We start from the raw sequence: 86706 nt of genomic DNA on the forward strand, positions 1-86706 counted from the left end.
ATTCTTGATTTAGAACCACTAAATCTTCATATCGGTGCCTTGACTGAAAATCAAGCAATTCTCGCTGAACCTAGCACCTTGAGGTAACTTGAGGTAACTTGAGTATAAGTAACTTTAAAGAATAAAGTGGTTTCAAAGAAATGGAATTCAGGCATCAATATATAAACGTATCTCATTTTAATCGTGTATTCGTCATTGGCGATATTCACGGAAAACTCGGGCATTTAAAACATACATTACAGAATATCGATTTTAACCCTGATACCGATTTGCTTATTTCGGTTGGCGACCTTATCGATCGGGGCTCGCAGTCAGCCGAAACTCTCCGTTATTACTCAGAAAACGACTGGTTTCTCTCCATTATTGGAAACCACGAACTTATGATGTCCAATGCGATGTCTGTTTGGGAGCTGGAGAATAAGAACAAAGACCAAAGAAGGCTATTGGAGCTCTGGTGCAAAAACGGCGGCGATTGGGCGTTAGAAGAACCTATAGATACCTTAAGAAGCTTACAGGCAATTGTCGAAGATATGCCTAGTGCCATCACTTGTCACCTCCCTGATGGAAGAAAAGTAGGCATAAGCCACGCACAACCTCACAGCCTTGATTGGACAGAAATGCAGAACTGGCAAGGTAATATGCTAGAAAACCCAAGATGGATTTGGGGAAGAACTCGCATAAAAGGTGAGCCATCGGATCCAGTTACGAACGTTGACTTCACCATTCATGGACACACAAGAAGCGACAAGGTAGTCCGCATCGCAAACAGCTACTTTATTGATACCGCATCGCGAAATGACTACACGGGAGAATTCACTCTGATTGAAATACTCTCTGGTGAATTTTTCTCAGGTATCACTTTGGAAGAATGGGAAGATTTATAGATCACTTTATTAAATAAATAACTCAATTTTCATACTGTTCACTTCATTTTCTTGGCATAAGCTTAATTTAACAAGAGGGTCAGTAGACCTAAAGGAAGCAATGCTAAAGGAATGAATAATGAAATTAAAATATCTACTTGTGACGCTGGCTTGTACTCTATCTTTTCAGATTGCCGCTAAGCCTAGCGTTAACGATATGCAGCAATGTCAGGCTCTGATTGATTTTCTTGAACAAAAACTCGCTACCCCACCAGCAAAATACAAATCCGATCTCGTCGAGACAGCAAAGCTGGGATTGGTGAAATACGACAACTACATTCAAAGTGACATTGTCACACCTGGCTTAGTCGAATTTAACGGCGGCGACAAAGCAAAAGCCACAGAAATGCAGAAACAAGTGGATGCGTTTAAATCCTCCCTAACGAAAGCATTAAACCAAAAATACTCCCAACCTGGGCTGTTTATGGACCAAGTCGTGGCATTAAATGAATGCACAAAAAAAGCCGTGCCTTCTGGTGAGGCTTTAGACGACCTAAAACGTTCAATGGAAGCGTTGATTGCTTTAGTACAAAGCTAAGTATGGTGTAAGAGTTTGACGCTCATAATATTTGAAGCGTAGAGTTCTCAATAAAATCCCAGTCCAGTTCCGCACCCAGCCCTGCCGTTTCTGGCAGGTTGGCGTAGCCATTTTCAATCGGCAATGCTTGCTTCAAACCAAACGCGAACGTCTTGGTTGGGTACAATAGTTCAACATACGTTGTATTGCTGATTGCCGCCGCCACATGCATATTCATCAACTCCAATGGATGAAAAATCGTCGTATGCAATTCACAATTCAAATGAAAAGATTCCGCTAAGTTTGCTGTTTTAAGAACTCCAGTAATACCACCCGACCATGACACGTCTGCTCTTACGGCGTCGTAAACACCAGTAGACAATGCTTCCGCGACGGAATAAGGGTGATGCGGTAATACCTCTGCACCAACGATGGGAATAGACACCTTCGATTTCAGCTTTTTCAGCGCGGTAAATGACTCATCGGGTAAAGGCTCTTCCAACCACGCATAGTTCAACGCCTCCAACCCTTTAGCAAACTCCACTGCTTCTAAAAGTGAATATGATGCAACCGGATCGGACATAAGTGTGAAACCCTCACCAACCGCTTCACGAACTGCTCTGTGGATCTCCAAATCTTCACGCATGTTGTTACCCGGAGGGTGAATTTTGTATGCATGATACCCAGCCTTTTTTACTGCCAGCGCTTCTTTCTTATATGCTTCGGTTGTGGGCAACACCAGCGACGAAGTGTAAACAGGCACGCGCTGCCTTGAACCACCGATGTAGCGCCATAAAGGCTGCCCCGCATGCTGCGCGCCTAAAAGCCATAAGCAGCAATCGAAGGGACCATAACTGTACATAGGCAAATGATGCCACCAACGGTTAAGTACCCGAAATTCTTGCCACAACTTTTCTCGGTCAAGCGCGTTTTTGCCAATTAGGTGTGTTGGCATGCTCGATGCTGCAAGGTGTCCGGCACCTAATGCTGACTTTCCTGCAAAGCCAAACATGGACGCGTTCAGCCCACATTCGGTTGTGAGTGTAACCACAAGAAAGTTCAACGCCTCTGATTTTCCTGCTTTCTTTAACGAGTGCGCGTTCATAGCTGTGTCTGTTTGACAGCAGCGTATTTCGACCTGCGTGATGATCATGATTGTTACCGCGATATGTTAGGGTCTGTTATCCAGAGTTAAGGTTACTTATAGGTAATTAAGCATTCCGCATGACCCAGAGCTTCTGATTTGGTTTGCTGTCCTTGAGCAACAGAAATAACGAGAGCGGTAATCTCATTTGCAACGAAATCTAACGTTGTACCTTCCAAGATCTTTCCGGCATTTATATCCATATCACTCGACATTCGGCTGTAAGTTTCAGGGTTTGCACAAATTTTAATGACAGGTGAAATCGCGCTGCCAACTACCGATCCTCGCCCAGTGGTAAACAACACCATATGGGCGCCACAGGCAATCAGTTCTGTGATTTCAGCGTTATCAGCGATATTGGGAAAGCCGAAGCGCACTTCTCCATCAGGTACTACATCCATTAGCCAAAGCCCTTTTTGACTAGGCAATTCAGCGGGCTTTATTATGCCTTCAATCGGGCGCGTACCACTTTTGGAATATGCCCCTAAAGACTTTTCTTCAATGGTAGTCAGCCCGCCATCCGCATTACCCGGTGCAAAGCTCGCAAAACCAAGCGTACTATAATAACGCGCCGCCTTATCAACTGAATCGACAAGCGCTTTTGAAATCTCAGGTGTAGCACCACGTTGGCTCATGTGCGTTTCACAACCTATCAGCTCACCTGTTTCTTCAAAAATGCAGGTTGCCCCCATATCCACCAGCTGATCAAAACTTAACCCTACTGCCGGATTCGCTGATATACCTGAAGTTCCGTCAGAGCCACCACAAATAGTCGCAACGGAAAGCTCACTGATATCCATATTTACTTTGGTTTCAGATGCCAAAATATCCATGACACCCGTAACCCACTCAACCCCTATATCGATGGCGTTTTGCGTACCACCCACTTCTTGAATACTGATGGTGCGTGAAGGTCTACCACTGGATCTGACCAATTTATCCAGCTTTTCCCTATTCATGCTCTCACAGCCAAGAGAAACAAACAGAACAGCACCAACATTTGGATGAGTTGCAAGCCCAGACAAAACACGTTCCGCGTGTGAGTTAGGATAACAACCTGGAAAGCCAACCTCATGCACTAAGCCCGGAGCTAAGTCTTCGAAGTGGCGAACAATTTTGCTCACTACAAAATGACTGCACTCCACCAAATATGCCACCATAATTTGATTGCGAATCCCTTTTCGCCCATCGCTTCTCAAATAACCTTGCAAATGAACTTGGGGACTCGATACGGCTTTACTCATGAGTGTGCCCTCCTCTTTGATGCGATGGGATGTATTGACTATGTAGGTTATGAGTATGAATTAACTCCCCCGCTTCTACATCGGCACTGCACTGCCCGATTGGCACGCCATATTTAATGATTAACGTACCCTTTTTTAATGCTAATCGCGCAATCTTAAACCCTACAGGCGTCGGTTGTTTAACCTCAATAGCCTGCTCAGATCCTTCCATCGATACGACTTCTTTCTGGCGTAATTCCCGACAAGCAATCAACACATTGTCGTCCTCTTTAAGCAAAATCACCGACGCCATTAGAACTTACCGTATTGCAAATAGGCTTCCTGAGCATCCATCCCATCAAGAATTGCGCTGCGCACTTTGTTCTCTACCTTAGTGGATGCATACGCGGCTTCGGCCACTGATTTAGCAATGGATTTAGGGATGATAATGGCACCATCGTCATCGGCGAGTAAGTAATCGCCAGGAGAAATAGTGACACCGCCAATTTCAATCGCAACGTCAAACCCGACGGGTTTCCAATACCCAACAATGTCTTCGGGTGTATAGAATCGGTGCCAGAGCTGAAAACCGATTCTACGAATAAACCCAGTATCTCTTGCTCCGCCATCCACTAAGCAACCCAGAACACCCTTGTGTTGCAGAGTTTCTGCCGAAAGCTCCCCCATGTGGGCAACCTTGTTATCATTAGGCTGACATACCCAAATATGCCCGGGCTTTGCTTTGGAAAGTAACCCCGTCCATTCCAGCAAACTCTGATGACCATCCATTGTTTGATCAACTTCTCCCTGAATGGTGAACACGGGTCCGGCTAAGACTTGATCCGTAATAAGAGGGCGCAATTCACGAGGCAAAACGTAGTTCGTTATACCTTCTCCTCGCATTACGTCATTGACCACGCCGGTATAACATTGTTTAAGCAACTCTGTAATTTCATCTTGTTCGCTGATATGGCTTGTCATGATTACTCTCCGTGAGGGCTATCAGATAAAAGGGACTGCTCGGTTCCTTTGTCAAAGAGATGAATACGATCCAACCCGATAGCAAATTCCAAACGCTCCCCGTTTCTTACATCCCTCGGGCTTAACATTTTCGATTGAACTTCTTTCTGTCCTATTTGCACAAACAAAATGGTCTCTGTGCCTTGCGGTTCAGAAATGATGACACTTTCATGAAAAGGAGAACTTTGCGCGCCACTCTCCATACCATGCCCAACTGGGTAGAGATCGTCCGGTCGGATACCTACCACGATTTTTTGTTCATGGGTCACTTTGCCTAAAAAGCGTTCCGGTAGTTCAACCTCGTGCGCACCTTCCAAATGCAACAGCCATTTCCCATTTTGCTCATAGGCGATGGCATCGATCATGTTCATTGGCGGGCTTCCGATAAAAGAAGCCACAAACATGTTGGTAGGCGCATGGAAGATCTCCATAGGCGAGCCAATCTGCTCTATGTAGCCATCTCGCATCACCACCACTCTGTCGGCCAATGTCATGGCTTCGACCTGATCGTGAGTCACGTACACGACGGTTGTTTTAACCGTTTGGTGGAGCTTTTTAATCTCGGTACGCATCTGTACGCGCAGCTTTGCATCTAAGTTCGACAGAGGCTCATCGAACAAAAACACATCTGGCGTGCGCACAATGGCTCGTCCCATAGCAACCCGTTGACGTTGCCCGCCTGAAAGTTCAGCAGGCATCCTATCCATCAAACTGTCTAGCCCTAGAATCTCGGCCGCGTTTTGTACTCGCTTTTCGATTTCAGACTCTTCTATGTTGGATATTTTCAACCCGAAACCTAAGTTCTCTTCCACCGTCATGTGTGGGTATAGTGCGTAACTCTGAAACACCATGGAGATGTTTCTGTCCCTTGGTGGCAAATCGTTAACGACCCGATCACCGATCACAACGTCACCGCTTGTGATTCCTTCCAACCCAGCAATGATTCTTAAAGTGGTCGACTTTCCGCAGCCAGACGGACCAACCAAAACCACGAATTCATTGTGTTTGATATCCAAATCGACACCATGAACTACTTCAGTTTTGCCGTATCTTTTCACTACCTTGTTCAGCTTTACGTCAGCCATAGATGTTTATCCTTTTACACCACCAAATGTCAGCCCTGAAATCAGGTGCTTTTGAACTAAAAACGTAAGAATAAGTGCCGGAATAATAATGATTACTGCCATGGCACACATACCTGCCCAGTCAATCGTAAATTGAGCCGTAAAATCCATTAACCCAACGGGCAACGTTTTACTGTCTGTGGAACGTGTAAGCTGGCTCGCCAATGCGTATTCGTTCCAAGAGGTTAGGAAGGCAAAAATACCTGCCGAAGCCAAACCCGATTTCGCTAAAGGAAACTCAATTTTCCAAAACGCTTGCCAACGGGTACAACCATCGACTTGTGCGGCTTCCGATAAGTCTTTCGGTATTTGTCGGAAAAAACCGTCAATCAGCCAAATCGTGAATGGCACATTCAAAGCGACATACACCAAAATCACCCCAAATTGCGTGTCTATCCAACCGAGCTTGCTCCATAGAATGAACACCGGCAGGCTGAGGGCGATCCCAGGTATGGTTCGCGAGAGCATCAAGCCCAAAAACAGAGCGTCTTTCCCTTTAAATCGATATCGAGCAAAAGCGTACCCGCCAGCAATACCAATCAAGATAGCGATGACGGTACTGGTTATCGCGATGATCAGCGAGTTCATAAAGTAGCTGCCAACCGGAATCGCGATTTGGTCTACCCCAACTCCGAGTATCGACATGAAATTGGACAAGCCAAATTCTTGCGGAATCCACACTGGAGGCTTAGCTAAGATCTCTCCATTCGGCCGAAAAGCTGAAAAAATGACCCATACCCCGGGGATACACATTAGGGAAATCAGTACGAATACCCCAACTCGAACTGCCAACTTCTGGAGTGTGACGCGTGTTGATGCCAAGATCATTGTGCACCTCCCATAAAGCGACGAGCCGCCATTAATTTACGAAAGAAATAGAAGGTAAAGGCGATAGAAAGCAGAATCGATACATACGCCATCGCATTGGCTTGCCCCATTTTCGCGTTGTCGTAGCCGACTCTCGCGATCAAAGTCCATAACAGTTCGGTTCGCCCCGCGGGTCCGCCTCCTGTCATCACATCGACAATATCGAACGCTCTCGCCACATCCAGTGAGCGAATCGTCATCGCAATGAAGATAAATGGCATTAAAAAGGGCAATGTTATGTGTCTAAATACCTGTATGGGTGAGCACCCATCGACTTTCGCTGCTTCAATTGGGTCTTGAGGCATAGCATATAGCCCCGCCAACAATAAAATGGCAAAGACGCTGGTACTCATCCAGATTTCAGCAATCATGATAGACATCATGGCCAAGGTGCCATCAACCAGCCACGGGATCGCTTGATCTGTCCACCCTAGCGTTTGGAGTAAATTGTTTAAAATGCCTATGTTGTCGTTAAAAACAAATTTGAACTGAAAACCTACCAATATTGGAGAAAACATCATTGGGAACATCATTACGGTACGTAATAGACGCTTTCCTTTGGTAATTTGGTTCACCAACAGGGCAATAACTAGCCCCAGTATTAGCTCCACATTTAAAACGATGGTTAAGAAAAACACCGTTCTTGCGAATACCCACCAGAAATCCGCGTCGGAAAATATTCGGCTGTAGTTTCTCAGCCCGATAAACTTCCAAAGTGTTTCAGGGCGAGTGATTTTGTATGGCGTAAAACTTGTGTACAGAGAGAATATAAGTGGTAACAAGACCACTACGAGTATGGTTACTATTGCTGGTAATAGCAGCATATAGGGAACCGACTCTTCTCGGTGGACAAAACGCCGAATTGCTCGAAACATACCTATCCTTGTATTGGTTGAGATTAGGGTCTGTTGACCCTATTCAAGCTGGGTGGGTTGTTCCCCCACCCTTATATGCTTATACCCCTACAGCCTTATAAGTAGCCTGCGTCTTCCATTACTTCGCGAGCACCTTCGGCTGCATCATCTAATGCTTCCTTCACGGTTTTATCGCCAACGACAGCCGCTTGAAGCTGTGGCCAAATTTGGTTAGATACTTCGATCCACTCCGGAATAAGAGGTGGTGTAAACGCATCTTCTGCCATGGACTCTTGGTAGGTTTCGAACACCTGAACCATGAAGTCGTTATTCATGGCGCGATTGGCTTCGATGATGTCTTGCCATACACGTTCACGAGTTGGGAGTAAGCCACGTCTCGCTTCAAGGATTTGCCCTTCGTAACTGGTCAAAAAGGTAATAAACGATGCTGCAGCTTGTTTGTTATCGCATGCTTCGGTAATCGAGAAAGTGTGAGACCCAGACCAACCCGTGCGCTTGCCACTCGATCCTTTAGGTGCTTTCACCAAACCAATGTCGCCAGCCACTTTGGAGTTTTTCGGGTCGTTGAAAAACGCAGCCCAACCAGCCCAATCCAAATCTAACGCAACAGTGCCAGAGGCAAATCCAAGCCCAGTATCATCCCATAAGTAGTTAGGCACCCCTGCTGGAACGGCTTTGGCTTCATACAAATCCACAAACCATTGCAACGCTCGTTGCCCTGCTTCAGAGTTAAAGGTTGGGTTCCACTCTTTATCAAATAAGGCGCCGCCCTCTGCGACAAGCATTTCATAGAAACGCCCCGTTATCGCCTCATCTTTACCTACATACTGGGTGCCATAGAAGTTGGGTGGATCAGCAAAGAAAATTGCCTGATCTTTCACTTGGCTCCATGTTTCAGGTGGTGTTAGATCGTAGCCATACTTGGCTTTGAACTTAGACTTATTACCTTCGTCTTCAAACAGAGATTTCTTGTAGTAAAGGTTTGAGATATCACTGTGCCTTGGCAACTGTACCAAGCGCCCATCTATAGTTCCGTGCTCAAGCGTAAGCCCCACAAACTCATCAAGTACATTTTTGTTGATCAGCTTACGAAGATCGGTGTAGATAGAGCCATACTGAGGGGCGAAGCTGGTATGGTTAGACGCCACACAGTAATTGATATTGTTCGCGGCGATGTCTTGCTTGATCTCGCGGTCTAACTCGAAGTGATTTTTACGCGAAAGCACGTCCACTTTCATACCCGTTTTCTTTTCCCACCTTGGAATCAAAGTGTAGAGAGGTTCATACTGCGCACCACCAATAAGCTTGACGCGAAGTACGTTGTCGTCTGCAGCATTCGCAGCCGAAGCAGCAGCGGTTAAACAAGCAATTCCAATTGCTTTAGTGAGTGTGTTCGATCCTAATAAACGCTTCATCATGTCCTCCATGACGCCGTTCTCCCTGTATTGAGAGCCGGCTAAAGATTAGTCGTATAGATTAAACTTACGTGAGTCACTTAAGTAAAAACTCCTTGGTGATCGATCCGGTATGCTGACCTAGTGTTGGTGCAGCTACCTTGCTGTTCAAAACTTTTCCGTCAAACCTTATTGGTAGACGAGTTGTCAGTAGTTCTTCTACATCTTGGTGTTCAAGTTTCTGAAGCATATCGAGGTGTTGAAATGCTTCAGATTCAATTAATTCATCCCAGTTCAGTACTTCCGAAGCCCAAACATCATGTTGCGAGAATATCGACATCCAATACGCTGTTTTTTCCTCTAACAACTTGGTTTGTATTTGCGCTTTAATCTCATCTCGCTGGCTAAACCACACCTTGCTATCAGTGTATTGAGCTATATTCTCGTCGCCCATCAATTTCCCCAGCTGGTCTACAGGTCCCATAGCTATCGCAATATAGCTATCTTTGGTTTTGTAGATGCCATAAGGTGCAGATAAATACGCATGAGCATTGTTCATCTGGCTACGTTCTTGCTTTTTCTTTCCACTATTCAAATAAGTGGTGAGCACCTCAAACTGAAAATCAATCAACACTTCCAATAGGCTGGTTTCTACCTTGCCTCCTTCGCCTGTAGATTGGCTTTTTACCAACGCTGCCAAAACACCTTGAACCAGTGCATTACCCGCCAACATATCGGCGACGGCTAACCCCATTGGAGTCGGTGGCATGTCGCTATTTCCACTTAGCCACGTTAGCCCTGATAGAGACTGCGCTAATAGATCCTGACCCGGACGATTTATCCATGGTCCTGTTGTGCCATAACCAGAAACAGACCCATATATAACTGTAGGATTAAAGTGACGAATTGCTTCATAATCCAATCCCAGTCTTTCAATTACACCTGGTCGGAAGTTCTGTAAAACGATGTCTGCTTTCTTTAAGAGGTTCTTTACAGCAGCGACATCTTCAGGTTTTTTCAAATCAGCGCAATAGCTTTCTTTGTTGCGGTTAATTGCCTGAAACAGCGAATTCACGCCACCTACGTCGGTGTCGGTTAAATACAGGTGTCGGCATAAATCTCCAGAACCCGGGCGTTCAATCTTGATCACGCGAGCTCCTAAATCGGCAAGCTTCAGACCCGCCAAAGGTCCAGCAAGAAATTGGCTAAAATCGACCACCAACTTCCCTTCTAGCGGCAATGTCATCTTTTACTCCTTGCGAATTCTTGCTGAATATTCTCGACCGTTTTTTCCGGAGAAAGCTGGCCTTGCAGACACGCATTTACCCAATCCCCAGCGACATCTTGAAATTGCATGTATCCGTTGTGCCTTGGGCGTAAATAGGCGTTTTCTAACGTAGTTAATGTGTCTTTAAAAAAGTGATTGGATTGCTGGTTACAATGTTCATCTTCCCACGCAACCAAATTTCCTGGCTGCCCACCTGAGTTAAAGAAGAGATCTTTTTGCACATCAGCGGAGGCAATCCAAAAGGCGTATTTCAATGCGACCTCTTTGTGCAGAGTCGACGCGGAGATTGCGATTCCTGTTCCGCCGAGAGTTGTACCACCCACCGTTTTGTCGCCAAATACTGGGGCATCACAAGAGCGGACAACATGCTGTCGAAACCCTTCACGCCCGTAGTTGCTGTAACCATATAAATACGGGATGTATGCTGCATCTTCTCGACTGGCTAACCATTCATAAGCACCGATGGGATTCATAGAAAAACATCGCTCATCCACATGCTGGCTCACGCGTAATAGCTGGTTAAGCGCAGCGATACCCTTTTCAGTCGCTACACCATTCACGTCAGTGCCAAAAGGGACACCTTGATTGGCAAGGACATTGTAGAAACACATTAAGGCATCAATGGGTTTTAGCGGGCAGACAACTTTGCCAGCTTTTGCTAGTGCGACAACGTCTTCCCACTCCTGTGGAATTCTGTCTAATTTGTCTGGTCGATATGCAGCAACGGGGGTGGCTGCATCAATTGCGAGAGCCCATTGGCGCCCATGAAAGTACGATGTATGTGATTGCCCTACTGACTGCTGGGCAAGTAACTGAAGCTCGTCATCGAATCCGTTTCCGTCAAGAGGAAGAAGCAACCCAGTTTCAGACGCCGCTCCCGCATGAGGGTGATCAATCACCATAAGATCGAACTCAGTGGTCATTTCTTCAAGAGGGCGATCGGCAAATGCCTGCAAAGAGCGTTTATGCCAAATGATCTCTACTTCTGGGTGAAGTTCTGCAAACTTATTTGCTGTCGCGACCATTGGGTCGTACCCGCGGCAGTGATCCCAAGTCATACCATGTAGTGTTACTTTACTCACCCGCTGACTCCTTCTTGCCATCTTTATCTTTGTAGAGAACCGTTAATAAATGTTCGCAATAAAGTACAAGCTCACCATCGCCCTTATAAACGCTATAGCTCACACGTACTAATCCCATCTCGTCGTACTTAGGTACTTTCGATAAGTTTTTGCGCACTGTGTATATGGTGTCGCCAATAAAGGTGGGTTTGATAAAACGGAGTTTGTCGTAGCCGTAGGAAAATGAATTGAGACAGTTGGTTGCTACCAAGCCCAAACCGTAGGAAAAAACTTGCGCTCCGGCGACTAATCGCTTGCCAAAATGCCCTTCTTCTTTCGCAAACGTGTCGTCAGCTACATAAGGATGAAGGTCCATGACCAGGCTATTAAATAGCATGGCTTCACCTTCAGAAATGGTGCGCCTGAGGGAACGAATGGTATGACCGACCTCAAAATCTTCGTAATACCAATCTTCTGCATTCCATACAGGAATGTCGGCGTGGTCAGTGGGCATACCTTTTACCGGACGTGATGAAACGCCCACTGTCGGTTTTCTTTCCATGATAACCTCAACTTTAATTTCATATTCGAAATCTAATTTCAAAATCAACACTAGCACTTGGTTAAAAAATGATCAACAATAAATTTCAAATATAAATCTAGATTGTGAATATGAAATTCAACAAGTGAAAAATGCAGGTAGTGAACATGGAACGAGCACGATATTTTGAAGACTACGAAATGGAAGAGATACGCCTTACTTTGGGTCGCACCATTACCGAAACGGATTTTGTAGTACATGCGGGTCACACAGGGGATTTTTTCCCACACCATATGGATGAAGAGTTTTGCAAACAGCAACCTTGGGGTAAGCGCATTGCCCACGGAACCATGACGTTTGCTATTGGAATTGGATTAACCGCCACAGAGATTAACCCGTTCGCTTTCACGTATGGCTACGAAAGGTTGCGGTTTCCTAATCCGGTCTATATTGGGGATACCATCAAAAGCCGAATAACCATAAGTAAAAAGGTAGATGACCCCAAACGAGAGGGTTTTGGACAAGTCACCGAAACAGTAGAAGTGTTGAATCAAGACGGAAAAACCGTGCTGTATTGCGAGCATATTTTGCTTGTAGAGAAGAAAAAATAAGCTAAAAGCCCTTATACACGACTATCTTTATCGCATAACTGGCGCAGCAGTATCAAAGCCAAATTAGAATTCAAGGAGTGAACGATGACAATGGAATTGCAGCAAGCTTGGCCAAAACCCAATAACCCCAAACCAATTGTAATCATTGGTGCTGGTGGAATAGTTCATGATGCACATTTACCCGCCTACAAAAAAGCCGGTTTCCATGTTCAGGGGATCTTTGACATTGATACTTCTAGAGCAGAAAAAGTCGCAAGCGACTGGGGAATCGAAACCGTTTATAAGAGCTTGGAAGAAGCAACCCAGTTTACGGATGTCGTTTATGATCTTCCTCTTCCCCCTGTTGCAGCCCCACAAGTGCTGGAAATGCTACCCGATGGTGCGCCTGTTTTGATTCAAAAGCCTCTGGGCTTGGATCTTGAACAAGCAAAAGTGATCCGAGAAATTTGCGAACGCAAAAAACTCATTGCAGCGGTAAACTTTCAGCTTCGATTTTCTGCCATGATGCTGGCGCTCAGAGACGTTGTCCAAAGCGGAAAGCTGGGTGAGCTAACAGATATTGAAGTTCACTTAAACATCCACACCCCATGGGAGATGTTTCCGTTTCTACTCAAAATGGAAAGAATAGAGTTGCTGGTTCACTCTATTCATTACATCGACCTCATTCGCTCAATCGCGGGTAACCCCAAATCGGTCTATTGTCGGAGTATGGCGGATCCACGCTCGCAAGACTTCAAGCAAACTCGCACCAGCGCCATATTGGATTACGAATATCCTTTGCGCTGCCTAATGTCTATTAATCACAATCACGATTACGGTCGTAAAGCGCAAGACGCCAGTTTCCGCTTTGAAGGATCCGAAGGTTGCGTGATGATAAAAATGGGCGTCCTGCTGGATTACCCCAACGGCGAGCCTGATGAATTTTTGTTTTGTGAACGGGGTAAAGAATGGCAGTCCGTCCCACTTGAAGGAGGGTGGTTCCCAGAAGCGTTTATCGGCACCATGAGCAACATTCAACGCTTCGCATCCGGTGAAGATGACACCCTACACACTGCTGTTGCAGACGCTTTCCAAACCATGGCGGTTGTTGAAGCTTGCTTCGAAAGCAACAAAGCAAAAGGTATGGATATCCAATACTAATTCATTAATCCCCACTCATTTAAAAAGGCTGCCAAGTAACATTGGCAGCTTTTTTTCACAAATATAGATATCACTCGCATAGAAAATGAATCTGCATAATGCCAATCATGAGGTTCTATATACTAGCTCTAATTTAAAATACAGGTTCTCAACTAGATAAATAAATGCACTTGTAGCTCTAAAAAATCTTACAAGGGGAAAACAATTGAACAGAGATGAATTAGCAAAATCGATTTATGAAATATCCAATATTAAAGGTAACTTCACACTTAGATCTGGAGTCACAGCTACCGAATATTTCGATAAATACCTTTTCGAATCAAACCCTCGAATTCTCAAAGCAATAGCAAAGCATTTAGCCATTATTCTACCTAATAATTTTGACCAGCTAGCAGGGTTAGAGATGGGAGGCATACCCATTGCTACAGCGTTGTCGTTGGAAACAGAAAAGCAAGTGCTATTTGTTCGTAAGGAAGCCAAAGAGTACGGTACATGTAAGCTAGCCGAAGGCGGCAACATAGAAAATCAAGAACTTCTGATTGTTGAAGATGTTGTGACCTCCGGAGGTGCGATTATCGATGCTGTAAAAGAACTGCGATCTCGTGGTGCAATAGTAAACACAGTGGTATGTGTTATAGACCGTGAAGGCGCGGGTAGAGAAAATCTGGTTAAAATGGGGCTAAATTTCACACCACTATTTACAAAATCAGAACTTGAAAAAGCTGTCGAGTCTTAACATCTTAGTAAGGTCAGTTACTAACAAGCAGTATTAATCACCTAGTTTTGGTAAAAGCTAGGTACTGCATTAACAGTGAGTTAAATGGACTAACATATCACATGGAAAAGCGGACAGTACAAAGAGTGGAATTGAGCCCAAAAACCTTATTAAACGAAGGGGAATTCAGACAATATAGAAAAAGTAATAGAAAGTGACTTCTTATTCACACTATTATTCTGATTTCAATCCTTGTAACAGTAGCTATCTCATTTTTTTTCAAAGAGTTAGAAATGGGTATTTATATCGGTTCTCTAGTTTTTCTGTACATTATTTCTCTAGGCGTTATTGCGTCAAAGAATAAGTTGAATTGGATTTTATGGGTGTTACTCACCTTTATCTCAATGTTTACATTGCCAATAATAGGTATGCTCATTTCACATGCACTAATCGCCAGAAAGGGATTTAAGAATAAATGGCTATCCAATCTGGATACCTAAAAAGCACTGCCAACACGCCCCGTTAATTTTTGGTGAATAAATGGAATTAGTTAAAACCTCACAAGAGGAACATTGGGAAATGGCGTCTGGCTTTTTAAGTCAGGCGGTAGAACGATGTAACAGAAATAACACCCCTTTATGGACGCATGAACAAGTAAAAATCTCGTCGCTGAAACACTCTTACTCACCGGAAAGCCTTTACCTCCTGAAACACGAACATATATTTGTAGGTACCGTATTTATCAGTTTTGATCATGACAGCTTTTGGCCCGACATCGATACAAAAGGTAGCCTATTTTTCCATAAGTTAGCCATCGGTGATCTGTATCATTCCAAAGGTCTCGGCTTACTCGCACTGACTGAGATTGTGAAGTTTGCTAAATATTTTGGATTCAATTGGGTTCGTTGCGATTGCCATGGCTCAAGAGAGCGCTTAAGAGCTTTTTACGAATATTTTGGGTTTGAGCTTGTTGATAGACAAGAAATGTTTAGTTTCGATGTCGCTCGATACGAAATGCAGGTCACTAGCTAAAAAAATCGCGTTCAGTGTTAACTGTACTGGCTGAGCAGAATTTAGGATATATGGGCTAGAATATAAGTCTGACCGACTGAGATACCAATGAAAATGACCTTGTCAAACTAACGCTTCTTCATTGAAGGAGAGTTCACTCACACAAAACACATCTCCAACAAATATGAGTTAAGTTGCAATGTATAATCGCCTCGATTTTACAGAGTCAATTTTGATCTTTAAGACTCTGTTATTCATAATAAATATTGGAGAAAAAATGAAAAAGCTACTCTTGTTGTTATCTTTGGTGGTTTCTACAAATGCATTTGCCGCTTTCAATTGTGAGGTGACCGTTAATCGAGTACTCGTTTACGGGAATGGAAGTGTTAATATTCTGCATTCTGGCAGAAATGACTTTACCTATATATGTAATACAAAAGGCACATGGAAAGGCATAGATACTGTCACATGTTCATTGTGGGTTGGCATGCTGCAAAATATCCAAAATAACGCCAAGAAAGCGATATTTTATTATGGCGGACAAGGCACATGCGCAACGCTTCCAACCTATGGTAATACACCAGCTCCCGTATACATTGGTTCAATTCAGTAGCAGTTAGACGGATACACGTAGATTACACTATGCGCTACACGCCATTTGGTTTGGCGTTAGCGCTTGTTCTTTTTTATAGAGAGAAAACATTGCAACAGAGTAAAACCGAATTTTGGTCTGGCGAGGGATACGATACCCAATATGCAATGAACTATCTCAAGGAGCCAAATTGAATCACATAGAAATAAAAGGTCCTGCAAAGGAGTTAGGAAGACAATGTGAGGTAGTACTGCGAACTGTACCCGAATGGTTCGGTCGTGAAGAAGCGCTAAGAGAATACGTGGGTACGATTGGAACATTGGATACCTATACCGCGTGGCAGAAAGATAAGTTGGTTGGGTTCTTTTCCGTCGATTACCACAATGACTACTCCGCAGAATTACATGTACTAGCCGTAGATAAGGAACACCATCGCCAAGGTATAGGGCGAAGTTTACTAGCGGCTGTAAATCGGACCTAGAAGCGAGAGCGATTAAGCTTCTCCAAGTTAAAACGTTAGGAACGTCTGCTTGCGACGATAACTACGACAAAACGAGACATTTTTATATAGGTATGGGCTTTTACCCTCTTGAAGAGCTTGTGGATTTTTGGGGAAAAGGCCCCCCTTGTTTACTTATGGTGAAATGTATTTAACCTGAAAAGAATCTCACCCAGCAATTCCTAGCCCATTAATGAGGCGTTTAATTTTCTTGATTGGATAAATTGGTAGTTCTAAATAGCGAGGCACACAAATCCGTATTAAGAATACCTTTCAAATCATGCTGAACAATTTTTAGCTAAAGATGATATGACTCGCACAGATAAGGAATCTAAGATATGCAATCCGATTTACTCTGTATACTCGCCCCTTTTTTGAAAACCCAAGTCCGTGTTGAAAAATGGACGTTAAAATGAAACGAGGGATCCGATGTTTTGGGGAATAGCTTTTTCGATCTATGCCATTTATTTATTAGGGATCATTCCTTTCAAGATATATCACTATTGGACAGGTAAAGAAACGAGCGCTTTAAAGGTAAAAATTGAAGAGTTTTCAGGTAGTTTATTTTTCTCTATTGGACTCATTGCAGTATATGGTCAAATCAACCAACAGTTTTTCTTTGTTCATGAGTTTTGGATCGCTTGGCTAATTATCTATACTGCATACTGTATTATGTGCCTTTTTTACTCGCCAAAAATGCGGCATGTAGCGAATGTAGCAAGCAAGAAAGTGCTTATCATTGGGACGATCATAGCCCATCTAGTATCACTTCCTCTGTATTATGCTGTGTTTATTCAAGCTGGTTTCTAGCCCTCACAAATTGTCGAAATAACAAGCACGGCTTTTAATGTATAGCCCTAGCACAATGCTTTCAAAATCATGAAGGTGAGATCGCTCGCACAAGTCAAGTAGCACACCAATATGAACTTGGTAGCAAAGTATAATTCTCTCCAAATTTTAGCTCACATTCAAAGTAGTTTTAGCAGCGGAATATACTCGCTCACGGCTACTTTATTGGGCGTTAGTTTGCTTTGGAGAAAATATGAAATTTTTAGTCAAGATGATCCCGGTACTTTGTATGGCGACTTTTGGTGTTCACGCTGGCACTCAGACTGGCAAAGTAGAAACTCTCTATGCGAGAGCATCCGATAATTTGCACTTAGTAAAGTTGACAGGTGGTACAGCTAAATCCGGTTCACCAACCTGTGCAACTCACAATTATTGGTTGATTAGAGATGAAAACTCTGTCGCTGGAAAATCGCAGTTTAGCCAGTTACTGGCAGCAAAACTGGCTGGTGCAACTGTCACGATTACGGGTCTCAACACATGCAGCCGTTGGAGCGATGGTGAAGACATAAACACTATAGTAATTAAGTGATAGATACCTTTCACAAAACATAACGTAAAGCATCATTTGTTTGATAATAACCGCAGAAAAAAGCCTATGCGGGCATTTCGATTTGGAAAGGACTGATGATAGTGATTTAGCAAAATTAGAGTGGGTGTTCAGGGCATTCTGAACACCCCCTTTTTTAGAATTGGGCTGAAAAATTAGAATTTTTTCGGGGCGTAGCCTGTCATTGCTTTCAGCTGAAGTTCTTTACCCAGTTTTGTTGTCGGGTGCACGACAACCAAGCCTTTTACTGATTTCTTCAGTTTGCCCATATCCGCTTGTTCGGCTTTGGTGATTTCACGAGAGAATGGCATATCAAGCAAGCTTTTACGTTCTTTGTTCATGTCGTACTGCTGCTTGTGCTTCATAGAGTTCGCTTTCTTGTTCATCTTTTCTATTTCATCAACGAACTTTGTAATCATTTCTTGATCGCCACGCCCTTTCGCTGCGTCTAGTTTACGCTGGCAGTTATCTAAACGGTTGTGAAGCTTTTGAAGTTCTTGCTTTAGGCTCATGGTGATCATCTCATTGAAACAGGAAAGGGCGGCGAGTGTAGCATAAGCTCCCTTGCTGCCCTAGCTATAAATGGATGAAGTGCAATAGTGGGAAGTCGCAGGCCACAAAACATGCTTTTACAAGTTATCACGCAACCAGCTAATCTCATTGGAATCTCTTAATCTGCCAACTCAAGACAAATCGCTACGCCTTGTCCGCCGCCAATGCACATGGATGCCAAGCCTCGTTTTGCGTTTGCTCTTATCATTTGATGAATCAGAGACACTACAATGCGGCATCCCGATGCAGCTAAGGGGTGGCCGAGCGCGATAGCGCCGCCATTGGGGTTTACTTTTTCTGAATTCAGAGACAAATCTCGCATTACCGCAATGGATTGAGCAGCAAAGGCTTCATTCAGTTCAACCACATCTAACTGGTCTACGGTCCACCCTGCCTTTGATAGCGCTTGTTTTGATGCCAGTACTGGACCTAACCCCATATCTATCGGGTCCAATGCCGCGGATGCATAAGAGACGATTCGAACCATAGGTTTTAGCCCAGCGGATGACAGCGCACTACCTCGCCCGACTAAAACGGAAGCAGCGCCATCGTTGATACCTGAAGCATTTCCAGCGGTAATAGTCCCTTGTCCGACAAATGCAGGGGGCATTTCTGACAACTTCTTGAGCGATGACTGAGGGCGCGGCTGTTCATCATGGGAAACAATGGCATCACTTTTGTTTGTCTTCACCTTAATGGGAGTAATCTCTTGTTCAAAAAGGCAAAATTCCATCGCTCTTTTGGTTTTTAGCTGCGAGTTCAGAGCAAACTCATCCTGCATTTCTCTGGATATGTCATAACGACTGGCAATGGGTTCGACGGTTTCCCCCATGTGTATGTTGTAGAACTTATCCCAAAGCCCATCGGTGATCATGCTGTCTTTCATTACTTGATCGCCCAGCTTTTTGGGTGCGCGGGCATGCAACACATGTGGGGCTTGCGTCATAGAATCTTGCCCACCAGCCAGCACCAAATCCGCGTCGCCCGCTTTGATAGCCTGCGCCGCCAGATGAATCGACTTCTGCCCTGCGCCACAAACCATGTTGACCGTCATCGCCGGAATACGGCTTGGTAAACCCGCCCAAACCGCCGACTGTCGAGCGGGGTTCTGGCCCGCGCCCCCTGTCAGAACCTGCCCAATAATGACTTCATCGATCAGTTCGTGGTCAAAGTCATGTTCTGCCAGCATTCCTTTTATGACCTGAGAACCGATTTCCGCAGCGGATAAGCTTGCGAACACGCCATTTAACTTTCCTATGGGTGATCGCTTTGCTGCGGCAATGTATATGTCGTTGTCCTTCATAAACAGACCTTAGACGTAACCCGCCGTCGATTTGACTTCAAGATAGTCTTCCAGCCCCCACTCACCGTGCTCGCGACCATTTCCGGATTGCTTGTAGCCGCCAAACGGCGCATTCGCATCCCAGTCTGCACCATTAATCCAGATAGATCCTACTCTGAGTTTCCGGGCAATCTGTCGGGCTTTTTCCATGTCTAGGCATTGTATGTATGCAGAAAGACCGTAGACAGTATCGTTAGCAATCTCAATGGCTTCGCTTTCCGTTTTATAACCAATCAACGCAATGACGGGTCCAAAAATCTCTTCCTGAGCAATGGTCATTGAATTATCAACATCGGCGAATACAGTAGGTTTAACGAAATAGCCTTTTGAAAGACCATCAGGTCGACCTAAGCCACCAGCAACTAAGGTGGCCCCTTCTTCAATTCCAGCTTTGATTAAGGACTGGATTCGCTCGAATTGAATCTCGTTGACAACCGGACCTAGCGTAACATCGCCCATCGGGTCTCCCACACTATGAGCATCGGCAGCTTCTTTGGCGAAGCGTTTAGCGTCTTCCATTTTTTCTTCAGGAATTAGCATTCTTGCTGGTGAGCGGCAAGCCTGACCGCAGTTGACGTAACAAGCCGTTACCCCTTCTTTTACCGCCTTTTCCAGATCTGCATCTCGCATGATCAAGTTGGCTGATTTCCCACCCAACTCCTGTGCAACCCTTTTGACTGTCGATGCGGCAGATTTTGCTACCGCAACCCCTGCTCGGGTTGAACCCGTGACCGAAACCATATCGACATCAGGATGACAAGACAGTGCTCCGCCTGCACTGTCCCCAGCGCCGGTAATATGGTTGTACACACCAGCGGGGTATCCCGCCTGATGAACCAGCTCAGCAAATTTAATAGAGGATAATGGAGAAAACTCAGACGGCTTCGCCACCATGGTGCATCCTGCTGCCAGAGCTGGTGCGGCTTTCACGACCAGCTGATTCATTGGCCAGTTCCAAGGCGTGATCAGAGCGCATACACCAATGGGTTCTTTTGAAATTAATGTGTTTCCGCGAACCTCCTCAAACACTTCTTTCTCTAGTGCCGCGATAGTGGCTTCCAGGTGCGCTGTGCCCACCCACGCCTGAGCCGCTTCTGAAAACGCTTTGGTAGTGCCCATTTCGAGCACCATTAAATGCGCAATTTCTTCGTAAGCGTCGTTGTAAAGAGACAGCAAGCGATTCAGTAAATCTAAACGCTCTTCTTTGGAGGTCATTGAAAAGTCATCAAACGCTGCTTTTGCAGCAGCTACGGCTCGGTTAACGTCCGTTTCATTCGCCATGGGGATCAGGCTTGTTACCTCTTCTGTAGCTGGGTTAATCAGAGTATGAGTGTCGCTGGAATCGGGGCTGACCCAATGACCATTGATATAAAATTTCCCTATATTTTCCATCATGATTCCTTCCTTATAGAACTAGTTAGCCCTAATCATCCTTTACCAGCGGCAAGCCTGACTGAATCCGGATGCCGACGTAATTTCAACATTGCCCACGTTCCCACAAAAGGACCGGGTACCAAGATTAGAAATGTCCACTGCCAACTGCCGAACCACTGGGCAACTTGCGGCGTTATCCAGATAGCAAAAATCGTAATCGCAAAACCAATGCCCATTTGCAAAGCCAGCGATGAACCCACTAGTGACGAATCAGACAGCTCCGTTACCGCTGCCGAAAATTGAGCACTGTCGGCAACAACCGTGAAGCCCCAAACCATAGCTACGAGGGTAAATACCCAGACTGGACCATCAAAATAAAACCCCAGTAAAAGCGCGGCGCTCCCAGAACAAACCATCATCAATGAAGTGGCATAACAGCGACCAATCTTATCGGCAAGCCAACCGCAAAAAACACTCCCTGGAGCCCCCAACGCAACCACCGAAAAAGTCAGCAATGCGGCATTGCTAATATCTAACCCATTCGATTGCGCGGCGGTTACATAGGCCAAAAGCCAGCCCCACATCGCGTAGAGTTCCCACATGTGCCCGAAATAACCAAAATTGGCGAGCATGACAGGTCGATTCTTAACAACCTGACCAAGCTGCCTCGGGTTAAACTTTGTCTTGGCAAAAGAGTGAGGTCCTTCACTGAGCAAAAATCCGAAAATGACGGCTGCAATAAAGCTGCACGCCGAGCTCCCGATGATCACCAGCCGCCAGTCGATATTGGCGGTATCTCCTCGAAACAAAAATGGCAGAGCAGACCCTAAGGTTAATGCGCCCACCATCGCGCCCATTGCCAATCCACGCCCTTTAACAAACCACGTAGCAATAAACTTCATCGCGGGTGGATAGATAAAAGCCAGAGAGACACCCGTGATAAAACGAAGCAACATGGCGAAACCACCGGACGGTTCGGTTAAAAGCAGTGCGTTGGATAACGCAGCGACCAAGCTCGCGGTTGCCATCAACTTGGTTAATTTCAAAACGTCAGAAATGGACATCAGACTCGATGTCAGAGCGCCAGCAACAAACCCCACTTGAACGGCATTGGTTAACCAAGATGATTGCTCGGCTGTAAGCTCAAAAACAACAACCAGTTCTGGGAGTATGGCGGTTGCCGAAAACCAAGTAGTCAACGACAAAATGACGGCAACAGCCGCTAAACTCAGAGCTTTCCAATGCTCGGGGATCACGCTCATTTACAATCCTTCTAGCGCTATCGTAAATGTGGTTGCACTGCCTTCGACACACACATCCCCATCACTGTCTGAAATGGTGGCTTTCAGCTGGCAAATAGGTTTGTCATCTCTTACAGACTCAACCACTACGGTCGCAGTTAATGTTTCATTCACACCAACCGCTTTCAAAAATTTGAGGTCCGTATGTAAAAATACGGTTCCCGGACCGGGTAAATCCTGAGCGACAGCAGCATTTAACATGCCTGTCGTCACTCCACCCTGCACAATCAATTTTCCGAAAGGCGATTTTTTGGCAAGCTCTTCATCAAAGTGGACCGGGTTTTTGTCCCCTGTCATTTCAGTGAATGCATCAATATCTTCAAGTTTAGTCGTTCGCTTTCTCGAAGCAGTCTGCCCCACTTCAGGTTTGCCATTGACAACTCCTTTCCAACCATCTTCATTCTTACTCATAACTCAGTTCCTTTGTTAGGGTCTGCTGACCCTAGTTAAACCTGCTCGAAGCAGGGCAAAATCCGACCACCCAAGTTTGTAGGCTCAAACTTGAATCTGTCTCCGATTTGCATGTCCTTTTTTGTCCGAAATAAATAACTTAACAAAGTTGGCCCTTCATTCAGTTCAATCAAACCAACATAGTAGGGTGTTATGTCTATCCATCCGGGATGCCCCGGTTTGTTTACCTGAGAGTAACTTTTTAAAGTCCCGCTTCCTGTCACCCGCTGCCACTGCAAGTCTTCTCCCCAGCAGAACGGGCATTGCGAACGCGGATAAAAAATATGCTTGTGACAAGATTGGCATTGCTGTATTTCCAATTCGCATTCAGATACAGCTCGCCAGAAAGGTTGTGTCAACGCGGTTATCGTTGGCCCAGGCACTTGCAGGTGCTCTAAAATTTGCAGGTGTTCTAAAGTTTGCAAGTGTTCTAAATGATCCCGATTCATTGCTCCGCTCCTAAAACCAACGCTACAGCCTCGCTCATGGTGGCACCATTTCCTGTTACTAATGCATTGCGACAAGATGAGATTTGACGTGCCTCTGCCGTGCCACGAATTTGTTGAACCGCTTCCACTACATGCGTCATACCACCAGCCAGATCCGGCTGCCCATAACCCAACTGACCGCCATGTGTGTTAATCGGCTGTTTTGCTTCAATACCCATTCCACCGTTACTCGACAACCACTGCCCAAACTCGCCGGGTGCGCACAATCCTGCGTCTTCTATCGTCGTTGCGACCATGATGGTGTAGCAGTCATAAAGCGAGAGGAAATCGATATTTTGAACAGACATTCTCGACTGTTTTAGTGCACGTTGAATGGCAGGTTTAAGGGGACCTGAAGTGAGTTCTGGAGCTTGACTGACAGCGCGATGGGTGACTTTTTCACCTGCACCCAAAAGATAAACCGGAGAATGATTTGCCTTTTGAAAATGGCGACTGGAAGTCACAATAACCGCCTCAGCCCCTGCCACGGGCATGACTATTTCAAATAAATGAAGAGGTGAAGCGATAATCGGTGACGCGAGCACGTCTTCAACACTTGCTGGCTGTCCGTAAAAAATCGCATTGGGATTAAGTTGCGCATTTTGCCGCGAACCTGCTGCTATTTGAGCGTAATCTTTAGCACTGCACCCATATTTGTGCATGTGTGCCTGCATAAGCAGCGCGTATGAAATATTGGCACCAGAAGCACCGAAAGGCACATCAAATTCCCGAATCGGATTCCGATTGGGTGAACGGCTGGGTTCTGGATTGCGATGGTTGCCAATCACACATAATACGGTTTCGCACATTCCGGCTTGAATCGCAGCCACGGCACGCCAGATCATTCCCGCCCCGGATGCACCACCAAGATCGACAACATTTGCCATTGTCGGCTGGAGGCCCATGTACTCGGCAATGGTGGCAGGCACATGCTGGGGGGTTTCTCCCACTTGCGGGCAAACCAGTAACCCATCAATATCCGAAGGAGACAAGCCTGCGTCTTTTGCGGCATAACTTGATACCCGCATCAGCAATTCCAGCGTTGTGACACCCTCGGTTTGCCGTTGAGGTTTCAGAGAAGCGACACCTGTTATCCCAATCGCGTTATTCACCAAGCATTCTCCCGAGTCAGCTGTCTGTACTCTTCAAGGCAAGCCTGATTGGCTATCGACCCGATATTTTTAACAACGCCACCCGCCACTACGGTTCTTGCCGCGCCTTCTACACGTTTCCCATTAACGGTATAAGGTACATCAGAAACGATGTGCACTCTGGCAGGCACATGGCGCGGAGAAGCGTTCTGTCTAATCTGATTGCGTATTTCAGCCACCAGCGTTTTTGATACGTCTTCTCCGGGTGCAGGTTTTAAGCAAAGTACGACATCTTCGTCACCATCATGCTGATGACCGAATGCAAGGTAATCGTCCACTTCTTTATACTGTTCGCAGACGGCGTAAATTTCAGAAATACCAATCCGCACCCCACCGGGTTTTAACGTATTGTCTGACCGACCATGGACGTATCCGCCGCCTGAGTAGGTGAATTCAACCACATCGCCATGGGTCCACACTTCGTTGCGATCGCCAAAGTACGTATCGTGATATCGCTTATCTCCACCCTCTCCCCAGAACGTAAGTGGCATTGAGGGAAAAGGTTCGGTGCAAACCAACTCGCCACGCTCTCCAATTACCGGAATATCCCGATCATCCAACGCCGCAATCGCGTGCCCCAGAGCTTTAACCATGAGTTGTCCCCGATAAACAGGATGAATTGGCGATCCTATTAAGAAGCAACCTAATATCTCTGTTCCCCCTGAAATGGAGGCAAACATCATGTCTTCTTTGATTGCCTGATACACCCAGTCGAACTGATGAGGCAGTGTCGGCGCGCCGCAAACCATAAGTGACTTAAGGTGTGAAAGCGTATAGTGCTGGTTTGGAAGAAACCCTTCTGCCGCTATAGTGGCGAGATATTTAGGGCTAACACCCAAGTGTGTCAAACCAAGATCAGAAGCTAAATTCCAAAGTGGTGTGGAATCTAGACCGCTCGGAGTTTTCAAAATGGGTGCACCGTCGTAAAGCACAATAGCGGCTCCGGCGGCCAGCGCAGACATATTCCAGTGATACATCATCCATGCGGTGTTGCTGTACCACATTACTCGATCGTGGTGTTGAACGTCGCCATGCAAAACATGTTCTTTCAAATGCTGCAGTAATACCCCACCGACTCGATGAACAATGGCTTTCGGCGCGCCGGTTGTTCCAGAGGTATAAAGAACATAAATGGGGTGGTCAAAAGGAGTGCGGGTAAATGTCAACGGCTCTTGACGACCATAATCGCTTTGGCGAGTCGCACGATCACTGACTAATTCACCTTCACCACTTTGCACAATGGCTTGAATACTCGGAATACCGTCGACAACCTGATTAATGCGCTCAGAAATATCAAATGATTTGCCACCGTATTGATAGCGCGGCTCGACAAATAACACCTTGGGTTCTACCTGACCGATTCGGTCAATAATGGCAGACTGACCAAAATCTGGCGAACAAGAAGTCCACACCGCCCCTACGCTCACAGTGCCCAATAAGGCGACCAAGGCATCCAAGTTGTTTGGTTGAACTCCTGCAACCCTATCGCCCTGTTGAACTCCAGACTGGCGCAAACCATCAGCGACTTTCGCCACTCTCATCCTAAGATCTTTTCGCGTAAATTGCGCCTGTTGCCCAAATTCATTAGCTGTGAACAGCACGACATCACCGTCGGATCCTTTGAGCATGTTCTCCGCTAAGTTCAGCTGGGCATCTGGGAAGAAGCGAGCCCCCGTCATTCTTGCTGTGGGGCTGGGAACATAGAACGTTTCCCCTTTATCGCCCACAACGTCACAGAAATCCCAGACCGACGACCAGAAGCCACCGAGATCACTCACCGACCAACGATGCAAAGCGTCGTAATCATGTGGGTCGAAGCCGTTTCTCTCAGCAAACTGACTGAGCCTTGACTGACGAACTCGTTCTGCGGATGGCTTCCAAAGTATTTCCTTATTCATCATTAACTGCCCCTAGCTTTCCTTAGCTTTCTCTAGATGTATCAATTCCCACGGCATCCCATACTAGCTCTGCCAAATCCTGAACAACGATTTGTTCTTCCACACCCAATGCCTGAACGGCTGCGCTGTACATCACCACATCTTTCGGACAAGACACGACAAACCGATCGACCTTCCCTAGCGACAAGGCTTCGCGAATTCGGCTTTCACTCGGTCGTTCTTTAAAGTGGGCATCGTCCATAAAAATTCGCCCACCACCTGCACCGCAGCAGAAGCTGTTCTCTCGATTTCTCGGCATTTCGTGGAGTTCATGCCCCAGCGCCTGAATCAATGTTCTTGGCACATCAAACCCATCGTTATATCGGCCGAGATAGCAGGGATCGTGATAAGTCACCTGATGTGATGTGCTTTTATCGACCGTCAATTTCCCTTGCCGAATCAGCTCCAGCAACAGCTCGGAATAATGGAGCACATCGTAATTCGCGCCCAAAGCGGGATACTCTGATTTCAGTGCGTTCAGGCTGTGTGGGTCTGTTGTCATAATTCGATTGAAATCGCACGCGTCTAATTGGTCTATATTGTGCTGTGCCAGCAATTCAAATAAGCCTTCGTCGCCTGCTCGCCGAACATCATTACCGCTGTTTCGTTCTCCATCGTATAGAATGCCAACATCAACACCGGCTTGTTGCAGCAGACGTGCAACCAATAAAGATAATTTTTGAGCTCTTGCATCAAAACTGGCGAAGTCGCCAACAAACCAGAGAATATCAACCGGTTCCTTGCGGGCATCCTTGAGTTTTGGTTTCAATCCTTTAGTCCAACGCGCTCGCTGTTTAGCAGGTTTTCCAAATGAATTCCCGTGAGATTGAAAACTGGTGAGAGACGTTTGAAGCATGGGTTCTACATCCCCGGCTTCTACCATGGTGCGGCGCAACGATACGATCTTCGGCACATGCTCAATTCTTACTGGACACGCCTGCATACAAGCTCGGCATGTGGTGCAAGACCACAAGGTTTCCGTCGCAATAACACCACCAACAATGGGTACACTTGCCTCTGGCTGAGTGTTCGCTTCAAGCAACCCTTCACGTAAATCCATGATCAATTTTTTAGGGCTTAGCGATGTACCTGCTGCGTGAGCAGGGCATACCTCCTGACAACGACCACACTCAGTACACGACAAAGTATCGAGTAGATCTTTCCATGAAAAATCATCAAATGTCTGAACAACTGTCGCTCCACCCTCAGCGCTTTCTCCAGTATCTGGCGAACGTAGTTGCCCCTTAGGTTCAAGTGGGCGAAAGAAAATATTGGGTCCCGCGGTAAACATATGACGATGCTTTGACCCGGGTATGTAAATCAGGAAGCCCAAAATCACCAGAATATGAAGCCAGTAGAAAATCCCTGCGGCGATACTCCCTGCTTCAGGTGTCATCCCAAATGCTCGTAACCCATAAGCCATCATGCTTGAAATTGGACGGAAGTCATGACTAGATGCCTGTGAAGCGACGATGGAAGCTGAGAACTCTAAAATCATGGTGAGAACAATGCCTATCACCAAACAGTAGATGAGCACCGCATCTTTCTGGTTTGAACCTTCAAACCGCTCTGGTTTTAAAACCAATCGCTGCCAGGCAGCCAAACCAACACCAATCAATATGATGACAGTAAACCATTCCTGAAGCAGTGCAATCCACGTCTCACCGCCATATGGCGTTAGGCTGAATCCCGGGAATAAACCCGATCCGAACGCCTGAATAATTGCGGTGAAAAGTACGATAAAACTGCTGAATATCATCAAGTGCAACACGCCTGAATAGCGTTTTTTTAGCAAGCGTTTGTGCGTGCCTACATCCCCAAACACACCTTTCAGCCGTTCACTTATACGGTCAAATCGCTCGATCGACCTAGCCTTTTTCAGCGTTCTCAGTCTTTGCCAAAAGCGCCATAGTGTAATGGCAAATGCTAATAGCGTGATAACCCAGAGAAGAAGTGTTTGCATTGATGACATTGCCGTTACCCCCCAGCTTTGATTCGCTCGGTTAGTGCGGGTAGAACATTAAACATGTCACAAACTGCACCATAATGGGCTTTATTAAAGATCGGGGCTTGTTCATCCGAATTTAGTGCAATGATCAAATCCGATTCCTGCATGCCCTCAAGATGTTCCGGAGCTCCGGATACGCCCGCCATCAAATACAATTTCGGCTTTACTTTTGTTCCCGATTTCCCGACTTGATGTGCTTTGGGTAACCAGCCCGCATCGATAACAGGACGCGATCCACCCACTTCTGCTTCCAATGCTTCAGCTAACGCCTCTACAATGGGCAGCTTTTCCTTTCCACCTAAGGCACGACCCACACAGACAATCCGATCTGCCTTAGTCAGATCAACGCCATCACTATCCGGTTGAAGCATTCCAACAAACTCAATACCTGTGTTCCCTAAACCAGTAACGTCAAAAGCGATAATTTCCGGTGGTGAGCCTGCTTCCAACTCATATTTGACAGCTCCGGGCATGACGGTCACAACAGCAGGCAACGAGACATGGTTTCGAGCAAGCACTTTGCCGCCATAAACCTGTGAAGTCACCTTAAGCGCATCGCCATCAATCACCATATCAAGAGCGTAGGCAACCAAAGGGATTGCCTGTGCATAAGCAACTCCACCAGCCAAATCGACGCCAGCGGTGCTGTAGCTCATGAGGACTAAATCAGGCTGAACATGCTCTACGGCTTGATTCAAACACACCAACACCTCACCGGACAGATAGTTGTTAAATAGATCATGCTCAACAGCTAACAATCGCGATACTCCTTGAAGTTGTGTTGAAATGTGATTGATCGCATCTCTGTCTAGAGCACACACCAGCGCGGTGACTTCAAGGTTCAATTGAGACGCCATTTGAATCAATTCCAATGAGGAATCCGCAACTCGCCCTGAATCGTGTTCGATTAGAATTAAACTCTGCATCAGACAAATCCTTTTTCCTTCAACAATTGATATAGCTGCTCTGAGACCTCTTCAGGTTCCCCTTCAAGCATCTCCGCACCGTCTTCCAGATCGGGCAACGCGAGTTGCGCGTTATTGGAGGCATCATCAGGTAGTTCCAAATCCAACGCTAAGTCTGGCACCTCAACTTTAAGTAGATCCCTCAGGCGGCTTCCTGAAACAAATCTTGGGGGCTGAGTAGCAGCTTGAACACCAATGACGGCTGGGGTTGTCAGGCTCAGAAGTGCCGCACGACCACCGGAGTATTCTTGTCGGACGATGACCTTGTTTTCGTCAATACGTACGTCAGAAACGGCACTGACCTGAGACCACGCTAGGTGCGCTGCCAAATGCGGAGCCAGTTCGCCATACACGTCGTCCGTCGAAAGAACGCCAACCATGACGATATCTGGCTTAACCTCCTGAATGGCTTCCGCGTAGGCAGAAGCAACTCGCTGGGATGAACGACTCTCTTCTTCATCAATGTCCACGGGAATTTGGTAGACGGCATCTGCATCTCTTGCCAATGCTGTTTTGAGCATTCGGTTACTGCCTTCATCTTCCAATGCAATGGCTGTTACATGAGCGCCATAGGATTCCTTGAGCAGGACAGCCTGTTCAAGTGCCTGATCATCGAATGGGTTTAAATCCAATCCGATCCACTCTCTATCAATATCACGCTCATCCTCAGTCAGTTCGATTTCTTCCGAAAGGACTGGGTTGAGCCTTAAAATGACCGCAATTTTCATCATTCCTCCTTCTGAGTTTCTACTGAAGGTGTTGGTCGATAAATGGAACCGCGTCTTGCCACTCGGGCCAGCATGCCATTGGTCATGTACTCTGGTGTTTCGTGAGGATCATAGGGCGCTGGCTCTTGCCCGGGATAACCAATGATTTCTCTGACTCGCTCAGACAGTAAATACCCACCAGATACCACATTGGTTATGGCATCAAAGGCGCGTCGATCTTCAGTGCAAAGGGAATTCATCGCTTCGGATGTGTCTTTCCCATCCACAAAATGAACACCGCGCATAAAATCGGGAATGAGATCCGGTCGAACGGAGAACACCTTATCGAGTATCTCCTTGTGAACGCCCACATCTGACGCCGCAGGTTTTTCACCGTATTCTGGGATAAGGAAATCGGCAATTTTGGCGACGGTCTGCCGGATTTCGTCAGTCAGTTGATTTGCTCCAGACATTATGAAACCTCCACATTTCTTGCTTCACGGATAATATGCATGGTCTGACGGTGCGCTACCGCCATAATAGTTGCTGTTGGGTTAACTCCCCCAGATGTTGGGAAAGTACTGCCATCAAAGATGAACAAGTTTGGCACGTCATGAGCCTGCCCCCACTGATTCACGACGGCATTCTCGCGTTCATTCCCCATTTTTGCTGTACCCAATAGATGCCAACCAGATTCGCGCATTTGTGGACAAACCTGTGTTTCAATGGCTCCCGCTGCCACAAGTGCTTCTTCGGCTCGTGCGTTGTGAAAATCCAGCAGTTTCCTTGAGTTATCCGATGTTTTGTACACAAGTTTTGGCGCTGGAATACCATCAGAGTCTGTCAAATCACTGTCAAGGGTGACCTGATTCGACTCTTCTGGGAGATCTTCACCGATAATGGCGTACAGCCCTGTTCGTCCAAATCGGCGTTCGATCATGTCGTGCCAGTTGTTACCCCAAGCGTCTTCAACTTTTCCGCCATCTTTAAAGACTTCAGATCCAACAAAGCCTTTAGCACTCAACGGACCACCGCCAGACATACCGCCCCATTTGGCACCACGAACAAAACCACGGCTCTCGTCGGTTTCATAGAATTCAAACGAATCGATCAACATGCCAGATGGACCTTGCCAACTTTGCAAGTCATCAGGGAAATGCCCCATGACCAGTCCGAATGGGTGCATCATTAGGCGTTTGCCCACCAGACCTGAATTGTTCGCCAATCCATTAGGGAATGTTTTGGATTTTGAATTGAGCAGAATGCGAGGCGTACCAATGGTATTTGCGCATAGAATCACGACTTTTCCTCGCTGACGACGCTCACGCCCATTCTTGTCGATGTAAATGGCACCGGTGACACGCTGTTTGTTATCGTCGTACTCGATTTCACGCACACGTGCGCCAGAAATGAGTTTCAGCCCACCTCTTATCGCTTCTGGGAAAAGTGCAAGATCCGGCGACCATTTTGCTTTTTCATTACAGCCGAACATGCAGGTCCCGCGTCTTGCACAAGGATTAAGCCCATTGTAAGGCACCGACGGAATCGCATTGGAACCCGGCCACCAATGCCAGCCAAGCTTGTCCAAGCCTTGCGCTAATCGATTTCCGACTTTGCCAATGGGTATGTTGGGTGTCGGATAGCCAGACTGAGGAGGATACGCAGGGTTGCCTCCTGTTCCAGACAAACCAACATCATGTTCAACAGCAAGCAAGTGTGGCAACAAGTCTTCGTAGCTGAATGGCCAATCATCAGCAACACCATCTAATGTCCGTACTTTGAAATCAGATGGAAGAAAAGGCACCCAGTGTCCAGCCCAAATGGTTCCGCTTCCCCCAACGGCTGACGCCATCAAAGGTTCGATGTCACTTTCTGATGTGTTGATTGGGTAGTCACGTTCGCGGTCACGAACATTGGGAGCGGGATGCCATTGCTTACCTCCAGCTAATTCAAATTCAGGCTTGTCGCCAGGATAGTCTCTCGGATCCACCCAGTCACCCTGCTCCAATGTAACAACAGACATCCCTGCTTTTACTAGGTATCTTGCTGCCACAGAACCAGACGGTCCGGAGCCGATAATGACCACATCAGCGATTTCAGATTCTTTGACTCGTTTGCTCATGTCTTTCCATCCTTACAGTGTTCAGCAAAGGCAGTGATTTATCACCGCGCTGCGCTGTTCTATGCTTTATTGATGCGTTGTTTTTTAATTCATTGCTTCTAGTTCTAATCCATTTTTTGTATCTAATTCATTTTCTATATCTAGTTCACTTTCTACATCTAACTCATTGTCTTAATGAACTTCTTCTGGCGCATAACCTTCTTCCGGTGCGTTACCTAAGTAGATTTGGTGTAAATCATCCCTTTGCGCGAGATCTTGAGCACTGCCTGAAAGCACAACTTTGCCACTGTCGATCACGTACGCACGATGTGCATATTTAAGTGATTGACGTATGTTCTGTTCCGCAACAAGAAAAGACATGCCTTCTTCCTTGTTGAGAGATGCAATGATAGAAAAAATTTCCTGAACCAAAATAGGCGCTAGCCCCATTGAGGGCTCGTCAAGAAGAACCAGATCGGGTCTAGTCAGTAGGGCTCTGCCAATGGCTAACATCTGTTGCTCGCCTCCAGAACACATACCTGCCTGAGTGGCACGTTTCTCTTTGAGCCTTGGAAACCAGTGATAAATGCGTTCCAGATCCGTTTTCACTTGCTGGTTGGATAACTTGTGTAAAAAGGTGCCGCTTTTCAGGTTTTCTTCCACCGTCAGACGAGAAAAGACATGCCTTCCTTCAAGTACATGAACAATATTGCGATGTGCCAACCGATGAGCAGCAACACCAATGTTGCTTTCACCTTTAAATTGGATACGCCCTTTGCTGACTTTTGCTCGGTCCGCATGTACTAACCCAGAGATCGCTTTTAACGTCGTGCTCTTCCCTGCACCGTTTACGCCTAAAACAGTCACAATTTCGCCGCGATTCACGGTAAGAGAAACATCCGAAACGGCGAGTACGGATTCGTCATAAATGACTTCAATCTGGTCAACAACAAGCAGTTCTTGACTCGCTTCATTTCCATTCTGTTGACGATTCATGCATCCTCCCTGAATACTAGAGTTCGAACTTATCCATCGGAGTGGCGGGTAAGACGAAGCGCTCACCCACACTCCTAGCCTTTAAGGGTTGTTTGGATCCCTAGGTGTAATTCCCTGCTCCTTCGCAAACGCGGCAGACTTTTCTGCAATGAGCGGGGCAATAAGCGATTGGTCTCCCTTAATCCAGTCAGTGATGAGCTTGAAACTGGTTCCATCCCACTCCTGAATACGCGCAGCACCACCGCCTTCATGATCACTAGGCGTTACTTTCAACTCTTGCAGTAAACCAACCATGCCAAGCTCTTCAAGGCGCTGGTTGTCAATCTCCATGTTTTCAAGCCCCCAACGCATCTCCTCACCATTGATAGGTCGGTTTCCGAACTTGGTCATCGCCGTTCGCATCCCTTCTACTGCAAGCGCCGCATTCACCATACCGATGTTGTAGTACACGGTACCGAAGCCCCTCAGATCTTTGAGGTCTGTTTTATCGGTGTTGATGATCTCTTTACGAAGTCGTTTATGGATTTCAAAGTCTGTACCACCTGGGTAAGGCGCTAACGCTTTATAACCAATGGCTGCGGTACCCGCTGGAATCATGTCCGTTTCAGAGCCCGCCCAGACATCGCCTATCATTTTGTTAATATCGATGCCAAATCGCTTAGCGGTCTTGATACCGACAGGGGTCATGACCCCCCAAGTGCGCAGTACAACCCAGTCCGGGCGAATTCCGCGAACCTGACGCCATATTGCAGACTGCTCACTACCGGGGTGTGCGACTGGGATTTGTATATTTTCAAACCCGTACTTTTCAGCCAATTTCACCATAATGGGTTGAGACGAACGTCCATACCCTGAATCGTGGTAAACGGTAACGATCTTTTTACCTTTAAGTGCCTCAAACCCACCTTCTTGCTGGGCAATGTAAGCCATAGCCACATAGCCTTGAGAGTAATAGGTAAACAACAACGGAAACTCGTACGGGAAAACTAAGCCGTTTAACGATTCTGGTCGCCCACCTGCAGGGTCAATCAATGGGATTTTGTCTTTTCTGGCGCGTTCTCCAAGTGCATAGGTCGCAGGCGTAGAATGGGTCATAAAAAACGGTGTTGGTGATCCGCCCTTGCCATCTTTTATCCGCTCGTATACTTCAACTGCACGATCGGGGCTGTATTCTGTCTCAAACTCTTCGACGTTCAGCTTCACCCCATTTATGCCACCTTCCACTTCATTGATGTACGTGAAGTAGTCGATCTCCCCTGCAAACCAAGGGGCGCCACTTGAGGCATAGGGGCCAACTCGATAAGTCGGGAGTGGTATGAATTGGTCTGCTGCGTTCGCAACCGAAGACACAACGGGTGCAAGCAACGAAGACAACGCAATACCGGTGACGCAAAGACTCCGTGAAATGTAGTTTTTCATCATATGCTTCCTTGTTGATGGTAGCCGAATCCGCGGCTACTCAGTCTTTATGAAAAGAAATGCTTAATCTTTTCGTTCTGCTTAGATTCTGAGTGGCCAGTTCCTTATGCGTGCTGCCAAGTTACTGACCATTCGCGTAATCCCCTCCGGTTCTTTAATCAAAAACCAGATGATGAGTACACCAAATATGACTTTGTTGAGGTTGGACAAAATGCCTGGGTCGATACTGCCGCCAAGATACGTCTTCACGAAATAATCGATGGAGATTGGCATTAAGAAGATAAAAGCAGCGCCAATGTAGCAACCGCGAATTGAACTCATGCCACCAATGATGATGATGAACAAAATCTGAAATGAGCGTTCAATCTGGAAACTTAAAGTACTTGCTGTTCCAAGGAAAATAAAAGCCCATAAAGCGCCAGCGATGCCAAGATAAAAACCACTGACAGCAAAAGCTAACGTTTTGTATTTTCTGGCATTGATCCCTATGACTCCTGCGGCTGTGTCCATATCCCGAATCGACATCCAATTTCTTCCAATAGGGCTTTTAACAAGATTACAAGCCCCCCAAGTAAGGCCGATGATGACGAGAATAGAGAAGTAGTAACGAACCGTAGAGGAATCGTTGATGTCTAGCCCAAACAATTCCATTGGTGGTAAAGATATAGTGGGTACAGCGCCATAGTTGTAGAACCATGCAACCTGCGTAAACAACCATTCAATAAAAAACTGAAGAGTGAGGCTTGTAACCATGACATAGAAGCCTTTTAACCTCGAACTCGGCAAACCAAACAGAAAGCCTACGATTGCAGCAACCACCCCACCTAGCAAAATAGCTAATGGTAAAAACAGAATGTTTCCATGTATAGCAAAGGCATAGGTAGCATAAGCACCGACGGCCATGAAGCCACCGGCACCAAGCGATACTTGCCCCGTGTAACCTGTCAGTAAGTTGAGCCCTATACCTGCGAGGGCCAGAATCAGTGCAGGTAGCACTACCGCCGAGACCCAATATTCCGACATCACCATAGGAAATATAACGGCAAGCCCAATGATTAAAACAAGGGAAAGTCGTTGTTTAGGCCTTTTAAACGTACTTGAGGGCAAAAACTTATTGGCGACTTGTACTTGTGCATCCATGCTCGACATTCTCAAACCCTCTCTACCTGAATTTCACCGAATAGCCCAGCTGGGCGAACATACAAAAACAACAGAGCAAGCAGAAACGCAAACCAGGAAGAAATACCGCCTCCGATTAATGGCCCCAGATAGGTTTCTGCTAACGCTTCACCCGCACCGACAATTAAGCCGCCGACAATGGCTCCACCTATGGAAGTAAACCCACCGATGATCAGTACAGGTAGTGCTTTAAGTACAACCAAAGACAAGGAGAATGCGACGCCCTGTCGCGCGCCCCAAACCATTCCGGCAACCAATGCCACAACGCCCGCGACAAACCAAACAATTTGCCATATGCGGTTCAGGTTAATGCCTATGGTTTGCGCGGCTCTGATGTCATCCGCTACCGCTCTGAGGGAAATACCCAGTCGTGTCTTATTGAATAGGCTGGCTAGAATAGCAACCAATGTAACGGCAATGAGCGCCGCATAAAGATCGAACTCACTGATCAGTATGTCGCCAACAAAAATCGGGAGATCTTCTATACCGATATCAAGAGCCCGAACCTCAGCTCCCATTAGCCCTTGGGCAAGCCCTTCTACTACATAGGACAAACCCAGTGTCGCCATAAAGAGCGTCATAGGGCTTCGGTTGGCCAAAGGTCTCAATACCGTTCTTTCAATTACGATGGCACCTATACCAAGAACAAACAGAGTAAGAATAATCGCGATAAAAAACGGTATACCTAAGTCAATCAGAGTCACTAACGTTAAAGCAGCAAATAGAAGAATTGAGCCTTGGGCATAATTGAACACACCACTGGCTTTAAAAATTAAAACAAACCCTATCGCCACTAAGGTGTACATGGTTCCTGCTAATAAACCGCCTATCAGCGTTTCGATAAAAATATTCATAGCCAAGGACTCCATGCGAAACGGATATAGGGTGCAGAATTGAGAGATTGATTGTGACTAGTCATGATCTTCTCCAAGATAGGCCGCGATAACTTCAGGGTTGTTTTGCACATCTTCGGGCGTGCCATCCCCAACCTTTCGCCCGTAATCAAGCACGACAACGTGATCAGACAAATTCATCACCATATTGATGTCGTGCTCTATCAGGACAACAGTCACGTTCAACTCTTGATTAATTGAAAGAATGAACTCCGCCATTTCGAGCTTTTCGTCTTTATTCATCCCCGCCATGGGCTCATCCAGCAGTAACATGTCTGGTGACGATGCGAGTGCCCTTCCTAATCCAACACGCTTCTGGACACCATAGGCGAGGTTTTCAACTACGGTGTCGCGGTGTGCCTGAAGATCCAGAAACTTCAATACGTGCTCGGCTTTTTCTCGGAACATCTTCTCTTCACGTTTAGCCGAAGGTAAGTTCAATGCGTGAGCCAAAGTGCCAACTGTAGAGTGTCTAGACAAACCAGTGAGCACGTTATCCAACACACTCATTTTCTTAAACAGTGCGTTATTCTGAAACGTTCTTCCGATCCCTCGTTTCGCTGCATCTAACGAGTGCATCTTTTTAAAATGTTCCTGATTGAATACGATTTCCCCTGAATCAGGTTGATAGACTCCATTCAGAATATTCAGCATTGAGCTTTTCCCTGCCCCGTTAGGACCAATCAATGAACAAATCTCACCTCGAACAACCGAGAATGAAAAATTAGAAATAGCCTTCACTCCCTTGAAAGATAATGAAATATCACGAATATCTAAGATGCTATCCATGCGCGCTATCTCCTTTCAACTGAACAGAAGAGAGAGAGGAATTAATGGGGTTTACCGCAGACAAGTCAGCATGGTTCAACCGACTGAATCCGTTGAGTCGCTTCAAACGCTCCAACAAAAACCGTGACCACCAGCTTCGATAACCTTTGAGTGCTTTTATTGAAAGTGAGAGGGCTAAACCTTTTTTTGCAGGGAGTCGGCTTTTAAAATCTTTCGCGTATCGAACAAGGCGATCTTTCGAACAGATCAAATGAGTAGGTTGAATTTCAAGACGATCTCGCGCTGAGGACTCTGCCGATTCGGGAAAGGCAATGCATAAATGATGCTCCGTCATTTTGTCAAAAAGAGTTTGGATGCCAGAGTGCCAATCCGTCGGTTCGTCACACCAACCAATTGTCGTACCTTCAATGACTACGCGACTCAAGTATTCTGAGGTGGGCGGATGCTCAGGGCAATCTAAGACATCATCAATTGGAATTGTGGTCCATTGACCCACAATGCGAGATTCGCTGCCCGCGGAGAAACAGATAATAGAATTTGATATAGGAATGGACAAACAGCGATTAACAGTTTGTCTTTTTTCAATGTAGCAATGTGTCGGAGAATGGGCTTCAATCAGCTCCGACAGCTCTTTTTCACTCGCCGTTGATGAAATAGGCACTACTCGTCCACCCATCGAGCAAACCGCCAAACTTAATATCAGAAGTTTTGGCTCATAATTGCCGCTCACCAACAAAACCGTATCAGACGATAGCCCTTTTTGGCTTAGACACGACACCGTGCTTTCTAGCGTTTTGTGTAGCCAAAGCCAATTGAATCCTAGCCACTCTCCTCGCGATTTGTGTACAAATACGAATTGCTCTGGAGATTGATTCGCTTTGATCGCAATGTTGTTCAAACCATCCGTCTCTATTGAAACTTGCTCAGAAACTTTGGTTACGTTGCTCTGCAATCGACTATTCATATGCTTCCCTGTCAATGCCTCTAGCACTTACCACTATCCTTGTGATGGTGCATAATTTTAAATTTCTGTACCGTTCGGTCTGTACACATTTAAAGATCTTATTTAACAAAATGTCAACATTTATTTTTCATTTATTCACATTCTCCTTGCTTTTCTCGCCGATTTTATTTAAGTTTCCAAACATCTGGCATCAGAAGTAATATTGGGAATATTCATCCCATTACATATTTAACTGTACTGAACAGTCCAAGATATTTGGGCAAGGAGTAAAATTCTGAAAGATACAAAACAGTCAGCAAAAATTCGGCAAATTGCTGCAACACTTTTTGCAGAAAAAGGGTTCAACGGTGTAGGTGTGGCGGAACTTGGAGAAGCTACTGGGCTTGGACGTGGTGCGCTTTATCACCATATTGATACCAAGGAAAACCTGCTGTTTGACATTTCGTCACGCTATATTGTTGAGTTGGTCGAGGCGGGAAGAGAGATCACCGCGAATCAGATTGATCCAGCAGAGCGCGTGAAAAGCTTAAGCCGTCACTTAATGCACGTAATCAGTATGCATTTGGCTGAGATGACTGTCTGTTTCAGAGAAATTCACTCTTTAACGGGTGAACGGTATCAATCGGTTGCTAATTTGCATGCCGAATACCAACAGATTTGGGAGGATGCTTTCGCAGCAGGGACGGCTCAGGGACAATTTAGGAAGATCGATAAAACGGCAGTTAAAGGTCTACTCGGTATGTTTTTCTATAGTTTCCTGTGGCTTAAACCCGGAGGGCGTCAGTCGGACGAGGAAATAGGCAATATATTCAGTGACTTGGTACTCAGAGCTATTGGATCACACGATTATTTGGAGGAAAACCAATTCTTCGAATAAGAACTCGCTGTTCTATGTACTCAGCGTTCAAAAATGCTTGAGCATGATATGTATAGGAAGCGTGGTGCTTGTAGCAGCATGCTCCTGAATGCATTTACCAACAATCGCAGGCACAGTCAGAACTGTCTTTTTTCAATGACAATATGTCAGTACAACAGCTCGCGCCGTCACAAAAGTGATCGTTTTCTTTTTTGTCTTTTTTCTTTCTCTTGTCTCGCTTCAAAGTATCGTTTGCTACCTTGCATGCTGAAAAACGCTGTGAAATTCTTGTCCTTGATGAAAACACGCCGTGTTCCTGAATGATCTTTTTAACGGCTTCAGAACAGGAATCCCCTTGGTGTAAACAGGCGTGTGCGCATCGAAATCCTTTATATGGAGAGATAAAGCGTTGATAAAACCTAATCAGTACGACGGCTAGATATCTCATTCGTATTCCTCAATTGCATCCATTCTTCCTTTAGTATTCCGTATCTTACGGAATCGTAATACGTCCCCTTATAGAAACGCACTTTTCGCAGCCTGCCTTCAAGTTTGAAGCCAAGTTTTTCGGCGCATTTCATCATTGCAGGGTTACCCGACCACGTGGTGAGCCCGACTCTTTCCAGTTCTCTAGTTGCGAAGATATGAGAAACCCATAGGGTTAACGCTTGTTGAGCGATGCCTTTTCCCCATGCTTTCGAATCGTAAATAACAATACCGGATTCCAACCAACGGGTGTTTTCATCTTCCCAATAACAGCTAACGGTTCCTACTGGTTCACCATTCCATTCAATCACTTGAATATCCTCCCCTTTACGTAAGCGAATAAACGTTGTGGTTCGGAATATTTCTTCTGTTGGTCTGGTGTACCCAAAATAAGGTCCGTTGAATTTGGTCCATTCTTCATCTTGAGTAACGAGCTGATACAGAGTTTGGCATTCATCTGGGTATGCTTTTCTAATTCGTAATTCCATCCATATTCCTTTACCCAATTAGTTCAGACAAAGTTCAACAAAAAGCGCTCCCTCGTTTGGGTGAGCGCTTTCGCCTTTACAAGCCTAATTTGCTATTGATTTCCGCGATTTCTTCACGCCATTTATCTTGCAGTTTTACCTTTTGATGCTTAGGTTTGCGAGCCATATCTTCTTCTAGTAATGTTTCTAGTTCCAGTAACTTTTCGAGCATGAGCTCTTCGTCGTTTTCGACGTTTACTGAAACGTGTGCTGAATTGCAAGAGTCTGACGTACTGTTATTTTCACTAAGCTTGGAAGCGCTGTTCATTTGAATGTCACCACTTTCGACAGCCAAACGCTCGTAAGCCACCTCAACATCTAGGTGCTCTTCCAGTTTTCCATCCGCCACCAGCCAGAACCGGTTGCAACTGGATTCAATAAGCCGGCGATCATGGCTTACCACCAACGCGCCTCCTTGAAAGTTTTTTAACGTCTCAAAAAGTTCTTCTTTGCCTTCTAAATCCAAGTGGTTGGTTGGCTCATCCAGCATGAGTAGATGGTAGTTTGCGAGGGTTAACCCGATAAACAGCAATCGAGAACGCTCGCCACCACTTAGCTCTTTTACTTTCTGCTCATGGCGGTTAAATGGAAAGCCAGCACTGATAAGTGAACGCTTTCGTACTTCTTCTGTTAAATTTCCGTAGGAATACAGCGCGTCGAGTATACTTTCCTCTCCATTAAGCTGCTCTAGGCTCTGGTCGTAGTATCCGATGTTTGCTTTTGGATGAAGTACTATTCCTCCAACGCTCTGGCCATCGGAGTACGCAGCCCAAAGCATGCGCATGAGAGAAGATTTACCGCTACCGTTTCGCCCCAGTATTGCAACTTTATCGCCGCTTTTGATTTGCTGGTGAATCACATCAAATAACAACGGAAGGTGCGGCTGTGCTTTCACTTGGGTATTTTCGAGTTCTAACAGGCGATTCGCTTGCATACGCTCACCCGACAAGGTCAGCGTCCACGGTGAACCTTGTGAAAGCTCGGTTTGCTGCTCGACCAATCGATCTTTGCGCTTTTCCATATGTTTGGCTTTACGAGCTAAATCTTCGTTGTCGTAAACTTTGCCCCAAACAGCTAAGCGTTTGGCGCTTTTTTCTATACGGTCGATTTCCTTTTGCTCAGATTTGTGGCGCGCTTCATCAGCCGTATCTTTCTCTACTAGAGCATGCCTTGCTTCGCTACAAGGTAAATCGAAACTATAGAGCCCTTTGTCTCTCATGATCCAAGTGGTATTAGTTACGCTATCTAATAGAGTCTGGTCGTGAGATACCAATACAAAGCTACCGCGCCACTCTTTAAGAAAACGCTCTAACCATAAAAGGGTTGGGAGATCCAAATGGTTGCTGGGCTCATCGAGAAGTAAAAGATCAGGCTGGGTAATTAAGGCTCTTGCGAGCAAGAGTTTCATATGTTGCCCGCCACTGAGGGAAGAAGCGAGCTGCTGCCATTGGCTTTCATTAAAGCCAAATTCGGCCAATAACGCTTCTACACGCCATCGCTCGTCGGGTTCGGGTAATTGCTCTGCTAATGCGTCAATCAAACTGGCATGTTCAACCGCCGCAGGAAGATGCTGCTCTACACTCGCAATCACACAGCTATAGGCTTTGGTAACACTGCCAGTATGGGAATCTGACTTGCCACTTAACACGGCAAGAAGCGAACTTTTTCCACAACCGTTATGACCAATTAAGCCAATTTTGTTGCCTTTTTGCAGGGTAAAGGAAATCGCTTCAAACAAGGTGCTTGAAGGTTGTTCAATAGTAAGAGTTTGTGCTGATAATAAAGTACTCATAAGTTTCTCAAGAATTGCGGGCACGATGCCCTTGTCAAACTACGCTGACAACAACCCAAGAGCCCAAGAGAAGAGCACTCTGAATAGAATGGTTTTGTATTCGCTCAAGCCTGGATTATCGCAGCACGATATCGCAATGTCTTGAGTGGTTCACTATAGCAAAGTGACGTGCGCTAAACGGGCGACACACAAACATAATTAATTCCTCCTTTTGGTTATCGGGTAATACCCTATGTGGAACATTGGAAGAATAATAAAACGTGACCTGACAATAAGACAGCTTTGAGGTTAATGAGACATAAAAAAAGAGAAGTGCGTCACTTCTCTTGTTTGGTTCAGAATCAACAAATTTTAATTAAATATAATCAAAAGGTTAATGGGTACTGCCTTCATGCAGATTGCCTCCCATTTGTTCACTTAAATACTGAGCAGCTTCAAGCATGGCTTCGCGACATTCCTTTCTTATGGTTCGGTTATCTCCTTCCACGTTTTCTATCAGCGGAACGGTCAAACATGCGATGGCTTGACCCGAGTAATCCGTTAGCGGCACTGAAATATTCACAACACCTTTGATCACGTAACTTTTTCGCTCTTCATATCCCTTTTTCCGAACCTTGGCTAATTCCATTTTTATTTGCGCAATTTCATCTTCGTCGCCGGGAGGGTGAGCAATAATGAATTGATCGAGTTCTTGCTCAGGAGAGTGCGCTAACATTACGCGACCAGAGGAGGCTTTCCAAACATCCAGCTTGGCGCCCAAGCGCACGCTCATTAAGTGGTAGCCTGGTGAATCAACCTGCCCAATAACCAATAATTTACCTTCAGAAACGATGGCAAGGTGAATAGACTGACATAGCTTTTCCGCTAATGCATTCATAACCGGAACAGCAAGAGAAGTGAGACGTTTTATTTTTGGATAACGATGCGAGACTTCAAACAACTTAGTGGTAAGCGCGTACCTATCGGTATGAGAATCTAGAGACAAATAGCCGCGATCGCATAGAACCACCAACATTCTAAATATCTCTCCCACACTTCTTCCTAATTCTCTGGCAATTTCGACCTGAGAAAGCCCAGAAGCATGGTTTGAAAGTACTTCTATGATGTCTAAGCCCTTTTCTAGAGCTGGCGCTTGGTACTTCTTCTCTTCTTTCGTATCCAATGGTTTTCCTTAATAGTGAATAACTTACTTCCAAGCTGCCTTTGTGGCGCTACACCCAAGTAACCTTAAAATACTTGGGTATAAGACTATCGCTTATTGGAACCAATACTACTGAATACTTTAACAAGTTTCATCAACGAGACATCACATCATTCATACTATGTGATCGCATTTTCCACTTTAGTTGTTTGCCGTATTTTGTCCCAATCCCAGTTTATACCTAAGCCGGACTCCGAAGGAGCAATAGCTTTGCCATTATTTATTGAAAGTGTGTTCGATGTAACAGAACCTAACTGCGGGATATATTCTAACCAGCGGCTATTAGGCACCGCACAACATAACGATACATGCAGTTCCATCAAGAAATGCGGGCAAACGGATACATTATACGTTTCAGCCAAATGTGCGACTTTAAGCCAAGGCGTGATCCCCCCAATTCTTGCCACATCAACTTGAACAATATGGCAAGCACCTCGCTCTAAATACTCTCGAAAGCCGCGTGTGCCGTACATGGATTCCCCAACGGCAATGGGCAGCCCTGCAGTCGCACACAATTGTTGATGACCAGAAATATCTTCTGCTGGCATTGGTTCTTCTAACCAGCTGATTCCAAGCTCTGCGAATGCTCTGCCACGCTTTATTGCTTCATCACGGCTAAAGCTTTGATTGGCGTCGACCATTATGTGGTAGTCGTCGCCCACCTGCTCTCTCACGTATTCCAGCCTGCGAATGTCTTCCGCTAAACTCGGTGAGCCGACTTTTACTTTAGAGCCGCCAAATCCTTGCTGTTTGACAGCAATGGCATCGGCTGCGAGTTGCTCTGGTGTGAGATGCAACCAACCGCCTTCGGTGGTATACAGCGGTATTTCGCCTTTTGCCCCTCCCGCCATTTTCCATAGTGGAAGCTGAGCTTTGATTGATTTTCTATCCCACAACGCGGTATCAATTGCCGCAAGTGCTAGGGACGTTATCGCTCCAACCGATGTAGCATGTGAATGGAAATACAAAGATCGCCAAATCTCTTCAATACAGTCCGGATCTTTCCCAATAAGCTGAGGCAATAAGTGATCATTTAAAAGAGCGACAACGGAGGAGCCTCCCGTGCCAATTGTGTACGTATACCCTACCCCCGTTACACCGTCACTATCGGTAATCTTAACAATGGGTGTTTCTTGACAAACAAACGCCTGAATCGCATCTGTTCGTTTTACTTCCGGTGTCAGATCGACCCAAAAAAGCTCTGCTTTCACTATCCGTGTCATGGCTTTGATTCCTTAAGCCTGATTCCATTCAGGCGTTTTCATACGCAACGGCAACTTGGCTGGAAACGCCTAGCCCATCAATACCGAGCTCGACAACATCGTTCTCTTTTAAATATCTAGGTGGATTAAATCCCAGCCCAACACCGAACGGCGTACCCGTAGAAATCACATCTCCTGGCAATAACGTCATGTATTGGCTTATGTAGCTCACTTGATGTGCGATTGAGAAAACCATGTCACTGGTATTGCTGTCTTGTAGCATTTCTCCATTAACCGATAACCACAATCGAAGACTTTGCGGGTCCGTACACTCGTCGGTTGTAACCAAATAAGGGCCAAGCGGTGCAAAGGTGTCACAACTTTTTCCTTTTACCCACTGCCCTTCTTGTTCAAGCTGGAACTCACGTTCTGAGTAATCATTATGCAGCGCATAACCTGCGACATAATCCAATGCTTCATCTTCAGAGACATAACTGGCTGACTTGCCGATAACAATCGCAAGTTCCACTTCCCAATCGGTTTTCAGGCTGTTTTTTGGAATGATCACAGGATCGTTTGGCCCGCACAATGAGCTCGTCGCCTTCATAAACAGCACAGGTTGGCTTGGGATCGGCATACCCGATTCCTCGGCGTGCTTCTTGTAATTCAAACCAACACATATAATTTTGGATGGGCGACAAATCGGGGCACCATATCGTTCTTTTTCATCAAATTCTGGGCAATTCCCTTGGTGCTCATCTAGCCATGTCGCCAACCGGTCTACACCATCGTTTTCGAAAAAAGCTTCGGTATAATCTTCACCAAACGCACTGACATTGATACGTTTTCCATTGCTCAGTTCGACGCCGGGTTTCTCTTGCCTCGGTTCGCCTACTCGAATCAGTTTCATTTTGTTGTCCTTAGAATCATTCTGTTTAGCGGAGTTGAACCACGCCACCGTCTATGTCGTAGCTTACGCCTGTAATAAATTTGGCTTTATCGCTGCAAAGAAATACCGCAATATCGGCGATTTCTTCTGGTGTCCCCATTCGCCCAATGGGTTGATATTCGCTGAGAACTTTGAACATTTCGTTTTTGTTGTCGGGGTAATGTTTATCTAAATACCCATCAACAAATGGTGTGTGGACTCGCGCAGGGCAAATGCAATTACAGCGAACTCCTTTATCAACGTAATCTCTCGCGACACTCAATGTCATAGCTGATACCGCACCTTTCGAAGCCGAGTACGCAAATCGGTCTGAAATACCCACTTTCGCAGCGATAGAAGAAAGATTGAGAATGGAGCCTTTTGCCGACTGAAGCATTGGCATGAAATATTTGGTGAACAGAAATAGACCATTAACGTTCACGGAAAATACGCGTTGAAGCTCGTCCAATTCGGTATTCTCAACGTTACCGACGTGTGCAATTCCGGCATTGTTAACAAGAATATCCAAACGACCAATTTGCTGTTCCAGCTCTGCAACCAAGCGCTTCACATCCGCTTCCGAAGACACATCACACGTCAACGCTGTAATTCGATCAGAACCGAATTCTTCCGCTGCGCGCTCAAGATGCTCTGGATTTATATCCACTAAAACAACATGTGCACCGGCTTGATGAAAACCTTTGGCAATCGCTAACCCAATCCCAGAAGCAGATCCGGTGATAAGGGCTACTTTTCCCTGTAGCATGGGTATCTCCTTAATTGAGTTCAAATACTTGTTCCATGTTTTGCCACCACGCTTCACCTGCTTCAGGTAATGGCTGCTGCATAGGTTTCATCCACGCCCACCATTTTTGAGTAATGGGATCGGCAGCCATCGCAGCCATGTCCCCTTCAAAGTCATGACCGACGTACTCAAAGTAGGCAAACAGCAAACCATCGTGATGAAAAATAGAGTAGTTTTGGATGTGTGACGCTTTGATTTGAGCCAATACTTCAGGCCAAACCTCCGCATGTGCTTTAACGTATTCGTCGTAATGTTCAGGCTTTAATCGGATAACTTGACCAAATTTCTTCATGGGCATTCTCCTAACGTAGCCGTGACAGGTAAGAACGTTGCGCCGTCTTGTAGAAAAGGTGTTGGCGCTCTTCTTCCGTCCAATTTGAAACCATTGTGTTTAAGCGTTGATGCCACTCCTGCGCCGATTCCACTAAAGCCACAACAGGCCAGTCGGAACCAAACAACAGCCTTTCTGCACCAAAGGCGGTTTTTAGATAGGCAATCACTTCCCCTAACAACCCTTCTGATTTTGAAAGGTCCCCAGCTTGGGTAACGAGACCAGATACCTTACAAACGGAGTTTGGCATCGCCGCTATTGAGGCAATATCTTGTTTCCATTTCTCATAGGCTTTTTCGTCTTCCAAATAGGAGGCGATGGCAGGAATGCCTCCGTGATCAATAACGAAATACGTATCTGGGCATTGTTTGATGAGCGCTGCGGCATCTTCTAACTCTTGTGGGCGAATACAAACATCAAAAGAAAACCCAGCGTTACCTATCTCTTGCACGCCTTTAACAAACGATTCTTGCAAACAGTACCCTTGAGGGCGTTCTTCTGTATGAAGCACTTGCCTGAATCCGACGACGTGTTTTGCATCGCTGTGGACGCGTTGTAAATAGGAGGTAATATCGCTCCGACATACATCAAGCGAAGCAACCATAGCAACGAGCGGTGAATTAGGGTCGCGACACAACTGCCCTATAGCTTCGATTTCTTTGTCTTTTTGATTTTCAATCACATCCACTTCAACGTAGATGGCGCGATCGACCGATTTGAAATCGGATTGGTACATTTCCAAGCTAAACGTTTTATTCAGCGCTTCAAATCCATTGACCCATGGTAAATCGAACTCATCCAAATCCCATAGATGCAAGTGACTGTCTATGATCATCTCTGATCTCCTTTTTCAGTTCGATATTTTAAATATAAAATTACATTTTAAATACGATATGTAAATCTATTTTTGGTTATTATTTGATCAATTTAGCAGCTAGCGTGAAGTTGATCACGAAGAGCTTGTTCGAGATCTTCTTTGCAGCCGCTGATTATCGAAATGACTTAAAGAACTGGTGGGGTAATTGAGTTAACGGGTGAAGTGAATTGGATAGTTAAAAATGAAGTGACACGAATGAACCCCTCACTTTGTAGATCCAAAGAAAGGGGTCAGAAAGAGGTTTTTGACTTACATGTGCATTCGTAACTAAAAGTAATTATTTAGGGCATTACTATAGTAAAGAAGGCAACCACAAGGTAATTGCGGGTAAGTAAGTCACCAACATGAGTACGGCTACCATAGCCAAGTAGAAAGGCAGCATGTGCCGAGCGGTGGTTTCTATTTTCACTTTCCCTATGCCGCACCCCACCATCAATGAAGTACCTACAGGTGGAGTACATACACCAATACCCAAATTGAGCAACATAATAATGCCAAAGTGAATTGGATCGACGCCTATGGTTTTAGCGATGGGTAAAAGAATGGGTGTAAGAATCAGAATTAACACCCCCATATCCATCAACATTCCCAATACCAACAACAATATGTTGATGGCTAACAGCACCACATAAGGGTTGTCCGACAATCCCAAAATGAAATCAGCCAACAAACTCGGGACGCTGAGGAACGACAATAAATAACCAAATGCGGAAGAGGTCATGATAATCGCGATCACCATCGACAACGTTTTCATGGTGTCGCTCATGATTTTCTTCATTTGGATGCGATTGACGCTTTTGTAAATCAATATTGTGACTAACAACGCATACGCCACCGCAACAGCCGCAGACTCTGTTGCGGTAAATATTCCCAATACAATCCCACCGATAATAATAACGATGGTAAACAGCCCAATAGAGGCTTCACTGGTAATCGCTAACCCTTCTTTTAGCGAATACTTTTTTCCTTGTGGGTGACCATAACGAATCGCCAAAAATCCACACAAAATCATGAGAGAAACACTCAGCAATATGCCCGGAACATAACCTGCAACAAACAGCTGGCTAATCGGTAACCCACCAGCTGCCAACGCGTAGTAAATCATATTCTGACTGGGTGGAATCAATACCCCTTGCACGGAAGACGTCACAGTAACCGCGACCGAATATTCTGCTGGGTAGCCACTGCGCTTCATGGCTGGAATCAAAAACGATCCAATCGACGCCACATCCGCAACCGACGAACCTGAAATGCCACCAAAAAAAGTACTGGCGACAACATTGCCTTGCGCCATGCCCCCTCTAAATCGACCCACTAATACTTCAGAAAAACGCACCAATCGGTCAGATATCCCGCCTTCCGTCATAATGCTGCCGACGAGAATAAAAAATGGCACTGCAAGAAACGTAAAACTGAACATGCCATTAACCATTCGCTGCGCCACAAGCAACAGTGGAAGGTCCAACTGCCAAGCGGTAAGCACTGAAGAAATGCCTAGTGCAAAAGCAATGGGCACTCTTAGTAACATTAAGGTTAAGAAACTACCGAGTAGTACTGCAATTCCTACTTGATCCGCACTCATAACGATCCCTCTTCTTTTTCCCTTACGTCTCCCGTCACAATGTTGGTGATCGCATTAATAAGAGTCAGAATAGCCCCGACAACGGCTGAATAATAAAGTAGCTGCTTTGGTAAACCGGAAGCAGGAAGTATCTGCGCTCCCGCAATGTTTACCAACGTTTGAGCATTCATGAGTAGAATGAAAGAAAAGCCAGCAATGCAGAAATAGGCAAAGTAATCGAGTGACTTACCAATAGGTATTGGCGCTTTGTCTCGCAAGTAAGTGATGGCAACATGAGAGTGCGTTTTCACCCCCACGGCAATAGACAACATTCCGTACCACACCAAAAACAACATGGCGACTTCTTCAGACCAACTGGTTGGCTTGTTAAACACATATCGTAGAACAACCTGCATGACCGTTATCACGACAATCAGTTCAAGCAGTCGGTTAGCTACCCATGCAACAATTTGATTCAGTTTCGTTATTAGCAGACTCATCATTTTGGCTCCGAGAGCTTTGTGCTTACCCTATTTCTACGTTCAATCGCAACTCTACGTTTCAACGTAGCCCTACGGTTTAAGGCAAGCACTCCGCACTATTTCACTGCCTTAATTTTGCTAACAAGAGGTAACAGTTTCGGAAATTCTTCATATACGGGCTGAACCGCTTCTTGGAAAGGTGTATTGTCGATAACCGTGACTTTTACACCCGCTGCAACCACTTTCTTTTTTGCATCAATGTTGGCGCGAATCATCAGGTCTCGCTCAAAGATCGCCGCTTCTTTCGCTGCTCTAGAGATAGCTTCGCGCTGATTCTGAGGAAGGGAGTCATATTTCGCTTTATTCATGATCAGTATAGCGGGTGGGCTCAAATGACCATCTTCAACATAGTTAGGTGCGACTTCATAGTGACCAGATGTGAGATAACTTACGTAGTCGTTCTCAGCACCATCGATCACACCTGTTTGTAAGCTAGAGAACACTTCACCGTAGTTCATTGGTGTTGCCACACCCCCAACCAAATTAACCATGCTGATCGAAATAGGCGATTTCTGAACTCGGATCTTTAGCCCTTTCATGTCTTCGATAGAGTTTACAGGGTTGTCTTTCGTGGTATAAAAGCTGCGGGTTCCTGCTTCCATGTATTCGAAACCGATTAAGCCGTATTTCGCCATATCAGCACGAACTTCATCTCCTACTTTGCTATCTAAAACACGGTATTTGTGCTTCACATTTTTAAAAATATAAGGAAGCGTAAACACACCAATGCTTGGCGATACATTCGCCAGAGTCACGCTGTTCACACGAGTTAAGTCGATAATTCCAGCTTGAGTTTGCTCAATGGTTTCCGCCTCTTGCCCTAACTGAGCACCCGAGAACACTTTTACTTTTATTTCACCATTTGAGTATGTCGATGCAAGCTCAGCAAATTTATGCATCGCCACAGTAACGGGATTGGATTCTGGCTGGTTTTCTGCCAAGCGTAACGTTGTTGCCATCGATAAACTCGGCACCAGTATTGCTGCAATTGAGCAACTAATTAAACCTTTCGTTAGTGTCCATTTCATGTCCTATACTCCTTGTTTACTCGGCTATTCCTAAGCCAAATATTGGGTTATTTAGCGGATACGCTTTCGCCATGCCGCCTGTTCCTTTATTCATTTCACGGTGTTGCTTGACCGCTTACTCGTGGCTCTCTTTTATCGTGTGACTGATCGAGTGTTTACCTAAATACGCAGCCATTAAAAATGGACCATCAGGGGTTAAAGACCATTCAAGAAACTCTGCTCTATCCCCTACTCTAGGCATTGTGTTTGGATGCGAGAGCAATTGGAGAGGGTTGTGCCGTGTGATTTGGAGCAGTTCAGACATCGTTAACCCGCACCACTTCATTGTGTCACGTAGCATTTTGTCCATTCGTGCTGATGAACCCGCGAAGTAAGGGGATCCAGGAATGCGGACTACTCCATCGGAACAAAGCTCAATCTCTGCTTCTCCCAACCAATAACGCCCCGGTTGCTGTGCTAACCCTCCAGCGGCTGTCGCATCCGTTGTTAAAACAGCACGTGGTAACGTTTTTGCACGCAACCACGCCTTAAGCATTTCGGGTTTCACATGAAGCCCGTCGGCAATGAAACTGGCATAGAGACCATCATGAGCCAATTGCGCCATCAGCGGGTTATCCACCTTATGCAGTTGATGCGCCAAACCGTTTCCTAAATGCGTTGAAAGAATCGCGCCCGCGTTTACTGCTTCACTGATTTTTTCTGAGCTCGCGTTGGTGTGCCCTAGCGCAACGGTAATCCCTTCCGATTTGAGAAATGAAATCAGATCAATCACGCCTTCAATTTCCGGAGCAACCGTCATGAGCTTGATAGGCTTCGAAGACAATGACTGCAATTTTTTAACAATCGCAACAGAACCCGGAATCATCGCTTTTTTTGGATGAGCGCCAACAAAGCCCTCTTTAGGAGATAAGAATGGTCCTTCAATGTGATAACCCATGACCATTTCTTTGCCCAAAGCACTTTGCTTTACCGCGTCATCTAATTCCTGAAGGAGGCGGTAGAGTTTGTTTTCTTCCGCCGAAATCAATGTCGGTAAGCAGCGGGTGACGCCACATTCCAGCATTGCCGAGAAAGCGCTATCCAACTTCTCTGCTGTTACACCATAAGAATTAAAATCAAGTCCGTTGAACCCGTTGATCTGAATATCCACCAGCCCCGGAGTAACAACAGAATCCTGTTCATTCATATCAAGGTGAAACGCAGGCACTTCGTTTGTAATCCGAGAGATGATGCCCAATTCATTGATGTCATATCGCATCAAAGGCCGATCATCACCTGAATACACCAGTAGGCTTTTCAAACTAGCGCTACTCATTTCGACCTCTTAGGCTCAATAAGCTTGCAGCTTCATTGTCCAAAAATACGGATGTCGACGAGTGCTTTTGCAACACAGACGCCGGATGAAGAACGGATATATCACCTTCTAAGCAGTGACGAACGGCTTGCGCTTTTCTCTTCGAAGGTACGGTGCAAATAATGTGTTCACTTTTCAGAATCTGCTGAATAGACATGGATATCGCTTGAGTAGGAACCTCTTCCATTGAAGCAAACCACCCTTCGCCTAACTGCTGTTCTCGGCATGCTTCATCTAATTCAACTTGAATATAAGGCGTGGTCACTTCAAAGTCAGCGGGCGGATCGTTAAACGCTAAGTGACCGTTTTCACCGATCCCAACAAACGCTACGTCGATACTTACTTCGGCCATCTTCTCGTTGAGCTTTGTCAATTCTTCATGAAGGGGGGACGCATCTCCATTGACATAATTGATGGAATGAAGACCTAGCAGTTTGTCGGCAACTCGCTCTCTCAAATAACGCCTAAAGCTAGCTGGATGTTCATCACTCAAACCTACATATTCGTCGAGATGGAAAATGGATACCTTTGACCAATCAATTCCTGCATTAACGATCAGATTAGAAAGCATTGAAAACTGGCTGGTGCCCGTAGCCAAAATCACGTTCGCATGCCCTTTGTTCTCAATAGCTTGTTGAACGAGCTGCGCTCCGTGCTGGGCAGCGGCTGCCCCCATAGATGCTTCGTCTAACCATCTAGATATTTCCATTGTTTCTTACTCCACAAATCTGGTTATGTGCGAATCACATGTTCATTTCTTAAACACAAACTTGTCATTAATTACACTTGCTGTAAATAACTATTTTTTACACAATGTGTAATTATATAAGTGAGCGTTTAGAAAAAGCGGATAGGCGCTACTTTCAACTATTTGTTTTTTATTGGATAAAAGACAAGGTCCTAGCCAGATTAACGTCGTTGCCAATCCCATAATTGAATGGCAAAAATTTGAAGGAAATCACCATTTATGTCGTCTGCATCAACCTCAAAAACGTCGACTAACCTCTCTTTTTGTGAACGTCTCTCGACATCATTGGAACAGCTCGATTTACAATTAACCCAACTGTCTGACAAACGAAAAAACCAACTATTACGTGCCATTTTTAGCCAGCCAGCACCCACTAGAAAAAGCTTAAGCCAAGAATACAGATTGCGCCCCGCGACGGTGACTGAACTGGTTGGGGAGCTTATTGAACTGGGTTTGGTTATCGAAGATCGAACCATTAATCCATCGAAGCCAGGGAGACCTGAAGTGTTTTTACGCGTTCAGCCTAACGCGCTGTCGGGCATTGTTATCACCATCGATTCGCTGACCATTTATGCGCATCTCATTAACTTGAAGGGCGAAGTCGTTGGCTCGTCTTCAAAAACGCTTAACGATCACGAACTTTCAAACCAACAAATACTGAATCAGTTTGAAACGCTGGCAAATACCTTAATCCAGTCGTCTCCAGAGTCCAGTATAGTGGGCATCACCTGTTCATTACCGGGCTTAGTGGATGAAGATAAAGTGAGTTGGGTCTACGCCAATCGTTGGCCTGAAGTCACCAACCTTTCGTTCGAGCCTCTTTCAAACAACACCAAACTACCCGTTAAAATAGCCAAAAACCTCAACAACGAATTACGTGCTCGTTTACTCCGCCATCCAGAAAATAAAAAAGAATCAGTGCTGAATATCCACTGGGGTTACGGGATCGGAACATCCTATGCGTTGCGCGGACAAGTACTTCATACCCCCATAGGTGGTTTTGGCGAACTGGGGCAAACGTCCATTTTTATAGGGGACAAGCTTGTTACCGTGGAATCGGTGGCATCCCTAAGAGCCATTGAAGGGGAATTGAAGTCACACGTTCAAAATGTTCCCGTTAATGAAGCGGGATTCGAGGAAATGTTCAATGAAAAAGAGATCGCCGATTTACCCGTGATAAACCAAGCAATAGAGCTAATGAGCGCCACACTAATGAATGCGTTTTTGGTTCTGTTTCCTCAGCAAATCGTGATTACTGGACCTTTTGCCCAAAGCCCAGAAATATTCAAACGATTAGAGCAAAGCTTTACCGAGAAACTACCCAAATTTGTGTCGAGAGAAGTCACGTTGCATGTGGGACAGCGTGCCAAAGCGGATGAGCTATTTGGCGCGCTTTCACCGCTATTTCAAACTGAAATACTCACGCGGTTAAAAAGTCGTTAGACGTTGCCAGCCTCTAACGCTCGCTTGATACCGAGCTCTAGCCCTCGGAATTCACCAAGCCCTTTTAAACGGCCAATGCACGAGTAGCCAGGGTTGGTCGATTTGTTCAAATCGTCTATCATCTGGTGCCCATGATCTGGGCGCATCGGAATAGAGCGGTTGTCGCCATTTCCCCGCCTTCGAGACTCCTCTTTCAACAGTGCCAATACTACCGAATACATATCAACGTCCCCTTCTAAATGCGCTGCTTCGTGAAAGCTTTGAGGGTTTTCTTCTCTTTGAGTCGAACGCAAATGTGTGAAAAATATTCGGTCGTGAAACGTTTGAATCATATTCACCAAATCATTATCTTCTCGAACACCGTAGGAACCGGTACAGAACGTAAAGCCGTTGTTTTCACTTGGGACCGATTCCGCCAACCAAGTCATATCTTCAATGGTTGAAACAATTCGAGGAAGCCCCAAAATGGGCCTGGGTGGATCGTCGGGATGAACCGCCATTTTGATATTATGTTGTTCGCATATTGGCATCAGCGCATCAAGAAATAGCTTAAGATTAGAACGAAGTGTTTCCTTATCAACTTCATCGTAACGAATAAGGTGAGCGCGAAACTCATCCAAGCTATACCCTTCTTCTGCCCCCGGAAGCCCAGCTATGATGTTTGCCGTTAGCTTATCAATATCGTCTTGGGTCATGTTCAAAAATACGTCATGCGCATCGGTTTTTTCCGCTTTGCTGTACTGCTGCTCGGCCCCTTCTCGCTTCAAAATATACAACTCAAACACGGAAAAAAGCGTGTGGTCAAACCGCAACGCCTTTGAGCCATCGGATAGCTCATATTCCAAGTCTGTACGTGTCCAATCCAGAACTGGCATAAAGTTGTAGCACACGGTATCAATACCGCATGCAGCAAGGTTTATGAGTGTCTGCTTGTAGTTTTCAATCCAGGTTTTCCAATCACGCTTTCTTAGCTTTATGTCTTCATGCACGGGGACACTTTCCACGACAGACCACGTTAACCCTGCATCTTCAATTTGAGCTTTTCTGATGCTGATTTCTTCTAGGCTCCATGCCTCACCATTGGGAATATGATGCAATGCTGTCACTATCCCTGTCGCTCCTGCTTGCCTGATATCTTGTAAAGACACGGGATCCTGTGGTCCGTACCAGCGCCAAGTCTGCTCCATAACTCACTCCATTTGAATGATCGCTTGATTGAAAATAATTAATAACATAACCTGTTATTAATTATTTTGTAAATACCATTGGTGAAAATATGAGCTCTGAAACCGTCAAAATTGTACCGACAAAGATTGTTCATTTAGGGTTTGGGGCGTTCTATCGAGCACACCAAGCGGTTTATTCTCACGAAGCAATGGGTGCTGAAGATCCGTGGGGGACGTGTGTAGTCAGCCTATTTAGTGGACAGCCAATGATAGCCGCGCTAACAGAGCAACATTGTCAATACTCGGTTATTGCTAAGGGGGATAGCGGTGCGAATATCACTAAAATTCAATCCATTAGCAACGCTCTGCATCCTACGATTCATGGCAAAGACGCGATCTTGGATACGATGGCGTCAATCGATACCCACATTATCTCACTCACCATCACCGAAAAAGGGTATTGCATAAACCCTCAATCTAGGCAATTAGACACAAGTGACCCTCTCATTCTGCATGACTTAGCCAAGCCCAGCGCCCCACATTCGGCAATTGGTTACATTGTGGAATCTTTGAGAAGGCGATTTGAACGAAATTTAGAAGGGGTAACAGTGCTTTCTTGTGACAATATCCCAAATAATGGAGAAGCCGTTCAAAACGCGGTGACGCAATTTGCGGAGTTGATTTCCCCCGAACTCGCGCTTTGGATAGGTCGAGAAGTCACTTTTCCATCCTCGATGGTTGATCGAATTACGCCGGCAGTCACCCATGAAACCCAACAAGAAATCGATCGTGTCGTGGGAGAACACGACCCCTGCGGAATCATCACCGAACCTTTTAGCCAATGGGTGATAGAAGATAACTTCCGGTATGGAAGACCAAACTGGGAAACGGCCGGTGCTCAATTTGTAGAGGATGTCACGCCCTACGAAGACATGAAATTGAGAATGCTTAATGGGGCGCATTCTTTCATTGCGTATTTGGGTTACTTAGCGGGTTACAAAACGGTAGCGGAGACAATTCAAGACAAAGATTTCGAGATCGCGGTTCGACGGATCATGACATCGCAAGCGCAAACGTTGCAAATGCCCCAACATGAGTTGGAAGCGTATCAAGAGTCGCTCATCGAGCGTTTTCGCAATACTCAACTGAAACATAAAACATGGCAAATCGCGATGGATGGCAGCCAGAAATTACCGCAACGGATCCTTGCCCCTTTCACACTTCGCTTGCAAGCCGATCAAAACTGTGACGATTACTATTTGGCGATCGCAGCTTGGATACGATACGTAAACGGAGTGGACGACAGTGGAGAAAGATTTGAAGTTAAAGATCCAAAATCAGCACTGTTCGATACTATTCACAAAAGCGTCCAACCTAACAAACTGGTCGAACAATTTGTTCAAATGGAGGAGGTGTTCGGCGCTCAATTAATCCACAACGACACCGCCGTTGCAGGGATCAGGAATGCGTATGAATCCATCGCACAACATGGTGCGAAAAACACGCTGAAAAGGTTCAATGTGTCCTAACTAATCGCTAGGTCTGGCAATACAAGTGACTACCACATTACATTATCACCAGTAATACCAGGGTCTTTTCTTACACAGTTCACACTTTATAAATATTGATTCTGTGTAAAGGATTGCATTAGTAACTATTTATGCCAATTTAATGCGAAATTAACATTCTCAAAATTACGCTGCTTCCAAGTTTCATATAAGGCTCAACTTTCCCCAAAAACGTCATTGCTGAGCCGTTAACCTAACTCGGAAGAACAATGAAAAAGTTGCTAGTTACATCGGTTTTATTAGGTCTCACTGCCTGTGGTGGAGGGTCCGGCTCAGAAACAACAACCAATCCAGTGACACCAAACCCCGCGCCCACTCAGCCAACAGAGCCTGCTAATGGGTCGGGTATCTCAGCCAAGTGGAAAGTGTTTGCTACCATCTCTCTGCCCAATGGCGATTATGTTTCAGCACGTTCGGACCAGCAAACAACGAAAATACACCAAGAACTGCCTCTTATTCCCGCTCCTAATGGCTATGAATTGTTAAATCAAACCACGGCTTTAGCGCAGTTCGCTCAGTGGACGATTACCAACCCAGACAATTCAGTAGTAACGAGTGACGCTAAAAGAACGGTATTACTTCAGCTAAGAGAGGAAGGGACTTATCAAGTAGAAATGTGCGTTTCTGAAACCAGCACGATTGTGAAAGCGTATCCTTTTTGCGCCAATTTTGACTTGATCGTCGCTACGCCAAAATCTCATCCAAAACTCATGTCTAATGGCACGCAATTGAATGTGAGTGCATCTGATCTGGTTTCTGGTACGAACGCCGTTTTTGATGCCGTCACTTTAGACAGTTCTGATCGTGGATTGGCCACTGTGAATACTGAACGCACAACGTTAACTTACGAAACGTTGGATGAATACGCGTATCTTTCATCAAGCGAACGAGAAGAAGTTCGTTTGAATGTACAGGCTAGCAGCGACAGCGAACGTTGGTCTGGTGTTATTGATGTAGTTATTAACGGCACCAACTCGACACCAGAATGCACAGCGCAAACCAGCACGATCACCATTCCAGAATCTGCCCCCGGTAGTGAAACGTTCACAAAAGTCCCTGCAGGTCATTGTTTTACTGTTGGATCAAACTCTCTCTCAGCCAATTCTGACTGGCAAGGCTCCATTCATAACGACACCAGAGATACCCTTCTCGGTATCTTCCGTTATGCGGGTGTGGATTCAACAGACAACGTTCTTCATATGAAAACCACATCTCCTGGAAAGATAACCCTATCTAAGAAGCTGCATGGTGGTGATATCGATGGTAACAAAGAATGGAACATTGAGATCATCGATAACGAGAACGTTGCACTGCCCGAAATAAAGGATTGGAAAACGCACCAAACTCTCGCAATCAATGAACGTCACCAATTATCCGTTCAGACAGAAGGTGAAGCGCAAAATTGGATTTACCATTGGCGTGTGTCGGATGTGTCATTCGGTGAAAAACAAACCATCCGAGTTGCAACAAAATCACCCAATTTGAATTTAGGTGCATTCTCAAACAGCCAAAACGTGAAAGTCGAGCTAGTCACCGACAACCGACATTATTTGAAGAATCAATCCGCCAGTTTCGGTCGCGATTCACTCGTCATTGCTGGAATGAAAGGGGCGCACAAAAAATATAAGCAGTACGCGCTGATACGAGGAGACGAGCCAACACCGCCGAAGGCTGTAATAAAAGTCAATGACCAAGTCTTCGATGCTGGTGTACATAGATTACGATTGAACAAGAATGAAAAACTGATTATTGACGGCAGTGCTTCGGTATACGATGAGAATGATGAATTCCTTAAATTCCATCACATTAAAAACGCTAATTCTATTAATAAGATTGAATGGGTAAGCGATCAGACCACTCACACATACACCAGCACGGAAGATGTCCTTATGCATAACTTTTGCATTACCGGAAAGTTCCCTTGGTTTAGTTCGGAGAATTCTTGTGTGAAACTGCTTATTCTGAGCGAGTAGTTTTTCATACACTCAATCTTTCTTTTATCCCCAATCCGTCGATAAGCGGTGCGGGGATATTTGATTCAAGCACTGGTTCGAACTTTTAGCTCGCTGTCTATTACGCAGCTTTTTAACGGTTCCTTACCTAAAATCATGTACGCTGCCAGCCGCCCTTTCTCTCTTTGAGCCTGATGGATCGTCGTTAGTCCCGCGGTTTCAGCCTGCGGAATATCATCAAACCCAGACACTCTCACATCGTTAGGTACTGACAACCCAGCATCCTGACACGCCTGTATCGTGCCTAAAGCAATCACATCGCTCATGCACAAAATAACGTCTGGCTTACTTGTTTTAAGTGCCTGCTTTGCGGCTTGATAGGCATCATCGAACGCATTGTCTGGTACGTTCCAAATATGTTTGTCTTGCAGAAAATGTCCTGTCTTGGCTTTGATCACATTCTGCATTCCTTGAAGGCGTCGGTTTGATACCGACATATTAAAGTCCAGCAAATCTGCCGTATGAATGGGTTCAACCTTAGGCGAAGCCGTCAGCCTTAACCCCAAAATGCAGACCTGCTTAAAGGGTTGCCCAAGCGTGTGATTCGAGATGAGAGAAGCCGCTCCCTCGTCATCGGTGTTGATGTGACAAACACCGTCAATATCCACATCGACTGAAACCATAGGCTTGTGCTGACGAATCAGCCTTGCCAACATTTCGTCGTCTTTTGGTGGACCATAGACAATAAAGCCATCGGCATAAGCATCGAAAGAACGACTCTCGGCGAACCCTACGCGGCTAGGAAGTAAGAGAATATTGATGTTCTCTTCGTCAAATACTTCAGAAACACCCGTTAAGAACTGCGTTGCGATGGGATCGCTAAAGTTATATTGAAGGCGCTCTGCAAGCGACACGCCAATGATGCCAGACTTCCCAATTTTTAAACTTCTCGCCGCTGCATTGGGGCCATAAAACCCCATTTTTTCACATTCAGACAAGATGTGTGCTCGAAGCTTTTCTGAGAGTTGATTGGGTCGGTTAAAGGCATTAGAAATGGTCGCGGTCGATACACCAAGAGCGAGTGATACGTCTTTTAATGTCAGCTTTTTCGCGTTCATAATAACCTTTAACTTCCTTATATTGACTTGAAAGGTCCAAAGCAAAAAGCGTCCGGTTACCCAATGGGTCGCTTCCCCTTTAAGTATCACTTTTGCATGTGGACCACATAGATTATCAGTTTACTTCCGTAATGTTTGTCCTTTTTCTGAGTCAAACAAATGGATTGCGCTAAGATCGAGATACCCAGTGAAATGGCTGTTTTCTGAAGAAAAATCATCATCAGCGGGGACTTCTAAAGACAGCGGTTGGTCGCCAATTTCAGCGCGGATCAGCATGCTCGCCCCTAAGAGTTCGTAATCCACCAACTTACATTTTACGGCGGCATAGTTGGTGTGCCCCACAAATTCCGGTTTCAAGTGAATGTCGGTTGGACGAAGTCCCAAGGTCACTTTACTGCCTTTGGCGGGACGTTCAAAATCGTCTGGAACAGGAACCTTTTCTCCGTTCAAAGGAAACACTGCCGTCTCGTTTTCTTGCTGAACAATGGTATCGATCATGTTCATACTTGGATTCCCGATAAAGCCTGCGACAAACTTGTTCACGGGGCGATTAAAGACTTCCTTGGGGGAGCCGATCTGAGCAATAATCCCTTTTTCCATGATGACGATTCTGTCTGCCAACGTCATTGCTTCTACTTGATCGTGGGTAACGTAAATCGTTGTGGTTTCAAGTTCCTTGTGCAGCCCTTTAATTTCTGCACGCATTTGCCCCCTCAACTTGGCGTCTAAGTTCGACAATGGTTCATCAAACAAAAACAACTTGGGTGTTCGAACCATGGCTCGTCCCATCGCTACACGCTGGCGTTGACCGCCAGATAGCGCTTTGGGTTTTCGTTCGAGTAATGGCGTCAGCTCCAGTAAATCCGCGGCCCATTCAACACGTTTGTCGATGGCGTCTTTCGGCATTTTCTTCAGCTGTAATGAAAACGCGATATTGTCGTACACCGACATATGGGGATAGAGTGCGTAGCTTTGAAATACCATAGCGAGATCGCGATCTTTCGGGTCTACATCGTTAATGCAGACATCATCAAGATAAATCTCTCCGCTGCTAATATCTTCTAGCCCTGCCACCATTCTTAATGTGGTCGATTTACCACAACCTGAAGACCCAAGCAGTACAACAAATTCACCATCTCTAATCTCTAGGTCAAATCCTTTAACAACCTGAGTGCCGCTGTAGTCTTTTTTGACATTTTTAAATGTTACCGATGCCATTTATTTTTCCTCATTCCCAGAAGCTGCTAACTTACCCAGCTTTGCAATTAAGCCACCAGCCGAAGGCACGCTTAACTGATCATTCAATAGCGTATGCGTTAAACCTATGTCTTCTACAGAAACGATATCAATCCCTTTTTCGCTTAAGTTTTCGATGACGACATCGTTGCCAGTCAAGTTCAAAACGACGAATAAGCGGGTGCCATTTTCAAATCGTTCAAAACTGATCAGATCTGCATGCAGTTGATGCCACCTGAACTGACCCGTTTTTAGCACAGGTTGAGTTTTGCGCCAGGCGATGAAACGCTGTACGAAACTCAACACTGAGTTCTCTTTTTGTTTTTGCTGCTCTGGATTCAATGCTAAGTGAGCCGATTCAATCGGCAACCAAGTGTTAACGTTATCGCTGAAGCCACCGACATCACTCCAAACCATGGGGGTTCGGCAACCATCCCGACCTTTGAAATCTGGCCAAAACTCAATACCAAACGGGTCTTGAAGATCATCAAACCCAACCGTCGCTTCTGGTAACCCGAGCTCCTCACCCTGATAGATGCAAGCGCTGCCTCTTAAACTCAGCAAAAACACTAAGCTGGCTTTGGCTAACGCTTCTCTGTCTAGCGTGTTGCCATGCTGGTCGATACCCCAACGAGAAACACTACGGACAACATCGTGATTGCTCAAAGCAAAGCAAGGCCACCCCGACCCTAGATTTTCTTCAATGCGTTCTAGCGTATTTTTTATATACGCCGCACCATGAGCTTCACCCAATAATTCAAACGTGTAGGCGGAATGTAATTTGTCGCTATTAGACGTGTAAGACGCCATCACTTTTAACCCTTCCGGCGCGCCAATTTCTCCAACCGTAAAGCGATCTGGATACTCATCGAGCAACGTACGAAGCTTTTTGAGAAAGCCTAGGTTTTCAGGCTGGGTCAGTTGATGGCAATGGTATTGGTAGCTGAATGGGTTCTTCTTATCGACTCCCACAAACTGTTGTTCAGGCGAACGTACTGGCGGGTTGTCTCTGAGCTGTTGGTCATGGAAAAACATATTCACCACATCCAGCCGGAATCCATCCACACCTAAATCCATCCAGAACCTCGCTGTATCTAAGGTGGCTTGCTGAACCTCTGGGTTATGAAAGTTCAAATCAGGTTGCGAGGTTAAAAAGTTATGCTGGTAGTACTGCTGACGACGGCTATCCCACTGCCATGCCGAGCCCCCAAAAATACTGAGCCAATTGTTTGGTGGTGTGCCGTCTTCTTTTGCGTCTGCCCATACATACCAATCGGCTTTGGGGTTGGTTTTGTCTTGTCGGCTTTCTTTAAACCAAGCATGTTGGTCGCTACTGTGGCTGTAAACTTGATCCACAATCACTTTAAGCCCCAGCTTATGCGCTTCATCCAACAATGTTTTGAAATCGTCCAACGTGCCGAACATCGGATCGATTTCGACGTAGTTGGCAATGTCATAACCAAAATCATCCATGGGCGACGCAAAAATGGGCGATAGCCAAATCGCATCTACCCCTAAACTCGCAATGTAGGGTAACTTGCTGGTTATCCCATTTAAATCGCCAATACCGTCGCCGTTGCTGTCCATGTAACTGCGTGGGTAGATCTGATAGATCACCGCTCCGCGCCACCATTCTGTGTTTGAGTTTTCCATGATTATCCTCCTTTAACCGAACCGGACAGCAATCCGCGAACAAAATAACGTTGTAACGATAAAAATACGACAAGCGGTACGATGATCGTTATGAACGCACCACTCGTTAAAATTTCCCAATTATCCCCACGCGATCCCAGCAGTTCACGAAGTTGCGCCGTGAGCACGATCTTGTCACCGCTATTTCCTAGGTACACCATGGCCACCAGCAAGTCATTCCACACCCATAAGAATTGGAAAATAGCGAACGATGCCAGTGCGGGTAATGAAAGCGGCAACACCACTTTGATAAAGGTTTGAAAATGATTGGCTCCGTCCATGCGCGACGATTCCATGATTTCTTTTGGCAAACCCGCCATGTAATTCCGCAACAGATAAATCGCCAACGGTAGCCCAAACCCTGTATGGGCAAGCCAAACACCGGGATATGATTTAGTCGCCACGTCGAAAAAGCTCCCGACCTCGTTGTACAATCGAAGCACTGGAATCAGCGACATTTGCAATGGCACAACCAATAAACCAACAATGATGGCCAACATGATGCTTTTGCCTCTAAAATCCATCCACGCTAATCCGTAGGCAGCAAATGCCGCGATCATAATGGGAATAAACGTAGCCGGTATCGTCACCGTAAGTGAGTTAACAAAAGCTTGCCCTACCCCTTCCGAAGCCAATACCTCTATGTAGTTTTCAAAGGTAAATCGAGGTGGAATATTCGCCACATGGAAAATCCGTTTGCCTCTTTTATGCGTAAATGGCGTATCAGATTCCCAACGATATTCACCATTTTCCATTACGGTTAATACGCTGCCGTTTTTCAACTCAACAGTCTCACCGGGTTGATGTTTTTCGATTTCTTTCGCCCGCTCACCCCAGCTGTCTACCGTTCTGCCTGAATTTTCTTCAAACAAATTGCCTGCAATGACATATTGATCACCATCACGAATGGCACTCCCTTTCTTCCCGGTCCGGACCACTTCATTTCGTTCTGTGGTGACCATGGCGGTCCACCAACCGCTGATCGCAAGCTGGTCTTTGTCGCGCACTGAGCTCACCAACAATCCCAACGTTGGTAAAGTCCACGCCAGCACGAAGAACAAGATCAGACCATGTTTAAAAAGCGTACCTGCAGACAGCTTTTTTTTGTTTCTTTCCATCACTCTTCCCTTGCCTTCTTAATGTTCCACAACATAACGGGAATGACCGCTACCATAAGAACAACGGCTATTGCACTTCCTTTGCCGAAATCCCCTCCACCTCTGAACATCCAATCGAACATGAGGTTGGCCATCACTTCGGTATCCCATTGGCCGTTGGTCATGGTAAGAACGATGTCGAAAACCTTGAGAACAAGAATGGTAATGGTGGTCCACACGACCAAGATGGTCGGTATAATTTGAGGCACCAGAATTTTGACAAAAATTTGAAAATCGTTCGCACCATCGAGTTTTGCAGCTTCGAGTACTTCCTCAGACACGCCTCTCATTGCCGCACCTAACAGCACCATGGCGAATCCCGTTTGAATCCAGATAAGAATGACCATGAGCAAAATGTTGTTCCAAAATGGCAAGGCGATCCATGCTTGAGGTTCTCCGCCTAACGCCACCACAATGGCATTCAATAGCCCAATTTGATCGCTGTCGGCGCCTCGGTAGTCGTATACAAATCGCCAAATGACGCTGGCACCAACAAATGAAATAGCCATAGGTAAGAAAATTAATGTCTTGGCTACCTGCCCCCACCATATTCGGTCGGAAAGGTAGGCAATCACCAAGCCAAAAAACGTGCTTAGCGTAGGCACTAATATCAACCAAAGCAGGTTGTTTAAAATGGCTTGAGTAAATTCTTCATCTCCGAATGCCCAGCTGTAATTACTCAAACCGACAAAGTCCGTTGCCGTGCGGTCATACATAGACAAACGCAAGGTTTCCACAACGGGATAAACAAGAAATATAAGCAGCAATAGCAAAGCGGGACCGACAAAAATAAAGGGTTGCAGCTTAAGCCTAAGCTGATCCTTTTTTCGCTTTTCCTCGCCTTGTAAATGCTTACTGGATAAAGCTTTCTCTAAGCCAAAATACGCCGTGTAGTAAAAAGCAATCGATGCTATTACTGCAACAAGCATGGCAAACAGAGAATCTAGGAGTTGATCGATCAAAATCGTTCTCCATAACGTAGAAATTGAACGGTTAGGGCGAAGCTCATTGCTACGCCCTTATAGGCAGTTAGTGACACTTAGTCGCTAACCTAGGTCTATTGACCTACTGACTTTATTGGAATAGTCGCTTTACTTGATGTCATCCCAACTTTTCTGAATAGACTTAGTGACTTTCTCAGCGGACTCTCCGCCTACGTAGTCCACCATGCCCGTCCAGAATGAACCTGCACCCACTGCACCCGGCATTAAGTCAGAACCATCGAATCGGAAGGTGGTCGCATTAAGTAGTATCGCACCTTGCTTTCTCTGCGCGTCGTTTTCATACGTCGCGATATTCACCCCTTTGTGTGCCGACAGGAATCCACCCTGTGCCATCCAAAGTTCATTTGCCAATGGGGTCAACAAGTAATCCATCACGGCGCGTGTCGCCGCAGAGTCTTTTGTTACCGCGTATGCCACACCGGCACCTAGAACAGGGTTGCCCAAATCTTTGGATTCATAAGAAGGGAAATAAAAGAAATCGGCGTCTTCTCCTACAACCGTACCTTCAGGGAAAAATGCTGGGATGAAGCTTGCTTGGTGATGCATAAAGCATTTAGCTGGCACGGTGAATAAGCCTTTAGGGCTGTCGCGGAAATCTGTTGTGCCGACGGAAGCGCTTCCACCAGCTACGTATTTGTCGTTTAATGCAAAAGCGCCAAACTTCTCGATGGCATCAATAATGCGTGGATCGTTAAATTTAATGCTGTTGTTTACCCAGCCATCATATACTTCCGGTTTTTGGGTTCTTAACAGTAGATCTTCCACCCAATCTGTCGCCGGCCAACCTGTCGCACCACCAGAACCAAGCCCAATACACCAAGGAGTATTGCCGTCTTTTGCCATTTGTTCCGTTAACGCTAACAATTCTTCCATTGAATTGGGTGTTTCATACCCTGCATCTTCAAAATTATCTGGGGAGTACCAAACCAAAGACTTAATATCGGTTTTATAGAAGATCCCATAAAACTCTTCTTTTCCTTCCTTGTTTTTATAAGTCCCCAAATCGACCCAAGAATTACCTGCTGCGTAATTTTCTTTGACATAGTCTGAATATTTATCGCCTAGTGGCACCAGCAAGTTTTTAGATGCCAAATCCGCTGCCAACCCAGGTTGAGGGAACGCTGCAATATTCGGCGGGCTGCCTGCCTGAGTATCAATCACGATTTGTTGTTCAAAGCCATCCGAACCTGAATATTGAACCTCCACCCCCGTCGCTTTTTCAAAATAGGCGAGCACATTACGTATTTTGGTGTCTTCCGGAGCCAAGAAAGGTCCCGCCATCGTTACCGTTTTCCCTTTTAGATTAAGCCCTTCGAAAGCCTTAAGGTTATCCCAAGAGAAATACCCTTCTCCCTCTGGAAAAAGCAGATCTTGCGACCATACACTTGTAGACAATGATGCCGCGACTGCGGTAGCGAGTAACTGGACTTGGTAGCGTTTCATTTAAATTTCCCTCTTAACGTGTTTTCAGCGTAGTTGATGTCTAGAAAGCCAGCTCATTACCTAAAAGGGAAAAATTAGAAGACGAGGTTAGAAGCTTTTTTCTTAACATTTAATTAACCTTAAACGTTTAAGTTGATTTAAAGCGTGATGTTGATCGAATTTTGAACACTTATTTATGTCTCAATTTCGGAACACTTATCGTGCGGTAGAATCACTATAGTTAAAAAGTGTGAGGTTGCTGACTTGCTATCTGGACGAAAATTGCGCATCATTTGTATAGTCAATAAGGAACAAAAGCAGTCATGACGGGCGCTCCGCTATATATACAAATCAAACGCTACATTCAGGAAAAAATTGATTCAGGTGATTGGCCTGTAGGTCACAGAATCGCGACTGAACTCGAACTCACAAAGCAATTTGAAGTGAGCCGAATGACAGTAAACAAAGCCATTCGAGATTTAGTGTCTGAAGGTAAACTAAAACGCACACCTCGCTTGGGCACGTTTGTATGTGCACTGGAAGAGAAAGCCGAATCTCCCCTACTCGATATCCGCAATATTGCCGAAGAAGTGTCTTCCCGTGGTAAGAAATATCACAGCCAAGTGCTGACTCAGAAAGCGCTCAAAGCAGACGACACAACAGCCACGAAGTTAGGGGTTATGTTAGATAGCGATGTTTTTTACAGTGAAATTATCCACTTTGAAGACAAGACACCCATTCAGCTTGAAGTGCGTTGGGTGAACGCCGTTTATGCACCTAACTATCTAAAACAGGATTTTTCAACCATCACACCAAACCAGTATTTATCCGATAACTGCCCACTCAGTGCTATTGAACACACAGTAGAAGCAATTAACCCCGAAGTAACAATAAGGGACGCGCTAGAACTGAAAAACTACGAGCCATGTTTATTGCTGAATAGGAGAACGTGGAGCGGTGATAAGCTAGTCAGCTCAGCGCAGCTTTATCACCCAGGCACCCGCTATAAATTAAGCTCTAAAATCGATATCTAGCCACACAGTAACCTGTCCTCAAACTGCCTCCTTTATGTGCTCAGATATATCGGTTTGAGCACATCAAATTCACTCCCATGATCACACTTTTCTAACATCTCTCTTGCCCCGCTTTCTGAATTCATCTATTTATTTGTATATACATTTAAACTTAAAAGATGAAATCATGTTTCGGAAACTCATTAACGCGAGATTGGTCACTATGGTGGCTGGCACACAGGGTTATACCGTTTCCCCCTCGACGTCAGTGCTGATCAGAGATGGAAAAATCGACGCTATTGGCGACTCTATCTCAGTGCTAGTGTCCGAATCCGACACGATCGATTGTCAAAATAAGTTAGTGACACCAGGTCTTATCGACTGCCATACCCACTTGGTATACGCAGGTAATCGAGCTAACGAATTCGAAATGCGTTTAACGGGTGTGCCTTACGAAGAAATCGCCAAGCAAGGCGGAGGCATACTTTCGACGGTGAAAGCGACTCGTAAAGCAAGCGTTGATGAGTTAGTTGAGCTTTCCCGCCCAAGAATGGAAGCGTTGCTCAATTCCGGTGTAACCACGATTGAAATTAAGTCTGGCTATGGTCTTACGCTCGAAGACGAATTAAAGATGTTGCGTGCTGCTAAGTTATTGGGCGAGCAATACGACGTACATGTAGAGACAACATTACTCGCCGCCCATGCTGTCCCTCCTGAATACCGTGACAATCCCGATGCGTACATCGACTTGGTTTGTAATGAGATTATTCCTGCAGCGGCTACCGAAGGGTTAGCATCAGCGGTGGATGTTTTTTGTGAGTCCATTGGTTTTAGCCTAACGCAAACTGAGCGCGTTTTTGAAAGTGCCAAAGAGCACGGGCTTAAAGTCAAAGGGCACACCGAGCAGTTGTGTAACTTAGGTGGCAGCGCGTTGGCGGCGCACCATGGCGCGCTTTCGGTAGACCACATAGAGTATCTAGATGAAGCCGGAGTAAAAGCTGTGGCAGGCGCAGGTTGTGTCGCGACCCTACTGCCCGGCGCATTTTACTTTTTACGTGAAACTCAGAAACCACCTATCGATTTACTGCGCCAACACCACGTCCCTATGGCGGTTTCAACCGACATTAACCCCGGTACTTCCCCTTTTGCCAGCTTGACACTAATGATGAATATGGCCTGTACCTTATTCAAGTTAACGCCCGAAGAAGCTTTAAGAGGTGTGACCGTTAACGCTGCTCAAGCGTTGGGGTTACAAGACCGAAAAGGCAAAATAAAAGTCGGTTTCGACGCCGATTTCGCTGTATGGAACATCGAACACCCAGCCGACCTGAGCTATCAAGTTGGTATTCAGCACTTACATGCTCGTATCGTCAACGGAGAATGGATTCATGTCTGAACAAAGATTTGAGTGGCAAGGTCGAAACGACATAGAAGACGGCGAGCTCGGCCATCGGGTTCATCATGTCATCCGCCATGGCACACCAAATAGTGCAAACTTAGGCGACGTCACCATCTTGGGCTTCGCGTGTGATGCTGGTGTAGCAAGAAATAAAGGTCGAACCGGAGCCCAAGCAGCACCAAACAAAATTCGGGAAGCGCTGGCCAATATGGCTTGGCACGAATCCACCCAGTTGTTTGATGGTGGAACGGTTGTGTGCGAAGGCGATCAATTAGAGCAGAGCCAACATGCATTGGCAGACGTACTTTCCTCCACGCTTAAACAGACCCCTGCCATTACTTTAGGTGGAGGGCATGAAATAGCTTGGGCCTCCTTCTTAGGGCTGGCTAAGTTTCTAATCAAAGAACAGAAGCAAAAAGAACAATCTGATCTCGGCGGAGACGTCTCTCCTCCTCGAGTCGGCATAATCAATTTCGATGCTCACTTTGACCTGAGAGTTTTCGATTCCAACGGTTTGGAATTCAATAGCTCTGAGCTAAGTGGCTCTGAATTAAGTGGCTCTGAATTAACAACCGCGAAAGAAAGCATCCAACCCAGCTCGGGAACACCATTTAATCAAATCCACCAATACTGCCAAAAACAAGGCTGGGCATTTAACTATGCCTGCCTTGGCGTGAGTGCAGCAAGTAACACTAAAGCACTGTTTAAGCGCGCTGACGATTTGGGGGTTTGGTATGTCGAAGACACGCAAATGCACGCGGGTACGATAGCCAAGCAGTTAACTCAGTTACAACGATTTATTGACCAAAACGATGTGATTTATCTGACCATCGATTTGGATGTTTTCCCTGCTGCCACGGCTCCAGGAGTCAGTGCACCAGCAGCCAAAGGGGTGAGTATGGACACCTTCTCACCCTATTTTTCATTGATTTTAAATAACTATAAAAAACTAAAAATTGCAGACATTGCGGAGTACAACCCGAGATTTGATATCGACGGTCAAACCGCAAGGCTTGCTGCTCGGCTGTGTTGGGATATCGCAACATCAATGTCGCGTAACCAGCCTTAGCAAACGCCCCATAAATAGCTTTTTTCGTCAAATAGCTATGGCTCACGGCAGTCTGCCCAATAACCTGAATTCATATAGGAGTATCCGATGACGGATCCAAGACTCGATACAACAAGAACTATTCGTGCCCCTCACGGCACGAAACTTCGTGCGAAATCGTGGCTAACAGAAGCACCGCTTCGCATGTTAATGAACAACCTTGACCCTGATGTTGCTGAACACCCTCATGCGCTGGTTGTATACGGTGGCATTGGTCGTGCAGCTCGTAACTGGGAATGCTACGACAAAATTGTCGAGGTTCTGGAAAGGCTTGAAGATGATCAAACGTTACTTGTTCAATCCGGTAAACCTGTTGGCGTGTTCCCGACTCACAAAAATGCACCACGTGTATTGATCGCCAACTCCAACCTCGTTCCCCATTGGGCAAACTGGGAGCATTTCAACGAACTCGATAAAGAGGGGTTGATGATGTACGGGCAAATGACGGCGGGTTCGTGGATTTACATTGGCTCTCAGGGCATTGTTCAAGGCACCTATGAAACCTTCGTTGCCGTTGCTAAAAAACACTTCGATGGACAAGCAAAAGGACGCTGGGTACTCACCGGTGGATTAGGCGGTATGGGCGGCGCGCAACCTCTAGCTGCAACAATGGCCGGTTTTTCAATGCTTGCAGTAGAATGCGATGAAACGCGTATCGATTACCGACTGCGTACTGGCTACGTCGATAAAAAAGCCACCAGCATTGATGAAGCACTTCAAATGATTCAAGACTCAGACACGCCTATCTCTGTCGGGTTGTTGGGCAACGCTGCGGATGTTTTCCGAGAATTGGTTAAGCGCGGTATTACGCCAGATGTAGTCACCGACCAGACATCGGCGCACGACCCTCTCAATGGTTACCTCCCTCAAGGTTGGACAATGGAAGAAGCCAAAGCGCGTCGCCTTGAAGATGAAGCTGGCGTGGTGAAAGCGGCTAAACAATCGATGGCTATTCAAGTTCAAGCGATGTTGGATTTGCAAAGCCAAGGTGCGGCGACACTCGACTACGGCAACAACATTCGTCAAATGGCGCTGGAAGAAGGCGTGAACAATGCCTTTGATTTCCCAGGATTCGTTCCTGCTTACATTCGTCCTTTGTTCTGCGAAGGCATTGGGCCATTCCGCTGGGCAGCACTTTCTGGTGACCCAGAAGACATCTACAAAACAGATCAAAAAGTCAAAGAACTGATCCCTGACGACCCACATTTGCACAACTGGCTGGATATGGCCCGCGAGCGCATTCAATTCCAAGGCTTGCCTGCGCGTATATGCTGGGTTGGACTGAAAGATCGTGAGCGTCTTGGACAAGCATTCAATGAAATGGTGAAAAACGGTGAGCTGAAAGCGCCTGTTGTCATCGGTCGTGACCACTTAGATTCAGGTTCCGTTGCCAGCCCTAACCGCGAAACAGAAGGTATGATGGACGGCTCTGACGCAGTGTCGGATTGGCCACTGCTTAACGCTTTATTGAACACAGCGGGTGGCGCAACTTGGGTATCGCTTCACCACGGTGGCGGCGTGGGTATGGGCTTCTCTCAGCACTCAGGTATGGTGATCTGTTGTGATGGCTCGGATGATGCGTCTGAGCGTATCGCTCGCGTGCTACATAACGATCCAGCAACAGGTGTAATGCGCCATGCTGATGCAGGGTACGACATCGCGAAAAACTGTGCGAAAGAGCAGAAATTAGATCTGCCAATGCTAAACGAAGAACTAAGCCGCCTGAAATGAGTGAGAAACCAATGATCAATTTAGAACTAAACCCAGGAAACATCAGCTTAAGCCAACTACGCCAAGTAAGCCGTGCGCCAGTCAACTTGTCGCTCGACCCATCGGCTATTCCGGGTATCGAAGCAAGCACTCAAGTGGTCAATGAAGTAATTGCAGAAAACCGAGTCGTTTATGGTATTAATACAGGCTTTGGTCTTTTGGCGAATACGCGCATTGCCCCAGAAGATCTCGAAGTGCTACAAAAGAGTATTGTACTTTCTCATGCAGCGGGTATCGGCACACTGATGCACGATGAAACCGTTCGCCTAATGATGGTGTTGAAAATCAACAGTTTGGCTCGTGGCTATTCGGGCATTCGACTGCAAGTCATTAATGCGCTGATTACGCTTGTTAATTCGCAAGTTTACCCATGCGTTCCTCAAAAAGGGTCGGTTGGTGCGTCTGGTGACTTGGCACCACTTGCACACATGAGCACCGTTTTACTCGGTGAAGGTGAAGCGCGCCACAATGGCAAGATCATCTCCGGTATCGAAGCACTGAAAATTGCAGGTTTAGAGCCTATCACCCTTGCACCAAAAGAAGGGTTAGCGCTACTGAATGGCACACAAGCTTCAACTGCTTTTGCGTTGGAAGGTTTGTTTGCAGCTGAAGATTTATTCGCCTCTGCAACCGTGTGTGGCGCAATGTCGGTAGAAGCAGCACTGGGGAGTCGTCGTCCATTCGACCCGCGTGTTCATCGAGTTCGTGGCCACCGAAGCCAAATGGATGCCGCGGCAGCGTACCGGCATTTACTGGATAACAGCAGTGAAATCGGCGAATCCCATACCGACTGTGAAAAAGTTCAAGACCCATATTCACTTCGCTGTCAGCCGCAAGTTATGGGGGCATGCTTACAGCAAATTCGCAATTCTGCTGAAACTTTGCAAGTTGAAGCTAACGCGGTTTCCGATAACCCATTAGTTTTTGCTGATGACGGCGACATCATTTCAGGGGGCAACTTCCATGCAGAACCTGTGGCGATGGCGGCTGATAATCTCGCTTTGGCAATTGCCGAAATAGGTAGCCTATCTGAGCGTCGTATGGCACTGCTTATCGATAGTGCATTAAGCAAGCTTCCACCCTTCCTTGTGGATAATGGCGGAGTGAACTCTGGTTTTATGATCGCACAGGTAACGTCGGCGGCGTTGGCGAGTGAAAACAAAACCCTAGCCCACCCTGCTTCAATCGATAGCCTTCCAACATCCGCCAACCAAGAAGATCACGTATCTATGGCGACGTTTGCTGGCAGACGATTACGTGACATGGCAGAGAATACTCGCGGAATCCTTGCTGTTGAATATCTATCAGCAGCACAAGGGCTAGACTTCCGAGCACCGTTGAAATCTTCTCCGCGTGTAGAAGAAGCTAAAAGTATTTTAAGAGAGAAAGTGTCCTTCTATGATAAGGACCGCTACTTTGCTCCAGATATTGAACAAGCCAATGCGCTGTTAAAGCTTGCCGTTCACAACCATTTGATGCCAGAAAAGACATTAGCTTCGGTATAGAAACTGTCTCATCCGTTTTTGAACAAACTGTCTTTTTGTGCACATAACCATAAATAACCTCCCATTAGGGAGGTTAATTTTCACTGGATAGACCATTTCCCAATAAATGTCGGATATAATCGCCGCAGTTTTTGTAATTGACCGTGAATTATGTTTCTAACACCTTATTTCTCAAGCCAAGACAACCAATTCCAATTCACTCGCCAGCAAGCAAGTCATTTTGCTAAGAAGGTGGCGGGCGACTACAACCCAATCCATGATGAAGATAACAAGCGCTTCTGTGTCCCTGGTGATTTGCTGTTTGCCGTTCTCCTTAATCAGGAAGGCGTAAGTCAGAAAATGCGATTTGATTTTTCAGGAATGGTTTCGGAAGGCATTGCTTTGTCTGTTGAAGAAAAAGGAAAAACAGAAAGCGCGCTCGTCGATGCAAATGGCAAAGAATACTTGCACATGCACCATGAAGGTGATGTATCGACAGACGCAAAATTCATTGAAAGCCTGACGAAGTCTTACGTTCAGTTTTCCGGCATGAACTTCCCTCACATCATGGTGCCTCTCATGGAGGACAAACAAATGATGATTAACTGTAAGCGTCCTCTCGTCATGTATGAAAGCATGGAAGTTGAGTTCGATCGTATCGACTTGTCCGAACCCTCTGTAGAGTTTGCAGGCGCTACGTTTGATATTGAAGGAAAGCGTGGTCAAGTAACGCTTAACTTCCTCTTTACAGAAAATGGTGAAGTGGTTGGTAAAGGCGTTAAGCGCATGGTTGCGTCTGGTCTTAAACCTTACGAAAAAGAAGCCGTCGATGATCTAGTCGAACGTTTCAATGCTCGGAAAGACGCATTCATTGCCGCACAGGTCGAAGCTGCATAAAGTCAATTTCGCACTCAATTTCTTTAATCCCGAGCAACGCTCGGGATTTTTATTACCCCCTTCCTTTCCAAGTTTGTCACCTAATTCACAATCCACTCGGTTTCTGTGCAATCCTTTGACTCTATCTGCCGTAGAGTTTGTTATACTTTTGTAAAACAATATTGCTTTCTGGCACTTCAAACATGTAGATTCAATGTTAGGAGTGCTACCTCGACATGAGGTTTATGTATGCTAAGAAAAAGAACGCCAGAATGGATGGCGTCAAATTACGGGCTACTGGAGCTAAACGAGCATCATAAAGTGCTGCGTTTTATTACCATTGTTTCGTTGCTCACCTTTCTGCCATTTTCGATTAAGAATGTTGTACTGGGGGAATATGTCTATGCTGCGTTACTGATCACCTTTGAGCTTTCGCTGTTGCTTGAAGTGTATTGGTTTTACACCAGACAACGTCCCATGTTCAGCTACCTGCTTCCTGTAACCTTGTTAGTTGCGTGTGGGATTTTTGCCATTCCCATTTTAGGAATCAATGGCTCCTATTGGTCGTTTCCTATTGCTGTGTGTGTTGTATTTGTAATGCCCACCAAAATATCGTTTGTTTTTAACGTTATTATGATTATCGGAATAGCGATTACAGGGTATTTCTACATCGATCACTACGCCTTGCTTCGCCTTGTTGGTGCCCTCTCTATCACGGCTTTCTCTTCCCATTTTATCACCACTTCGTTTCTTAACTTGCAAGACAGATTTAAAGAGTTGTCTATTACTGACTCAATGACTGGCGCATACAATCGAGCTCAACTCGATGCATTTTTAGGGACGGCAATTGAACTTCATCAGAAGACAGGGCTTTCTTCCACAATTGCGCTTATCGATATAGATAACTTCAAACAAGTGAATGATAAGTTTGGTCATGATGTGGGCGACTTGATGATTCAGTCAGTCGTGAGGGTTTTCAAAGAAACGGCACGCCCCGATGATTTCATTTTTCGCTTAGGGGGCGATGAGTTTTTGATTTTATATAGAAAGTCAGGATTGAAAGACAGCTATATCCGACTAGAGAAGTTACGACAAAAAATCGCCGAGTTGCGAGTACATAATAATCTGTCGGCATCGATTAGCGCAGGCATTGCGTCCTCCAATGCAGACATAAACACTAGGCAATGGATGAAAAACGCCGATCTCTCGTTGTACTCCGCTAAACATAATGGGCGTAATCGAATAGAACACCATGAAGAAAAGTATGCAAGTTAAAGGCTTAATCTAAATTGTGATTTGGTTAAAAACAATTACAAAACATTGAGATCCAGTCGATATTCATAGCAATCAATCATGCATCCGTTGATACAAGTGAAATCGTTAACTGTACCAGTATGCTGAAACTGGTTATTGAGAAGTACTCTTTGGGAAGCGACATTTTGTGTCGCTGCATACGCTCTTAGCGTCTTCAAACCACGGTAGGTTTTAGCGTAATGGACTAATTGCTGCGTTGCTAATGTTGCCAATCCTTGCCCGCTTGAGCGCTCCGCAATGCGATATCCAACCCACGCTTCACCTTTCTTTAAATCGATACCATGCAAATTAGCGCGACCGAGAATTTCACCCCGACCATTTTTTATCAAGGTAGGTAACATTGTCATGCTTTGATAATCTTTCAAACACTCACGAATGTGTAGGTTTACTCCCTTCATGCAGTAAAAGCCTTCCGGTCTTTCATCAATAAACGTTTCAAACCATTGCCGATTAGCACGTTCAAAACGCAGTAAATCTTCACAATCTAAATAGCTGAGTACCGGAAACGTGAACAAATTATCTTGCACCGCAATGACCTTTTTAAGATGGGTTTGATGAAAATAAATAGTGAACTCTATGCTATAAAACCACAAATTTTGAAGTGAGAATTTGTTTAGATTATTGAGATTGATAGCAAAATTGAACTGTGTTGTTTTGCAGGCTTTCGTAGCAAAGTGATAACGAGTTATATTCATCACTTCAATCAAATGATATGTTATAACAATACAATAAGGATGAATTTATGACTACGTCTGTTATACCACGTAACTTTAACGAATGGCGTCACTGCATCACCGTTGAATGCGGCATTTCGTTAACACCAGATTATATAGAAAAACGAATTCAAGCATTGCATTCAGAAAAAGACGAACATACTAGACAATTTGTAAGGCTGTATGGAGAGCAATATAAACAGCAGGTTGTTACTTGGTTTGAACGTGCAAAAGCTGAAATAGCCTAAAGTCGATTCACTCGTGATAATTAGAGCAAGCAAAAAATAGAAAAAGCGAAGCATGAGCTCCGCTTTTTCTATTATTTAGCTATTAGGCTAGACTTAGAAGATAGATATAGGTTTAGAAATTAGATCAAAGTAAGCAGTGCCTGTAGCGGGTGTTGCAGTTTTTCGTTAGCAAATCGCTTCACTTGGCTCCGACAGGAGTAGCCCGTTACAAGACAACGGCTCTTATCCAGAGAGTCCAATTTAGGCTCCCAACTCAGACCATAGATATCTTTGGACATATTAAGCTTATCCACTTCATGCCCAAATGTACCCGCCATACCACAGCACCCAACAGGAACAGTATTCAATCGAGCGCCAAAATGGGAGAATATGGAACCCCATTCTTTTTCAGCGTTCGGCATTTTGGTTTTCTCAGTGCAGTGCGCAAACAAGTACCAAGGCTTGTCTTCGTTACCATTAGAATGCTCCAGCTCATTCAGTCTTGGTAACAGCCATTCGTGTACCGTAAGGACATCGAAATCTCCTCTTTTTTCACCCAGTGCTTCTTGGTACTCATCGCGGTAACAAAGCACTAATGCAGGATCTACGCCCACCATTGGAATACCTGTATCTGCGACAAGAGAAAGAAAATCTGCCGTGTTCTTAGCTGACGAGGCAAACTGAGAAAGGAAACCTTTTATATGCTGTGCCTTGCCATTGGGTTTGAATGGCAATAACACAGGTTTTTTCCCCAATTTTCTAGCGAGTAGAATAAAGTCTTCAACTACTTCTGCGTCGTAAAAGCTGGTGAAAGGATCTTGAACAATGAGTACATAGTCTTTCTTATCGTTCTCTGACAATCCGTTCAGCAACTTCAAATCGAACTTTGTGCTCTCATAAGGCTTTAAGCGCTGAACGAGCGTTGGCACACTCATCAATGGTGCATCAACGTACCCAACTGTTTTCACCGTTAAGGACTGAACCCACTTTTGATTCAACGCTAAATTCACGGTTTTAGGGATTTTTGCCATCAATGGCAACATGGTTTCAATGTTGGCGACCAGATAATCTTTAGCTGGGCGCTGATATCGGGAGTAGTAAATGTTGAGAAAGCGTGAGCGAAAACTTGGCACGTCCACTTTTATCGGACATTGGCTTGCGCACGCCTTACAGGCTAAACACCCATTCATTGCCTCATAGACCTCATGAGAAAAGTCATACTCATGACGCTTGTTAATCGTGTTTCTAACTCGATTCAGAAGCGTTTTAACGGTCGCGCTGCCTTTCAGGGTTTGTTGCTCTAAATCCAGAATATCAATCCCGTGTTCAGTCAACTGCCTTAGCCATTCGCGTACCATACCAGCTCGACCTTTAGGCGAGTGGCGGCGGTCTGCCGTTACTTTCATCGATGGGCACATTGGAGAGCTGGTATCGTAGTTAAAGCACAATCCGTTACCATTACATTCCATTGCCTGTTTAAAGCTATCACGCACTTCGACGGGGATTTGCCTGTCATACATTCCGCGTTTGGCATCGGTTACTTTTACCAATTCAGCATCGCTGCCTAGCGGAGTACAGATCTTACCCGGGTTCATTTTGTTGAGTGGATCAAACGCAGCTTTTACTCGGCGAAGTTCTAAAAATAACGACTCCCCGAAAAACTCAGGACCGTACTCTGAACGATACCCTTTACCATGCTCACCCCACATTAGTCCGCCATATTTGGCGACGAGCTTGACCACATCATCAGAAATTTGATGCATCAAGGCTTCTTGTTCTGGATCGCATAAATCTAACGCAGGGCGAACATGAAGTACGCCGGCGTCAACATGACCAAACATTCCGTAGTTTAATTTTTTAGCGTCTAACAACTCACGAAATTCCTGAATGAAATCCGCTAAATTTTCGGGCGGTACACAGGTATCCTCTGCAAATGCGACCGGTTTTGCTTTCCCTTTTGCTGCACCAAGTAAACCAACCGCTTTTTTACGCATTCCATAAATGCGACCAATGCTCGCGAGATCGTTACATACCTGATACCCAATAATACCGCCTTCTTCACTCTCCAACATTTGGTCAAGCTTGCTCGTCAGGCTTGAGACTTGATGCTCGACCAGCTCACCATCTTGACCAGCAAATTCAACGATATTGATACCTAGCATTTCTTTGCCAGGAACGTCCGTAAGCAACTCGCTCACTGTATGCCAAACTATATCCTGCTTCGCTAAGTTCAATACACGAGAATCGATGGTTTCAACGGATAACGCGTTCGCTTCAACCATAAAAGGGGCGTTTCTAAGCGCAGAATCAAACGTGTTGTATTTCACGTTGACAAGTGTTCTGGCTTTCGGAATCAAAGTGAGGTTAAGTTTTGCCTCAGTAATAAAGGCTAGAGACCCTTCCGCTCCACACAATACGCGAGTGAAATCAAAAGAATCCTCTTCCTCATTTAGGGCGTTTTTTAAGTCATAACCCGTTAAGAAGCGGTTGAGTGGAGGGAACTTGTCTACAATTTCGGCGCGTTTTTGGCGGCAGACTTGCTCAGTAACGGATAACGCTTGGTGAGCAAAAGTCCCTTCTTCAGGCTGTACATCACTAAGATCACTCTCAATTATTGAGCCGTCTGTGAAAACAGCTTGAAGTGACAATACGTGATCAGAGGTTTTGCCATACACCAGCGAACCTTGCCCAGATGCATCGGTATTGATCATTCCACCTAGCGTCGCACGGTTACTGGTAGAAAGTTCAGGGGAAAAGAATAAACCGTGCGGACGAACGACATCATTCAGCTTATCTTTTACAATTCCGGTTTGTACTCGAACCCAACCCTCTTTCTCGTTAATTTCCAACACTTTGTTCATATGACGAGAAAGGTCGACAACAATACCTTTTGTTAAAGATTGCCCGTTTGTCCCTGTTCCAGCGCCTCTCGGCGAAAACGTCACATTTTGATATTCAGGCTGATGACCAATTCGTCCAATCAGCTGTACATCTTCTGTCGTTTTGGGATGAACCACGGCTTGAGGCAATTGCTGGTATACGCTGTTATCGGTAGCAACAGCCAAACGACTAGAGTACATAGACTCAATATCGCCAGTAAAACCAGCACTTTGAAGTTCTTCGAGGTATTGTTTAACTAAAGGATCAACATCCGATTGGTGTTGTAGTCTTGGTAACATTATGCTTCCTGCTCCCTAGTGGCTGATCCGTTCAGCCGGGATAAAAATGGTTTAGACATTGCGATTTATTTTTTGATTTTCGTCACTTTACAACATTTCAGAGCTTGATAAAAACAGAAAGTACGCATGAAATTAAAACGTTTGCTTACTTTTTTGAATTTTTCGTCCACACTTCAATACAAGCAAACATTTTCTCCTATCGTTGTTAAGCGAATTCCATATGAAAAAAAATAAAATAGTTACAACAGAAGATATCCTTTTAAAGCTGTGTCAATCGGTTTCTGGTGTGCTTCAATCTGCTACGAATTCTAAAATCTCATACTCTGCTATGGTACAAAAGATCAATAAAACAAGTTTAAAACCTGATTTTGGATGTTTTGTACTGTTTGATGGTGGGTTTTCAGGGCTGGTAGTGATCAACTTTACGGCTCAGTCTGCGCTAGAGCTGTATCAAAACTACATGCGTAACATGGGTATGCCAGAAGAAGAGCTCGCCATTTTGCATACTTCTGATGAAGTCGGTGACGTTCTAGGTGAACTGATGAACCAACTTGTTGGTGACTTTACAAACAAGATCCGAAAAGAGCTGCAAACCAACATTACGCAAAACCAACCTAAAATGCTGGCCATTAACAAGCAGGTTATGCTTTCGGTTGATACGAATTTAGATAGACCACAAGCTCGCCGTGTGTCTTTTTCTACTGAGAAAAACAACATTTTCTATTTAGAGCTCGCAATGGATAAAACTGAGTTTATCCAACTGGAAGAGTTTGAAGCAGAAGATGAAGCTAGCGTTGATGATATTCTTGAACAAGAGCAAGCAAAATCAACAACAAAAGTAGAAGATATTCCACCTTCAGATGATATTGCAAGCGATTTGCTTGATGAGCTGGGCATCTAAATAACACTTATACGCAAGTTACCGCAAGATGCTACTTTCAATGTGTTAACTTGCTTAGGCATATAAACTTTCAAACGCCACGGTAGTCCTACTGTGGCGTTTTTGTCATCTATGGTGCATACCTCTTCCCCTCTCCTTTCTAACACGGTAAAATGGTCGACTTTTCAAATTGACTTGCTGTGGACATGGACAAAAAAAAAGCCCTAAAGAAAATTGCCAAATGTTTGGAGCTAGGTAACTCTGCTAACGTAAACGAAGCCGCTAACGCTATTAAAATGGCGCACAGCTTAATGCTCAAATACGGGCTTGATAAAGACGATATCGAATTTATCAAGATGGGAAAAACACAGTCCAGCCACCTGTTACCCGCTAGTGTTTCTTCTACTCTGCTTAGGATCATTAGGGGGATTAACACTAAATTTGGTGTTGAAGCTGTTTTACTCAACCACAAAGGTCTCAAGAAGTTAGAGTTTATAGGTGAAGCCGACAGGGCCATTTTTGCTGCATTCGCCTTCGATATCATTTATCGCGAAATGAATGAACAAACCGGGCAATTTAGAAATGGCTTTGCCGGTTCAGGTACAAGCAGTGCTGAAGTTCAACGACGTGTCTCTTCTTTTCTTTCTGGGTGGATTGAAGGCGCTTTAGAGAAGCTGCCCGAAATTGCACCAGATGACGATTCTAATAACAAGATTAACAACTACATCGACAAAGAATTCCAAAACATTGATCGTGAAACTTTCAAACAACAATTGAAAGAAGCGATGAAGAACATTACTGCGGATTATGAGGTTGGATTGAAAAAAGGTCGACGTGTATCCGTTAACCGACCAGTCGAAGGTGGCCAGGCACCTAAGCTTCTCAAGTAACTTATCCAACAGAAACCAACCCAGCAAACGCCCAATCGGGCGTTTTTTTAATGTAAAACACAAACAGAACGACATATTGTATTATTAAAAATATAACGTATGATGCTCGATATATATAAGTGAGGCATCTATGAAATTTCTATCCTATCTTCTGATCGGCACTTTCGCTTTGACTGGCTGCCAAGCAACCCAACGTCAAAATGCGACAACAGGTCAAACTGAAACTAATTCCGCAACGAAAGGCGTGATCCTCGGAGCACTAGCTGGCGCTGCTGCGGGTGCCATTACTGGTGACAACAGTAAAGACAGACAAAGGCGAGCACTATATGGCGCGCTGGGCGGTGCAGCTGTTGGCGGTGGGATCGGCTATTATTTCGATAAGCAAGAAGCAGAGCTCCGTAACACTTTGGTCAATTCAGGTGTACAAGTTCAACGACTTGATGAAAACCAGCTATTGCTCATCATGGAAAACGGAATCGGATTCCAATCTGGATCCTTCGCACTGGACAGTTCTATACACCAAACGTTGAATGGAGTTGCGGATGTGATCGCGCGCTACCCCGAAACTAAGCTTATCGTTAACGGTCATACTGACAGCTCCGGCAGTGACACGACCAATCAGGTTTTATCTGAGCAGCGTGCAATGCAAGTCGAATCCTACCTTATTGGTCAATCAATCAAATCTGGAAGGATTGATGCAAAAGGCTATGGCGAGCGCCACCCGATTTGCGACAATGCGACAATTCAAGGACGTGCTTGTAATAGACGTGTCGAGATTCAAATACTGCCTATGTAATCCAGCATTTTGATAGAAGCTCAACTAAACTTAATGGTGAATTACGTTTATTGTTATACCCTAGCATCTTGAGGTGACTTGGGTATAAAATCAGCCCCTCTGGGGCTGTTTTTTTCTCTATCGAATTGGCTATATGAAACCTTTTTTATTTATCACCGCTGTCTTATTTTCAATTGTGCTCTCGAAAGCGAATGCCGTATCAATTGAGGAATTGGAATCAAAAGCAAACAAACAAGACCCAGTTGCTCAGTACTCTTTGGCACAGGCATTCTTTCAAGGCAATGGGGTTCCCAAAGACCCTCAATCTGCCATTGTTTGGCTTAGGAATTCTGCCGAAAACGGATACCCTTTGGCTCAGCTTAAACTCGCCAATGCGTTTGACTCAGGGCTCGCCATTGAAGAAAACCGAGATAAGGCAGTGTATTGGTACACCAAATCTGCCGTTCAAGGGCTTGCACGAGCTCAGTTAAAGCTTGGTGCCATATATGAACGTTCATATCGTGATTCAAAAAATATTGCCGATTTAGAAACGGCTGAAGTATGGTATCGAGTAGCGCTTGAAAACAACAGCCACCAAGCAGAGAGCGCGTATAACCGCGTGCTGGAAAATCAATTCAATCACCGGAAGGCAGCGCAACTTGGTCAATTCGATCAATTGGACAAAGCACATGAAGAGCGACTCTCTTCTGAATCACTGAATGCACAAAACACACCACCTACCCCCATTGAAAAAGACTTAGATTGGTATCTAACCAAATACGAGAAAGAGATCATATATGGCTTAGCGGGCTTTGCACTATTCGTGTTAGTGTTCGTTGCTATGATACTTGTCGGAAAAAATCGAAGAAATAATAAAAATGCAGCACTAGAAAGCAAGGTTTCGGACCAATCACTGCAATCCAAAAAACTGAGAAGAGAACTCGAAAAAGCGCATAAACAAATTCTCAAGCAAAATGGAATGTTGGAAGAACTCAAATCTGCCACTAAAGATCAGAAGTTTCATGTCGCATGTGCGGTATTTGGGTTTAACCCCAAACGTTTGCCTAAAAAAGATGTGATCAAGAACCGTTACAAAAAGCTCTGCCGCGTATATCATCCCGACGCGAATGGCAGTGATGAAGAGATGCGACGATTAAACACAGCACTAAAGCTCATTTTGCAACAAAATGTTAATTAAATGTAACTTTCACTTAACATTTCAATCGTCGATATGTCATAATTTTCTGCTTATATGTACCCAGAGTCTTTACTCAATGAACACACTGCTCCATAAATGAGTGTGTTTGACCAAAATTGAGCCTCTTCTCGCGATAACGCCTTTAGTATTCCTTTGGAATGCTGATGAGCTCTTTTGAAACGTTATCGAGTGAATGAATCGCTCGCGACGGTGGCAACACACTTAGAGAGTAAAGACCGAGATGTTTTGAATAGGGGGAAATGTGTTCGAAATTGAAGGAATTTGTGATTGGTGTAAAAGACCAAGCTATCTAACTCGCCATAATTATGTCGATGGTAAATATCATCACTCTTGCGAGAAATGTAATGACTTGGCAAAGCTAGATGTTCGTCAGTTTAACTTGGCTGAACAACAATTGAGAGACCAACGCGAAGAGTAATTCCATTAGCACACCAGTATAGCCAATATAGAAAGCGCCTTTATATGGCGCTTTTTTCATTTTTGCTTGCCAATACTTCAAATCAAAAAAGCGTCACTACTGTACAACACTGTATAGAGTACAGAGGCACCATCACAACAACCTCCTAACCTGTTTATTTACACAGTGCCGCAACTTTCTAAATATTATTTATATATCAACAACTTAAATTAAATTCAGAATATAAAATCAAAAAAACATTAAAAACATGCTTGCTAAATAACCAAAACAACATTACTGTTAATCCATACAGTATGTATAAGGAAACAGTAACCATGTATGACTTACAGCGTGCCAAACGAAACCAACACACTTCACTTAACCGTTTTAATGCGTCGACTTTTGACAAAAGTTCTACCGAATCCGGATCTAACGTTGATCGATGTGCTGAACTTGCAAAGCTCTCACAAGGTTCAAAGTGGGTACTGTTAACGAACGAATGCCCAAAACCACAGACATCGACATTAAAGCGCTATCAGATTAATGCTAAGCATTTACTTCAAATGATGCCATCAAGAAAGATGACCGAAAAGGAAGTGGTATTAAAGGCACTTCAATCAGGTAATGCCAGCGCTGTGATTGCAAGCAAGAGCATTTCCGCCATCGATCAAAAACACTTGCTACAACGTGCAGCTCAATTAAATTGCACCTTACTTTTCACACACGATGCGTCGGAGCTTTTTCCTGTAGAAGGTTCATTAGTGCACTAATTCCTTCGTACTTATACTAGTGAAAATATCCATACTGTTCACATTCCACTGCCAGCCCCACTTTGGGGCTTTTCTTTTTATAATTGGCAGAGAAAATCTGTTTCAAAGCCCAGCTAAACGATTCTGCGCTGCCAAAATAGCCATACTGGTCTTTTCACTGGCAAACGTTTGCTTTTTGTCTGGAACAGTAAAAAAGTTCTGGTATCATGCGCAACATCTGCACTTTTCGGAGTTGGCATTACCACTCTGAGGTTAGTTTGGTCTCTCTCGTTTAACATCAGCGGCACAGTAGTCGCTGTCATTATTTCGGGCTTTCAAAATCTTTTAGAACAAACCAAACTAACTCTTTGTGCCCTCTTTGACGTTTGAAATTAGATAGGAATGTCGCAATGAGCTTAGCTGATCAAGTACTTGCCGTTAATGATGATCTCCCAATTCGTACTAACAAACCCGTTCATAGCGGTAAAGTTCGTTCGGTTTACTGGCTAACAGAAGAAGACAGCCAAAGACTGATCAAAGAAAAAGGGTATGACGTTTCACCAGATGCACCTTTGGCAATTATGGTTATTAGCGACAGAATTTCAGCTTTTGACTGCATTTGGCATGGTGAAGGCGGTTTGAAAGGCGTACCTGGAAAAGGCGCCGCATTAAACGCCATCTCTAATCACTGGTTCAAGTTGTTCAAAGATAACGGCTTAGCGGACAGCCACATTCTCGATATTCCTCATCCATTTGTTTGGATAGTACAAAAAGCAAAACCCGTGATGATTGAGGCCATTTGTCGTAAGTACATAACTGGTTCAATGTGGCGTGCCTATGCAAATGGTGAACGCGAATTCTGTGGTATAGAGCTACCTGAGAACCTAGAAAAAGACAAAGCCCTTCCAGAACTGCTGATGACACCATCAACGAAAGGAATCCTGAAGGGAATCCCTGGTGTTCCTGAAGCCGACGATGTCAACATTACTCGAAAGAACATCGAAGAAAACTACGAAGCCTTCAATTTTACAAAAGCAGAAGATATCCCCCATTACGAGAACCTGCTGAAAGAGGGATTCGAGGTAATCAGCAAAGCACTGGCGGATGTTGACCAAATTTTTGTTGATACTAAATTTGAATTTGGTTACGTCACCGATGCATCTGGCACCGAGAAGCTGATTTACATGGACGAAGTAGGTACGCCAGATTCTTCACGCATTTGGGATGAATCTGAATACAATGAAGGTCGGATTGTCGAAAATTCAAAAGAAGGCTTCAGACAGTTCTTATTAAACTATTTCCCTGAGCCCGACATTCTACTGAACAAAGAACGTATGGAAGAGCGTTTCGCGCTTGCAGAGAACAACGACCTGCCAGAGTCTGCTCTTATGGATATCTCCAAAACCTACATTGGCATTGCTGAAAAAATTACAGGCAAAGAAATCGTCCTAAGCAACAACCCTAAACAAGAAATCATTAACGTTCTTCGTAGCCAGTACAACCTCATCGTCGATTAGTTCTAGGAAAACCAACTCGTTCATCTCTTTAAAGCCAGTTCATCATTGAACTGGCTTTTTTATTTACCTCTTCTCACTCTCCGCACATCCTAAGAAAGTGTGACAATGATCCTTCATTTGAACCGAAGTGCACTGTAAACGGAACTAACCTCTCCTTACTGTATCGACTTATTGCATATTTGCAGCTAAATTCATGACCTTCAGCCAACCTCGTTCTAAGCAGAAGTTTTCTGCCTAATCGGGGATACTTTGCCGTAATACCAATCACAGTAAGTAAGTGTTCATAAATAGCGAAGGAAAAACGCTTGAGAACAAGGCAAAAAATTTCGATAAGTAGTTATTCTACAATCATATTTTTTAACGCAGTTATTGAGTGTTTTAACAAGCTAGAATGAGTAATTACTTACTACGATTGGTATAACTACATAGGATTGGTTGTAAATGATGCAGTTGTAGTAAGGATGTACTTCTAGGTCGTATTCACGCACTGTGTTTATTACATTGGAGCCAAGAAAGACATCATCGTTAAGGTCAGCAGTCCCTAGACATACTCCCCTTTTGTACATGGGAGACATATTGAGCTCATATCATTATACGATTTTAAGTATATTTTCAGCCTTGAAATCTATACCCAAGTAACCTC

The 86706-nt window shown here is 45.2% G+C and carries 81 protein-coding genes; 28 read left to right on the forward strand and 53 right to left on the reverse strand.

Features of this window, described 5'->3' with window-relative positions; all coding sequences use genetic code 11:
• Positions 1-140: 140 nt before the first annotated feature.
• Positions 141-884: a metallophosphoesterase gene (locus tag VPNCDNU1_RS22060; protein WP_104402344.1), complete on the forward strand. Its 744-nt coding sequence runs from the start codon at positions 141-143 to the stop codon at positions 882-884.
• Between the two features lie 118 nt (positions 885-1002).
• The gene (locus VPNCDNU1_RS22065; protein ID WP_104402345.1) at positions 1003-1461 is read left to right on the forward strand and encodes a hypothetical protein; all 459 of its coding nucleotides are present in this window, start codon (positions 1003-1005) and stop codon (positions 1459-1461) included.
• Between the two features lie 22 nt (positions 1462-1483).
• On the opposite strand, the gene VPNCDNU1_RS22070 is transcribed toward VPNCDNU1_RS22065, so the two are convergent.
• The 11 genes from VPNCDNU1_RS22070 to VPNCDNU1_RS22120 form a co-directional block, all read right to left on the reverse strand.
• Entirely contained in the window at positions 1484-2593 is a 1110-nt protein-coding gene (locus VPNCDNU1_RS22070; protein WP_104402346.1) for an enolase C-terminal domain-like protein, read from the reverse strand.
• Positions 2594-2637: 44 nt separating this feature from the next.
• A complete protein-coding gene (locus VPNCDNU1_RS22075) occupies positions 2638-3828 on the reverse strand; it encodes a UxaA family hydrolase (RefSeq protein WP_104402347.1) in 1191 nt (396 codons plus the stop codon).
• Positions 3821-4120 carry a UxaA family hydrolase gene (locus tag VPNCDNU1_RS22080; protein WP_104402348.1) on the reverse strand — a complete coding sequence of 100 codons (300 nt, stop codon included), beginning with the start codon at positions 4118-4120 and terminating at the stop codon, positions 3821-3823. Before VPNCDNU1_RS22080 ends, VPNCDNU1_RS22075 begins: the two co-directional genes overlap by 8 nt.
• Positions 4120-4788: an RraA family protein gene (locus VPNCDNU1_RS22085; protein WP_104402349.1), complete on the reverse strand. Its 669-nt coding sequence runs from the start codon at positions 4786-4788 to the stop codon at positions 4120-4122. Before VPNCDNU1_RS22085 ends, VPNCDNU1_RS22080 begins: the two co-directional genes overlap by 1 nt.
• A 2-nt stretch (positions 4789-4790) precedes the next feature.
• Positions 4791-5912, reverse strand: a complete 1122-nt coding sequence (locus VPNCDNU1_RS22090; RefSeq protein ID WP_104402350.1) for an ABC transporter ATP-binding protein — start codon at positions 5910-5912, stop codon at positions 4791-4793.
• Between the two features lie 6 nt (positions 5913-5918).
• Complete coding sequence (locus VPNCDNU1_RS22095; protein ID WP_104402351.1) at positions 5919-6779, reverse strand: carbohydrate ABC transporter permease; 861 nt, start codon at positions 6777-6779, stop codon at positions 5919-5921.
• Positions 6776-7693: a carbohydrate ABC transporter permease gene (locus tag VPNCDNU1_RS22100; protein WP_104402352.1), complete on the reverse strand. Its 918-nt coding sequence runs from the start codon at positions 7691-7693 to the stop codon at positions 6776-6778. The genes VPNCDNU1_RS22095 and VPNCDNU1_RS22100 overlap by 4 nt, the downstream gene beginning before the upstream one ends.
• Positions 7694-7788: 95 nt before the next feature.
• Positions 7789-9108 (reverse strand): ABC transporter substrate-binding protein, encoded by a 1320-nt coding sequence (locus tag VPNCDNU1_RS22105; RefSeq protein WP_104402353.1) that lies wholly within the window; start codon positions 9106-9108, stop codon positions 7789-7791.
• Between the two features lie 76 nt (positions 9109-9184).
• Positions 9185-10333 carry a CaiB/BaiF CoA transferase family protein gene (locus VPNCDNU1_RS22110; protein ID WP_104402354.1) on the reverse strand — a complete coding sequence of 383 codons (1149 nt, stop codon included), beginning with the start codon at positions 10331-10333 and terminating at the stop codon, positions 9185-9187.
• Positions 10330-11457, reverse strand: a complete 1128-nt coding sequence (locus VPNCDNU1_RS22115; RefSeq protein ID WP_167404856.1) for an extracellular solute-binding protein — start codon at positions 11455-11457, stop codon at positions 10330-10332. The genes VPNCDNU1_RS22110 and VPNCDNU1_RS22115 overlap by 4 nt, the downstream gene beginning before the upstream one ends.
• Complete coding sequence (locus VPNCDNU1_RS22120) at positions 11450-11998, reverse strand: MaoC family dehydratase (RefSeq protein WP_104402417.1); 549 nt, start codon at positions 11996-11998, stop codon at positions 11450-11452. The genes VPNCDNU1_RS22115 and VPNCDNU1_RS22120 overlap by 8 nt, the downstream gene beginning before the upstream one ends.
• 146 nt (positions 11999-12144) lie before the next feature.
• Here VPNCDNU1_RS22120 and VPNCDNU1_RS22125 point away from each other — a divergent pair, with 146 nt between their 5' ends.
• The 8 genes from VPNCDNU1_RS22125 (at position 12145) to VPNCDNU1_RS22165 (ending at position 17923) form a co-directional block, all read left to right on the forward strand.
• Positions 12145-12588, forward strand: a complete 444-nt coding sequence (locus VPNCDNU1_RS22125) for a MaoC family dehydratase (protein ID WP_104402356.1) — start codon at positions 12145-12147, stop codon at positions 12586-12588.
• An 84-nt stretch (positions 12589-12672) separates the two neighbouring features.
• Entirely contained in the window at positions 12673-13728 is a 1056-nt protein-coding gene (locus VPNCDNU1_RS22130; RefSeq protein ID WP_237324189.1) for a Gfo/Idh/MocA family protein, read from the forward strand.
• 205 nt (positions 13729-13933) lie between these two features.
• A complete protein-coding gene (gene pyrE / locus VPNCDNU1_RS22135; RefSeq protein WP_104402357.1) occupies positions 13934-14464 on the forward strand; it encodes an orotate phosphoribosyltransferase in 531 nt (176 codons plus the stop codon).
• A gap of 519 nt (positions 14465-14983) precedes the next feature.
• The gene (locus tag VPNCDNU1_RS22145) at positions 14984-15475 is read left to right on the forward strand and encodes a GNAT family N-acetyltransferase (protein WP_104402358.1); all 492 of its coding nucleotides are present in this window, start codon (positions 14984-14986) and stop codon (positions 15473-15475) included.
• 256 nt (positions 15476-15731) lie between these two features.
• Entirely contained in the window at positions 15732-16067 is a 336-nt protein-coding gene (locus VPNCDNU1_RS22150) for a hypothetical protein (protein ID WP_022550338.1), read from the forward strand.
• A gap of 169 nt (positions 16068-16236) precedes the next feature.
• Positions 16237-16527: a GNAT family N-acetyltransferase gene (locus tag VPNCDNU1_RS29015; RefSeq protein WP_201797151.1), complete on the forward strand. Its 291-nt coding sequence runs from the start codon at positions 16237-16239 to the stop codon at positions 16525-16527.
• Between the two features lie 447 nt (positions 16528-16974).
• Complete coding sequence (locus VPNCDNU1_RS22160; protein WP_104402360.1) at positions 16975-17355, forward strand: hypothetical protein; 381 nt, start codon at positions 16975-16977, stop codon at positions 17353-17355.
• Between the two features lie 232 nt (positions 17356-17587).
• On the forward strand, positions 17588-17923 hold the full coding sequence (locus VPNCDNU1_RS22165) for a hypothetical protein (protein WP_237324190.1): 336 nt from the start codon (positions 17588-17590) through the stop codon (positions 17921-17923).
• Positions 17924-18096: 173 nt separating this feature from the next.
• On the opposite strand, the gene VPNCDNU1_RS22170 is transcribed toward VPNCDNU1_RS22165, so the two are convergent.
• The 19 genes from VPNCDNU1_RS22170 to VPNCDNU1_RS22260 form a co-directional block, all read right to left on the reverse strand.
• The gene (locus VPNCDNU1_RS22170) at positions 18097-18453 is read right to left on the reverse strand and encodes a YibL family ribosome-associated protein (RefSeq protein ID WP_104402361.1); all 357 of its coding nucleotides are present in this window, start codon (positions 18451-18453) and stop codon (positions 18097-18099) included.
• A 158-nt stretch (positions 18454-18611) separates the two neighbouring features.
• A complete protein-coding gene (locus VPNCDNU1_RS22175; RefSeq protein WP_104402362.1) occupies positions 18612-19796 on the reverse strand; it encodes an acetyl-CoA C-acetyltransferase in 1185 nt (394 codons plus the stop codon).
• A 9-nt stretch (positions 19797-19805) separates the two neighbouring features.
• Complete coding sequence (locus tag VPNCDNU1_RS22180; RefSeq protein WP_237324191.1) at positions 19806-21230, reverse strand: aldehyde dehydrogenase family protein; 1425 nt, start codon at positions 21228-21230, stop codon at positions 19806-19808.
• Positions 21231-21262: 32 nt separating this feature from the next.
• Positions 21263-22471: an MFS transporter gene (locus tag VPNCDNU1_RS22185; protein WP_104402363.1), complete on the reverse strand. Its 1209-nt coding sequence runs from the start codon at positions 22469-22471 to the stop codon at positions 21263-21265.
• Positions 22472-22921, reverse strand: coding sequence for a MaoC family dehydratase (locus tag VPNCDNU1_RS22190; RefSeq protein ID WP_104402364.1), 450 nt, complete (start codon positions 22919-22921; stop codon positions 22472-22474).
• Between the two features lie 35 nt (positions 22922-22956).
• A complete protein-coding gene (locus VPNCDNU1_RS22195) occupies positions 22957-23409 on the reverse strand; it encodes a Zn-ribbon domain-containing OB-fold protein (protein ID WP_104402365.1) in 453 nt (150 codons plus the stop codon).
• A complete protein-coding gene (locus VPNCDNU1_RS22200; RefSeq protein WP_104402366.1) occupies positions 23406-24560 on the reverse strand; it encodes a thiolase family protein in 1155 nt (384 codons plus the stop codon). The genes VPNCDNU1_RS22195 and VPNCDNU1_RS22200 overlap by 4 nt, the downstream gene beginning before the upstream one ends.
• Positions 24557-26500 carry an acetoacetate--CoA ligase gene (locus VPNCDNU1_RS22205; RefSeq protein ID WP_104402367.1) on the reverse strand — a complete coding sequence of 648 codons (1944 nt, stop codon included), beginning with the start codon at positions 26498-26500 and terminating at the stop codon, positions 24557-24559. The genes VPNCDNU1_RS22200 and VPNCDNU1_RS22205 overlap by 4 nt, the downstream gene beginning before the upstream one ends.
• 19 nt (positions 26501-26519) lie before the next feature.
• Positions 26520-28508: a (Fe-S)-binding protein gene (locus VPNCDNU1_RS22210; protein WP_104402368.1), complete on the reverse strand. Its 1989-nt coding sequence runs from the start codon at positions 28506-28508 to the stop codon at positions 26520-26522.
• 5 nt (positions 28509-28513) lie between these two features.
• Positions 28514-29470, reverse strand: a complete 957-nt coding sequence (locus tag VPNCDNU1_RS22215; protein ID WP_104402369.1) for an electron transfer flavoprotein subunit alpha/FixB family protein — start codon at positions 29468-29470, stop codon at positions 28514-28516.
• Entirely contained in the window at positions 29470-30240 is a 771-nt protein-coding gene (locus tag VPNCDNU1_RS22220; protein WP_104402370.1) for an electron transfer flavoprotein subunit beta/FixA family protein, read from the reverse strand. The genes VPNCDNU1_RS22215 and VPNCDNU1_RS22220 overlap by 1 nt, the downstream gene beginning before the upstream one ends.
• A complete protein-coding gene (locus VPNCDNU1_RS22225; protein ID WP_104402371.1) occupies positions 30237-30689 on the reverse strand; it encodes a hypothetical protein in 453 nt (150 codons plus the stop codon). Before VPNCDNU1_RS22225 ends, VPNCDNU1_RS22220 begins: the two co-directional genes overlap by 4 nt.
• A complete protein-coding gene (locus VPNCDNU1_RS22230) occupies positions 30689-32338 on the reverse strand; it encodes a GMC family oxidoreductase (RefSeq protein WP_104402372.1) in 1650 nt (549 codons plus the stop codon). Before VPNCDNU1_RS22230 ends, VPNCDNU1_RS22225 begins: the two co-directional genes overlap by 1 nt.
• 171 nt (positions 32339-32509) lie before the next feature.
• A complete protein-coding gene (locus VPNCDNU1_RS22235) occupies positions 32510-33313 on the reverse strand; it encodes an ABC transporter ATP-binding protein (RefSeq protein ID WP_104402373.1) in 804 nt (267 codons plus the stop codon).
• An 81-nt stretch (positions 33314-33394) separates the two neighbouring features.
• Positions 33395-34735, reverse strand: a complete 1341-nt coding sequence (locus VPNCDNU1_RS22240) for an ABC transporter substrate-binding protein (protein ID WP_201797152.1) — start codon at positions 34733-34735, stop codon at positions 33395-33397.
• Positions 34736-34813: 78 nt separating this feature from the next.
• Positions 34814-35881: a branched-chain amino acid ABC transporter permease gene (locus VPNCDNU1_RS22245; RefSeq protein WP_104402375.1), complete on the reverse strand. Its 1068-nt coding sequence runs from the start codon at positions 35879-35881 to the stop codon at positions 34814-34816.
• 2 nt (positions 35882-35883) lie between these two features.
• Complete coding sequence (locus VPNCDNU1_RS22250; protein WP_104402376.1) at positions 35884-36765, reverse strand: branched-chain amino acid ABC transporter permease; 882 nt, start codon at positions 36763-36765, stop codon at positions 35884-35886.
• Positions 36766-36822: 57 nt separating this feature from the next.
• On the reverse strand, positions 36823-37593 hold the full coding sequence (locus VPNCDNU1_RS22255; RefSeq protein ID WP_104402377.1) for an ABC transporter ATP-binding protein: 771 nt from the start codon (positions 37591-37593) through the stop codon (positions 36823-36825).
• On the reverse strand, positions 37586-38557 hold the full coding sequence (locus tag VPNCDNU1_RS22260) for an AMP-binding protein (protein WP_104402378.1): 972 nt from the start codon (positions 38555-38557) through the stop codon (positions 37586-37588). The genes VPNCDNU1_RS22255 and VPNCDNU1_RS22260 overlap by 8 nt, the downstream gene beginning before the upstream one ends.
• 274 nt (positions 38558-38831) lie before the next feature.
• Here VPNCDNU1_RS22260 and VPNCDNU1_RS22265 point away from each other — a divergent pair, with 274 nt between their 5' ends.
• On the forward strand, positions 38832-39434 hold the full coding sequence (locus tag VPNCDNU1_RS22265; protein ID WP_104402379.1) for a TetR/AcrR family transcriptional regulator: 603 nt from the start codon (positions 38832-38834) through the stop codon (positions 39432-39434).
• A 94-nt stretch (positions 39435-39528) separates the two neighbouring features.
• On the opposite strand, the gene yidD is transcribed toward VPNCDNU1_RS22265, so the two are convergent.
• The 14 genes from yidD to VPNCDNU1_RS22335 all read right to left on the reverse strand — a co-directional run bounded on the left by yidD (position 39529) and on the right by VPNCDNU1_RS22335 (position 52756).
• Positions 39529-39861: a membrane protein insertion efficiency factor YidD gene (gene yidD, locus VPNCDNU1_RS29345; protein ID WP_104402380.1), complete on the reverse strand. Its 333-nt coding sequence runs from the start codon at positions 39859-39861 to the stop codon at positions 39529-39531.
• Positions 39833-40387 carry a GNAT family N-acetyltransferase gene (locus VPNCDNU1_RS22275; protein WP_104402381.1) on the reverse strand — a complete coding sequence of 185 codons (555 nt, stop codon included), beginning with the start codon at positions 40385-40387 and terminating at the stop codon, positions 39833-39835. The genes yidD and VPNCDNU1_RS22275 overlap by 29 nt, the downstream gene beginning before the upstream one ends.
• A gap of 76 nt (positions 40388-40463) precedes the next feature.
• Positions 40464-42218 (reverse strand): ABC-F family ATP-binding cassette domain-containing protein, encoded by a 1755-nt coding sequence (locus tag VPNCDNU1_RS22280; RefSeq protein WP_104402382.1) that lies wholly within the window; start codon positions 42216-42218, stop codon positions 40464-40466.
• 373 nt (positions 42219-42591) lie between these two features.
• Positions 42592-43380, reverse strand: a complete 789-nt coding sequence (locus tag VPNCDNU1_RS22285) for an IclR family transcriptional regulator (protein ID WP_104402383.1) — start codon at positions 43378-43380, stop codon at positions 42592-42594.
• A gap of 158 nt (positions 43381-43538) precedes the next feature.
• On the reverse strand, positions 43539-44642 hold the full coding sequence (locus VPNCDNU1_RS22290; RefSeq protein WP_104402384.1) for a mandelate racemase/muconate lactonizing enzyme family protein: 1104 nt from the start codon (positions 44640-44642) through the stop codon (positions 43539-43541).
• Positions 44643-44670: 28 nt separating this feature from the next.
• Positions 44671-45531 carry a fumarylacetoacetate hydrolase family protein gene (locus tag VPNCDNU1_RS22295; protein WP_104402385.1) on the reverse strand — a complete coding sequence of 287 codons (861 nt, stop codon included), beginning with the start codon at positions 45529-45531 and terminating at the stop codon, positions 44671-44673.
• A 25-nt stretch (positions 45532-45556) separates the two neighbouring features.
• A complete protein-coding gene (locus tag VPNCDNU1_RS22300; RefSeq protein WP_104402386.1) occupies positions 45557-46315 on the reverse strand; it encodes an SDR family NAD(P)-dependent oxidoreductase in 759 nt (252 codons plus the stop codon).
• A gap of 10 nt (positions 46316-46325) precedes the next feature.
• On the reverse strand, positions 46326-46646 hold the full coding sequence (locus VPNCDNU1_RS22305) for an L-rhamnose mutarotase (protein ID WP_104402387.1): 321 nt from the start codon (positions 46644-46646) through the stop codon (positions 46326-46328).
• A gap of 10 nt (positions 46647-46656) precedes the next feature.
• Complete coding sequence (locus VPNCDNU1_RS22310; protein WP_104402388.1) at positions 46657-47520, reverse strand: amidohydrolase family protein; 864 nt, start codon at positions 47518-47520, stop codon at positions 46657-46659.
• Positions 47521-47854: 334 nt separating this feature from the next.
• Positions 47855-49144 (reverse strand): TRAP transporter large permease, encoded by a 1290-nt coding sequence (locus VPNCDNU1_RS22315; RefSeq protein ID WP_104402389.1) that lies wholly within the window; start codon positions 49142-49144, stop codon positions 47855-47857.
• Positions 49141-49626, reverse strand: coding sequence for a TRAP transporter small permease (locus VPNCDNU1_RS22320; protein ID WP_104402390.1), 486 nt, complete (start codon positions 49624-49626; stop codon positions 49141-49143). The genes VPNCDNU1_RS22315 and VPNCDNU1_RS22320 overlap by 4 nt, the downstream gene beginning before the upstream one ends.
• A 95-nt stretch (positions 49627-49721) precedes the next feature.
• A complete protein-coding gene (locus tag VPNCDNU1_RS22325) occupies positions 49722-50693 on the reverse strand; it encodes a TRAP transporter substrate-binding protein (RefSeq protein WP_201797153.1) in 972 nt (323 codons plus the stop codon).
• Positions 50694-50808: 115 nt separating this feature from the next.
• Entirely contained in the window at positions 50809-52008 is a 1200-nt protein-coding gene (locus tag VPNCDNU1_RS22330) for an N-acetylglucosamine-6-phosphate deacetylase (RefSeq protein ID WP_104402391.1), read from the reverse strand.
• A complete protein-coding gene (locus tag VPNCDNU1_RS22335; protein ID WP_104402392.1) occupies positions 52001-52756 on the reverse strand; it encodes a glucosamine-6-phosphate deaminase in 756 nt (251 codons plus the stop codon). Before VPNCDNU1_RS22335 ends, VPNCDNU1_RS22330 begins: the two co-directional genes overlap by 8 nt.
• 258 nt (positions 52757-53014) lie before the next feature.
• On the opposite strand from VPNCDNU1_RS22335, the gene VPNCDNU1_RS22340 reads away from it, so the two are divergent.
• Positions 53015-54238, forward strand: a complete 1224-nt coding sequence (locus tag VPNCDNU1_RS22340; RefSeq protein ID WP_104402393.1) for an ROK family transcriptional regulator — start codon at positions 53015-53017, stop codon at positions 54236-54238.
• Here VPNCDNU1_RS22340 and uxuA read toward each other — a convergent pair.
• Positions 54235-55425: a mannonate dehydratase gene (gene uxuA, locus VPNCDNU1_RS22345; protein WP_104402394.1), complete on the reverse strand. Its 1191-nt coding sequence runs from the start codon at positions 55423-55425 to the stop codon at positions 54235-54237. The genes VPNCDNU1_RS22340 and uxuA overlap by 4 nt on opposite strands.
• Positions 55426-55514: 89 nt before the next feature.
• Here uxuA and VPNCDNU1_RS22350 point away from each other — a divergent pair, with 89 nt between their 5' ends.
• Both VPNCDNU1_RS22350 and VPNCDNU1_RS22355 read left to right on the forward strand, forming a co-directional pair.
• Positions 55515-56933, forward strand: coding sequence for a mannitol dehydrogenase family protein (locus tag VPNCDNU1_RS22350; RefSeq protein WP_104402395.1), 1419 nt, complete (start codon positions 55515-55517; stop codon positions 56931-56933).
• Positions 56934-57181: 248 nt separating this feature from the next.
• Positions 57182-58945 carry a hypothetical protein gene (locus VPNCDNU1_RS22355; protein WP_104402396.1) on the forward strand — a complete coding sequence of 588 codons (1764 nt, stop codon included), beginning with the start codon at positions 57182-57184 and terminating at the stop codon, positions 58943-58945.
• Positions 58946-59010: 65 nt separating this feature from the next.
• Here VPNCDNU1_RS22355 and VPNCDNU1_RS22360 read toward each other — a convergent pair whose 3' ends face one another.
• The 6 genes from VPNCDNU1_RS22360 to VPNCDNU1_RS22385 all read right to left on the reverse strand — a co-directional run bounded on the left by VPNCDNU1_RS22360 (position 59011) and on the right by VPNCDNU1_RS22385 (position 66574).
• On the reverse strand, positions 59011-60042 hold the full coding sequence (locus tag VPNCDNU1_RS22360; RefSeq protein ID WP_104402397.1) for a LacI family DNA-binding transcriptional regulator: 1032 nt from the start codon (positions 60040-60042) through the stop codon (positions 59011-59013).
• 120 nt (positions 60043-60162) lie between these two features.
• Positions 60163-61260 carry an ABC transporter ATP-binding protein gene (locus VPNCDNU1_RS22365; RefSeq protein WP_104402398.1) on the reverse strand — a complete coding sequence of 366 codons (1098 nt, stop codon included), beginning with the start codon at positions 61258-61260 and terminating at the stop codon, positions 60163-60165.
• Positions 61261-62931, reverse strand: coding sequence for an alpha-amylase family glycosyl hydrolase (locus tag VPNCDNU1_RS22370; RefSeq protein ID WP_104402399.1), 1671 nt, complete (start codon positions 62929-62931; stop codon positions 61261-61263).
• 2 nt (positions 62932-62933) lie between these two features.
• Positions 62934-64088 (reverse strand): carbohydrate ABC transporter permease, encoded by a 1155-nt coding sequence (locus VPNCDNU1_RS22375; protein WP_104402400.1) that lies wholly within the window; start codon positions 64086-64088, stop codon positions 62934-62936.
• On the reverse strand, positions 64088-65089 hold the full coding sequence (locus tag VPNCDNU1_RS22380) for a carbohydrate ABC transporter permease (protein WP_104402401.1): 1002 nt from the start codon (positions 65087-65089) through the stop codon (positions 64088-64090). The genes VPNCDNU1_RS22375 and VPNCDNU1_RS22380 overlap by 1 nt, the downstream gene beginning before the upstream one ends.
• Before the next feature lie 129 nt (positions 65090-65218).
• Complete coding sequence (locus VPNCDNU1_RS22385) at positions 65219-66574, reverse strand: ABC transporter substrate-binding protein (RefSeq protein ID WP_104402402.1); 1356 nt, start codon at positions 66572-66574, stop codon at positions 65219-65221.
• A gap of 302 nt (positions 66575-66876) precedes the next feature.
• Between VPNCDNU1_RS22385 and hutC the strand changes: the two genes are divergently transcribed.
• The 7 genes from hutC to VPNCDNU1_RS22420 all read left to right on the forward strand — a co-directional run bounded on the left by hutC (position 66877) and on the right by VPNCDNU1_RS22420 (position 75478).
• Positions 66877-67587 carry a histidine utilization repressor gene (gene hutC, locus VPNCDNU1_RS22390; protein WP_104402403.1) on the forward strand — a complete coding sequence of 237 codons (711 nt, stop codon included), beginning with the start codon at positions 66877-66879 and terminating at the stop codon, positions 67585-67587.
• Between the two features lie 166 nt (positions 67588-67753).
• Positions 67754-68962 (forward strand): imidazolonepropionase, encoded by a 1209-nt coding sequence (gene hutI, locus VPNCDNU1_RS22395; RefSeq protein WP_104402404.1) that lies wholly within the window; start codon positions 67754-67756, stop codon positions 68960-68962.
• On the forward strand, positions 68955-70034 hold the full coding sequence (hutG, locus tag VPNCDNU1_RS22400) for a formimidoylglutamase (RefSeq protein ID WP_167404857.1): 1080 nt from the start codon (positions 68955-68957) through the stop codon (positions 70032-70034). The genes hutI and hutG overlap by 8 nt, the downstream gene beginning before the upstream one ends.
• An 87-nt stretch (positions 70035-70121) precedes the next feature.
• The gene (gene hutU, locus VPNCDNU1_RS22405) at positions 70122-71804 is read left to right on the forward strand and encodes a urocanate hydratase (RefSeq protein ID WP_104402406.1); all 1683 of its coding nucleotides are present in this window, start codon (positions 70122-70124) and stop codon (positions 71802-71804) included.
• Entirely contained in the window at positions 71801-73348 is a 1548-nt protein-coding gene (gene hutH, locus VPNCDNU1_RS22410) for a histidine ammonia-lyase (RefSeq protein WP_174715164.1), read from the forward strand. The genes hutU and hutH overlap by 4 nt, the downstream gene beginning before the upstream one ends.
• A 150-nt stretch (positions 73349-73498) precedes the next feature.
• Positions 73499-74224 carry a DUF3581 domain-containing protein gene (locus tag VPNCDNU1_RS22415; protein ID WP_104402408.1) on the forward strand — a complete coding sequence of 242 codons (726 nt, stop codon included), beginning with the start codon at positions 73499-73501 and terminating at the stop codon, positions 74222-74224.
• A gap of 228 nt (positions 74225-74452) precedes the next feature.
• Entirely contained in the window at positions 74453-75478 is a 1026-nt protein-coding gene (locus tag VPNCDNU1_RS22420; RefSeq protein WP_104402409.1) for a GGDEF domain-containing protein, read from the forward strand.
• A gap of 35 nt (positions 75479-75513) precedes the next feature.
• On the opposite strand, the gene VPNCDNU1_RS22425 is transcribed toward VPNCDNU1_RS22420, so the two are convergent.
• Positions 75514-76044, reverse strand: coding sequence for a GNAT family N-acetyltransferase (locus VPNCDNU1_RS22425; protein WP_167404858.1), 531 nt, complete (start codon positions 76042-76044; stop codon positions 75514-75516).
• A 215-nt stretch (positions 76045-76259) separates the two neighbouring features.
• On the opposite strand from VPNCDNU1_RS22425, the gene VPNCDNU1_RS22430 reads away from it, so the two are divergent.
• On the forward strand, positions 76260-76478 hold the full coding sequence (locus tag VPNCDNU1_RS22430; protein WP_104402411.1) for a hypothetical protein: 219 nt from the start codon (positions 76260-76262) through the stop codon (positions 76476-76478).
• Positions 76479-76597: 119 nt separating this feature from the next.
• On the opposite strand, the gene ydiJ is transcribed toward VPNCDNU1_RS22430, so the two are convergent.
• Positions 76598-79636, reverse strand: a complete 3039-nt coding sequence (gene ydiJ, locus VPNCDNU1_RS22435) for a D-2-hydroxyglutarate dehydrogenase YdiJ (RefSeq protein WP_104402412.1) — start codon at positions 79634-79636, stop codon at positions 76598-76600.
• A gap of 220 nt (positions 79637-79856) precedes the next feature.
• Between ydiJ and VPNCDNU1_RS22440 the strand changes: the two genes are divergently transcribed.
• From VPNCDNU1_RS22440 to VPNCDNU1_RS22465, 6 genes are all read left to right on the forward strand, one after another.
• On the forward strand, positions 79857-80537 hold the full coding sequence (locus VPNCDNU1_RS22440; protein WP_101111305.1) for a DUF3334 family protein: 681 nt from the start codon (positions 79857-79859) through the stop codon (positions 80535-80537).
• 185 nt (positions 80538-80722) lie between these two features.
• Positions 80723-81406, forward strand: a complete 684-nt coding sequence (locus tag VPNCDNU1_RS22445) for a DUF2786 domain-containing protein (RefSeq protein ID WP_167404859.1) — start codon at positions 80723-80725, stop codon at positions 81404-81406.
• A 130-nt stretch (positions 81407-81536) separates the two neighbouring features.
• On the forward strand, positions 81537-82202 hold the full coding sequence (locus VPNCDNU1_RS22450; protein ID WP_104402413.1) for an OmpA family protein: 666 nt from the start codon (positions 81537-81539) through the stop codon (positions 82200-82202).
• Positions 82203-82335: 133 nt separating this feature from the next.
• Positions 82336-83379: a J domain-containing protein gene (locus VPNCDNU1_RS22455; protein WP_104402414.1), complete on the forward strand. Its 1044-nt coding sequence runs from the start codon at positions 82336-82338 to the stop codon at positions 83377-83379.
• Positions 83380-84132: 753 nt separating this feature from the next.
• Complete coding sequence (locus VPNCDNU1_RS22460) at positions 84133-84567, forward strand: hypothetical protein (RefSeq protein ID WP_104402415.1); 435 nt, start codon at positions 84133-84135, stop codon at positions 84565-84567.
• Between the two features lie 389 nt (positions 84568-84956).
• The gene (locus tag VPNCDNU1_RS22465; RefSeq protein WP_104402416.1) at positions 84957-86063 is read left to right on the forward strand and encodes a phosphoribosylaminoimidazolesuccinocarboxamide synthase; all 1107 of its coding nucleotides are present in this window, start codon (positions 84957-84959) and stop codon (positions 86061-86063) included.
• Positions 86064-86706 lie beyond the last annotated feature (643 nt).

The sequence above is a fragment of the Vibrio penaeicida genome (assembly GCF_002933855.1).
In the GTDB taxonomy this organism is placed as follows: domain Bacteria; phylum Pseudomonadota; class Gammaproteobacteria; order Enterobacterales; family Vibrionaceae; genus Vibrio; species Vibrio penaeicida_A.

Excerpts from the sequence above, each read along its gene's own strand:
- hutC (WP_104402403.1), top strand. The coding sequence starts at position 66,877 with ATGACGGGCGCTCCGCTATATATACAAATCAAACGCTACATTCAGGAA.
- VPNCDNU1_RS22060 (WP_104402344.1), top strand. The coding sequence starts at position 141 with ATGGAATTCAGGCATCAATATATAAACGTATCTCATTTTAATCGTGTA.
- VPNCDNU1_RS22255 (WP_104402377.1), bottom strand. The coding sequence starts at position 37,593 with ATGGATAGCATCTTAGATATTCGTGATATTTCATTATCTTTCAAGGGA.
- VPNCDNU1_RS22335 (WP_104402392.1), bottom strand. The coding sequence starts at position 52,756 with ATGGAAATATCTAGATGGTTAGACGAAGCATCTATGGGGGCAGCCGCT.
- VPNCDNU1_RS22370 (WP_104402399.1), bottom strand. The coding sequence starts at position 62,931 with ATGGAAAACTCAAACACAGAATGGTGGCGCGGAGCGGTGATCTATCAG.
- VPNCDNU1_RS22290 (WP_104402384.1), bottom strand. The coding sequence starts at position 44,642 with ATGACACGGATAGTGAAAGCAGAGCTTTTTTGGGTCGATCTGACACCG.
- VPNCDNU1_RS22360 (WP_104402397.1), bottom strand. The coding sequence starts at position 60,042 with ATGAACGCGAAAAAGCTGACATTAAAAGACGTATCACTCGCTCTTGGT.
- VPNCDNU1_RS22320 (WP_104402390.1), bottom strand. The coding sequence starts at position 49,626 with ATGATGAGTCTGCTAATAACGAAACTGAATCAAATTGTTGCATGGGTA.
- VPNCDNU1_RS22175 (WP_104402362.1), bottom strand. The coding sequence starts at position 19,796 with ATGAAGGACAACGACATATACATTGCCGCAGCAAAGCGATCACCCATA.
- VPNCDNU1_RS22355 (WP_104402396.1), top strand. The coding sequence starts at position 57,182 with ATGAAAAAGTTGCTAGTTACATCGGTTTTATTAGGTCTCACTGCCTGT.
- VPNCDNU1_RS22250 (WP_104402376.1), bottom strand. The coding sequence starts at position 36,765 with ATGAATATTTTTATCGAAACGCTGATAGGCGGTTTATTAGCAGGAACC.
- hutG (WP_167404857.1), top strand. The coding sequence starts at position 68,955 with ATGTCTGAACAAAGATTTGAGTGGCAAGGTCGAAACGACATAGAAGAC.
- VPNCDNU1_RS22145 (WP_104402358.1), top strand. The coding sequence starts at position 14,984 with ATGGAATTAGTTAAAACCTCACAAGAGGAACATTGGGAAATGGCGTCT.
- hutI (WP_104402404.1), top strand. The coding sequence starts at position 67,754 with ATGTTTCGGAAACTCATTAACGCGAGATTGGTCACTATGGTGGCTGGC.
- yidD (WP_104402380.1), bottom strand. The coding sequence starts at position 39,861 with ATGAGATATCTAGCCGTCGTACTGATTAGGTTTTATCAACGCTTTATC.
- VPNCDNU1_RS22195 (WP_104402365.1), bottom strand. The coding sequence starts at position 23,409 with ATGAATCGGGATCATTTAGAACACTTGCAAACTTTAGAACACCTGCAA.
- VPNCDNU1_RS22445 (WP_167404859.1), top strand. The coding sequence starts at position 80,723 with ATGGACAAAAAAAAAGCCCTAAAGAAAATTGCCAAATGTTTGGAGCTA.
- VPNCDNU1_RS22275 (WP_104402381.1), bottom strand. The coding sequence starts at position 40,387 with ATGGAATTACGAATTAGAAAAGCATACCCAGATGAATGCCAAACTCTG.
- VPNCDNU1_RS22415 (WP_104402408.1), top strand. The coding sequence starts at position 73,499 with ATGTTTCTAACACCTTATTTCTCAAGCCAAGACAACCAATTCCAATTC.
- hutU (WP_104402406.1), top strand. The coding sequence starts at position 70,122 with ATGACGGATCCAAGACTCGATACAACAAGAACTATTCGTGCCCCTCAC.
- VPNCDNU1_RS22185 (WP_104402363.1), bottom strand. The coding sequence starts at position 22,471 with ATGAGCGTGATCCCCGAGCATTGGAAAGCTCTGAGTTTAGCGGCTGTT.
- VPNCDNU1_RS22205 (WP_104402367.1), bottom strand. The coding sequence starts at position 26,500 with ATGATGAATAAGGAAATACTTTGGAAGCCATCCGCAGAACGAGTTCGT.
- VPNCDNU1_RS22075 (WP_104402347.1), bottom strand. The coding sequence starts at position 3,828 with ATGAGTAAAGCCGTATCGAGTCCCCAAGTTCATTTGCAAGGTTATTTG.
- VPNCDNU1_RS22220 (WP_104402370.1), bottom strand. The coding sequence starts at position 30,240 with ATGATGAAAATTGCGGTCATTTTAAGGCTCAACCCAGTCCTTTCGGAA.
- VPNCDNU1_RS22165 (WP_237324190.1), top strand. The coding sequence starts at position 17,588 with ATGAAATTTTTAGTCAAGATGATCCCGGTACTTTGTATGGCGACTTTT.
- hutH (WP_174715164.1), top strand. The coding sequence starts at position 71,801 with ATGAGTGAGAAACCAATGATCAATTTAGAACTAAACCCAGGAAACATC.
- VPNCDNU1_RS22295 (WP_104402385.1), bottom strand. The coding sequence starts at position 45,531 with ATGAAACTGATTCGAGTAGGCGAACCGAGGCAAGAGAAACCCGGCGTC.
- VPNCDNU1_RS22090 (WP_104402350.1), bottom strand. The coding sequence starts at position 5,912 with ATGGCTGACGTAAAGCTGAACAAGGTAGTGAAAAGATACGGCAAAACT.
- VPNCDNU1_RS22280 (WP_104402382.1), bottom strand. The coding sequence starts at position 42,218 with ATGAGTACTTTATTATCAGCACAAACTCTTACTATTGAACAACCTTCA.
- VPNCDNU1_RS22310 (WP_104402388.1), bottom strand. The coding sequence starts at position 47,520 with ATGATCATAGACAGTCACTTGCATCTATGGGATTTGGATGAGTTCGAT.
- VPNCDNU1_RS22330 (WP_104402391.1), bottom strand. The coding sequence starts at position 52,008 with ATGAGTAGCGCTAGTTTGAAAAGCCTACTGGTGTATTCAGGTGATGAT.
- VPNCDNU1_RS22120 (WP_104402417.1), bottom strand. The coding sequence starts at position 11,998 with ATGGAAAGAAAACCGACAGTGGGCGTTTCATCACGTCCGGTAAAAGGT.
- VPNCDNU1_RS22260 (WP_104402378.1), bottom strand. The coding sequence starts at position 38,557 with ATGAATAGTCGATTGCAGAGCAACGTAACCAAAGTTTCTGAGCAAGTT.
- VPNCDNU1_RS22110 (WP_104402354.1), bottom strand. The coding sequence starts at position 10,333 with ATGACATTGCCGCTAGAAGGGAAGTTGGTGGTCGATTTTAGCCAATTT.
- VPNCDNU1_RS22085 (WP_104402349.1), bottom strand. The coding sequence starts at position 4,788 with ATGACAAGCCATATCAGCGAACAAGATGAAATTACAGAGTTGCTTAAA.
- VPNCDNU1_RS22460 (WP_104402415.1), top strand. The coding sequence starts at position 84,133 with ATGTATGACTTACAGCGTGCCAAACGAAACCAACACACTTCACTTAAC.
- VPNCDNU1_RS22095 (WP_104402351.1), bottom strand. The coding sequence starts at position 6,779 with ATGATCTTGGCATCAACACGCGTCACACTCCAGAAGTTGGCAGTTCGA.
- VPNCDNU1_RS22450 (WP_104402413.1), top strand. The coding sequence starts at position 81,537 with ATGAAATTTCTATCCTATCTTCTGATCGGCACTTTCGCTTTGACTGGC.
- VPNCDNU1_RS22230 (WP_104402372.1), bottom strand. The coding sequence starts at position 32,338 with ATGAGCAAACGAGTCAAAGAATCTGAAATCGCTGATGTGGTCATTATC.
- VPNCDNU1_RS22440 (WP_101111305.1), top strand. The coding sequence starts at position 79,857 with ATGAAAAAAAATAAAATAGTTACAACAGAAGATATCCTTTTAAAGCTG.
- VPNCDNU1_RS22385 (WP_104402402.1), bottom strand. The coding sequence starts at position 66,574 with ATGAAACGCTACCAAGTCCAGTTACTCGCTACCGCAGTCGCGGCATCA.
- VPNCDNU1_RS22340 (WP_104402393.1), top strand. The coding sequence starts at position 53,015 with ATGTCGTCTGCATCAACCTCAAAAACGTCGACTAACCTCTCTTTTTGT.
- VPNCDNU1_RS22100 (WP_104402352.1), bottom strand. The coding sequence starts at position 7,693 with ATGTTTCGAGCAATTCGGCGTTTTGTCCACCGAGAAGAGTCGGTTCCC.
- VPNCDNU1_RS22180 (WP_237324191.1), bottom strand. The coding sequence starts at position 21,230 with ATGATGGAAAATATAGGGAAATTTTATATCAATGGTCATTGGGTCAGC.
- VPNCDNU1_RS22190 (WP_104402364.1), bottom strand. The coding sequence starts at position 22,921 with ATGAGTAAGAATGAAGATGGTTGGAAAGGAGTTGTCAATGGCAAACCT.
- VPNCDNU1_RS22215 (WP_104402369.1), bottom strand. The coding sequence starts at position 29,470 with ATGCAGAGTTTAATTCTAATCGAACACGATTCAGGGCGAGTTGCGGAT.
- VPNCDNU1_RS22080 (WP_104402348.1), bottom strand. The coding sequence starts at position 4,120 with ATGGCGTCGGTGATTTTGCTTAAAGAGGACGACAATGTGTTGATTGCT.
- VPNCDNU1_RS22125 (WP_104402356.1), top strand. The coding sequence starts at position 12,145 with ATGGAACGAGCACGATATTTTGAAGACTACGAAATGGAAGAGATACGC.
- VPNCDNU1_RS22375 (WP_104402400.1), bottom strand. The coding sequence starts at position 64,088 with ATGGAAAGAAACAAAAAAAAGCTGTCTGCAGGTACGCTTTTTAAACAT.
- VPNCDNU1_RS22300 (WP_104402386.1), bottom strand. The coding sequence starts at position 46,315 with ATGCTACAGGGAAAAGTAGCCCTTATCACCGGATCTGCTTCTGGGATT.
- VPNCDNU1_RS22130 (WP_237324189.1), top strand. The coding sequence starts at position 12,673 with ATGACAATGGAATTGCAGCAAGCTTGGCCAAAACCCAATAACCCCAAA.
- VPNCDNU1_RS22325 (WP_201797153.1), bottom strand. The coding sequence starts at position 50,693 with ATGAAATGGACACTAACGAAAGGTTTAATTAGTTGCTCAATTGCAGCA.
- VPNCDNU1_RS22070 (WP_104402346.1), bottom strand. The coding sequence starts at position 2,593 with ATGATCATCACGCAGGTCGAAATACGCTGCTGTCAAACAGACACAGCT.
- VPNCDNU1_RS22160 (WP_104402360.1), top strand. The coding sequence starts at position 16,975 with ATGTTTTGGGGAATAGCTTTTTCGATCTATGCCATTTATTTATTAGGG.
- VPNCDNU1_RS22150 (WP_022550338.1), top strand. The coding sequence starts at position 15,732 with ATGAAAAAGCTACTCTTGTTGTTATCTTTGGTGGTTTCTACAAATGCA.
- VPNCDNU1_RS22430 (WP_104402411.1), top strand. The coding sequence starts at position 76,260 with ATGACTACGTCTGTTATACCACGTAACTTTAACGAATGGCGTCACTGC.
- VPNCDNU1_RS22225 (WP_104402371.1), bottom strand. The coding sequence starts at position 30,689 with ATGTCTGGAGCAAATCAACTGACTGACGAAATCCGGCAGACCGTCGCC.
- VPNCDNU1_RS22420 (WP_104402409.1), top strand. The coding sequence starts at position 74,453 with ATGCTAAGAAAAAGAACGCCAGAATGGATGGCGTCAAATTACGGGCTA.
- VPNCDNU1_RS22240 (WP_201797152.1), bottom strand. The coding sequence starts at position 34,735 with ATGATGAAAAACTACATTTCACGGAGTCTTTGCGTCACCGGTATTGCG.
- VPNCDNU1_RS22315 (WP_104402389.1), bottom strand. The coding sequence starts at position 49,144 with ATGAGTGCGGATCAAGTAGGAATTGCAGTACTACTCGGTAGTTTCTTA.
- VPNCDNU1_RS22210 (WP_104402368.1), bottom strand. The coding sequence starts at position 28,508 with ATGTCATCAATGCAAACACTTCTTCTCTGGGTTATCACGCTATTAGCA.
- VPNCDNU1_RS22455 (WP_104402414.1), top strand. The coding sequence starts at position 82,336 with ATGAAACCTTTTTTATTTATCACCGCTGTCTTATTTTCAATTGTGCTC.
- VPNCDNU1_RS22245 (WP_104402375.1), bottom strand. The coding sequence starts at position 35,881 with ATGTCGAGCATGGATGCACAAGTACAAGTCGCCAATAAGTTTTTGCCC.
- ydiJ (WP_104402412.1), bottom strand. The coding sequence starts at position 79,636 with ATGTTACCAAGACTACAACACCAATCGGATGTTGATCCTTTAGTTAAA.
- VPNCDNU1_RS22235 (WP_104402373.1), bottom strand. The coding sequence starts at position 33,313 with ATGAATCGTCAACAGAATGGAAATGAAGCGAGTCAAGAACTGCTTGTT.
- VPNCDNU1_RS22305 (WP_104402387.1), bottom strand. The coding sequence starts at position 46,646 with ATGAAGAAATTTGGTCAAGTTATCCGATTAAAGCCTGAACATTACGAC.
- VPNCDNU1_RS22065 (WP_104402345.1), top strand. The coding sequence starts at position 1,003 with ATGAAATTAAAATATCTACTTGTGACGCTGGCTTGTACTCTATCTTTT.
- VPNCDNU1_RS22365 (WP_104402398.1), bottom strand. The coding sequence starts at position 61,260 with ATGGCATCGGTAACATTTAAAAATGTCAAAAAAGACTACAGCGGCACT.
- VPNCDNU1_RS22350 (WP_104402395.1), top strand. The coding sequence starts at position 55,515 with ATGAGCTCTGAAACCGTCAAAATTGTACCGACAAAGATTGTTCATTTA.
- VPNCDNU1_RS22170 (WP_104402361.1), bottom strand. The coding sequence starts at position 18,453 with ATGAGCCTAAAGCAAGAACTTCAAAAGCTTCACAACCGTTTAGATAAC.
- VPNCDNU1_RS22465 (WP_104402416.1), top strand. The coding sequence starts at position 84,957 with ATGAGCTTAGCTGATCAAGTACTTGCCGTTAATGATGATCTCCCAATT.
- uxuA (WP_104402394.1), bottom strand. The coding sequence starts at position 55,425 with ATGGAGCAGACTTGGCGCTGGTACGGACCACAGGATCCCGTGTCTTTA.
- VPNCDNU1_RS22105 (WP_104402353.1), bottom strand. The coding sequence starts at position 9,108 with ATGAAGCGTTTATTAGGATCGAACACACTCACTAAAGCAATTGGAATT.